Annotated in this window: 101 protein-coding genes (2 of these 101 running past the window's edge); 52 read left to right on the top strand and 49 right to left on the bottom strand. The window is 64.0% G+C overall.

The features are described 5' to 3' along the window. The 10 genes in view from VEA98_RS11710 to VEA98_RS11665 are tightly spaced (at most 14 nt apart) and all read left to right on the top strand, a layout consistent with a single transcriptional unit that may run on beyond the window. Positions 1 to 343 carry the 3' portion of a hypothetical protein gene (locus VEA98_RS11710; protein WP_324814506.1) on the top strand. 350 nt of this gene lie to the left of the window's left edge, so the window shows 343 of its 693 coding nt (coding positions 351–693); the start codon falls outside the window, past its left edge; its stop codon occupies positions 341 to 343. Further along, entirely contained in the window at positions 334 to 735 is a 402-nt protein-coding gene (locus tag VEA98_RS11705; RefSeq protein WP_324814503.1) for a flagellar hook assembly protein FlgD, read from the top strand. Before VEA98_RS11710 ends, VEA98_RS11705 begins: the two co-directional genes overlap by 10 nt. Before the next feature lie 14 nt (positions 736 to 749). After that, entirely contained in the window at positions 750 to 1943 is a 1194-nt protein-coding gene (locus VEA98_RS11700) for a flagellar hook-basal body complex protein (RefSeq protein ID WP_324814500.1), read from the top strand. Then, positions 1940 to 2695: a FliM/FliN family flagellar motor switch protein gene (locus VEA98_RS11695; protein WP_324814498.1), complete on the top strand. Its 756-nt coding sequence runs from the start codon at positions 1940 to 1942 to the stop codon at positions 2693 to 2695. Before VEA98_RS11700 ends, VEA98_RS11695 begins: the two co-directional genes overlap by 4 nt. Then, complete coding sequence (locus VEA98_RS11690) at positions 2695 to 3006, top strand: FliM/FliN family flagellar motor switch protein (protein WP_324814496.1); 312 nt, start codon at positions 2695 to 2697, stop codon at positions 3004 to 3006. The genes VEA98_RS11695 and VEA98_RS11690 overlap by 1 nt, the downstream gene beginning before the upstream one ends. Further along, complete coding sequence (locus VEA98_RS11685) at positions 3003 to 3422, top strand: hypothetical protein (RefSeq protein ID WP_324814494.1); 420 nt, start codon at positions 3003 to 3005, stop codon at positions 3420 to 3422. The genes VEA98_RS11690 and VEA98_RS11685 overlap by 4 nt, the downstream gene beginning before the upstream one ends. Before the next feature lie 11 nt (positions 3423 to 3433). Next, a complete protein-coding gene (gene fliP / locus VEA98_RS11680) occupies positions 3434 to 4141 on the top strand; it encodes a flagellar type III secretion system pore protein FliP (protein ID WP_324814492.1) in 708 nt (235 codons plus the stop codon). Next, a complete protein-coding gene (locus tag VEA98_RS11675) occupies positions 4142 to 4894 on the top strand; it encodes a sigma-70 family RNA polymerase sigma factor (RefSeq protein WP_324814490.1) in 753 nt (250 codons plus the stop codon). Then, the gene (locus tag VEA98_RS11670) at positions 4891 to 5442 is read left to right on the top strand and encodes a hypothetical protein (RefSeq protein WP_324814487.1); all 552 of its coding nucleotides are present in this window, start codon (positions 4891 to 4893) and stop codon (positions 5440 to 5442) included. The genes VEA98_RS11675 and VEA98_RS11670 overlap by 4 nt, the downstream gene beginning before the upstream one ends. Positions 5443 to 5450: 8 nt before the next feature. Next, positions 5451 to 5801 carry a hypothetical protein gene (locus tag VEA98_RS11665; RefSeq protein WP_324814485.1) on the top strand — a complete coding sequence of 117 codons (351 nt, stop codon included), beginning with the start codon at positions 5451 to 5453 and terminating at the stop codon, positions 5799 to 5801. 145 nt (positions 5802 to 5946) lie between these two features. Here the strand turns inward: VEA98_RS11665 and VEA98_RS11660 are convergent, their stop codons facing one another. Next, positions 5947 to 6555 carry a hypothetical protein gene (locus tag VEA98_RS11660; RefSeq protein WP_324814482.1) on the bottom strand — a complete coding sequence of 203 codons (609 nt, stop codon included), beginning with the start codon at positions 6553 to 6555 and terminating at the stop codon, positions 5947 to 5949. A 721-nt stretch (positions 6556 to 7276) separates the two neighbouring features. Here VEA98_RS11660 and VEA98_RS11655 point away from each other — a divergent pair. From VEA98_RS11655 to VEA98_RS11645, 3 genes are read left to right on the top strand one after another with little or no spacing between them, the layout of a single operon-like run. Further along, complete coding sequence (locus VEA98_RS11655; RefSeq protein ID WP_324814480.1) at positions 7277 to 10186, top strand: hypothetical protein; 2910 nt, start codon at positions 7277 to 7279, stop codon at positions 10184 to 10186. Then, entirely contained in the window at positions 10186 to 10662 is a 477-nt protein-coding gene (locus VEA98_RS11650) for a hypothetical protein (protein ID WP_324814477.1), read from the top strand. The genes VEA98_RS11655 and VEA98_RS11650 overlap by 1 nt, the downstream gene beginning before the upstream one ends. After that, complete coding sequence (locus tag VEA98_RS11645) at positions 10659 to 11885, top strand: hypothetical protein (protein WP_324814474.1); 1227 nt, start codon at positions 10659 to 10661, stop codon at positions 11883 to 11885. The genes VEA98_RS11650 and VEA98_RS11645 overlap by 4 nt, the downstream gene beginning before the upstream one ends. Positions 11886 to 12158: 273 nt before the next feature. Here VEA98_RS11645 and VEA98_RS11640 read toward each other — a convergent pair whose 3' ends face one another. Next, complete coding sequence (locus tag VEA98_RS11640; protein WP_324814472.1) at positions 12159 to 12710, bottom strand: hypothetical protein; 552 nt, start codon at positions 12708 to 12710, stop codon at positions 12159 to 12161. Between the two features lie 388 nt (positions 12711 to 13098). Between VEA98_RS11640 and VEA98_RS11635 the strand changes: the two genes are divergently transcribed. The 3 genes from VEA98_RS11635 to VEA98_RS11625 are packed head-to-tail and all read left to right on the top strand — an operon-like array spanning position 13099 to position 14322. Beyond that, positions 13099 to 13449: a hypothetical protein gene (locus VEA98_RS11635; protein WP_324814469.1), complete on the top strand. Its 351-nt coding sequence runs from the start codon at positions 13099 to 13101 to the stop codon at positions 13447 to 13449. Further along, a complete protein-coding gene (locus tag VEA98_RS11630; protein WP_324814466.1) occupies positions 13446 to 13988 on the top strand; it encodes a hypothetical protein in 543 nt (180 codons plus the stop codon). Before VEA98_RS11635 ends, VEA98_RS11630 begins: the two co-directional genes overlap by 4 nt. Then, on the top strand, positions 13978 to 14322 hold the full coding sequence (locus tag VEA98_RS11625; RefSeq protein WP_324814463.1) for a VOC family protein: 345 nt from the start codon (positions 13978 to 13980) through the stop codon (positions 14320 to 14322). The genes VEA98_RS11630 and VEA98_RS11625 overlap by 11 nt, the downstream gene beginning before the upstream one ends. Before the next feature lie 119 nt (positions 14323 to 14441). On the opposite strand, the gene VEA98_RS11620 is transcribed toward VEA98_RS11625, so the two are convergent. Both VEA98_RS11620 and VEA98_RS11615 read right to left on the bottom strand, forming a co-directional pair. Beyond that, positions 14442 to 16409: a hypothetical protein gene (locus VEA98_RS11620; RefSeq protein ID WP_324814460.1), complete on the bottom strand. Its 1968-nt coding sequence runs from the start codon at positions 16407 to 16409 to the stop codon at positions 14442 to 14444. Positions 16410 to 16903: 494 nt separating this feature from the next. After that, entirely contained in the window at positions 16904 to 17725 is an 822-nt protein-coding gene (locus tag VEA98_RS11615; protein ID WP_324814455.1) for a hypothetical protein, read from the bottom strand. A 1330-nt stretch (positions 17726 to 19055) separates the two neighbouring features. Here VEA98_RS11615 and VEA98_RS11610 point away from each other — a divergent pair. Both VEA98_RS11610 and VEA98_RS11605 read left to right on the top strand, forming a co-directional pair. Continuing rightward, positions 19056 to 19940, top strand: coding sequence for a hypothetical protein (locus tag VEA98_RS11610; protein ID WP_324814452.1), 885 nt, complete (start codon positions 19056 to 19058; stop codon positions 19938 to 19940). Positions 19941 to 19951: 11 nt separating this feature from the next. After that, positions 19952 to 21229, top strand: a complete 1278-nt coding sequence (locus VEA98_RS11605) for a trypsin-like peptidase domain-containing protein (RefSeq protein ID WP_324814952.1) — start codon at positions 19952 to 19954, stop codon at positions 21227 to 21229. A 1627-nt stretch (positions 21230 to 22856) separates the two neighbouring features. Here VEA98_RS11605 and VEA98_RS11600 read toward each other — a convergent pair. Further along, positions 22857 to 23012 carry a hypothetical protein gene (locus tag VEA98_RS11600; protein WP_324814449.1) on the bottom strand — a complete coding sequence of 52 codons (156 nt, stop codon included), beginning with the start codon at positions 23010 to 23012 and terminating at the stop codon, positions 22857 to 22859. Between the two features lie 114 nt (positions 23013 to 23126). Between VEA98_RS11600 and VEA98_RS11595 the strand changes: the two genes are divergently transcribed. Continuing rightward, positions 23127 to 25640, top strand: coding sequence for an ATP-binding protein (locus tag VEA98_RS11595; RefSeq protein WP_324814446.1), 2514 nt, complete (start codon positions 23127 to 23129; stop codon positions 25638 to 25640). A gap of 148 nt (positions 25641 to 25788) precedes the next feature. Here the strand turns inward: VEA98_RS11595 and VEA98_RS11590 are convergent, their stop codons facing one another. Beyond that, positions 25789 to 26004 (bottom strand): hypothetical protein, encoded by a 216-nt coding sequence (locus VEA98_RS11590; RefSeq protein WP_324814443.1) that lies wholly within the window; start codon positions 26002 to 26004, stop codon positions 25789 to 25791. A 92-nt stretch (positions 26005 to 26096) separates the two neighbouring features. Then, positions 26097 to 26519, bottom strand: coding sequence for a hypothetical protein (locus tag VEA98_RS11585; RefSeq protein ID WP_324814441.1), 423 nt, complete (start codon positions 26517 to 26519; stop codon positions 26097 to 26099). A 1062-nt stretch (positions 26520 to 27581) separates the two neighbouring features. Here VEA98_RS11585 and VEA98_RS11580 point away from each other — a divergent pair. Then, entirely contained in the window at positions 27582 to 29438 is a 1857-nt protein-coding gene (locus tag VEA98_RS11580; RefSeq protein WP_324814439.1) for a peptidase M61, read from the top strand. A gap of 275 nt (positions 29439 to 29713) precedes the next feature. Continuing rightward, positions 29714 to 30235, top strand: a complete 522-nt coding sequence (locus VEA98_RS11575) for a PAS domain-containing protein (protein ID WP_324814436.1) — start codon at positions 29714 to 29716, stop codon at positions 30233 to 30235. A 596-nt stretch (positions 30236 to 30831) separates the two neighbouring features. Here VEA98_RS11575 and VEA98_RS11570 read toward each other — a convergent pair. Together VEA98_RS11570 and VEA98_RS11565 are read right to left on the bottom strand one after the other, a co-directional pair. Continuing rightward, positions 30832 to 31053 (bottom strand): transcriptional regulator, encoded by a 222-nt coding sequence (locus VEA98_RS11570; RefSeq protein ID WP_324814434.1) that lies wholly within the window; start codon positions 31051 to 31053, stop codon positions 30832 to 30834. A 50-nt stretch (positions 31054 to 31103) separates the two neighbouring features. Beyond that, a complete protein-coding gene (locus tag VEA98_RS11565) occupies positions 31104 to 31757 on the bottom strand; it encodes a hypothetical protein (protein WP_324814431.1) in 654 nt (217 codons plus the stop codon). Positions 31758 to 31927: 170 nt separating this feature from the next. On the opposite strand from VEA98_RS11565, the gene VEA98_RS11560 reads away from it, so the two are divergent. Then, positions 31928 to 33286 (top strand): PepSY domain-containing protein, encoded by a 1359-nt coding sequence (locus tag VEA98_RS11560; RefSeq protein WP_324814949.1) that lies wholly within the window; start codon positions 31928 to 31930, stop codon positions 33284 to 33286. Between the two features lie 77 nt (positions 33287 to 33363). Here the strand turns inward: VEA98_RS11560 and VEA98_RS11555 are convergent, their stop codons facing one another. Both VEA98_RS11555 and VEA98_RS11550 read right to left on the bottom strand, forming a co-directional pair. Then, positions 33364 to 34023 carry a Crp/Fnr family transcriptional regulator gene (locus tag VEA98_RS11555; RefSeq protein WP_324814428.1) on the bottom strand — a complete coding sequence of 220 codons (660 nt, stop codon included), beginning with the start codon at positions 34021 to 34023 and terminating at the stop codon, positions 33364 to 33366. Between the two features lie 474 nt (positions 34024 to 34497). Continuing rightward, positions 34498 to 34893 carry a DUF6766 family protein gene (locus VEA98_RS11550; RefSeq protein ID WP_324814426.1) on the bottom strand — a complete coding sequence of 132 codons (396 nt, stop codon included), beginning with the start codon at positions 34891 to 34893 and terminating at the stop codon, positions 34498 to 34500. A gap of 141 nt (positions 34894 to 35034) precedes the next feature. Here VEA98_RS11550 and VEA98_RS11545 point away from each other — a divergent pair, with 141 nt between their 5' ends. Further along, a complete protein-coding gene (locus VEA98_RS11545; RefSeq protein ID WP_324814424.1) occupies positions 35035 to 35262 on the top strand; it encodes a hypothetical protein in 228 nt (75 codons plus the stop codon). A gap of 154 nt (positions 35263 to 35416) precedes the next feature. On the opposite strand, the gene VEA98_RS11540 is transcribed toward VEA98_RS11545, so the two are convergent. Next, positions 35417 to 38293 (bottom strand): M10 family metallopeptidase C-terminal domain-containing protein, encoded by a 2877-nt coding sequence (locus tag VEA98_RS11540; RefSeq protein ID WP_324814422.1) that lies wholly within the window; start codon positions 38291 to 38293, stop codon positions 35417 to 35419. Positions 38294 to 38511: 218 nt separating this feature from the next. On the opposite strand from VEA98_RS11540, the gene VEA98_RS11535 reads away from it, so the two are divergent. Then, positions 38512 to 38928: a hypothetical protein gene (locus VEA98_RS11535; RefSeq protein WP_324814420.1), complete on the top strand. Its 417-nt coding sequence runs from the start codon at positions 38512 to 38514 to the stop codon at positions 38926 to 38928. A 207-nt stretch (positions 38929 to 39135) separates the two neighbouring features. Here VEA98_RS11535 and VEA98_RS11530 read toward each other — a convergent pair whose 3' ends face one another. Then, entirely contained in the window at positions 39136 to 39735 is a 600-nt protein-coding gene (locus VEA98_RS11530; RefSeq protein ID WP_324814418.1) for a hypothetical protein, read from the bottom strand. A 526-nt stretch (positions 39736 to 40261) separates the two neighbouring features. Next, positions 40262 to 40690 (bottom strand): hypothetical protein, encoded by a 429-nt coding sequence (locus VEA98_RS11525; RefSeq protein WP_324814416.1) that lies wholly within the window; start codon positions 40688 to 40690, stop codon positions 40262 to 40264. Positions 40691 to 40809: 119 nt separating this feature from the next. Here VEA98_RS11525 and VEA98_RS11520 point away from each other — a divergent pair, with 119 nt between their 5' ends. Then, positions 40810 to 41022: a hypothetical protein gene (locus tag VEA98_RS11520; protein WP_324814414.1), complete on the top strand. Its 213-nt coding sequence runs from the start codon at positions 40810 to 40812 to the stop codon at positions 41020 to 41022. Positions 41023 to 41523: 501 nt separating this feature from the next. Here the strand turns inward: VEA98_RS11520 and VEA98_RS11515 are convergent. The 4 genes from VEA98_RS11515 to VEA98_RS11505 form a co-directional block, all read right to left on the bottom strand. Next, positions 41524 to 41883, bottom strand: coding sequence for a response regulator (locus VEA98_RS11515; protein WP_324814412.1), 360 nt, complete (start codon positions 41881 to 41883; stop codon positions 41524 to 41526). 7 nt (positions 41884 to 41890) lie between these two features. After that, positions 41891 to 43645, bottom strand: coding sequence for a PAS domain S-box protein (locus tag VEA98_RS11510; protein ID WP_324814408.1), 1755 nt, complete (start codon positions 43643 to 43645; stop codon positions 41891 to 41893). Between the two features lie 243 nt (positions 43646 to 43888). Then, complete coding sequence (locus VEA98_RS15260) at positions 43889 to 44104, bottom strand: hypothetical protein (protein ID WP_414642177.1); 216 nt, start codon at positions 44102 to 44104, stop codon at positions 43889 to 43891. 32 nt (positions 44105 to 44136) lie between these two features. Next, on the bottom strand, positions 44137 to 44865 hold the full coding sequence (locus tag VEA98_RS11505; RefSeq protein ID WP_324814405.1) for a hypothetical protein: 729 nt from the start codon (positions 44863 to 44865) through the stop codon (positions 44137 to 44139). 111 nt (positions 44866 to 44976) lie between these two features. On the opposite strand from VEA98_RS11505, the gene VEA98_RS11500 reads away from it, so the two are divergent. Beyond that, entirely contained in the window at positions 44977 to 45183 is a 207-nt protein-coding gene (locus tag VEA98_RS11500) for a hypothetical protein (RefSeq protein WP_324814403.1), read from the top strand. Beyond that, positions 45176 to 45355 (top strand): DUF3606 domain-containing protein, encoded by a 180-nt coding sequence (locus VEA98_RS11495; protein ID WP_324814400.1) that lies wholly within the window; start codon positions 45176 to 45178, stop codon positions 45353 to 45355. Before VEA98_RS11500 ends, VEA98_RS11495 begins: the two co-directional genes overlap by 8 nt. Before the next feature lie 166 nt (positions 45356 to 45521). Here VEA98_RS11495 and VEA98_RS11490 read toward each other — a convergent pair whose 3' ends face one another. Together VEA98_RS11490 and VEA98_RS11485 are read right to left on the bottom strand one after the other, a co-directional pair. Beyond that, the gene (locus VEA98_RS11490; RefSeq protein ID WP_324814398.1) at positions 45522 to 45740 is read right to left on the bottom strand and encodes a hypothetical protein; all 219 of its coding nucleotides are present in this window, start codon (positions 45738 to 45740) and stop codon (positions 45522 to 45524) included. Between the two features lie 290 nt (positions 45741 to 46030). Then, positions 46031 to 46999, bottom strand: a complete 969-nt coding sequence (locus VEA98_RS11485; RefSeq protein WP_324814396.1) for a Crp/Fnr family transcriptional regulator — start codon at positions 46997 to 46999, stop codon at positions 46031 to 46033. A 246-nt stretch (positions 47000 to 47245) separates the two neighbouring features. Here VEA98_RS11485 and VEA98_RS11480 point away from each other — a divergent pair, with 246 nt between their 5' ends. The 3 genes from VEA98_RS11480 to VEA98_RS11470 all read left to right on the top strand — a co-directional run bounded on the left by VEA98_RS11480 (position 47246) and on the right by VEA98_RS11470 (position 49158). Next, a complete protein-coding gene (locus VEA98_RS11480; protein WP_324814393.1) occupies positions 47246 to 47986 on the top strand; it encodes a Crp/Fnr family transcriptional regulator in 741 nt (246 codons plus the stop codon). Next, positions 47986 to 48228: a DUF6894 family protein gene (locus VEA98_RS11475; RefSeq protein ID WP_324814391.1), complete on the top strand. Its 243-nt coding sequence runs from the start codon at positions 47986 to 47988 to the stop codon at positions 48226 to 48228. The genes VEA98_RS11480 and VEA98_RS11475 overlap by 1 nt, the downstream gene beginning before the upstream one ends. 249 nt (positions 48229 to 48477) lie before the next feature. Next, entirely contained in the window at positions 48478 to 49158 is a 681-nt protein-coding gene (locus tag VEA98_RS11470; RefSeq protein ID WP_324814389.1) for a phytanoyl-CoA dioxygenase family protein, read from the top strand. Between the two features lie 512 nt (positions 49159 to 49670). Here the strand turns inward: VEA98_RS11470 and VEA98_RS11465 are convergent. Further along, a complete protein-coding gene (locus VEA98_RS11465; RefSeq protein WP_324814387.1) occupies positions 49671 to 54008 on the bottom strand; it encodes an RHS repeat-associated core domain-containing protein in 4338 nt (1445 codons plus the stop codon). 14 nt (positions 54009 to 54022) lie between these two features. Further along, positions 54023 to 54535 carry an RHS repeat domain-containing protein gene (locus tag VEA98_RS11460; protein WP_324814384.1) on the bottom strand — a complete coding sequence of 171 codons (513 nt, stop codon included), beginning with the start codon at positions 54533 to 54535 and terminating at the stop codon, positions 54023 to 54025. Between the two features lie 297 nt (positions 54536 to 54832). Here VEA98_RS11460 and VEA98_RS11455 point away from each other — a divergent pair, with 297 nt between their 5' ends. The 3 genes from VEA98_RS11455 to VEA98_RS11445 all read left to right on the top strand — a co-directional run bounded on the left by VEA98_RS11455 (position 54833) and on the right by VEA98_RS11445 (position 56052). Beyond that, the gene (locus VEA98_RS11455; RefSeq protein WP_324814381.1) at positions 54833 to 55162 is read left to right on the top strand and encodes a hypothetical protein; all 330 of its coding nucleotides are present in this window, start codon (positions 54833 to 54835) and stop codon (positions 55160 to 55162) included. A gap of 121 nt (positions 55163 to 55283) precedes the next feature. Next, positions 55284 to 55625: a hypothetical protein gene (locus tag VEA98_RS11450; RefSeq protein ID WP_324814379.1), complete on the top strand. Its 342-nt coding sequence runs from the start codon at positions 55284 to 55286 to the stop codon at positions 55623 to 55625. A 70-nt stretch (positions 55626 to 55695) separates the two neighbouring features. After that, a complete protein-coding gene (locus tag VEA98_RS11445) occupies positions 55696 to 56052 on the top strand; it encodes a hypothetical protein (RefSeq protein ID WP_324814376.1) in 357 nt (118 codons plus the stop codon). Between the two features lie 51 nt (positions 56053 to 56103). On the opposite strand, the gene VEA98_RS11440 is transcribed toward VEA98_RS11445, so the two are convergent. After that, positions 56104 to 56517: a DUF4279 domain-containing protein gene (locus VEA98_RS11440; RefSeq protein ID WP_324814373.1), complete on the bottom strand. Its 414-nt coding sequence runs from the start codon at positions 56515 to 56517 to the stop codon at positions 56104 to 56106. Positions 56518 to 56597: 80 nt separating this feature from the next. Continuing rightward, positions 56598 to 57224 (bottom strand): tyrosine-type recombinase/integrase, encoded by a 627-nt coding sequence (locus VEA98_RS11435; RefSeq protein WP_324814371.1) that lies wholly within the window; start codon positions 57222 to 57224, stop codon positions 56598 to 56600. A gap of 425 nt (positions 57225 to 57649) precedes the next feature. Here VEA98_RS11435 and VEA98_RS11430 point away from each other — a divergent pair, with 425 nt between their 5' ends. Further along, positions 57650 to 58759 carry an SIR2 family protein gene (locus VEA98_RS11430; RefSeq protein ID WP_324814368.1) on the top strand — a complete coding sequence of 370 codons (1110 nt, stop codon included), beginning with the start codon at positions 57650 to 57652 and terminating at the stop codon, positions 58757 to 58759. A gap of 211 nt (positions 58760 to 58970) precedes the next feature. After that, positions 58971 to 60329 (top strand): PIN domain-containing protein, encoded by a 1359-nt coding sequence (locus VEA98_RS11425; protein WP_324814365.1) that lies wholly within the window; start codon positions 58971 to 58973, stop codon positions 60327 to 60329. A gap of 104 nt (positions 60330 to 60433) precedes the next feature. Here the strand turns inward: VEA98_RS11425 and VEA98_RS11420 are convergent, their stop codons facing one another. Further along, complete coding sequence (locus VEA98_RS11420) at positions 60434 to 62053, bottom strand: hypothetical protein (protein ID WP_324814362.1); 1620 nt, start codon at positions 62051 to 62053, stop codon at positions 60434 to 60436. Positions 62054 to 62599: 546 nt separating this feature from the next. Between VEA98_RS11420 and VEA98_RS11415 the strand changes: the two genes are divergently transcribed. Next, positions 62600 to 65677 (top strand): TrlF family AAA-like ATPase, encoded by a 3078-nt coding sequence (locus tag VEA98_RS11415; RefSeq protein WP_324814359.1) that lies wholly within the window; start codon positions 62600 to 62602, stop codon positions 65675 to 65677. A gap of 248 nt (positions 65678 to 65925) precedes the next feature. Here the strand turns inward: VEA98_RS11415 and VEA98_RS11410 are convergent, their stop codons facing one another. Genes VEA98_RS11410 through VEA98_RS11400 form a run of 3 tightly spaced genes read right to left on the bottom strand, consistent with a single transcriptional unit; the run spans position 65926 to position 69278 of the window. Further along, the gene (locus VEA98_RS11410) at positions 65926 to 67836 is read right to left on the bottom strand and encodes a hypothetical protein (RefSeq protein ID WP_324814356.1); all 1911 of its coding nucleotides are present in this window, start codon (positions 67834 to 67836) and stop codon (positions 65926 to 65928) included. A 15-nt stretch (positions 67837 to 67851) separates the two neighbouring features. Next, complete coding sequence (locus tag VEA98_RS11405) at positions 67852 to 68601, bottom strand: PP2C family serine/threonine-protein phosphatase (RefSeq protein WP_324814353.1); 750 nt, start codon at positions 68599 to 68601, stop codon at positions 67852 to 67854. Next, positions 68601 to 69278 (bottom strand): vWA domain-containing protein, encoded by a 678-nt coding sequence (locus VEA98_RS11400; RefSeq protein ID WP_324814350.1) that lies wholly within the window; start codon positions 69276 to 69278, stop codon positions 68601 to 68603. Before VEA98_RS11400 ends, VEA98_RS11405 begins: the two co-directional genes overlap by 1 nt. 82 nt (positions 69279 to 69360) lie before the next feature. Here VEA98_RS11400 and VEA98_RS11395 point away from each other — a divergent pair, with 82 nt between their 5' ends. Both VEA98_RS11395 and VEA98_RS11390 read left to right on the top strand, forming a co-directional pair. Beyond that, positions 69361 to 69570 carry a hypothetical protein gene (locus VEA98_RS11395; protein ID WP_324814348.1) on the top strand — a complete coding sequence of 70 codons (210 nt, stop codon included), beginning with the start codon at positions 69361 to 69363 and terminating at the stop codon, positions 69568 to 69570. Between the two features lie 237 nt (positions 69571 to 69807). Continuing rightward, positions 69808 to 72249: a hypothetical protein gene (locus VEA98_RS11390; RefSeq protein ID WP_324814345.1), complete on the top strand. Its 2442-nt coding sequence runs from the start codon at positions 69808 to 69810 to the stop codon at positions 72247 to 72249. Between the two features lie 3 nt (positions 72250 to 72252). Here the strand turns inward: VEA98_RS11390 and VEA98_RS11385 are convergent, their stop codons facing one another. Continuing rightward, entirely contained in the window at positions 72253 to 75048 is a 2796-nt protein-coding gene (locus VEA98_RS11385; protein ID WP_324814343.1) for a hypothetical protein, read from the bottom strand. Between the two features lie 212 nt (positions 75049 to 75260). Next, positions 75261 to 78656 (bottom strand): class I SAM-dependent DNA methyltransferase, encoded by a 3396-nt coding sequence (locus VEA98_RS11380; RefSeq protein ID WP_324814340.1) that lies wholly within the window; start codon positions 78654 to 78656, stop codon positions 75261 to 75263. A 1178-nt stretch (positions 78657 to 79834) separates the two neighbouring features. Here VEA98_RS11380 and VEA98_RS11375 point away from each other — a divergent pair. After that, positions 79835 to 80080: a hypothetical protein gene (locus tag VEA98_RS11375; RefSeq protein WP_324814338.1), complete on the top strand. Its 246-nt coding sequence runs from the start codon at positions 79835 to 79837 to the stop codon at positions 80078 to 80080. Positions 80081 to 80245: 165 nt separating this feature from the next. On the opposite strand, the gene VEA98_RS11370 is transcribed toward VEA98_RS11375, so the two are convergent. From VEA98_RS11370 to VEA98_RS11360, 3 genes are all read right to left on the bottom strand, one after another. Then, positions 80246 to 80494, bottom strand: a complete 249-nt coding sequence (locus tag VEA98_RS11370) for a DUF7662 domain-containing protein (protein ID WP_324814336.1) — start codon at positions 80492 to 80494, stop codon at positions 80246 to 80248. Positions 80495 to 80770: 276 nt separating this feature from the next. After that, complete coding sequence (locus VEA98_RS11365; protein WP_324814333.1) at positions 80771 to 81499, bottom strand: hypothetical protein; 729 nt, start codon at positions 81497 to 81499, stop codon at positions 80771 to 80773. Between the two features lie 8 nt (positions 81500 to 81507). Continuing rightward, positions 81508 to 81927: a hypothetical protein gene (locus VEA98_RS11360; protein ID WP_324814330.1), complete on the bottom strand. Its 420-nt coding sequence runs from the start codon at positions 81925 to 81927 to the stop codon at positions 81508 to 81510. A 1126-nt stretch (positions 81928 to 83053) separates the two neighbouring features. On the opposite strand from VEA98_RS11360, the gene VEA98_RS11355 reads away from it, so the two are divergent. From VEA98_RS11355 to VEA98_RS11335, 5 genes are all read left to right on the top strand, one after another. Next, positions 83054 to 84625 carry a hypothetical protein gene (locus VEA98_RS11355; RefSeq protein ID WP_324814327.1) on the top strand — a complete coding sequence of 524 codons (1572 nt, stop codon included), beginning with the start codon at positions 83054 to 83056 and terminating at the stop codon, positions 84623 to 84625. A 24-nt stretch (positions 84626 to 84649) separates the two neighbouring features. Then, positions 84650 to 84856 carry a hypothetical protein gene (locus VEA98_RS11350; RefSeq protein WP_324814325.1) on the top strand — a complete coding sequence of 69 codons (207 nt, stop codon included), beginning with the start codon at positions 84650 to 84652 and terminating at the stop codon, positions 84854 to 84856. A gap of 212 nt (positions 84857 to 85068) precedes the next feature. Beyond that, positions 85069 to 86040 carry a hypothetical protein gene (locus tag VEA98_RS11345; RefSeq protein WP_324814322.1) on the top strand — a complete coding sequence of 324 codons (972 nt, stop codon included), beginning with the start codon at positions 85069 to 85071 and terminating at the stop codon, positions 86038 to 86040. Between the two features lie 17 nt (positions 86041 to 86057). Continuing rightward, complete coding sequence (locus VEA98_RS11340; RefSeq protein ID WP_324814320.1) at positions 86058 to 86630, top strand: fasciclin domain-containing protein; 573 nt, start codon at positions 86058 to 86060, stop codon at positions 86628 to 86630. Positions 86631 to 86710: 80 nt separating this feature from the next. Further along, positions 86711 to 86860 carry a hypothetical protein gene (locus VEA98_RS11335; protein ID WP_324814317.1) on the top strand — a complete coding sequence of 50 codons (150 nt, stop codon included), beginning with the start codon at positions 86711 to 86713 and terminating at the stop codon, positions 86858 to 86860. Here VEA98_RS11335 and VEA98_RS11330 read toward each other — a convergent pair. From VEA98_RS11330 to tpiA, 3 genes are all read right to left on the bottom strand, one after another. Then, positions 86857 to 88509: a CTP synthase gene (locus VEA98_RS11330; RefSeq protein WP_324814315.1), complete on the bottom strand. Its 1653-nt coding sequence runs from the start codon at positions 88507 to 88509 to the stop codon at positions 86857 to 86859. The genes VEA98_RS11335 and VEA98_RS11330 overlap by 4 nt on opposite strands. An 88-nt stretch (positions 88510 to 88597) precedes the next feature. Beyond that, on the bottom strand, positions 88598 to 89020 hold the full coding sequence (gene secG, locus VEA98_RS11325; protein ID WP_324814313.1) for a preprotein translocase subunit SecG: 423 nt from the start codon (positions 89018 to 89020) through the stop codon (positions 88598 to 88600). 219 nt (positions 89021 to 89239) lie between these two features. After that, positions 89240 to 89992 carry a triose-phosphate isomerase gene (tpiA, locus tag VEA98_RS11320; protein ID WP_324814310.1) on the bottom strand — a complete coding sequence of 251 codons (753 nt, stop codon included), beginning with the start codon at positions 89990 to 89992 and terminating at the stop codon, positions 89240 to 89242. Positions 89993 to 90133: 141 nt separating this feature from the next. Here tpiA and VEA98_RS11315 point away from each other — a divergent pair, with 141 nt between their 5' ends. Both VEA98_RS11315 and trpE read left to right on the top strand, forming a co-directional pair. Then, on the top strand, positions 90134 to 92047 hold the full coding sequence (locus tag VEA98_RS11315; protein ID WP_324814307.1) for a peptidylprolyl isomerase: 1914 nt from the start codon (positions 90134 to 90136) through the stop codon (positions 92045 to 92047). After that, a complete protein-coding gene (trpE, locus tag VEA98_RS11310) occupies positions 92044 to 93558 on the top strand; it encodes an anthranilate synthase component I (RefSeq protein WP_324814304.1) in 1515 nt (504 codons plus the stop codon). Before VEA98_RS11315 ends, trpE begins: the two co-directional genes overlap by 4 nt. Here trpE and VEA98_RS11305 read toward each other — a convergent pair. Further along, the gene (locus tag VEA98_RS11305; RefSeq protein ID WP_324814301.1) at positions 93534 to 93728 is read right to left on the bottom strand and encodes a hypothetical protein; all 195 of its coding nucleotides are present in this window, start codon (positions 93726 to 93728) and stop codon (positions 93534 to 93536) included. The genes trpE and VEA98_RS11305 overlap by 25 nt on opposite strands. Before the next feature lie 104 nt (positions 93729 to 93832). Between VEA98_RS11305 and VEA98_RS11300 the strand changes: the two genes are divergently transcribed. The 4 genes from VEA98_RS11300 to lexA all read left to right on the top strand — a co-directional run bounded on the left by VEA98_RS11300 (position 93833) and on the right by lexA (position 97127). Continuing rightward, positions 93833 to 94423 carry an aminodeoxychorismate/anthranilate synthase component II gene (locus VEA98_RS11300; protein ID WP_324814298.1) on the top strand — a complete coding sequence of 197 codons (591 nt, stop codon included), beginning with the start codon at positions 93833 to 93835 and terminating at the stop codon, positions 94421 to 94423. 1 nt (position 94424) lies between these two features. Next, positions 94425 to 95471, top strand: a complete 1047-nt coding sequence (trpD, locus tag VEA98_RS11295; RefSeq protein ID WP_324814296.1) for an anthranilate phosphoribosyltransferase — start codon at positions 94425 to 94427, stop codon at positions 95469 to 95471. 76 nt (positions 95472 to 95547) lie between these two features. Beyond that, positions 95548 to 96339, top strand: a complete 792-nt coding sequence (trpC, locus tag VEA98_RS11290; protein WP_324814294.1) for an indole-3-glycerol phosphate synthase TrpC — start codon at positions 95548 to 95550, stop codon at positions 96337 to 96339. A gap of 95 nt (positions 96340 to 96434) precedes the next feature. Further along, positions 96435 to 97127, top strand: coding sequence for a transcriptional repressor LexA (lexA, locus tag VEA98_RS11285; protein ID WP_324814291.1), 693 nt, complete (start codon positions 96435 to 96437; stop codon positions 97125 to 97127). On the opposite strand, the gene VEA98_RS11280 is transcribed toward lexA, so the two are convergent. Then, positions 97108 to 99246: a ComEC/Rec2 family competence protein gene (locus tag VEA98_RS11280; RefSeq protein ID WP_324814288.1), complete on the bottom strand. Its 2139-nt coding sequence runs from the start codon at positions 99244 to 99246 to the stop codon at positions 97108 to 97110. The genes lexA and VEA98_RS11280 overlap by 20 nt on opposite strands. A gap of 28 nt (positions 99247 to 99274) precedes the next feature. Here VEA98_RS11280 and gltX point away from each other — a divergent pair, with 28 nt between their 5' ends. Next, complete coding sequence (gltX, locus tag VEA98_RS11275) at positions 99275 to 100699, top strand: glutamate--tRNA ligase (RefSeq protein WP_324814286.1); 1425 nt, start codon at positions 99275 to 99277, stop codon at positions 100697 to 100699. A gap of 65 nt (positions 100700 to 100764) precedes the next feature. Then, positions 100765 to 102066 carry a citrate synthase gene (gltA, locus tag VEA98_RS11270; RefSeq protein ID WP_324814284.1) on the top strand — a complete coding sequence of 434 codons (1302 nt, stop codon included), beginning with the start codon at positions 100765 to 100767 and terminating at the stop codon, positions 102064 to 102066. Positions 102067 to 102151: 85 nt separating this feature from the next. Here gltA and VEA98_RS11265 read toward each other — a convergent pair whose 3' ends face one another. The 11 genes in view from VEA98_RS11265 to VEA98_RS11215 are tightly spaced (at most 49 nt apart) and all read right to left on the bottom strand, a layout consistent with a single transcriptional unit that may run on beyond the window. After that, a complete protein-coding gene (locus VEA98_RS11265) occupies positions 102152 to 103663 on the bottom strand; it encodes a tryptophan halogenase family protein (protein ID WP_324814281.1) in 1512 nt (503 codons plus the stop codon). 49 nt (positions 103664 to 103712) lie between these two features. Then, complete coding sequence (gene lpxB / locus VEA98_RS11260) at positions 103713 to 104897, bottom strand: lipid-A-disaccharide synthase (RefSeq protein ID WP_324814279.1); 1185 nt, start codon at positions 104895 to 104897, stop codon at positions 103713 to 103715. Continuing rightward, the gene (gene lpxI, locus VEA98_RS11255) at positions 104894 to 105727 is read right to left on the bottom strand and encodes a UDP-2,3-diacylglucosamine diphosphatase (RefSeq protein ID WP_324814276.1); all 834 of its coding nucleotides are present in this window, start codon (positions 105725 to 105727) and stop codon (positions 104894 to 104896) included. The genes lpxB and lpxI overlap by 4 nt, the downstream gene beginning before the upstream one ends. After that, on the bottom strand, positions 105724 to 106509 hold the full coding sequence (lpxA, locus tag VEA98_RS11250; RefSeq protein ID WP_324814273.1) for an acyl-ACP--UDP-N-acetylglucosamine O-acyltransferase: 786 nt from the start codon (positions 106507 to 106509) through the stop codon (positions 105724 to 105726). The genes lpxI and lpxA overlap by 4 nt, the downstream gene beginning before the upstream one ends. Next, positions 106506 to 106985 carry a 3-hydroxyacyl-ACP dehydratase FabZ gene (fabZ, locus tag VEA98_RS11245; protein WP_324814271.1) on the bottom strand — a complete coding sequence of 160 codons (480 nt, stop codon included), beginning with the start codon at positions 106983 to 106985 and terminating at the stop codon, positions 106506 to 106508. Before fabZ ends, lpxA begins: the two co-directional genes overlap by 4 nt. Beyond that, positions 106978 to 108000, bottom strand: a complete 1023-nt coding sequence (lpxD, locus tag VEA98_RS11240; RefSeq protein ID WP_324814269.1) for a UDP-3-O-(3-hydroxymyristoyl)glucosamine N-acyltransferase — start codon at positions 107998 to 108000, stop codon at positions 106978 to 106980. Before lpxD ends, fabZ begins: the two co-directional genes overlap by 8 nt. A 15-nt stretch (positions 108001 to 108015) precedes the next feature. Then, positions 108016 to 108615: an OmpH family outer membrane protein gene (locus tag VEA98_RS11235; RefSeq protein WP_324814266.1), complete on the bottom strand. Its 600-nt coding sequence runs from the start codon at positions 108613 to 108615 to the stop codon at positions 108016 to 108018. Positions 108616 to 108649: 34 nt separating this feature from the next. Continuing rightward, positions 108650 to 111088 carry an outer membrane protein assembly factor BamA gene (bamA, locus tag VEA98_RS11230; protein WP_324814264.1) on the bottom strand — a complete coding sequence of 813 codons (2439 nt, stop codon included), beginning with the start codon at positions 111086 to 111088 and terminating at the stop codon, positions 108650 to 108652. 32 nt (positions 111089 to 111120) lie between these two features. After that, positions 111121 to 112335 (bottom strand): M50 family metallopeptidase, encoded by a 1215-nt coding sequence (locus tag VEA98_RS11225; RefSeq protein ID WP_324814262.1) that lies wholly within the window; start codon positions 112333 to 112335, stop codon positions 111121 to 111123. A gap of 23 nt (positions 112336 to 112358) precedes the next feature. Next, on the bottom strand, positions 112359 to 113555 hold the full coding sequence (gene dxr, locus VEA98_RS11220; protein WP_324814260.1) for a 1-deoxy-D-xylulose-5-phosphate reductoisomerase: 1197 nt from the start codon (positions 113553 to 113555) through the stop codon (positions 112359 to 112361). Then, a protein-coding gene (locus tag VEA98_RS11215) for a phosphatidate cytidylyltransferase (RefSeq protein ID WP_324814257.1) crosses the window boundary here: on the bottom strand, positions 113555 to 113966 show its 3' portion. The gene runs 401 nt beyond the window's last position; the window shows 412 of its 813 coding nt (coding positions 402–813); its start codon lies off the right edge, out of view — the gene reads right to left on this strand; its stop codon occupies positions 113555 to 113557. Before VEA98_RS11215 ends, dxr begins: the two co-directional genes overlap by 1 nt.

Here is a 113966-nt window from a genome sequence, read left to right as displayed (position 1 = left end):
GAAACGGGGGCGCCCCGACGCCGGCATGGCCGGAATGGTGTCGAAAGCGGGCGAACGCAGTCGCGCCGCCAGGCCCGAAGGAAGCAGTGCGGCTCGCCCGCGGCCGATGCCGCCCTCTCCCCACGTCACGAGGCGGGTCAGTCTCGCCCCGACGGACGAACCTGACGCGGCCGCCCTGATCGTCCGCGCCCTTGATCTGGATCCCCAGGAGATCGCCGAATTCCGCATCCGCGCGCAGGCGCTCCTGCGGGATCGCGGGTTAGCGCTCGACAAAGTCCGCATCAATGGCGAGGATCACCCTGTAGTTGATGCCTCCGGGGGGAGATCACAAGCATGGCGCTAGCGCCCATCAGCAGCGGCGGCTCGACGCAAGGCGCCTTCGGTCTGGATTTTCAGGCGCTGCTGAGCATCATCCTGACACAGCTGACCTATCAGGACCCCCTGAAACCCGTCGACAATTTCCAGTTCGTCTCACAGCTCGCGCAGTTTTCGCAACTTCAACAGAGTCAGACGCTCAACGACCAGATTTCCAGTCTCCTCGCGGCGCAAGGCGCCAGTCAGGCCACCAGTCTTCTCGGGCGAACCATCGACTTCACCGTGAGCGGAACGACGTTGTCCGGGGAGGTCGAGGGCGTTTCCTTCACGTCCGGCGAACCTACCGTCACCATCCGGACGTCAAACGACCAGGTCATTTCAGGCGTCTCGATCGCCGACATCGGCAACGTCAGACTCTAGCGGGAGAAGAGCCAATGCTTGGAGCTATCTACATCGGGCTGAGCGGTATGAACGCCTTCTCGCGCGGACTGCAGGCCATCAGCAACAACGTCGCCAACCTCAACTCGCCTGGATACAAGGCGTCGACAGTTTCCTTCAGCGACGCCTTCAACATCGGCGGACTCGGCTCCTCCTATTCGGGCCGAAATAACCAGTTTCACGGCGCCGGCGTCCGCTTCGGGGCGCAGACCATCGACTTCACCCAGGGTGATATGCGTCAGTCGGGCGGGGATCTCGATCTCGCCGTTCAGGGCGCCGGTTTCCTGGTGCTGAGTCGTGACGGACGGACCTACTACGCCCGCACCGGTCAGTTCGCCGTCGACGACGCCGGTTTCATTTCCCTGCAGGGCAGTGACTATCATCTGAACCTTCTCAACGCCTCCGGTCAGGCCACCGCGATCAACATCGATCAACTCCGGACCAACCCGCCTTCGATCACGCGGAACGTATCGTTTGGCGGCAACCTCTCCACCGGTTCGACCGAAGCCGTCATATCCGATATCGCCGTCTATGACGCGCGGGGCACGCGTCACGTCTGGAAGGTTACGCTCAAGCCTTCGGACGAGACGCCGGCGGTTCCCAACAAATGGTCTGTCACGGTGACAGACGAGACCGGCGCCGTCGTAGGTGAGGAGCAGTCGCTGCAGTTCAATCTGGCCGGAGATGTTTCCGACCCATCCGCTCTCACCTTCTCGTATGAATCCGAAAACGGGGAACAGATCGACGTGGAGCTCGACTTCAAGGATGTCGACAATTTTTCATCGGGAACGACGTCGACAATCCGGGTCGCATCTTCCGACGGCAACGGCGTGGGCACTCTGACCGGCGTGACCATCACAGAGGATGGCCATGTCAAGCTGACCTACTCCAACTCGAAAACCGAAGATCTCGGGGCGGTCGCCTTGGCGTCCTTCCGGGATCCTCAGGCTCTGGAACGCCTGGGGGACGGTCTGTTCCGCAACAACGGCGCCCCGGCGGGTCTCTTCGCCAGCAAGAACGACGGGATGGGTACTCTCGTCCCCCGACAGATCGAGGCGTCAAATGTCGATCTCGCTCAGCAATTCGGTGATCTGATCCTCGTGCAGCGGGGTTTTCAGGCCTCATCGCAGGTGGTCAGCATCTCGAATGACATGATCCAGCAATTGTTCGGAATCCGGGGCCAGGGTTGAGAACGGACGTTTGGGATTGGCTCCCGGACGGGGCGCTGGCCGCGCCCGAGGTTCTGGGTTTGATCGATGCGGCGATCGAGGACTGGAGCCTCCGATGGTTCCGGTCGTGGCGCCTCGTTCGACAGCGTCTGCAGTTTGAAGGGACTTCGCCGGCCGAGCCTGTAGTCGCCTCCGGATCTTGTGTGTTGATACGGGTCTTCACTGCGAATGTAGAGATCATCGCGGGACGTGCTCTCGACATAGATCTGGGGCGCCTGAACCAGACCAGCGACGACCAGGCGGTCGTGGGGGATTTCGGCGAGCGCATAGTCCTTGACCTCGTGCGAGCGCTTGACGCCGCGCTGGCGCCCCGCCGACCATCGACGGGCGACAGTTCAGGCGCGGTCGTTCTGGAATTGAGGGACGAAGAGGGTCGCAAGATCCTGCTGATCGAAACCACGCGCGCTGCGCTCGCGCAAACGAGGCGACGGTCCCTGAAACCCGATCCTGGCCTCCGGGCGCCGCTTCACACGATCGAAGCCGCCATTGCTGACGTTCCGGTGAAACTTCAGGCGAGGCTTGGGTCGTCTCTCGTCCCGATCGGAGAGGCTCGGAGATTGACCCCGGGTGATATCATCGTGCTGGATCATGCTCTCGACGAACCGCTCGATCTGGCTGGACCTGAAGGCACGCGCATCGCTTGTGCGACACTGGAGGATACGGCATCTCCACGTTCCTTGCGGCTACAGGCCGCGCCGAGGGACTCTCGCTGATGACCGCCCGGAAGACGGAGCTCACCCAGACATCGACTGCCGAGAAAGGCGCTACGGGGGCGCCACTCGTTGGTCTCGATTCCGCTGTTTTCAGCGACGTGAAAGTTAAGCTGGACGCCCAGCTCGGCAGCGTCACCATGAGCGTGCGCGAACTTTTGACGCTCAAGGCGGGGGAAATCGTCGCGCTCGAAACCGGTCTGGGAGACCTTGTGGAGCTGCAGATCAACGGCAGCTCAGTGGGCCGTGGCGAAATCGTAGCCGTGAACGATGCCTTCGGGGTCCGGATCGTCGAACTCGCGACCGGGCGATGAAGCGCGGGGTTGTCCTCCTGCTGGCGTTCGGGGGTGCGGCCTTGGCCTCTACCTCCGCTGTCGCGCAGACGCTCGGCAAGGGCGCTGACACTGATATTCCTTGGCTTCGACTCGGCGCGGCGCTTCTGCTATGCATCGGGCTCGCGGTTGGGGCGGCTTATGCCCTCAATCGACGCTTGAACGGCGCCGGCGGACCGCTGGGCCGACCAGATTTGACCAAGCTGCTCTCGACGCTCGTCGCCCCAGGCGGAGCCGGCTCAGCGCCCCGACTGAGCGACATCGAAACACGCCGTCTCTCGACCCAGGTGACGGTATCGGTATTTCGCTGCGATGGTCGGAGCTTCATGGTGACGGCGTCCGCCCAAGGTCATCTCGTTCTGGTCAGCCTTGACGAAGCCCTGGGAGAGGAACCGTGAGGGGCTGGAGGTTGGCGTTATTGGCGGTGGGGTTCGTCGCCTTCGCCGCCTCGGAAGCCTTGGCCGCGCCTGGCGCGGCGGCTGCGGCGGTCCAGACCGCCGACGTTATCCGCATCAGCCTGACCTTAACCTTGTTGGCGCTGATCCCGGCCCTCGCCATCTGCATGACCCCATTCATCCGGATCGTGATCACTCTCTCGATGATCCGCCACGCTTTCGGCATGCCCGAAACGCCTCCGAGCCCGGTGTTGGTCAGTCTGGCGCTGTTTCTCACCGCATTCGTGATGGGGCCGACGCTGTCGACCGTGAACACGCAGGCGCTACAGCCCTTTCTGGAAGGCGCACTCACTGTCGAGCAGGCGATCGACCGCGGGTCGGGGCCAATGAAGGCCTTCATGCTCAGGCAGGTCAGGGACGAGAATTTGCAGACTGTGTACGAGATTGCCCGGAAGCCGCTTCCGGACACGGCGGCTGAAGTGGGCCTCCCGGAGCTCACCACAGCATTCATGCTCCATGAACTGGGAACAGCCTTCAAGATCGGCTTTGTCATTCTCCTGCCATTCCTGCTGATCGACCTGGTTGTCGCCGGAATCCTTCTCTCGCTCGGGATGATGATGGTGCCGCCGACCAGCATCGCCCTGCCGATCAAGGTGCTCATGTTCGTCCTCATCGACGGCTGGAGCTTGGTCTTGGAGGGCGTGGTCGGGGGGTTTCGCTAGTTGACCCGGCCCTCCATCGAACCCGACGCGGACGACGGCCTCTGGCAATCGCTTGAGCGCGACCCCTCAGGACCGGCCCGGGTCCGCATTTTTGAGAAATATCTCCCCTTCTCGCGAAGGATCGCCGCCCGCGTTCGTCGCGAACGGCCCGGCGACGACCTGGACGTCGAGGATCTGCGACAGCACGCTGCGGAGGGCCTGCTCCAGGCGATCGACCGCTTCGATCCCGATCAGGGAACGCGATTCGAGGCCTTTGCCGCACGACGCATCGCCGGAAACGTGATCGATGGGATCGGTGCGTCCAGCGAAGGGCGGCGGCAAACTGCATTTCGCCGGCGCATAAGGACCGAACGCGCCCGATCATTGGCCACGAAAGATCCCGACAACCTGTCGACTACGGACGCACTTAAGGCCCTGACCGACCTGGCGGTCGATCTGGCGCTTGGCTTCATGCTCGACGACGCCGGCGACGCGGCCAATATCGAAAAGCAAGCGCGCAGTCCCAACGCCTACGAGAGCCTGGCCTGGTCAGACACCGTGCACAGGTTGGCGACGGCCGTCGGTTCGATGCCCGATCCCGAAGGGACCGTCATACGCCTCCACTACCTGGAAGGGCTGGAGTTCGCACGGATTGCCGATACGCTGTCGCTGGGACGCAGCCGAATCGCACAGATCCACGCTGCCGCCCTCCAGCGTCTTCGCAAACGCCTTCCCCGCTCGGAACAGCTCCATTTCTCAACGGTGACCGGATGACGACCCAAGCCTCGCAGGTCTGCCCTCAGCCGGAACTGGAGGCGCTCGTTGGACAGTTGGCGGAAGGAGCGGGTACCGACGCTATCGAGAAGGCCTTGCATCTCTACCCCACAGACCCTCGCCTGCTCTTTCTCTACGGCTCGACACTGGCGGGCGACCGGCGCTATCCGGAGGCCCGTATCGCCATGGGACAGGCGGTGGAGGCGGCGCCCGAGTTCTGGATCGCGCGCTTCCAGCTGGGATTTCTCGAATATACATCCGGGGAACCGGATTTGGCCGGCCTGACGTGGGCGCCCCTGACTGGACGGCCCGCTGACGACGCGTTGCGCCTCTTCGCCGAAGGCCTCATGCGTCTGCCGCTCGAAGACACTCCCGGCGCCATTAGCCTGATCCGGCGGGGAATAGCGACGAACATCGAAAATCCGGCGCTTAATCGAGACATGCAGCTCCTGATCGATGAACTGGACCGTTCTGCACCGCCCGACCCTGAACCGACCTCGGAGACGGATTTGCTGCTCCGTCAACTAGGCCAAGGCTCGCGGCGCTGACGGTCGAGATGGAGCCGATTTCCAACGTCGATCGCCTTGTCTCCTTGCTACGGCAGCGTCTGGAGGAGCGGGACAAGACGCGATCCTCTGTGAGACCAGGAAGCCGCACCCCTCAAAGGATCGCCACCGGCATCGCGGCGGCTCAAGCCCTGGCGGCCGTCGAGGATATCGACGACCGCCAGCTCCGGCGCGCGCTGATCCAAGGACTGCTGACGGACCAGTTCGGCGAACAGATGCTGAACGAACCGCGATTTCAGCAAATGGTGGATCGCGTAGTCGGCGCGATAGACGCCGACGCAACAGGGCGTGCGCTGCTTGACCGTCTCAGTCGAGATTTGCGTGCGGCAGCCAAACCGTAGTAGCGGCGGGCAAGACGGCGCGGCCTGACCCTTACCGCGCCGCACGTCGACTACGATATCCTGGTCTCGCGCATCCATTGAGCGACCTTCGCTCTCGGCGATGGTGTCGTGTCGATCGAGGGACCATCGTCATCGCTTTCAGCGGTCAGAGTACGCCTTGTTCGTACTCGTCACGCATCTCAGTCATCTCGAACAAGGAGCGATCCAAACTGGCTCGAAGTCGCTTAGCGGATGTTTCGGATTTGTCTGCTTGAAACGACTCTAACGCAGGCACCGGCGCTTCGACCTCGGTTCGCGCAGCAATGAGAAGAAAGGAGAGGCTTGGGTTTGGCGGGGGCAACGCCAAGTAGGTGTCGAGCATGCCCTTGGTGTTTCGGAGAAGACGGATCAGTCGGGGACCGTCGATGCCATCCACTGGTCGCTCCGCCAGCGTGCGGGCGCTCTCGGTCGCTTTAAGCGCGTCGGTGAACGCTTGTCGCCAGTCAGCTATTTCCTGAGCGTGGTCGGCGAGATCTTTGGTGCGCTGGGCCTGGAGGGAGGCTTCGTGACGCCTTGCCTCCGCATGACCAATCCACACTGCCGCTCCAATCGCGGCGATGCTCCCGAAAGCCTGCACCCAAGCAGCCATTTCTTGGCCAAGCCAGCCGCGGAAGTGGCCCACGACCATCAAGAACGCGACGACCGCGACCACGCCGAGTACGGCGCCGATCACTGACGAAAGCGGTCGGATGATGCTCCAGACGCGAGGCAGCATGGTCGTACGCTGCCACGGCGAAGCCGGTCTGACCATTAGTCATCGTCGCTGATTTGCAGCCTATTCCGCCAAGGCGGTCGGTTCTGAATGTCGGATGTTGAGCGCGTCAATGGTCACTCTAGTGAGTGTCGCGTCACTGCCCTCCCCGCCATAGTGCGCTTGTCGTGATCTGCACTGAGACGGAGGTTGGAGAGGAATGCCTACGAAGCAGTGACCGCTCCTGACTCTTAGCCGACTTTCTAACGTGCCGCTTTGGAGCCGACGCTGGACCTAACCCAATTCGTTCGATGTGATCCACTTGCGGCCCTTCAAAAGTCCGCCGACTGGCATGCTCGAGCTGGCAGGACTCAGGGGCCGTGGCTGGCCGCTCCAAGCGACAAACAGTTCTCGACAGTGAGCCCTCCGCGCGCCTAGCCTCGGAGAGGGCAGGCATTAAGGATGCACCAGTGACGTGAGTGGCGTGGATCGACATAGAGGTGCGTCAGCGCGCTTTAGGAACTTGGTACGTAGTGGCCGAGGCTACTATCAACTATCGGCCCGCATCGCCGAGCAGGTTCTCCTCGACCCCTCGCCCGCTAGCTACGACCTTCCCCCTCATCTCTCCCCGGGGTTGTTCCGCATTCACCCCGAGAGCTGGACTGTCGCAAATTTTGATGATGCCGATTTTCGAGCGTTAGCGCGGATCCGTAGGGAGGGGACCCCAGCAATCGACTTGGCGTTTATGACGCTCGCGGTCGACTACCTTCGATGCAACGTTGATCACATCGAGACTCTGCAGACGTCGGAGTACGCCGTCTCCTCGTCTCTGATCCGGTCCGACTTTAGCCGGACACTCGAACTCCACGACCAGCTAGATCCGATTGATCGACAGTCGATCTTCGCCGTGAAGTTGAACGCCGCGCTGAGATCAAATTCTGATGAAAATATCTTGGCGGCACTCTCCAATCGGAAAAACTCAAACTGGTTTCGTAGTCGGCTCTTCTTTCCTCTCGCCTACTACTTCCTGCACGTGCCGCTTGAGACCGCGATAGAGACCCAACTCTCGCACGTCTTCGGTTCGACGGGGGGCAACGCTGCGGAAAAGAAGACAATTGCCTTTCTGCTGCGTGATGAGGCGGTGGCGGAGGAGAGTCTCGCGTTCAAGCTCTTTATAGGTCTACTCTGCCATCCGTATGACATGCGTGAAATGATCCTAAGTCATTTCGAGGCGGAGGTCTCAGCGGGCAGGCCTCTCCGGTCTGAGTTGCTAGAGCTTCTAAGAACGATCGTCGAGCTACTCCCATACGATCGTGCGACTGACATCCTAGCTCTGTGCGAGAGGAAGGCGATCGCCTTTGCTCACGAGACGCCGGCACCGGCTTTCGCGAAGAGCCTCGGTCTCGACACGTCGACCACTGAGTACCTACGGCGCCTGGTCGACAACGAACCGCCTGGCGATTTCACTGAGGCGGGGGTCGTGCTGAAGGCGTTGGCGGGCAATCGTGATCGGCGATATCCAGATGTCCGTGACTTTGAAGTCGGCGTCACCTTCTGCCGGCGTTACCACTTCACATCGGCCGGCCGGTTCTCAGCTGCGTATATGACGTCTCTGTACATGATCCCGAGGCGGACGGTTGAGGTTGAAGTGCGGGAACTGCACCGGCTGACCGCATTCCTTGGAGCGATCACAGCCTTCATTGGCGCATCACCTCGGGCTAGATCAGCGATCCGAGCAGGCACCTTAGCTGCGGTAGGGCTCTCGCACGAGGTTCTGCAGCACAAAGTCGATCTCGGACTGCGCAAGCCCGAAGCATACCAAGATCGAATGTGGATTAAGGCGGCTCACTGGTACCTGCACGAGATTGAGCAGAGAGGCCGCATTAAAGAATGGATGGCGAGGGTTCGCCAATACTTACCCTTCCGACCGGGATATCTTTCAGGAATTGACTGGGACTGGTGGCGCCAAACGAAGCTCGCGCGAAAGATGAATCTGCTGGCCGGCAACACAGATGCCATATTCGTTCTGTTCCACGAGCTTCTCGAAGAGCGGGCTTTAGCAGGCAACACTCTGCGCCTAGCCTGCGAACCGGTGGCGCGGCGCTTGGGCAATTCGGACGCGTTTGTTAAATGGCTTGTCAGTCAGTTCGGGGACAGCGCACGTCTCTACGTGAGGTTTTTTCTAACCGCGGAAATGATTCTCTGGCTGAGGCTTGTCCCGAACTACGCGGCCGCACTAAGTCAGCGCATGAACGCTATCTCCACAGTAGTCCACGAGTTCGGGCTAGACGAGAGTGACCTGAACCAAGACCACTTGGAGTCTGAGCAGAAAGCCTATACCGCCGCGCTTCTCCTACTGAACGTAGATGATGACAAATTCTCAATCTCGTGGTCCGCAATCGCGCGAGACGCCTTCAATCGCCATGAAGATATATTTAAAACCTATCGGTCGTTTCAGAGCGATGAGCAAATCAGGAACGCGAGTGCAGGCAAGTCCTCTACAAACTACGATTTTCATGGCGGACGCAGTGCCTCCTATGACGTCAAGGGAGTGGACTGGCCCCTCGCGCTAGTCGTCCTAAGCTATATAGACACGTTCCTCGCGCACCCCGCGCATGGGCTGGAGTCTATCCTGGCCGTCCGGATGCGCCATACAGAGTTCCGTAGGCAGTTCGCGAGCGCGATTGAAGAACTGGAGCAGGCCGAATGGAAGGAGCTACCTGTCGAGGAGCGGCGCCGCCTCCTTCCCATGTTTTCGGAGGTAATCAAATCTGCTGGCGCATCATGGGCCGATCAATACCTCCGCCACAAACGTGATAATAGACCGCTCGGCCTCTTCGACATGGTTCCGAGCCAGAAGGAGCTGACCAGTCTCCTAAATCAGTTGGGGTCGCCGGATAGTTTTTCAGAGGTATCCGCCGTCGTGAATGGTTTTCTTCGTTCAAAACTGAAAACACAACTCGAAAACGCAAAGGCTCAACTGAGCTCAGACCTAAAAAGCAAGCTCGACCGCGCGGTTGACGAGCGAAGGGACCGCTTGACCACCGGAATGCCCGGCGATCCGTCGGTCGACGCGGCCGCAAAGGCCCTAAAAAATGTCAACCGCCAAGCCATCCGCAGGATTTCCGAATGGTTTCGCTTGCCAGAAACGGACGGGGTCAATCTCCAGGCACCACTGGCAGATCTTGGCCTCGCTGTTAGCGCCCGATTCGAACGCGAGCTTAGCTCAGGCCAAATCCTCCTAAGCGGGCCTAGTACGAGCGAGACTAGGATCACGCCTCGAGACGAGCACGTTCGCCTGATCTTTGAGCTATGGGGGGAGCTCGTCCAGAACGCACTCAAGCATGGCGACGGGCGCCCGATACGCCTTCGTGTTCGCCTGTATGAAAACAGTGGGCAGCTCGGATTTATCGCGACCACTCTGATGCGGGTGGGCGCGGATGACATCAAGGCTTATCCCGGACATCCCTATAAGTCAGCCAGCGAGGAGATGCTAAGCGACGTGAGGTCCGGCATGCACAAAATCGCGGCCCTTGCAGCCTCGACGTACGGGCAAGCCGTAACTGTAAAAGGCGTTCGCCGCCGCCGAGCTTATCACGCCGTCGTGCCATTACGGTCCTCAGGATCTAGGCAGACCTCGAGTGGGGGCTCCTGATGATCGCTCTCCTGATTGCAGAGGATGACGATCGCAAATTCGGCGATGTGGTCGAACTTCTAGATGTGCAGTTTCCGGGTGTCTTTGAACGTACGCGGGTAACAAATGTGATCGAAACGGAGGATGCAGCTTTGTCAGGCCGATTCACGGCCTGCATCCTCGACATCTCAATGAACATCGCGCCCGGAGCGACCTCTAGTTCGGTGAAAGGCGGCCATGCGGATCTGGGGGGGATGGAGGTGATTGAGAAGCTATTCTACTACGACTCGGACCTGAGGGTAATAATACTGACGGGCTTCGACATATTCGATGACAATTCGCGCGGGCCCACTAGCAAAGTGCTCAAGGGCTTTGAAGAAATCTGCAGCGAAGCCGAGAGGTCTCTCGGCAATAAGCTGATTGCCACGATACGATACGGCAACCCAGGCTGGCAGGACCAGCTAATCCATGGCCTCTCTCTGGTGATCAAGACATGAATATCCTTGTTGTCCACGATCGGAGTGAGGTCATCACCGAGATTAGGAAGGTTCTGAGCGGCAGCGACCTGTGCTTGAGTCGCATAGATGCCGCGCCGGATTATGTGACGGCACGGGATCAGCTCCAAGCGTATGTCTACGATGTTATGATCTTAGATTTGACCTTGCCGCACATCCATGGGAAGGGCGCTCCGAGTCATGGCGTAGTCGAGAATTTCTTAGCGGAGCTCTTCTCACCGACGACTATGAATGTGCCTGGCGATCTGATCGGGATCACGCGCGACGTTGGTGCACTCGCAGATATATCCGCCTCGATAGGCCCTCATCTAATGGCGATTATCCGAGAGGACGATGCTGACGGATGGAAGACCCTTCTTCTTGAACGATTAACCTACGTTGAAGCATCACGCCAAGCGCGTCTGCGTAGCATCTACAGTCATTTCGACGCGGATGTCGCGATTCTTGTGGCTTTGGATAAGGAACTCGAACCTTTCCACGAAATTTTCGAACTTGAGCCGATTGCTGCGGGAGCGGAAACTTACGCCTTCACGTTCAATGATAGACTGGATCATGTGCGGAGAGGCGTCGCCTGCGCCATCGGTCGCCCAGGAACGGCCTCCGCCGCGGCGAGCACGCAGTCCATTATTACCCTTCACCGACCACGCGTTGCGCTCATGTCGGGATTCTGCGGCGGGGTCGAAGGCAAAGCAAATCTTGGCGACCTGGTTTTCTTTGAGCAGGTGTTCGATTGGGATGCCGGCAAGTGGAAGACCGATGATGCGAAGGACCCTCACTTCTTCCCTCGCCCCGAACCTATTAGCATCAGGGGGTCCCAGGCACATGCGGTAGCCCGGCGAATGCGAACAGAAGGGCTGGCAAACGCTCCGTCACGCCTGCACCGAGCCAAGGAATTGTCGCCCAAGTTCGAGGGTTCGGGTGAGATTCTTCTCGAGGCAGCAGGCTCCGGGTCATCGGTAGTCTCTGATGTTGATATCCGCTCACAGATCTCAGCTCTCAATGAAACGATCGCAGCGGTCGACATGGAGAGCTATGGGTTTTACCACGCTTGTCAGCACACTCTTGTTAAACGGCCTGAGATGTTGTGCGTGAAGGCTGTCGCCGACTTCTGTGACATGAACAAGCAAAATAAGGTGCACGCGGCCTGCTGTTATCTCGCGGCCCAAGTGACCTCCGATATCATACTGCACAAATGGACTTTCTGACCCGCCTCGGTCGCTCTGTAGCCCCTCTACAAGGTTCGGGCGACCGTTTCATTGAGTGCCTTCAGCTGGAGTGTAGAGATAGAACATAAGCTGGATGACCTAATCGCCGCGCCTCGGCACGAGAGGCGGCAATCGGTAAGTGCGGCTGTCAGTTCCCCCTGAGTCTCTGCTGCTTCGCCTTCGACTCCTGCGGTGGCTTCGGCCAAAGCTGTTCCGCTTGGGCCCTGAAAACCTGCCAGTCGTGTAGGTCCTCATCGCCGAGGAAATTCGGTTTCACCCGGATAGGCTTCGGCTTTCGGCTTCGAATGGCGTCAAGATCGATTCTGAGAGCCTCGAAACCCTGCTGTCGATGCGATATTGAGGAGACGTGGAGCCGTAGGCGTCTGTCTTCCGCGCGAATGCCAGCAGCCTGCCGGAAGAAAACGCATCGAGGAGTTCGTGCTCCACCATCCGATCGGTGATGTAGCCCTTCTGCTTCGACCATGCCGTCTCCTCGGTGAGATAATCCACCAGATCATAGATCGACATGTCCGGTTTCGTCGGACCTTGCTCAAGGGCTCGGGTCCCCTCCGACACGCCCGCCACTGAAATAAAGATGGCGAGCATGACTCCAGCGACGAAGGCGTAGATGTGCGTCGCCACGGGCGTGCCCGCAATGTCCCAGATCCACAACACTACCTTGCCGACGACGCCCGTGTGGACCCACAGACGATCCACCCCGCTCACCTCGAAGAGCGACGCTAGATTTTCCTGCGCCAGCGTCGTGAGAAGGAAGATCAGCACGGCCACCAGCCAGATGCCCGAGCGTCGAGTGCGATTCGCCATCGGAGCAGACTAGCACCGACCGATACAGCCGCTGCTTCGCCCGAAATAATGGTAGTACGATGGGTGCCTGATCGGCGAGAACAGGACGGCAGTTATAAGACTTTCCTGCGCGACCGTTGAACGAGTCCTTACTCCATGGATGGGGAGCTCGCCGATTTGGTCGCTAGTTAGAGGGCACCCTGCGGGGCATGCGTCCGCTTTCCGGTCGTAGGCGAATGTCCGCTTCTGGCGCAAAGCCGCCTCCCCTCCCCTGCCCGCTCAGTGCAATTGTGCTGATCCGCACTGACGTCGTCGACCGATTGCGCTCACGCTACGAGCTACTGAGCTCGCCTTCTGGTGCGAACGAAACTTGCAATTTATGCGTTCAACGCTATATGCTCTCAACATCATGCTGTCGCATCGCGAACGCCTCGCCGTCTTCTATGAACGCCTTCGTGCGGCTCCCGCCTGCGCTTCGCACGATGAGGCGTTCGCGCTGGTCGCGAAGACGTTGACCGAGGTTGAGGATGAATTCTCCGGGGTTCCCAATCAAATCGAGAACCACCTCCATGATGGCCGAATGTACCCGCCGCTGCCCGACAATAAGTTCCTGGTGAAGGATCGACCGGACCTCACGCGGTATCGCTCGAGAGCCCATCAAATCTACATCAGCGACGATGGTGCGGTGCTGATCGTCAGGGCAGATGAATTGGTCGATCTAAGCAAAGCGAGCTCGAAAGGTGAGGAGATAATCCTATGAAAGCCGATCCGTTTTTTGAACTTCTTGAGGCGCTACGCAGAGAAGGTCTCAACGTACAAGCCGACATTGATGCCCCTTCCGAGCCCAATGGCGAATGGTGGGCGGATATCAGCGTTGAGGGTTGGCGTACGACCGTGAGCTGGCGCGCGTCGTGGAAGTTTGGCGTGTACACGTCTGATGAGGGGTTCGGGTTCAAGCCCGACGAAGTCTATGCAGATCCGCAAAAGGCCGCTCTTCGGCTATTGCAGCTTCGGCGCCGTACTGAGCGCGATAGGAACGGGGCAGCGGCGCTGACTTTGAAAGATGTTCGGCAGCTCACAGCTGTTTCTCAAGAGGTCGTCGCAGAGCGTCTCAACAAGGGGCAGGCTGAGGTGTCGAGACTTGAAGCGCGCGAAGATGCGAAATTGAGCACGATCGACGACTTTGTTCGCGCGCTTGGTGGGACGCTTGAGATCAGCGTGCGTTTTGATGATTTCTCGGGACCGCTCGCGTTGCGATCACCGCGTGCTTCAGGCGGAAGAGCTCGCAATGCTGCTTAACTTGCTCGTGCTGCGCGCACGCGAACCAAACTCGCTTGTCGCCTTTTACGAGGGGCTTGGGCTCCAATTCGACGAAGAGCGGCATGGGAGCGGACCGGCGCATCATGCCGCTCGACAGGGATCGGGCGTGTTCGAAATCTATCCCTGCTCCGCTGAGGACCGGTCGACGGTCGCGACCCGCATCGGTTTCGCGGTCGAAGACGTCGACTTGGCGTGCAAACGCGCGCTCGAGAGCTATGGTACTGTCATTCAGGAGCCTCGCGACTCGCCTTGGGGGCGGCGAGCGATTGTGAAGGACCCAGAAGGCCACACGGTTGAGCTCACGCGCGCCTAGAACGAGCACCCTCCCCACTTGGACCGTTCGGCGCCAGTGCGAATGTCTTCATCTGCACTCAGACCCTCAACCAGAAACCTGTGTGCGAGTGCCACAGGTGGGCGAGCGGGAGGCGATGGCTAGAGGAGATCGACGACCGGCAGGTTCATTAAATGAACGATTTCCGCATCAATGGCGATGCTGACACCCTTCCGACTGCGCCACCCTGCCGGAGCCTCAATCCCTCGACGAGATAGAAAATCGACGACTTCTCTACGGACTACGACGGGATAACTTCGAGGATCCGCCGTCGGAAGATACTGAGCCGCCGCAGCGCTCGCATCGTGGAGTCTTGCCTCCAACGCAAACCGATCATCTTGCATATACGGCAACCGAACCAGAAAGCAGTCCACTGCAGCGACTGTGGCCATCAGGTGCGCGTTCAATCCTTGGCGCAGGTCCCTTCGATCCTGATCTTCTTCCGAAACCGCAGTCGTCGAAATGACGCCAAAGCTTCGGGCCAAATCGTAAACTGCCTCGAAGAACCTGTGATGAGATTCACGGTCGTACGATCGCGTTCCCCTTACTCGAGCAGATTCCCTTACCGCTATGAAGAGCTTTATACTCGCTCGCTCCATGTATGCTCTGGCTAGCCTCAACGGATGACCTTCCGCCAAATGATAGGCAATACAGCCCTCAATATCTCGCTCCGCAGCCTGCCTTCGTTTGCGCATCAGATCTGTCTGCTGAGGCGGCGGTGCTTTGAGGAATTCATGAGAGCCGCCTGAACCTAGCTGTAACCGCAGCGTCACCGCGTTGAGGTACCTGAGTTCCTGATAGTCAGGGTGACCGCGCGCGGCGGCGGGGCCGTCGGCAAAGGTTGTGCGGAACGCGTCCTTTGCCAATTCGGCGTACTGGACGGCAAGCGAAAATCGCCGCAACCGAATTGCCGAAATGGAACCAATAGCAAAGATCAAATGGGCGAGTATCTCGGGTCGTTCGAGCTCGGCTGGATCTAGGTTCGCGAGGGATTTTTCCACTTCGGCAAGGTTCTGTAGTTCTCTTCCTCCTCCTGAAAGGGGAATCCTTAGGCTGATATTGACTGGCGTTCTGAGAATGTTATCGGCTGCTGAAGCCTCAGCAATGCGGTCACGGATGGACTGGGTAACGAGTGAGTGCCAGATAGTTATGCTTCGCCGAAGTAACAGTTCCGCTTCGTTGGCAAACTGGGCGACAGTGGCAGTCTCGTCCGGAGAATTTGCCAATTCCGGCGTGCGCCTGAGCACACTCTCCCGTCGTTCCTCAAGATAATGCAGAGCTGCGAGCGATGCCCGTCGCTCCAGTGATTGGAATATATCTCGTACGGCGCGGAACTCGTCCTCGACTTCCGTCGCCAGCATATCTTCATCGATTGAACCAAAAAGCGGATCGTCGAAAATGTTATTGCGATCAATGTTTTCGAGTAGCTTCTGCCTAAACCACCAGAGCCCCCCTACTTGTGGGTCATCTAGCCGATGCTCGGCGTCAACCCTCATATTAAAGGGATGCAGCGCAAGATTTGCAGCGACTTGAATACGGGTGAATGGTACCCGATCGTTCTCCGAAGCGCTGTCCCCCTTGAGAAGTTGCGATAGGTTCAGGAGAGGTGCAAAACTCTTAATCGTTCGCACCACAACAGGCTCCCAGGGAGTGGTAGTGTAGACCTCTCCATACCATTGCCAGTATGCCGAAAGAACGGACCAATCTCCCGTAACAAAAACAATCCGCTCATCCTTATCTAGTAGGTGGCGGGCGATATGCTGAATTGCCGCAATCGCCTCCGCGTCCTCCCTGAAACCTGTAGGCCGCTCGGGATCAAATGCTCTTGAGGCCGCTTCTAGCCTGGATATCCAACTGTCGGTGGCCTCAGCTATTTCTGCCCTATCGCCCTCTGTAAGCGGGAAGATCTGTGAGAGCTCGGTTATGCGAGGCCAGATGCCCTCCGCGAAACGATGAAGTTGATCCGGAAGAAAGTCTTCTTGTCGTTTCGCGAAGGCCACGCTGATCGCCCTCGCTCGGTCGAAGTTGGTGCGTTGATCACCATCGAATGCCAAGCGATCTTCATCCAAGCGAAGGTCTGCCTTTGGGCCGCCAGAAGAGAGCCGCTCGAGCTCCCTTAGCGCTACTCGTCTGCTGTGGGCGGCGCCCGGAGCTCTGTATCGCTCGATACATCGTCCCACTATCGCTCTATAGGACAGCCCGACTTGCTGCCTGTGTTGGGCCGTCATTAGAATCGGGTGACCACCCTGGCCCGGCAGATTTCCTGAGAAGAGGTACTCCGCCGTCTGGACTGCATGCATCTCATTCACAAGAATCCAGTATGCTTCTGGGTCCATCCCTTCATCACGCCACTCGGCAAGATGGAACAACGCTGAGTATTTCCGTCTGACTCTGTCCGGAGCTACAAAAAACTGGAAGGCGGTCTGATCAAACACGTAGTATATCCGCCCGTCGCTCCCAGCTGGCTTCGGACGGCAAAAGGCCCCATCATCAGCGTTCAGAGACATCTCGTTAGAGATTTCTAGAAGCGATGCCAGTCGGCGACGGAAGTGGGACGGGGTGTTCATCTCCGACTCTCTTCTTGAGGAGTCAGCATGCCGTTTAGAGTATCCGTTGGAGCGAGGACCAGGGGCAGCTCATGACCAGCCACAAGCACTTGATAGGCAGTTTCATTTACCGACCAGGCCGCCGGCTCGGCGGTTGTGAGTGCCTGGAGGGTCAGCATTAAGGGCCGTCTCTGCTTGTGCTCCATAGGTGCATCGACGATGACCTTCTCCAGCTCGGCTGCAGAATATGTCTCCAGCAGCCGCCCTACCAGGCGTTGGAGTGGCGCTGAGTTGTCACGTTCCAGGCGCAAGAAGCGGGAATTGAGCACCAAACCGGGGATGCTGGCGATGTCGAAACGACCGCGTAGGGCGACGGCCTCGGCTTCGATTATTGGGCTGAGAACGCCGACACGTTCGAGTGCCGCCAGAAGAGTGGCGAGCTGTGCCAAATCTAACCTGTCTCGAGCCTCCGATAGGATGGTCAGCGCTGCCTCATCGTTTTCTTGGGAAGCGCCTGGTAGAAGATTTGCAGCCAAGACGCTGAGCGACGGGGCGAGATTGGGAGAGGCGAGGAGCGCAGAAAGTCGGACCCAAAATCTTAGGGCCTCAATGCTATCCGCTCGTGACCGCCATTGAGCCAGTCTCTGTTCGGTGGCTTGAGCAATAGGGGAGATCCGGCCGCCGACAAGCAGTGAAACTTCGTGGGCAACTGTCCCAGCTAGATCCGTCTCATCGTCAGCCACCGCCAGCGGCCAGAACGGCCGCGGAACACAGGCGGAGCCAAGTACCCACGCATTGAATTCATCGGCGAGCCAGGCGGCCCAGTTGTCTGCGACCATTGTTCCGAAGGAGGGCGAAACGCGTGGGCCTGTCATATCGACGCCACTGCTAGCCGGATAAGCTCGATCGCTGCTTGTTGAGCACCAATCTCAGATAGATATGCCTCGTCGGGCTCGACAACTCGGCATCCGTCCCTCGTCAGAGTTCCGATGACAATGCAGTCAGCGAACTGATCCAGCGGGATACGCGGACGTACCGCCTCTGGCACTCCAAAGGATAGGCCGGCACTGCGCGACCGTTCGATCGCATCGAGCTGGTAAGTCCTACCGTAGCGGTCAGGATTTCCTGGAGCCGGCCAATGACGGAAATGCTTGTGCGTTTGCGCTTCAAGCCGGGTAGGACCGACCGGCCTTGTTGCCGTCCGTCGCGCAGTGGGGAGTTCAAAGCTCAGACGGGAAAGCGGGGATCGCGACACGAATGCGACAACGGTCTGGCCGGGTTTCCATGCGGATTGAGCAATCAGGTCCCTAACTCTCTTTGCAGCATCAGGGCTCGGGCGATGTCTTGCGTCTTCCACTAGGTCCTCGATAACCCCGGTAAATGGCGCAAGCCACGTTGCACGGCCGGAGAGCCCAACCATGGCACCGGCAACCGTGCGCCGATCTCTCACGCGGCGTACAAGGCCGATGGGAGTTTCTGATGCCGATCCCGTCCAGGCGGCCATAGCTACAGGATCGGCGCACTGGAAAGTGACACCCGGAGGCCCGTTGTCGTCAGCGACCTCACTACGCCGATAGAAGTCTGCATCAGCGCACTCTCTGACAGAGTCGAATAGGGAGGCATAAAGGACTCTCCATGATGCTTCATCCCCACGGTGAACAGCGTCCCGGAACTTTCGGTAGGCTGCTCTCAGCTGCCGCCGACAAACCGGCGGCGATATATGGTTTGCCGCGAGGCCAGCGATCGCACCCCCGATATAGGCCCTGACTCTCCGCTCGCTGACTATGTCGCGGTCTGAGAGGCTAAGTTCGTGGAGGACCGCCTTCTTCACGAGCCAGCCTTGGACTGCCGTCAGCGACTGCTGACCGATTACCAAAACATTGGTTGGCGAAAAGGCGGGTTTTGGCAAGGCCTGCGGTGCAGCGCGCTGTACCAAATAGTGCGCCTTTCATGATGTGCACTGAAGCACCGAAAGCGGTTTCCCCAAACGGCCGCTACGGATGGATATCGGACCTTCGTCCCAAGCAGCGCCTCGAAGTCGAGCGGCAGAGCCATGGTTGAGGATTCGAATCCCGCGATCGTTCACCAGCGCCAGCAGACGTTCGAAAACCGGTGTCTTGTGATTCTCCCAACCCTGAGTTCATATGGTGCGGAGATGGGGGGCTTGTGATGAAGAAGTATCTGGCTGTAGTCGCGCTGATTGCCGCGCTAGCTCCAATCCATTATTCCCAGGCGGCCGTTCAGACAGAGCCGACGCAAGTTGAACAGGCGCTCGGAATCGATTTCCGCCAAGTCCTCTGCAGCGTGGGGGGCTGGGCGGCGAATACCTTCTTGGGGCCGCGCGTCGGCTCCGTAGTTGCTGGCGGCGCTGAGGTCGTCGGCCTCTGTCCGGCGGGCACCGCGGCCGGGGCTTCCAATTCGCCAGCCCCGTTTCCAGCCATCGGCGGAACGACTGAGGTCAAACCCGGTCTGCAGTTCAAGGTCCTCAAGGTCGCGGGCACTGGTGAGGCTACGACGGTCACGGCCGCTACGCCTGACACCGTGTACGCTCAAAACGAGGGCATCGTTCTGTTGATGGCCTACAACTCGCCAGGTTACCTCCAGGTGTGGTCGGTCGATGACAACACCGAGACGCTGTTGGAGGGGGTTTTGCTGAGCGGCAGCACGGCGAGTGCGCTCACACTTCCCGACAAGGCCCGCGGGGGGTTCTATCGGTTCACCACCAGCGGGGGCACCGACGTCCTCCGGCTTCGCTTCCTTCCCTGCCGACATGGCTCAAACCAAGCTTTGGAGTTTACTGCGAACAGTTTCGTGGCGGCGCAGGTGGCGACTCAAACGCCTCCAGCCGTGGAGCAGATGACCGATACCCTCCCATCTTGCCCCTTTGTCGGGACGTTTAACGCAGCCGCGGAGAATGACGGCTTCTTCCGGCGACCGCAGGTCCAAGCGCCGGTCTACAATGCTTCGCTCGGGACCCACGCCGCCGTCCTGACCCGAGGAGGTCTCGACAACGCCACCTCGTTGCTGGTCGACGTCCGCCTGAAGAGGAACTGAAAATCGTGCGCATGCTCAGCGCAGCCGCAACCCTTCTCGTTCTTTGGTTTTCGCCCGCTGTCGCTCAACCCATCGACCAAGGTCTGGTGGTTGCTGGTCAAGATGCCGTCCCCCAGGTCGCGCTTCCTGGGGATTCTCTCATTCAAGGCGTCCGGATGAAGTCGGAGCCGATAAATCCTTATGAGGGGACGCCCTTTTGGGAGGCTGGCCGCCCCGTCGGTTATCTTGAGGTCGTTGCGCGCGGTAGCATCACCGACGGGCCCCGCACGATTCCCTGCACCGCTTGGCTTGTTGGGCCCGACGTCATCATAACGGCGTGGCATTGCTTGCCAGGCCTCCCTCAAGCGGCTCGAGAAGCCGGTTGGACGTATGCGTCCGCATCCGTAACGTTTGGCTTTGACGAAATCGGCAGCCCTGGGGTCCGTTACACTGTCGGGAGGATTCTAGAAGCCAACCAGGAGCTGGATTACGCTCTGGCGCGCCTTCTTCGGCCCAATCCCAGTGACCCTCCTCCGGGAGACACCTTCGGCGTGATCCGTGTCTCACGTCAGTACCGACCCGGTGGAGGAGCGCCAGTCTTCATGGTGCATCACCCTTACGGCTATTCGAAACTCCTTCTAAAGGATCCGACCTGTCGCGTGTTCGACCATCCCGCAGGTGGCGCCGAGTTCCTCTACCATCGCTGCGATACGAGGGGCGGAAGCTCCGGGGCCCCGATCCTGATGTACTCGGAAGCAGAAAGTGAGGTTCCCGGCGCGCGCTCGTTCATAGCGGTAGGGCTTCACTCGCACGGGACAGTTGGCGGCCTAGTCAACGACAACGACTCGAACATCGCGGTCTCGGTTGCCTCGATCATCGAGGTCAGTCCGTACCTCCAAGCCGTCGAGTGCGACGATGATTATCAGCGCCCGTACTGCCGCAATATTTCCAACCTCGCCCCAGTCCCGCTGTTGGTCTTCTTCGACTTCGATCGAACCGATCTGACGGTTGAGGGACGTGCTGCAGTAATCTCGTTGGCCGAGCGGATTGCCGCCGATCCCACCATCAACAGAGTTTCGGTGGTCGGTCACAGCGACCCTCACGACCATGCCGCTTCCTATGCGGTCGGGATCGCCAATCGTCGGGCGCGAACGGTGGCCGACGCCCTCGTTGCCTTGGGCGTGAATGGCTCCATGATCACCGTCGAAGGACGCGGTGAAGTGCAGCCGTTGATCAACACTGGGACTACGAACCGTTTGAACCGGCGAGTGGAAATCTCTTACGAGCGTTTGCCGGAAATCCAGCAATGACTGCGGTGGGCCGCCATGCCAGCCAGCAGCGTCTCTCACTCCGCTCTCAAGTGGATGGCGCCGTCCTGCGGCGGATAGGGACCCGTCGCGGCCGGCTGTCGAGGCCCGCCACATTGGACCCGCCTTAACACCGAGCGGACGTTACGGGCCCCTTCCAGTCCGCAGATTGCAGTCTGCATAGCGGCCAACCATTGCTGAAAGTTCTGACGCCGCGACCTACTGGTCATACAGGGGAAAATCAGCGCGGCGGGCGCAATGCTGCCACGCTCCGCCAAGGCGAAGCGGTTCGCCAGCGGGCGTCAGGTGCCTATCAGCCCTTCGATGCGCAGTACAATCCCTCGATCCCCCGAAAGAATAAGCGCGACATACCAACGCTTTGTCTTTCCGCAAAGCTCGGGACGGCCGAGGATCAGCGTGGTGTTGGCGCCGCGCCGCTCCGGGGACGCGCGCTCTTCGCCGGGCCGCCTAGCCTCTCCCTGGAGAGGGCGGCCCAAGGACCCTAGCAGCTATAACGTTGCTGCGATCTTAGCGATCTGGGCGCAGGACATGCACGACGTGGCCGCTCGATGCGGAGTCAGGGCGAGCCGGGTTTGCTGTGCGGAATGGAGACTGAGCGTTCGACCTCTTCGCGAAAGGCGGTCTCTGCTTCGTCGGCCGAGCGGAACACCAGCCTCTGGCGCGTCCGCTGCGTCGCAAGCTCCCAACTGGACGTAACGGGCGCGCGAGATGTCGCCACGTCTATTCGGGTGAGCGTCACCCCCTGCTCTGCGCGAACGACTGTTCTGACTGGCTGCACTCTTGTCTCCCGAACCCCGCCGCCTCTAGCGTCCATTGCGAGCCAAGGTCCCCCCTGACGCGCCGGCCCGTTCAATCGACCTGATCAGTGGGGCGCCGGAGTTGTGAGGAGGTCCCGCGCCATCCTCTCGTATCGCCGTGCCGTTACACTCAGCCAGATCGCCCTCAATGGGTTGCGAGTTCGCATGGAAAGCTCTCGCAGCCGGCCCGCGTGGGCGCGGAGTGCTAAGGCTTCGTCTGCCTGGTTGGCGGTCCCTATGTCATTCATCTGCGCGAAAGCTCTCCGTGTTCTGCGGACAGTCGCCGCCGGGTGTGAAGTAAGCGATTCCCTCCTCGGCGTTCCACCGGCAAAGGCCCCGCCGGGGGATGACGGCGGGGCCTCTCGGTGGACAGGGTATCGAGCATCTGTCGCGGACGCTCAAGCTCGTTAATCCGCTGACATCGCTGATGGTTCCTGTGACGGAAGCCGGACTTGCGCGCGGCTCCCGGAAAGTCACGGGCAAGGATCGCCATAACGATGTCCCTGCGACGGAGCATCGGCAGCGGCGGCCGAAGCGGGCGCGCGACTCGCGACCGAGGTCCCGTTCTTCAGGGCTCATCGCGTTCCGCGCATTTTGCGCTCGACGTCGTCGGCCTGGTTGGCGACGTCCGCGCGCAGGCGGTCTTGGCTTACGCCGAACTTCCCGGACCCAATTGTGCACCCCGTAGTCCTCGATGAGGCTGATGCAGGTGCGGGATTGGCGCCGGGCTCCCCCTTGTCGTCGCTCATGATCGGCTCTCCTTGCAGACCACGACGGTCTGCGGTGTGGGCCGGTTCTGACCCGCTCCCGTTCTACATTGGGATAATGATCAATCGCTCGTAGCCGGCGCCGCCGCGGACAGGCAGGGCGACGAAGTCCTCGCCCGCAGTTTCCACTGCATTGCGAACGAGAAGATGAAACTCGCCGCCGGAGCCGCTGAGGATCAACGAACCATCGTCACGAGCCACGATGTAAGGCTCAGCTGACGCTCGATGCTGTCCAGAAGCCATCCCATCTGGCGAGCCAACACCCGTGTTTACCTTGGGTCAAGTTTTTGGCGGCATCGCGATAAGCGTTCGGGCTTGCTCCTCGCACTCATTGGCGAACTGCTCGAGCGCCTTGAGCGCCAGCGGATCGCTGGTCGCCGTCATGAGACGGCGCGCCCTTTCGGCCTACGCCAGCAACTTCTCGATCTCGGACATGGCGTTGAGTCTTCACCGATCGGGCACAACCTGAAGGGGGCGACAAAGTTCCGCACAAGCGTATCCGTGTTCGCTTGGCCGCGAATGACCTGTGTGAGGGCGAACAACAGGGAACCGCTGCAGTTCCCGTGCACTGATGACGAACGGCGGGGCAAGGGCGAGCAAGGCTGCATGAACCCAAAAGACACATCGCAAACCAGCATCGTGGGTAACCTCACTCTGGCCGATTGGCGTCAGGTCGTGGACAGCGCCAGCGACACCGCGATCGTGACCCTCGACCCACGCGGGTGCGTGACGAGCTGGAGCGCTGGGGCCGCACGCATCCTGGGGTGGGATGAGGCGGAGATGGTGGGGGGGCCGCTGGACAGGATATTTCTGCTTGAGGACCGCGAGAAGCGAGTGGCTGCTGAAATGCGCGAGGCGCTCGCCCACGGACGCGGCGGCGGCGAAGAGGGTTGGCGCCTGCGGAAGGACGGCAACCGGATTTGGGCCACGGGCGAATTGACGCCTCTTCGGGACGCCGAAGGCACAGTGGTCGGCTTCGTGAAGGTACTGCGCGATCGCACTGAGCAAAGGCGCGCCGAGGAAGAAGCTGCGGAGGAGCGCAAGGCACTCGAGATTCTTAACCGCGCCGGCACAGCCTTGGCGATCGAGACTGACCTCCATCAGGTCGTACAGATCGTCACCGACGCGGGGGTCGAACTCACGCGCGCACAGTTTGGGGCCTTCTTCTACAATCTGCTGAACGAGGCCGGCGAGAGCTATACGCTCTACACGCTGTCCGGCGCGCCACGGGAAGCTTTCTCGAAGTTTCCGATGCCGCGGAACACGGCGGTGTTTGCACCCACCTTTAAGGGCGAGGGTATCGTCCGCTCTGACGACATCACTCGGGATCCACGCTACGGCCAAAACAGCCCCCACAATGGAATGCCGGACGGCCACCTGCCGGTGCGAAGCTACCTTTCGGTCCCCGTGATCTCGCGCACGGGCGAGGTGATGGGCGGCCTGTTCTTCGGGCACGAGAAGGCGGGGGTCTTCGGGGAACGCTCTGAGCGCGGGCTCTCGGGTCTTGCCGCCGAGGCGGCCGTGGCCGTCGATAACGCGAGGCTCGCTCAGTCGGCTCAGCAAGAGTTGGAGGAGCGCCGGAAGGCCGAGGAGGCCCTACGTCAACTGAACGCCACGCTCGAACAGCAGGTGGCCGAGCGGACCGCTCAGCTTCAAGCCAATGAAGCCGCGTTGCGACAGTCTCAGAAAATGGAGGCGGTCGGTCAGCTGACCGGCGGCATAGCCCATGACTTCAACAATCTACTGCAGATTATCATCGGCAATCTCGACACCCTTCAGCGCAATCTCGCGGACGGCTCACCGCGTCTCCAGCGCGCGGCTGCCCACGCCATGTCAGGGGCCAGTCGGGCGGCTTCCCTGACGCAAAGGCTCCTCGCCTTCTCTCGGCGACAGCCCCTCGACCCCAAGCCCACGAGCGTCAATGCCCTGGTTAGCAGCCTGTCCGACCTGATCCCGCGCACGCTCGGGGAGACCATTCTCGTGGAAACTGTGCTGGGAGCTGGCCTCTGGCGGGTCGATGTTGACGCGGGCGAGCTGGAAGCAGCGATACTGAATCTCGCCGTCAATGCGCGCGACGCAATGCCGGATGGCGGTCGACTGACCATTGAGACCGCCAACACTCACATCGACGCGGCTTACACGGCCGCTCACGCCGAGGTCGTGCCGGGCCAGTACGTGGTGATTTGCATCTCCGACACCGGCGTCGGCATGGACGAGGCAACGGTCGCGCAGGCATTCGAGCCCTTCTTCACTACCAAGGCCGTCGGCAAGGGCACCGGACTTGGGCTCAGCCAGGTCTATGGCTTCGTCAAACAGTCGGGCGGGCACGTGAAAATCTATTCCGAGGTCAGCCATGGCACGACCGTCAAGATCTACCTCCCGCGCCTCACCGGAGAGGGCGCCAGCGCCGAGGGCGAGGAGGCCCCGCTGGTTCCCGAAAGCGGTGAGGATGAGACTATCCTGGTGCTGGAGGATGATGACGACGTGCGGACCTATTCTGTCGAGGCTTTGCGCGAGTTCGGTTACCGAGTTGTGGAGGCTCACGATGGCCCGTCCGCACTGCGGTTGCTGGAGCGGCAGTCGCGGGTCGACCTGTTGTTCAGCGACGTGGTGCTGCCAGGCGGGATGACCGGCGCGCAGGTCGCGGCGAAAGCGCGTGAGCTGAGACCCGACCTTAGGGTGCTCTTCACGACGGGCTATGCAAGGAACGCCATTATCCACCATGGCCGTCTCGACAAAGGGGTGGAGCTGATCACCAAACCCTTCACGGCCTCCGACTTGGCGGCGAGGGTCAGGGACGTGCTGGACCGGCCCAATGGACCGGCCTGACCTACCAAAGGCGCTGTCAGATTAACGACCGCCGGGACCCGCCCCTGAGGCGCCACAACGCGCTTCCTCTGTCCGTCTCCACCACGGGTTTCGTCTGCTAAGGGTCGGCAGCCGACCGTCGCCGAACAGCGGTTAGCGGACTTCGCAGTCAGGCGGCGTGATCTTCGCGCCAGAGGACTTGATTGCCCCAATACCGGATCAGCGGTTGCGCATCGCTGAAACGAAGCTCGAACCAAAATTGGTCGCCCCAGAGCGCTCCGGTCCCGTCCGTCATGCCACCCAGCACAACCGCCCCGCTGCCTTCCTGGGTCGCGTCCACCACGTGCCACCGCATTGTCAGGCCGCCAATCGATACGTCGATCACGCCGTCCCACTCGTCCGTCGGATCGAACTGGACCGTTTAGGGCCCCTCAGGTCCCGTAAAGGCAAGGCTGAACGCTGCTGGAACAGTGGTTCTCATCCCTCGAGATTGCGTCTGGCTGTTGATGTCCGCAATGGGTGGAAAGCGGACGTCGCCGCTTGCGTCTCCACCATCGGGATGTCTCGAATCCGTTCACGAGTTGCGCGCGTCTCGAAGATCGCAATGCGCGCGCCTGTGGGCTTGCCTCGCACGATGGCGACGGTCGCGCCCCGCTCTGAAAGGAAGCGTCGAAGCCGCTTGCCGTTTCTTCGCCCCCAAACACCGACGTAGCGAATGAAGAGGCCACGGCGATAGACCACATGCCCACTGAAGGCGGCGGAGATTTCCCTTGGCGACATGAACGCTTTCAAAGCTTCACGCTCAACGATGCAAACGTGCGTATCGCCTTTTGGACTGAAAGCCCGATCCCGAAAGGAATAAGCCGTAAGTGGTCCCATACTTGGCAGTTTGATCGTCAAGGCAAACGTCCGCAACGGGTCGGGAGCGGTTGGTCGCCTGAGCGTCCAGGCGTCTAGCGGAAGCCTCGAATGTCGAAGCCCAAGAGGTCGCCTGCGTCCAAACGAGCAATGCAGTCAGGTGAGAGGGCGACCAGTTGCGTAGCAGGTCGGTCCTCAAAAACGATCCTGATCCGCGACTTCGAGTCAGCGGCCAAAACGCGAACGGGATGGGGGAAACATTCCTGCGCGACAGACGCCTCCGATAGGACAAGGCACCCCGGCTTCGCATCCGGAAACGGCTCCACAAGTCGCTCACCGGCCCACCTTGGACTGGGCAGCATCAATTCGATGCGCGAAAGGACGCGGCGCTCCGCACATGGCAGCAGCACAGTGCTGTCGACATTGATCTCGTACGGGTTCGTTGGCCAGCCAGAGTCGATGATCAGGTGCGGGCGCGTTCGCGAATGGGCCAAGAGCCCGGATGGGGTGACAGGCCCAGAAGCTGCGCGGATTAAGATCATCGCTGAAGATACAGCGGAGCCCAATGTCCGCAACGGGTCTATAGCTGACATGCCGCGGCCGACCCGCTTAGGGTCAACTTCCGGGCATCCGGTCAATGTCCGCTCGTGGCGCCGAGTTACTCTTCCTTACCCGGTCTGTTCCTGCCTCGCTCGCGAAATGCGCTAAGCGCGATCCAGACAAGGTGGGTTGATGTTCGCTGAGCCAGAGCACCGCGCAAATGCATCCTTTTGGACATAGGAACGACGGCCTCCACATCGCCGTTGTCACTGCATGGCTAGATTTCAACTCAAGTATTTGGGCCGCGCCGAGGCCATCGAAACGGTCCAGGCCGAATGCGCCGAGGACGCGGAGGACATGGCGCGCCTTCGCCTGTTGTTCAGCGAACCCGGCTTCGCCATCGCCGTCATGTCCGACGGTCAAGAGCTCCGCCGTGTGACTCAGCGGCCTAAGCCATCAGCGCTACACTTCTAGCAAGCAGTCCGCCTCGACGCGCCTGCATGGTCCGACGTTGAAACCATCACCCCACCAACCCTTGGGCGACACCCTAGGCAGCGAGACAACATGACCACGCCAGAGCCTGTGCCTGAACCGCCGCCTATCCCCTGCCCCGAAGACAAACCTTACCCCGGACTGATCTCGCTTGAAGTAGACGCCACGGATGTCGCCCGCTGCATCTTCCAGGTTCGTCAAACGATCCCCGTCGCGCCAGGTCAAGCTATCACCCTCCTTTATCCCAAGTGGCTGCCCGGCTTCCATTCTCCGGCCGCCGCTATCGAACTGCTGGGCGGCCTGGAGATCTGGGCTGGTCAGAAGCGGTTGGCCTGGCGACGAGATCTGGTGGAGGTGCACGCTTTTCATGTCAGCGTACCCGAAGGCGCATGCACCCTTGAAGCCAGGTTTCAGTTCCTTTCTCCGACGAGCGATGTTCAGGGCACGATCGCCGTTACGCCTGTCATGTCGGCCGTTCGGTGGGGAGCCATGGTGCTCTATCCATCGGGCTATTTCTCTCGCCGCATCCAGGTGCAGGCCTCGCTGACGCTGCCGGAGGGCTGGCCATCCGCTTGCGCACTCGACGTCGAGTCAACCGAGGGAAACCGAACCACTTATGAACCCGTGCCGCTGGACATCCTCGTCGACGCTCCCGTGCTGGCAGGCCGCTGGTTCCGGCAGGTAGATCTCGATGATAACGGTCAAGTGCGGCTCAATCTGGCGGCTGACCGCCCTGACATGCTGGCGGCCAGCGACGAACAGCTGGCGCCGCATCGCGCGCTGATCCGTGAAGCTGACGCTCTGTTCGGCGCGAGACATTACGACCGGTACGAGTTTTTGGCGGCTGTCAGCGACGAACTCGGCGGCGGGGGCGTCGAACATCAGCGTTCCTGCGAGATCGTGACGCCCGCCAGCTACTTCACGGCCTGGGACGCGAATGCTCCCAAGCGGGACGTCTTCGCTCATGAGTACGTCCACTCGTGGAACGGCAAGTTCCGGCGCGGCGCGGATTCATGGACGCCGAGCTTCGAGCGGCCAATCCGCAATAGCCTGATGTGGGTCTATGAGGGCCAGACCCAGTATTGGGGCGAGGTACTAGCGGCGCGCTCTGGCCTGTGGTCGCGCCAGCAGGCGCTCGACACTCTGGCGCGCACCGCCGCCATCTATGACAATCGCCCTGGCGGACGCTGGCGGACGCTCAGCGACACGACGCGGGATCCGATCCTCGCCAACCGCCAGCCCCTGCCCTGGCGCAGCTGGCAGCGCAGCGAAGACTACTACGCTGAGGGCCAGCTGTTGTGGCTCGACGTCGACACGCTGATCCGGGAGCTGACCGGCGATTGCCGGTCGCTGGACGATTTCGCGCGGCGGTTTTTCGGCGTCGAGGACGGTCGTACTACGACCAACACCTATGAGTTCGACGACGTCGTGGCGGTGCTCAACGATGTCGTTCCGTACGACTGGGCCGGCCTGCTGAAGGACCGCCTGGAGAGCCGGCACGTCGGGGCCCCGATCGAGGGGTTGGAACGCGGCGGGTATCGGCTCGTCTATCGAAAGACACCCAGCGAATTCGCACTGGCCATGGACGCCGTCAATGGTCTCGCCGACCTCACCTTCTCCATAGGCCTATCAGCGTCGACTGACGGCACCTTGCAGGAGGTGTTCTGGGAAGGGCCCGCCTTCGAGGCGGGCCTCGTTGCGGGGTCAAAACTGCTGGGCGTCAATGGACGTGAGTTCGACGTGGAAGGTCTACGCCAAGCGGTGACGGACGCCGAAAAGACTGGCCGCATCGATCTGCTGGTGCAGCGGGGCAAGCGGGTCAACACAGGCGTAATCTATTATCCAGACGGCCACCGTTACCCGCACCTCGAGCCACTTGAGGGCGCCCGGCTGCGGCTGGATGAAATCCATGCGCCGCTCGCGCGGTGATGCCGTCCTCACAAACGCCGGATTGTGCTTCGGCCTGGATCAGCACTCCGACAGCCTCCTTGCCAGCCTGTCGGCCAGCACAAGAGCGGAGGTCCTGAAGTTCTGCGAAGGGTGGGTAGTGGACGCCCGCGCCCCGCGTCTGACCGGCTGGTCCAGGTGACTTCCGTGAAAGTATTTTCTGTCGTTTGCATCGTGCGAGGCGCATACCAATGCACCCTCACCTCCCCAAACTCGAACTCATGCTCCAGCCGGCGCTTACTGCCGCGGAGCGAGGCGTGGCGGAACTGCACGCCACACTCGAAGCGCTTCCGGCCCCCATTTACACGACTGACGCATCGGGAGTGGTGACCTTCTTCAACGCGGCCTGTATCGCCTTCTCCGGCAGACAGCCGGAGGTCGGCAAGGACAAGTGGTGTGTCACTTGGAAGCTCTACACCGAAAGCGGTGAGTTCTTGCCGCACGATGAATGTCCCATGGCTGTGGCGCTCGCCGCCGCACGGCCGGTGCGAGGAGTCACTGCGGTAGCTGAACGACCGGACGGCGTCCGTGTCACCTTCGTCCCGTTGCCCACACCGATTCTAGACGGCAGCGGGCAGCTGATCGGAGCCGCCAACCTGCTGCTGGACATCACAGAGGTTCGCCAGATCGCCGACCTTCGGTCTCAGGCGCAACGAGCTAGACGTCTACTGGCGGGCCTTAGCGATCCCGTCTCGATCAACGCGCTCACCTCCATGTCGGAGGACTACGAGGCGAAGGCCCGGGACCTTGAGGCGACGATGTCGCTGGCCCTTCCCTGATCTACGGCGAACCGATTTCCCACGTCCGCAGAACGGCCCCAGCCGTCCCGAATGATCTGGTCGGTTCTTAGGACGAGCGAACTGTGTCACAGGAGACCAGGCCGCCCCAATGGGTCGGGACGGGCCAGTCGCCTGAGGGTGAGAAGGTTACCTTAGCGCGCAGACCCCGTGACACAGTCGGGCCGCGTTCCATCACGGGAGCACGGAACGTCACAATGGGAGGAGTTCTTGCAGGCCTGATGGGCGGCCCCCGCTCCCAAGCCCGCCCAGTCCACAGAGTGGCCCGCGCAAGCAGACATCACGCCTGATAGGCCAATGACCGCGAAGACAACAAGGCAGGATTTTGCAAGCTTTGAGCCGGCGGCCATCTTCCATCTCCCCAAGACTTCTCGATTAGCAATGCTGGCCATACAATCCAGGGCTTGCAAGCGGCCGATTTACGAAGTCGCCTTGCACCCAAACCCGGACGTTGACGTGCTTGCCCGAAAGCAGTTGATGCCGACTTCCGCAGGGTCCGGGAGCCGACCGTGCCTAACGGTGGGCAGCCAACGTTGTCCACTCTGTTGACGGCCTGCCGTAAGGCACCTGTGCGATGGTCATTCCAGTTTAGCCAGATGCGCCCGCCACGCCTCGCGACCCAAGGGCGTAACCGTGACCCGCGTTCGGGGTTTTCGGTTGAAGAATCCGCGACCAAGTTCGACGTAGGCTGCATCTTCCAGCCGCTGCAAATGACCTGAGAGGGTGTTGTTGGCGATCTCCAGAGCGGACGCCAGCTCAGTAAAGTCGGCTACGCCTCGATCTGACAGGTAAGCCAGCATTCCTGCTCGGACACGGCTTGCGATCAGTGGATCGACCCCGACGGTCGCAGTCAATGACGCCGCTCTCGCATCAGCAGAACCGCCGGAAGGAAAGCCAGGAGGAGCAGGCAAGCGGCGGTCATCGGCAGGATGGAAGGCGAGTTGCCGACGAGCGCCATCACGATCGCCGAGCCGAAACTGCCGAAAGCAATCAGCAGCAGACTACGACGGTCATTGAGGATGCCGGTCACCCACCAAGCGGTGCCCCACAGCACCAGGAGGACGGACGGCAACATGTATGAGACGGAGATGCTGTCAGACGGTAGCTGGTCTTGGGTGAAGATGCGAAAGCCGACCACGGTCGTGACCAAGCCGATGAAGGCCCCGCTCCAGGTCGCCATCGCCGCCCGGCTCAACCGCACCCGGTTCGGCCCAGTAGTCCGCCAAGCAGTCCATACAAGTGCGGCCAAGAATGCCAGATGAGCCGCTACAAAAGACCAGCGCAGGACATTGGTCAGGAAGCCGGGCTCGTCACCGGGCCGCAGTCCGTTCGCACTGAGCGCAACCTGCAAGGACACCCCTGCAAAGGCGAGACCATAGGCGCCTCCGAACACAGCCATGAGCATGAGGAAGGGTGCTGGCTCGCCCAAGCCTGCGCTGGCGAGTCGTTTCAAAAAAGCGATGTCAGTTTCGTTTGAGCGACTCGATTCGGCTGCGTCGGACACTCGGGCTCTCCATTCCTGACGTGACGACTTTCGTTCGTAAAGTAGTCATGTCAAGAGGGCTCTTCGATTCAGTCGCGTCGGGCTTCCGCAAAGAGTCGGGAGCGAACCGTCACCTTAGGGTGGAAACCGGATGGACTTGCTGCGAAAGGGACCAACGATCAGGAGCCCTCATGGCCAGCAGTGATATTCAGACCGAAATGTCCGAGGTCTACCGGAGCGTCTGGCGCTGGCATTTCTACGCCGGCGTCCTGGTCGCGCCTTTCCTGATGCTGATGGCCCTGACGGGCGCGCTCTATCTGTTCAAGGGCGAGATCGACGGGGTGGCCTACGCGAGCCTCTCGCGTGTCGAGGCGCGGGCGACCTCGGTCTCGCCCGACCGATGGGTCGCCGCCGCGGAGGCGCACACCGGCGGCGAAGTGACCGAAATCCGGCTTCCGAACCGCCCGGACGAGGCCGCGCGACTCGGCGTGACCCAGAGCGACGGCGAGCGGCGTACGGTCTTCGTCGATCCCCAGGACGGGCGCGTCACCGGGGTCACCGGCTACGGCGGGGTCATGGAGACGGTGAAGCGCCTGCACAGCCTCGCGCTTGTCGGCCCGTGGGCCAACTATCTGATCGAGATCGTAGCGGGCTGGGCGATCATACTGGTTGCGACGGGTCTGTTCCTGTGGTGGCCACGCGGGCGGGGACTCGCGGTGCTAGCGCCCAAGGCGTCGTCACCAAGGCGGCGGCCGTTTTGGCGGGATCTCCATGCCGTCGCCGGCTTCTACGCCGCGGCCGTTGTGGCGTTCCTGGTGGTGACGGGGATGCCGTGGTCCGCCTTTTGGGGCGATCAGTTCCTCGGCTATGTGAAGGCGCAAGGGCTGGGGAGACCCGCCCCTCCGGCGGCTGAGCAGGCTTTCGCCCATGCGGAGCACGGGGACGCGCCCGCCGGCGTCGGCTGGACCATGGAGGGGATGGTCATGCCGGGCCACGAGACGGGCTCCCGGAATCTGGCGGCGGTCGTCGCGGCGGCTGACCGGGCCGGTCTGCAGAAGCCCTACATCGTGTCGATCCCGGCGACGGAAGGAACGGCTGTGACCGCGGCCAGCGAAGTCGAACAGGTCGAAGATACGCGCATTCTTTACATCGACGGCGTGACCGGGCGCGTTCGGGCGGACATCGGCTACGCGGCGTTCGGCCGCGGCGCCAAGGCGTTCGAATGGGGCATCGCCGTGCATCAGGGCACGCAATACGGCTGGCTGAACCGCTATCTGATGCTCGGCGGATGCATCGCGATCTGGGTGCTGTCGATCAGCGGCATCGTCATGTGGTGGAAGCGTCGACCGCCGAAGCTCTATGCCCGACGCATCGGAGCCCCAATCGCGCCGCCGGGCGTTCGGGCGCGAGCCGCCGTGCTCGGCATCGTTCTGCCGCTTGCGATCCTCTATCCGATGACAGGCCTCAGTCTAGTTGTCGCCCTGCTGGTTGATCGTTTGGCTCAGGCGCTGGTGCAAACTGGCCGGGTACGAGGACGGCATGTCTCCTGAGGGTCGGAAGCTGACGGCCAAAGGTGGTTAGCGGACGTCCTATTGAGCCCGCGCCCTATGTCCGGGTCGCCGCTAGTTTAAGCGGCTTCCGGTAGAGGCAAGGCTTTCTGGAGCTGGTAGCACTCGCAGGCGTGGCGGCTCAGCGTGTCTCGATCAACAATGCGGATCACGCCTCGGCTGTACTTGATGGCATTTGCGACCTTCAGCTCATTCGCGGCGCTGTTGATCGTGGTGCGCTGGATGCCGAGGAAGTCGGCGAGGTCTTGCTGAGTGAGATCGAGCTGGTCATCACCCCGGCGGTCGGCAGTTGTAAGGATGAAGTTCGCCAACCGCGCCCCCACGGGGTGCAGGCTCGCGCAACCAACCGTAAAGGCGGCCTGGGCCTGATAGTCGTGTGTCAGGCGCAGCAGTTGCAGCCTCAGGCGCGGACTGGCGTCGGCCTGCTGGCGCAGGACGGCCGCAGACAGGCTGTAGACCTCTCCGCTTGCCCGGACCTCAACCCGCCAGGCGGACGGCTCCTCGGCGAGGGACGCGGCCAGGCCGGAAACGCCCTCCACGCCCATCACGAAGGTCTGCGCGGATCGGCCGTCGCGAAACAGCACAGCATTCGACAGGTAGGCTGTCGTGGGGAAATAGACTTGATCAACCTCCTCCCCTTGCTCGGTAAGCAGGGAGCCACGCTCGACGTCCAGCCGGGAAAGATGAGGAAGGAGCGCAGAGATGTCGTCGGCGTGCATGGCCGCCAAGGTTTGATTTCGGAACATCTGCAATCACCCGTGCTCTGCTGGACGGAGTGCGCAGCGGAAGCTGAAATCTCTCAGTCGCTGACAACTGTTGTCTGGCGATAACGCCACAGTAGCACCGAACTTGCGTCCGAAGATACGCCATATCTCGACAGGGAACTTCCGACATGCGTGGACAAGTGCTGCCACTCCGAGAGCAGCGCCCCCACGAGGTTACAATACGAAGTTGCGATCGAGGCGCCGGTCTGCCGCTCCCGGCGTATAGGCGGCGCAAACCAAGCGGCCCACGATCAGAACCTCCCCCTTGCAGACCCTTCCGCCTGGCGGACTTCGAAGGCGTCGAGACGCTGGGGCACGGAGTTACCGTCAGACGGCCCGCAGCATAAGAGGCTGCATGCTATAAAGTCCGGACGAGCAATCGTAGGGGTCCAAGAGCCGTTTGGCGGCTCAGGATCAGGCGCTCCGGTCCTAGGACGGATCGGCGTGGACGGAGGCATGGCCGCCCCTGCGCATGTGGCTTTCGTCGATCTGGTCGATGAGCGCCTTGCCCTTCTCCTTGCCGACCATCTCCATCAGGGCGTCGATCTTGGCCTCGACGCGGTCGTCGTTCTCCTTAGAGGACGGCGAGCCGACGTAGAGGAAATAGGCCAGGCCGACGACCTGCCAGAGCAGCTGGAGGAACTCGGACTGCCAGTTCTCGAAGGTGTCGCGGCTCATCTCGATCAGGTACCGCGACAGCTGGGCGGCCTGGCCGTGGGACGACTGCTCCTCGACGAAGGCGAACCAGCCGAAGCCCCAGTGAAGGCCGAACGAGATGGCGAAGAAGCCCAGGGTGATCCAGGCGTAGGCGTACTTCTTCAGCATAGGTGGACTCCGGTTCTCGACGGCAACGCTTCGGCACCGCCCTTCGTTGCTTTCGGCTTGTCCCTCAGGAACTAAGCGACATGGCGGCTCTGTCAGCCCAACTTAGCCAGCCGGTGATCCGAGGCACCCAGCCTCCTTGCTATGGCGAATCCGGCAAGCCCGTTCCGCGACTTCGACAGCTCGCCCGAGGTGATCCGCCTCGTGATGACGATGTACGTGAAATACCCGCTGTCGCCGCGCAACGTGGAAGACCTGCTCGCCGAGCGAGCGATCGACATCTGCCACGAGACGGTGCGCCTCTCGTGGCCCTCTTCAGACCGATGTTCGCAGCCGAGATCCGCCCTAAGCGGGTCCAGAAGAAACACTTGATCTGGCGGGGCGTGCCGGGGGCTTCAGCAAGACCGACGCAACTCATATGTCATTCGCTCATAAGACGCTTCGCGTAGATCGTGGCCGATCACACTCCGTCGCTAGTCGGTCTTGAACGACCATGAGGCGGCGGCAGCCAGCGACCGATGCCCGCCTAGTCCGCCCAGTCCCAGACATGCGGAACGTGGGTCGAAACCGGGAGGTCCGGACCGGAGCGTTCCCACTGAGACCTGAACAGGTGATCGAGGGGGGGCTGCAGTTGGGGCAGCCGCATGTCGTCCTCCAAAGGAGTGAGGGGCGGCGTCACGAGCGGAAGCAGGTCGAAAGGCGCCGCCAGAGCGGGCTCGGGATCAGTGAATGGAAGCGTCCATGCCCGATCCCCGGTCGACACCTGCTCATCAGAATTATCGACTTTCTCGTCGTTGGCGGTCGCCGCAGGCAAGACCAGCGGGTCCCCGGAGACCGGTTCACCGCCCAGGAGCTCTGAGACAAGCCGTCCTTCGGGCCGCCCGTCAAAGGCCCCCAGCGAATACAGACGCGCGAGATCGACTGTCACACCGTCCCCGAACCTGATGACCTCGATCCCCGACAGGCGATCCGCGCCTTCAGGTCCCTTCAGAAGGTACTCGCCTTCCTCTGTCCTGAGGAGACGACAGTCCGTCGTGGAGCCCCATATGAGGTGGAGCGTGTCCCAGCCCCCGCCACCTCGAATGATGTCGTTTTCGCGCGCCGCGAAAATCGTGTCGTCCCCGCCGCCTCCGTCAAGCACGTCCCGGCCCTCGGTGCCGCGCAGGATGTCGTCACCGTCGTCGCCGAACAGTTCTGATCCGTGTGCGTAGGTCGGCTGGACAACGTGATCGGGAACCGTGACGTGAAGCGTGTAGGACTCACCGGCCACGGGAGGTGCTGACACGACCGTCTCTCCCGAGCCGCTCGCATACGCTCCAACCTGGACGTAATAGGTTCCGGGCGTGACCAGTCGGAAGTTCAGGAATGAGTCGCCCGGCGAACCGCCGTCCCCGTCGTAGGTGCGGTCGTCGTTTCGGGCGATCTCGACCCCGGCCGCGTTGAAGATTCTGATGACGGAATCAAACGACGCTCCGTCGACATCGAAATTCACGTCGGAGTTCGCCCCCACGGTGAAGGCGTAATACTCGTACCCGCCGTGCGTCGAGGCGATGACGGTCGCGTGGGGTTGTCCGAAGCCGGGAACGCCCTCGTGCGCAAGCCGGTCGAACGATTGATCCAGCGACACGGCCGTTGAGATCGAACCGTTGGCCTGGTCTGCCCGCTTAACGAGGTCCTCGGCGCCGCCGGCCTCCACCCATGATCCGGTCAACTCGTCATCGCCGCCGCCGCCGTGAAGAACGTCGACGCCGCCGAAGGCTTGAATGTAGTTGTCAGCCGCGTCGCCGGTGATGCGATCGTCAAATCGCGAGCCGACCACGCGTTCGAAACCGCCGACGATGTCGGCGCCGCTCCAGCTCCCGGCCATCAGTCCGGCTTCGAGGTCCAGCACGACACCGCTGCGGGAGCTCGCCAGGTCGAGAGTGTCTGTGCCTTCCCCGCCAGAGAGAACGTCATCACCTGCATCAACGTAGATGATGTCATTGTCCCCTCCCCCATCAATGAAATCGTCGCCCCGTCCGCCAATCAGTTGATCGTGGCCGCCCAGACCGTAGATCTGGTCATTCCCATCCGATCCGCTGATGGTGTCGGACGAGCCTGACCCCCGCGCGAGATCATCCGTGATGTCGCCGCTCACGATCAGCCCGCCGGGGGCGACAAGCTGAACCAGCGCATCGGAGAACTCCAAATACTCGACGTTGCGGACGAGGTTGGAGCCCCCGGGCCCGGACACGAAACAGTCGGGTCCGTTCCAGGTGATGGTGTACGCCGCCTGGAGACCGCCAAGGACCAGAGTGTCGGACCCGAGTCCGCCGTCGACGCGGTTGTGTCCGGCGCCGGTCGTGAACCGGTTGTCGCCGCTGCCGCCGAAGAACTGCTCGTCCCCGGCGCCGCCGATGGCGTTCTCGATGACGGTCCCGACCGCTATCGAGACATTGCCGATGTTGCCGCCGACGTTGGAGAAGCCGCCCTGCCTGAGGTCGATCACCTGATTGGTCGAATATCCAGAAAAATCGAAGGTGTCCGAGCCGCCCGCGTCCCACACCGCGAACACCGGAACCGATCCTGCTGACGCCGAAAACCAGGCGCGTCCGGCGGTCGAGTTGAAGCCGTAGACGGTATCCCCCGTTCGCGTCTCGTAATTGGCCCCGTACAGCCGCTGCGCAGCCGCGATGTCGTCCAGCATCGGCGCCGACGCATAGCGGCCGGACCCAAAGAAGGCGCCGGTCGCGCCTTCGCCGAAATAACTCATCACCGTGTACTGGTTCGAGTCTTCGTAATAGCTGGCGTTCCTGCCGTAGGTGATGGCCACGCCCGGCTCCGCGTCGTAATCCCCTGCATGGAGCAGGCCGATGGCGTGGCCGATTTCATGAACGAGTGTGAGTTGGCCGTAGCCCCACATGGCCGGCGCAGCATTGTAGGACAAGGACGCATTGACCCATACGTCGCCTTCCACAGCGCCTGGGGCGGTGGAGCCCGGGAGGGCGGCGAAGGCGGCGGCGCCGTCAGCGCCGCTCGAATAGTTGCCGAAAAGGATCGTCGCGTCGTCCGAATAGCCGCTGCCGTCGTCTTGCCGAATGAACGTGATATCCGCGACGTCCGACCAGGCCTGCAAGGCAGTCAGCGTGGCCTGGATTTGACGGGTGGTGAACGGCGAGAAGCCGGAGACATCGAGGGGCAGTGGTCCCGAGGTGGCGCGGAACGCAAACGACACGACCGCGCCTTCTCCCAGGGCGCTCCACGACAAACCTGCCCGCGTGAGCTGGGCGGCGGCGTCGGACACCGTGAGGGATGGCTTGTCCGAAATGGCGTCATCCCCGCGACGGTCGGCGTTCAGAGCCTGCCATGACGGCCAGCCGGCAGACCCGCCAGGACCTCCTTCGGGGTGAGAAATCTGACGCATGACCTAACCTGTTCGAGTGCCCGGCCCGGGACATAGCATAGCAGGAGCCGAACCATGCAGGCGCATTCTGCACGTCCGGGATGTGTTGGCTGAGCCTACCCGCGGACGGAGAGGCATCCGGCGGATCGCGTCAACGAACTGAAGCGGACGCTCTGAACGTCTGAAATGGGTGGTTAGCGGACCTTGGTCCGGACGGTGCGGCGAGCTACCGTAACGGAATGATCGACGCCCCCACCGTGTATGCCGTTCTGGCCTTAACCGTGATCTATGCGGCTGCGTTTTTCTTATCCCCGAATAAGACAGCCCAGCTATGGGCGCGGGATGACATGCCGGTTCATGAGATCATGCAGCACTTTCGCTACTGGGAGAGGCGGCGGGTCTGGATATCCGGAGTCGGCTTCGGGGCTTGCATGATTTTGGCTTCGTTGTTCGCGACTTCCGTCATCCTTCCCATCGTTTTGTTCGTCGGCCTGATGTCCCTTGCGGCAGCGGACGCATTTCAAACCCGGCAGTTATCGCGTGACCTCCCAAGCTGGTCGCCGAGCACCGGGATTTTTCCGAACAGCGGCAGAATGGGTCCTGTCCTCGACTTGCTATTTGGAGAGAAGCCAACCAGCCACAGGAAGAACAAGTAGCCGCTCGTGAGATGGTCCGGCGCATTGTCCGGAAAGGGTCGGGAGCTGACTGTCGCCCGGGAGCCGGAAGCGGACCTGGCAGTCGAACTCAGCCGCTTCCCAAGAGGAGCACCGCGCAAAGCACCGCAGATCCACGGACTGGAAGCACCCAGGTCAACTGGGAGTGACCTGGGTGAAAGACGGAAGTCATGGCGCGTCAAGCTCGCGCTAACCACCAACCCTCCATCCAGCATCGGCGACTGCTATGGCGTCCATCAGGAGGGCGAGCATCGAAAAGATCAGAAGCCAAATGAGCGCCAAGATGACCAGCCGACCCCGTGGGGCGACAGCCGCCACCGCGCAGGTCACGTAGAAGGTCGCTATGAAGGCAGTGTAGCCCGCCCCCCCGATGAAAGCGAAGCCACCCGTCAGGACGGCGATGGTTCCGACATTGAGGACATTGATCAACAGCACAGCTCCGAACACCCACCTCCTGGTCGCCCAGAAGTGATCGTTCAGACCCTCCCCGCGCTTGAGCTTGGTGATGCGCGGAAAGATCAGATAAGCGGCGATGAAATAGGTACCGGCTGCGACGAGGCCGTGAGTGAAGACCGACATCGACAGCGGCGCGCCGCGGTAGAGCTGCCACGCTTGAAGCCAGTATGAGCTGAGGTCCAGCGCCAGGAAAAGCGCGAGCATCAGGGTCAGCCGGCTGAGCTTCAGCGAAGAGCGGTTCTCAATAGCCCGAGCGACCCCGGTCAGTAGCTCGACTACGGACAGGCCAAGCACAAGACTGTAAAATCCGAAGAAGTACTCGAACTGGCTCATCCGTCCTCCAAGAGTCGAAGAACCTCGTTCTAGAGCGAACGAACCGTAGTGGCCACTCGCGCGCTAGCCGGTGAGGCGATGTCCACCATGGCTCGCGAGCAGACCGTCGCCAGGGTGGAAAGCGGAACCGGAAGCGTTACTGTGCCTGAGGAGGCATTGGGATGCCGTCAATCAAATCGGTCACAACAGCGTATTCCTACGGCACGCCGGTCGCCTTTCTTTCGGCAATCGCGCTTTCGCGGTTCGTTGGACCTTGGGCGTTGTTGGCTTTTTTGGCCTACCTCATGGTGGGGCCGTTTCTATTGGCGTGTCCGAGGTGCGGCCTCGTCACATCAGGCCGCGTGTGGACGAACCGAAAAGGTCGCGAGCGGCGCAGCCCATTCTATCACCTACCAAACCCGGACTATTGCAGCCGTGCGCCCTCGACTTCCGCACTCACTCCTTCACTGCGCAGTTCGATTAAAGCAACCAACGTCCGCTATGGGTGGAAAGCGGACATCAGTTCGTCGGCGACCTGGACCTGCTCTTACGGCTGTTGCGGACCGACAATCTCGAATTCTGAGTAGGAGTTCGGCACGATCGCGACGCAGAGATGGGAGAGGGCGCAACGTTTAAGTCGACCATTCACCGTCACGAAAAGGCGACGCTCGGTGCCTTCAATCTCATCCAGCATCTTGCGAACATCGTCTACACCCGGAGCGTCCCGGCCCTCGACGTCGATCTGAAGAGCCCGTCGGCACTCAGGTCCATTCAGTCCGGCGAAATGACTGTAGTCGGTCTCATACGGCGCGCGAACGGTAACGGTCTGACCTAGCAGCCGGTCGTCGTCAGCGATGATTTCACAGACACTGAAGGTTTTCGCGAGGGTGGTTTCGGAGAGCCGGATATGCGCGTCAGAACCCAAGGTGGGCGCGCAACCGGAGACGAAAAGACAGCCCAACAGGAACTTTCGCATCCGCAACGATTAACCCCCGGTCGCCTGATGGGGAAGGAGGAAGCACGTCCGCAATGGGTCGAGGGCGGCAAGTCGCTTACGGGTGGGAAGCGGACGTTGGCCGCGTGTTATGTTGCGCCATGCCCAAGACGAAGAAGGCTTCCAGTGCGAGCCCTTTCAAGGATGAACTGACGAGCCGTCGTCATCGGCTGATGATGTGGGGGCGACTGCCCGCCTTTCTCCTCGGGGGCGGCGCGATGTATCTCGCCGACCCGTTTTGGCCCGGCATGGTGGTGTTGGGCCTTTGGTATGCGATCTGGCTCATTTGGGTTGCGGGAGTGTTCGAACACTGACGATGCGAGCTTCCGCAATGGGTCGAGAGCGGTCTGTCATCTAAGGGTCGGTAGCGGACCGTCGCCCGTGGGTGGAAAGCGGACGTTGAATGCGTTCAGGAGCGCACGGGTCTCGCTTTGCCTCCCAAGCGGTCCAGAACCTCTGCTGCTTCGTCAGGCCCCCGCATAGCGCGCTCGGCGTCCTCTCGGCTAAGATGCAAGCTCAAGAGGCCGCCGCCATGGCCCCCACTTTCAAACACCATGCGATAGCCGAGAAGCTCTTTGAAAATCTCCACGCCGTAAGATGAGAATATCGGCTTTGACATGATCCGATGCTTTCGAAATCGGGCATTGCGCGCTGGGGTGCGATTAGGCTGCCCGACCGAGGCTATGTCCGCAATGGGTCGTGAGCCGACCGTCGCCTGTTGGCGGCTTGCGGACGTTCCTCTCCGCAAGGCCTGTGCCCTGGGCGCTCTGGAAGGTACTGGGGAGCGAAGGGTTGAAGATCAGCTGCGGGGCCACCTAACCGAGAGCTTGGCGCAGGGTCACTTCAAGGTCACGCCTACGGAACGGCTTGGCCAGCACTTGGACCGCCTCAAAGCCAGCAGGGGCGCCGCCGGGGCCGTAGCCGCTGGCGAAAGCGAATGGCAAACCGCGGTCCGAAAGCGCACCGGCGACTGGATCGACTCGGTCGCCACCGAGATTGAGGTCGAGCAATGCGAACTCGAAACCGCCGTCGGCGATCCGCGCCAGCGCCTCCGCTACGCTCGTCGCGCTTGCAACCACGACGCAGCCGAGATCCTCGAGCATGGATTCGATGAGCATGGCCACGGCCGCCTCGTCCTCGACAACGAGCACCCGCAGACCTTTGAGGGCGGTCATCCCCGCGTCAGACCGTGAAGCCAAAGCGACATTCGAGACCACTCGGCTCGAAGCGCTGCTCCAGCACACCGCCTAGGTCCCTGCGTATGGTGCGCTCGATCAGTCGATGACCGAAGCCCTGCCGGGCCGGCGATTCCGTCGGAGCCCCGCCTCGCTCGATCCAAGCTAGGTTCAACTGGCGTTCGTCGCCCGTGACATCGATCGACCAGCTCAGGTCCAGTCGCCCCGCTGGGGAGGCCAAAGCGCCGTATTTGGCGGCATTGGTGGCCAGTTCATGGATCACCATGCCCAAGGCGAGACCCACCCGCGCGGTCAGGACGAGGTCGGGCCCCTCCAGCCGAGCGTTTCCGGGGACCTCGTCCCTATAGGGCGCGAGTTCCTCCTCCAGGAGTTCGATCAGCCCAACGCCGGTCCAGTGTCGACGGGTCAGGAGATCGTGCGCCTTGCTGAGCGCAATCAGCCGATCTTCGAACCGTTCTGTGAAGGCCTCTGGGGTCCAGCGCTGCGTCTGCAAGGCGATCGACTGCACGGTGGCCAAGGTGTTCTTCACCCGATGATTCAACTCGTCGATCAGCAACTTCTGGGCCTCGTCAGCGCGCTTGCGCTCAGTGATGTCGACCAGGACGTTGATGGCCCCAACCACGGCTCCTGAGCTGTCGCGCAGCAGGGTCGGATAGGGTGTGAAGGTCAGCCGCGACCCATCGGGCCGCTCCGCTACCGCCTCAAGCCCGCGCAATTCCTCACCTGTCATCAGCGCCAGCGCCATCGGGCATTGCTCATGCTCAAGCCGCGTTCCGTCCGGCCAGAACAGCTTCCAGGTCACGCACCAGCGGTCGACGCCGACGGTTGGGTGCCGGCCCGCCATCTTCACCGCGGCTTCGTTGAAATAGGTGATGTGCCCGTTAGGATCGGTCGTGTAGACCGCCGTTGGCAGGGCGTCGAGGAGCTCGCGAGAACGGCGCTCATTCTCCTGCAACCGCAGCTCGGCCTCGCGCCGCTCGCTCACATCCTTCACCACACGGACCCCGTGGGCGAAGCCGCCGTCCGCGTCCGTGGCCGTCGAACTCAAGACCTCGACGTGAACGACCTCGCCCCCCTTCCGGACATATCGCTTCTCGAGGCTATAGCGGTCGCGGCGTCCCGCGACCTGATCGGCGTAGAGGGCTGCATCCTGGGCTCGATCATCTGGGTGCGTGAGCTGGGCGATAGTCATGCCGAGCAATTCGTCACGACCGTACCCAGTCAGCGCCTCGAAGGCGGCGTTAACCCGGATCAGCCGCCCTTCGCGGTCTGCGTCTGCGATGCCGACAGTGACGCTGTCATAAGTTGCCAGCAACTGGCGCTCGGCCGCCAGCCGCGCCTCGTCAGCCTCGCGCGCGGCCGAGACGTCGACGGTGAAGCAGCGAGTGTTGATGAATTGGCCATCACGGAACAGGACGCTCGAACTGATCTGCACATGTTTGATTCCGCCATTCCTGGTCCGCAGCCGGGCGGGATATTTGTCCAGCCGTTCGCCTGCGCCGAGCCGGCGCAGGATATCGGCGATGGTTTGGGGATCAGCGTGGAAGTCGGCGATGGGGCGCCCAACATATTCCTCGGGCGCGTAGCCAAGGAGCTCCAGTTCGGCTTTGTTGGCCCGTAAGATCAAACCGTCTCGGTCGACGATATGCAGGCCGATTGAGCCGTTCTCGAAGAAGTCCTCGAAATCAGGATCGCCCGCCGCTGCGAGCGGCGGCCTCTCGTTCAGCGTTGACGAATGCATAAGCCCCCCCCGGTCGCGCTTCGCGCGCCCATGCACGCGGAATGCACACCCGCGTCCGCGGTTCCACGCCCAATGTCAGAATGTCGTACCCGCGGGACTTGAGGATGGCCGCCATTGGCGAGAGCCGGGGCTCGTAGACGGGGGTGCGGACCTCAAGAGCCGCCGGTCACGGATTGGCCGAGCTTCCAGTCAAACACGTCATCGACCTTCAGCGCCGCGCCATGCAGGAGGTCATGGTCTCGGTTAACCTTCACCTCGTACCTCCACCGGGAGTTTGTCTTCTCTCAAGCCCTTGAAGCTGGCTTGGCGGAGCCTGCCGCTACCTGTCCATTCGGCAATCTCGGCCTGCGCCACGAGCTCGGGCTCGAGGAAGTGAAGCCGGTCGCCGCCGCTGGCTTTCGGCTGCTCGCGGGCGAAGCGTGTGAGGGGTCGAGCGAGGGCCTTCAGTCGGGGTCGCAGCTCCTTGAGTTCCCGCTCGCCGAAGCCGTTTTTTATCGAGCCCGCGTACCGGAGCTCCCGCGCTCATAGACGCCAGTGAGAAGACCTTTGAAGCGGCCATCCCGGCCTGCCTTCCAGCCCCCGACCACAACCTCCTGCCCCGGCCGGCATTTGACCTTCATGAAGGCGGCGCTGCGGCCCGCCTTGTAGTTCTCGCCGAGCTTCTTGGAGACGACGCCTTCCAACCGGATGCGGCAGGCGGCCTTCACGAGGTCCGCCGGGCTAATCCCCTCAAAGCGGTCGACGTAACGGAAGCGCTTGGTGATCCCAGGGCCTGCCGCCTCAAGAACTTGCTGGAGGCTCTTCTTTCTCGTGGAGAGGGCGTAGGGGCGCAGGTCCGTCTCGCCTCGCGAGAGGATGTCGAAGACGAAGTAGACCGAGCGGCCGCTGGTGCGGCGGTTCAGGTCTGCACGAAGCGCCGAGAAGTTCGGCTCCCCATCGGGACCAACGGCGCAAAGCTCACCGTCCAGTATGCAGTCCTCAAGCGCCTCGGCATCCGACGAGTGCGCCTCCATCTTGTCGGTCCAGTCGAGGCCGTTCCGGGTGTACCAAGTGGCCACGCCAGCGCGGACGGCCAGTTGGAAGCGGTAGCCGTCGTATTTAATCTCATGAATCCAGTCCCGGCCCTCGGGCGGCTTGCCTACGAGAGTGGGATGCGAGAGCGGTTGGAACACCGCCGGCATCCGCGGCGTGATCTCGATGTCCTGCTTTTTGCGGGCCATGGAGTGAGTCGAACGGCAAGCGGAGTGATTCGCTCCCGTTATTCGGATGTGCTGAGGCACTGCGAGCAAGCAAGGTCCGGAACCCGACAGAGCGTGACGTGTTCATCGGCCATGTCCGACGAGCTGTCTGTCCGCGATCCGGCGCATCAAGGCCCGCTGAACCGCGCTGCGGACGACGGAGTCGTGGTGGTGCAGGATCCTCCAAACGAACCGATGCGCATGACTCCGGACGAAGCCGACATCTCGGGCATCCGGATGCTTGATGCGGCCGATCGGGCGCGAAAGGGCGGTGACAAGGAGGCCCAAAACGATGACTGACGACAAATCGAAATCCGGCGGCCAGGATCGCACGCGCATCAGTCTTGAGCAGGATTATGAGGTCCGCGACTGGAGCCAGAAGTTCGGCGTGAGCGAGGACACGCTGCGAGCCGCCGTAGCCAAGGTTGGCAATGTGGCCAATGACGTCCAGCGGGAGCTGCGGGGTTCTTGATCAACGCCGAGGACCGAGAACTCGATCGCCAGTGGCGCGCCCTATTCGGCCAGCCATTGCCGATGCTCGGGAGCGGTGAGATCGTTCGCACGATCTTGGCACGTCACCTCGCCAAGACTCCTGACCCGTCTCGTCCGACTGGGGAGGCCAGGGCGCGCAAGGCGCCCTAAGCGTCTTCCGGCAGGATATGCACGCAGTCATAGAGGCCGTCCGGACCCCGCCGGGCGAAGGCGGCGAAGGGACCGACGTACTCCACCGCGCGACGGGCCAAAGCGTCGAACTGCTGTTCTCGTCCGGGCCGGGGGAAGATCAGAAAACCGTCGGTAACCCGCTCGATGCGATGATCGTCTGACGGCTCGGCAAGGGTCGTCAGGAACAGGGTCATTTCAGGATGGTAGCTGGGCCGTGGCATTCTTGATAGTCGCCTACCTCCGGGGCGCACCCCTCCCTCCTGAGCAAGCGCTAGCGCCTCGGCCTCCCATTCGGCGGCACTTTCCCGAAGTTTTCGCCGGAGGTCGGCATCGCTCATTGCTGTGGCCAGACGCCGCGCCCGATTAGCGAGGTCTTGTAGCCATTCGATCTCGGTCATCTGGGCTTGCGCAATTCAACGCGTCACGAGGTTCAAGATCGGTCGCTCTCGCGTGCCGATCCAGCGAACGGGTCCGGGCAGAGGTCTCAGTGGACGGCGCTCGTCGCGCATGATCCACCCTTTCGTGCTGACGGCCCTGAGCCTGGCTGCCCCATGGCCTCTCGAAACTGCTTCATCGTGGCGTAGCATTCGCAACTCAGACGCTCGATCCCCGCCGCATCGCGGATATCGATCTTCCCGCGGGAATAGCGGATCAGGCCCTCCGCCTTCATGTGGGACGCGATCGCAGAAATCGTCGTGCGCTGTGTCGCGACCATTGTGGCGAGAAACTCCTGGGTCATCTCAAGGTGGTCCGAGCCGGCCTTGTCCCGGCATACCAGCAGCCACCGCGCCAGGCGGGGCAGGGCCGAGTGGGTGGCATGGCAGGCAATCTCCTGACGCGCCTCGGTCAGGAGCAGCTCGACGTGCTGACTGACGGCCCTGCGCAGGGAGACGCTGCTGTCGAACGCCTCGCGATAGCGATTCACGGGAATACGCAAGGCGCGCGCTTCCATCTGGGTGATGATCATCGAGTGAATGACCCCACCCCCGCAGGCTTCAATAAAGCCGACGCCGCTTTCACGTCCTACGGATGAACTCTCAACATGGGTGCCGTCGATGAGCACTGATACCACCGACAGCATGCCGCTCAGGGGAAACCAGACATGGGTGACGTCATCACCCGGGTCGTAGAGGACATCCCCGGGCCGCAGGGTCACAGGGTTTAGGTCCGCCCCGATACGGTCGAGATCGTCCTTAGCAAGCGTATCAAGCAGGAAGTTCCCGGTCATCTGTCGTCTAACGGACAAACAGCTTCGCCGTTCCAGCGGCCTCAGCTCCACATCGAAGCGGCGATCATCCGCACAGCGGCAGGCGGTCGGCGAAGTCGGGAATACTCGGGCGACGTGGAGCGCTTCCTGAAAAGCAGCTGATTGACCCGTCTGTCCGCATCCGTTCACAGGAACCTCTGCCATTGCCGGCGGATTGATGAGATCGGGCCCGGCCTTTCCATTCATGCGTGCTCGTCAGGCCCCGCCGCTTTACGGCTCCGGCTTGACCAGAAGGTTGGCGCGTTCTCCACGTTCCGCACCTTGTCGAACGCGATCTCGCCCTTCTCACACTTCGACAGCTTCCAACCCCTTGGCGCCTTCGGCTCCCCGACCCACAGCAGACGCCAGGAGGCTCCGCGCCACACAGCCCCAGTGGAGCAATGTGGGATGGCGGGCGTTTGTCGACGGATGGCAAATCCCTTTCTCCGCAAGATGGCTTACGGAGCCGATCTCACTGCCGAGGATCGAGCCCTACTCGCCGACATGTCGTCGAACCCCCGGGAGGTGCCGGCGCGAACAAATCTGGTGAGCGAAGGCGACAAGCCCCGGAACGTCCATCTCGTCATGTCCGGCTACGCCTGTCGCTACAAGGTCTTGCCCGACGGAAGGCGGCAGATCATGGCGATCTTCGTTCCCGGCGACGTGTGCGATCTCCACGTCCAGATACTGGGTGAGATGGACCACAGTATCGGAACCTTATCTGACGCGAGCGTGGTCGAAATCTCGCCCGCCCAGATTGACGAACTCATCGCCAACCCTCGCATAAACCGGGGTCTGTGGTGGATGACCCTTGTTGACGAAGGCACCCTACGGGAGTGGCTTGTCAGCATGGGGCAGCGCGGCGCGGTGGAGCAGATGGCGCACATTTTTTGCGAGCTCCACCTGCGATTACGATCTGTCGGTCTGGCTGAGAACGACAGCTTCAACCTGCCCGGAACGCAGGAGGATCTCGCCGACCTGATGGGTGTCACGGCCGTTCACGTGAACCGCACTCTTGCTACGTTGCGGGAGAAAGACCTCATAAGGATCGACCGCGGCCGCTTGACGATCCCGAGCGTCGATCGTCTTCGGGCGTTTGGCGGATTTGATCCCAACTACCTCCATCTCCGCGACGGCAGGGGGCGAGGCGATCAGATGCGGGAAGCACCGGTAACACGGTCACCTGATCCTTGATGCCCCGCTACTTCTTTGACACCTCTGACGACGAAGTCTGGTCCAGAGACACGCAGGGCTTGGAGTGCGCCGACCCGCAGGCCGCTCGCCATGAGGCCATCAAGTCGCTGCCCTACATCGCCCTGGACGCTCTGCCTGACGGCCCGCAACGGCAATTCGCGGTAGAGGTTCGGGACGAGGGGGGACGGCGCCTCTTCAGCGCCGAACTGCTGTTCCGGTCCGAGTGGCTGGCGGAAGCTTGAGACTGGCGAGGTCCGCTTTCCACCCCCTTGGGGGCATTCCTCGTGTCCGCTTTGGGGTCGGGGGCCGAGCCTCCGCTTCTCTCACAATCAGTCTGCCCTCCCCTCGCGATCAGTGCGCTTTTCGCAATGTGCACTGAGGATTTCGGCTAGGCCGGCGGGACGACCGCTATGCGCCAGGAGGAGACCTTGGCTCCTCGCCGAAAAGCGGACGTTCGTTGAGGACACAATAGAGACAGGCTAACCAACGGCATGTCGTCGCCGCATGCCCAGCTGGAACTCGCTAGAGACGGTGCAGAACTAGCCCCAGCGCTCGACCGCGTCACCCTTGCCGCACTAGAGCAGGTCCTCGTGGGCGAGCCTCGGGGCGTTGCTGGTGTGAGGCTCTTTGGCGTTGATGGCCTGAGCTCCTTCCTTGCGGCCGGCGGCCCGATCGGCTCCGTCGCTGGGCAGAGACTCGGACCGACGGCACGACCGGTGCGGGCGATCCTCTTTGATAAGACACCATCGGCGAACTGGTCGTTGGCCTGGCATCAGGACCGCGTGGTCGCCGTGCGCGAGCGCATAGAAGTTGATGGCTTCGGACCTTGGACCCGTAAGCATGGCGCGCTGCACGTAGCGCCCCCGTTCGAGGTTCTGGCCAGCATGCTGACCCTGCGCGTCCACCTCGACGCTGTGCCCGAGACCAACGCCCCGTTGCTCATTGCGCCCGGGTCGCATCGCCTCGGGAGAGTCCCTGAGGCTGATGTTCCAGCCGTACTGAGCAAGTGCGGGGTTGCAATCTGTCTGGCCGACGCCGGGGACGTGTGGACCTACGCCACACCGATCCTGCACGCGTCCGAACGAGCCTCCGCGGCGACGCACCGCCGCGTTCTGCAGGTGGACTATGCCGCGGAGGACCTTCCAGGCAGACTGCAGTGGCTTGGCGTCTGACTAGCGCCAAAAGGGGGCATTATTATGCTGCCCGCGAGCAGACTTTGGCCGGCGGCTCTTTTAAAGGTCCTCTGCGGACGGTTACTGCCCCGCTTCCTCTGCCGAAGGTGCCCAAGTGCTGGTCACGTCCTCCAAAGCAACGCGTACGGATCTCATTCTCTGTCGCTTGCCTTCGTAGAGGCTGGAACATAGTTCCAACGGCTTTTCTAAAGCTAAGGTCGAAAGTTGGAGCCTGATACACTCGGTCACCTTCGTGGTCGCAAGTGCGAGCGGACCGAGCTAGCTCAGACGAAGATGCGGCTAATTGAACCTAGTCTAGCGGGATTGCATGACGGCGGGATCCCTCCTAGCTATATTATAGGATATCTCTGCGTCGTGTTCTGAAAGCCCAAGAGATTTAAGTATCGCCTTCGCTGGCGCTTTTTGATCCAATCGAACACAAGCGTCAAACTTGTCCATCATGCCACTTTCGACAAGCCGTTCATTGGTGGTCATCCCCGACCATTTAGAGATCATCGCCATCTTCCGTCTCTCCAGATCACCACTACACTTCGAACGTCGGGCGCACGTATGACAAACTCGGTACCTCCGCCAGCGTATCCGTCCGCAGCCAGTGCGGTCCTCATAGTAACCTTGCTGGGATCGCTTAGATAGCTTCTGGGGAAAATCCCTAGAGCTACTCGATTCATCGCATTGGCATTCGGGATTCCCCAGCGCTCGCGGATAGCATCAGTGTTACCGTATCCAAGAGCCGATATAGGCGCCCAGCTTCTTCCGTCTTGACGGGCGGTTCCGCCATAGAAGCGGGCGACAAGGACGTAGGCGTCAGGGTTGCGGCGGTAGGCTTCAGCCACGCCGGCAACGCGTCCCTCCTCATGGGCTTGCCGGGCCCCAAAGAATGCCGCAATCGGACCCAGTATTCGACCAATCCCCGATTGGGGGTTGTTGTCGTTAGCCGCCCCAGGGGGGGCTCTGTACGGACGTCTGTGTTCATAGGGTGAGGGGTCGGTCGGTGACTCTAAAGCTTGGAATCCTGGGTGCGCGCCAATCTCGCGGCAGTAACCGTAGAGGCAGGTATAATCTGGGATTCCCGGGCCGGACCATGCAAACTCTCCCGTCGGGTCGATTGCATTAACTGGATCATTCCCGATGTAGGCATACGCGTTCATCTGATCCTCGTACCCGACCGGATCCGTCTGCAGGAAACGGCCCAGCGCCGGCGAGTAAACCCGCGCCTTGTAGTGCCACAGCGGGGCGTCGCGCAGGCTGATCTGGCCGGTGTAGCGGAAGCGGGAGCCGGAGGCGTAGCCGTGGCCGGCGTCCGGCTCGCCGTACGGGCTGTAGGTGTAGGGCGCCCCCTGGACCGTGCCGTCGGCGCCGGTTGTGGCGATGATCGAGCCTTGGACATCCGTCTGCAGCCAGCGACGGTCAGTCAGGGTCGAGCCGGCGTACCAGACGACCGGATTGTCCACGCCCGCGGCATGAGCATAGCGGCTGGTGACGGCGTTGGAGCCGTCGTATTCGGCCACCAGACGATCGCCGTCGTAGAGGAACTGGGTCGTGCCGGACGCGCCTGTGGTCTGGCGCAGCCGCCCCAGCGGATCGTAGGCCAGGGTCATCGAGGACGCGCCGGACACCGACGTCAGCCGGTTCTCCACGTCGTACTGGTAGGTCCGCTGGCCGTCCGCGGTCAGATTGCCGCGCAGGTCGTAGCCGAAAGTCGTCCCGGCCACCGACACATAGCGGTTCAGTCCGTCGGGCACATAGGCCAGGTTCTGCGCCGCCGGCGTGAAGGCGTAGAGCGCATTGCTGATGCCGCGGGTGCGCACCTGGGCCGCGGGATTGAAGCCGAGGCTGAAGCTCACATCCCCCGCCGTATTCGCCGCATTCTGGTTCAGGGCATAGTCGCGGCTGTTGGTCTGGAAGGTCCAGTTCGTCGAGGTGTCGTTGCCCCAGTCGACGTGCCTCAACCGCCCGAGATCGTCGTACACGCCGTGGAACAGCCGCTGTGGCTTGGTGGCGAGACCGTTCTCGCGCATCTGGAACAGCTGGCCGTTCACGTTCCAGACGTACTCGATGTAGTCGGACTGGCCGCCCACAGTGGGCCAGTAGAGCCGTGTCCGCCGCCCGGCCAGGTCGTACTGGCTGGTCAGGGTGCGGCCGTAGCTGGTCTCGGTCAGCTGGCGGCCCAGCGCATCCCAGGTCCAGGTCACGCCCGCGCCCGTGGCCGCGTTGTCGAACCGGGCGGACAGGCGCCGATCCAGATTGTCGTACGTCGAGAACACGTCGTCGGCCGTTCCGCCGCCGGGAACGGTCTTCACCGTCTGCCGGTTCAGGGCGTCATAGGTGAAGGCGATCGTCTGGTTGTCGCGCAGTCGGCGGCTGGTCAGGTTGTCGGCGGCGTCGTAGCCGTACTGCTCGTAGTCCGTCGCGGATGGCGCATGCGCCCCTGACGTGGTCTGCGGGAAGTGCAGCCGATAGAGCCGGTCGAAGCCGTCGTAGACATAGTCGGAGCGGTTGCCGTTGGCGTCCTCGGTCCAGTCGATCTGGCCGTTCAGCGTCCAGGCCTGGGTGCGGGTCCTCTGCGCCAACGGCGTGCCCGATGCGTTCCAGACCTCCGTCACCCGGTTGAGCGCGTCATAGACGGTCCTGCTGATCCGGTCCGGGCCGTCGGGTCCGTCCGGCGTCGTGAGGCTGCAGGCGTCGGTGGAGCCGGTCCAGGTGGCGGGGTTCATCCGCTGAACCGTGCAGCTCAGTCGTCCGGCGGCGTCATAGGCGTACTGGGTCACGCCGATCACTGCGTTCCCCATGACCTGGGTGTCGCGCTCCTTGCGGCCTTGGGCGTTGTAGGCCGTATCTGTCCGGCTGAGCTGGGCGAAGACGGTGAAGGCCGTGTCGCTCTGGCCCGTCGTGGTCCCCTGCTGGGCGGACTCGACCTGCCCGTCCGGATTGTAGACCGTGCGGGTGGCGGGGAAGCCGAGAGCGCCGGCGCCGTCGGGGTCGGGCAGGATCGTCCCCACCTGCTGGCGCATGGCGTCGTAGACCATGCGTCTCGTGTCAGAGACGCCCGGCAGCGGGCCGTCGACGTCGATCGCGTCGCCGTTGACGTCCCAGGTGGTGGTCGTGACCGCCGACAGCAGGCCGTCGCCCGAACCGGCGGTCGAGGTGACCGGCAACAGATTGCTTCCGGTCGACAGGCTGCCCGCCTGGTACGTCGTGTAGGCCACCGCCTCGGTCGCCGTGCCGGAGCAAGTTGCGGCCGTGGCGCAGGTCGAGGTCTGCGTCAGTCTCCAGACCGGCGGCCCTTCGACGAAGGTAGTGGGGCTGTTCCGATACCAGGCGTTCAGCTGGGCATAGGTGTTGTGCGTCTCGGGCCGCACCGCTCCAACGGTCGGCGCGGGACGGATCACCGTGTCGACGCCGCCGTGGCCGAAATAGCTGATGTCAGTGATGTTTCCGCGCGGATCTTCGATGCGTGTCGGACGGCCGCACCGGATCGGAGTCGAGCAGTCGCCGTAATGCGCCGTCAGGCTGGTTGTCTGGCTCTCGTCCTTGGAGGTGCGGACGATGCCGGTCAGATCGCCTCGGGCGTTGCGCAGATACTGAATCCGGTTGCCCTCGGGATAGGTGACCTCCCGTAGTCCCACCGCATCCTGGATGACCTCTGTCACGACCTCTGTCGGCTGGCCGGGCGTGTTGGTGATCCGCACGAGGCGGTTCAACCGGTTGGTGACCGGATCTCCGGTCGGATTGTCCCATGCGATCCTGTAGGCGGTCGCATGGTTCAGGGGATCGGTGACCGTCGTCGTCGTGAAGTAGAAGTCGTCGCCCGGGTTGGGCCAGGTGGTGGCGCTGTAGGACCATGTGCCGGCGCCGTCCGATGCGGTGGCGACCTGGCCAGTGAGATTGTAGCTGACGGTCAGGTTCTGGCCGGTCGTCACGCTCGGGCGCGCCACTCCGGTGACCCGTCCTCCCGCGGGCGACAGCAGGCGGAGCGTTCGGCCCAGGGCGTCGGTCACCGAGCGTTCGGTGACCGTCGTGGAGCCGGTCTGGCCGAAAGTCAGGCTCGGCCAGGTCCGGCTGAAGGTGCAGGACGTCGCCGCCGGCGCGCAGTAGTCGACCGCCATGTTGATGGCGGTCACCCTGGTGAACCGGCCCCAATCCTCGCCCGCCCCTTCGCTGGCGTAGTCGAAATGAAGGGCATAGCCGAGGTTGTTGGTGACCGACTGGATTCGCCGTTGAGCGCTCGTGCCCGTGCCTCGGGACGTGTAGGTGAAGTCGATCGCCTCGCCGTCAGGCTTCACGATGCGAGTGATGACCCCCTGGTTGGCGCGGTAGGGCCAGTAAGTCGACAGACCCTTGGCGAAGGTCGCGATCGTTCCGTCGTTGGCGGTGTAGGTCCAGATGTCGCCGCTGAGCGTCAGGGTTCCCGTGCCGCTGCCCGGCACGACTTCGTAGTTCCCGAACCCGTCGGAGCGGAAATCCACCGACTGACCCATGACGGTGACGGTGTACCACTGGTATTGGGGGAACTGCTGGTCTCTCTTCTGGTAGACGCCTCCGGAGATGCTGTGCCGCCACGCATTGGTGCTTCCATCCCAGGTCGCGGAATAGGACAGGCCGCCCTGGTCCGGCTGTCCGACGCCGATGGTCGTGGTCGGCACCGACAGCGACAGGCCGACGAGGCTGATCCCGTTGCCGTCCGTCAGCTCATACGGTTTCGGCGGATCGATTTCGGTCTGGGCGGCGGCGGCTGTCGGCAGCGCGCCGAGCAGCAGACCGGCGCACAGCGCCGCGGCCGCACGTCCGAAAAGGGAGACAAAATGGGGGATGGTGGAAAGTCGGGTCATGGTCTGCTGATCCCTCATTCCATGTTCATCTTGACGGTCACCTGTGCGGTGTAGGCGACGTTGTTCGCGGCGTCCGTGACTCGGCAGCGCCAGTAGGAGAGCTTGGGCGGGCCGACCGGAGAGCCGGTGTAGATCCACTGGGTGGCGGCCGAGTTGGGCGTCGTCGCCTCGGTGGCGGTGTTGCCGGACACCCGCTCCCAAGCGAACCTGTACGGCCCCAGGCCGCCCGTGGCGGAGGCTGTCGCGGGTCCGGCGTCGGAGGAGATGCCGCCCTCCACGGACGTGGGATTCACCGAGGCGACGGGCGGCGGCGGCGTTGGGCCGGTGTAGGCGACGGAGCGATTGCCGGCGGCGTCATAGCCGTAGATGGTGACCGTCCCATCGGGATAGGTGACCTTCGTCAGCCGTCCGAGTGCGTCATAGGCATACTGGATCGACTGAGCCCGCGCCGGCTTCGCCGTCAGAAGAAGACCTCCCGGGCAGCCCGCCATCAGGCCGCCAAGCAGCACACGCCGATCAATAGACATTCACGCCCCCAACTCGCCTCAGTTGCACCGTTCGCCCAACAGGCGAGTGAGTCAATATGGCAGAGCTATGCGTCAAAAGCGGTCGTAGGAGGCGGAGCGCCCGTTCAAGGTCATCACCGACAAGGGCCTACTCGCGCCAACACCGGACATTGGCGCCGCGGCGGGAACCGGACATGACGGCCAAGGCCGCCGAAGGGCCGCTCCCGACCCCTAGCGGACTTTCATTCGGCAATCCGTTGTCTCGCCTTGCTCGACTTAGCTGACCGGCCGTGTAGCATCTCGGGTGGGAGGCTAGTCATGCTCAAACGGTTCGCGGTGCTCGGCACCTTGGCTCTCGCCTCCTGCGGCGATGGTTCGTCCGCACCCCCGCCAGCCGACACGTCCTCAGAGTTTGTCCAAAGCACCTCCAGCACCGGTATGCCGACAGCTACACGGACGATTGAGTTTGAAGCCTGCCTCGCCGCAATTCGCAGCATGGCTAACGATTTCGCTATCGCGCCCGTGAACATTGTAGAAAGCAACGATCTCCGGATTGTCCGCTTCAATACTAGTGACGGCTCTGTGCTGGTGACGTGTTCACGTCCGGACCGTAAGATGATTGTTGTGCAAAGCCCTCATCAGGGCTGAACGAGTCGGCTTCCACCGTCAGACAAACGTTCGCCCCTTGGGGCGGCCCGCTAACCATCCCGAGGCGACCTTCCGCTCTCGACCCATTGCGGACATTCTAGCATTGTCGGATCGTGCGCTCATGAAGCTGAGTTATATGGCCCTGAGCGTTTTCGTTTTAACCGCCAGTTGCGCGGCACCGGAGGCCCAAGCCCCCGGCTCGGTTTATCGAGATTTGCCCGAAGCCGATTCATACTGGGTGCCGGAAGGCGTGGAGGTCAGCAAGATCATCGCGGCAGCGGGAGAGTGTGGAGCACGTGTCGATGGGGGCATCTATCATCACATTCCAATCCCGCCCGGCTTTGCCAATCACGGCTTTCACTTTGTCGGTGAGAACTCAAGCGAGGCGATGATCTGCACCGTGAATCGTCTAGGGGCCGTTCTCGCATTTAGGGGGCGTTCGCGTTCGCGAACGGCTCACTAGTGAGCGCGCGAGCGTCCGCTTCCCACCCTCAGGCGACAGACCGCTTCCGACCCGTTGCGGACGTTCAGACTTGATGTCAGCGTTGCCGATGCGCTTTTTCCTACTTGCCTGCCTGCTCATTGCCGGGTGCGGATCACGCGCCAGCGTCGATTTCGATCAGGAGCGATGGCGGAACGCCGACCTCGGCACCCGTGAGCGCGCCCACATGGTCGGCAGCCTACTGAAAGAGCATCCCCTTGAGGGCATGGAGCGCGCCGCAGTCGTTGAGCTGCTCGGAGAGCCAACCCCTACCGACAAGTGGGACGGAAGCGAGATGATCTACGTCCTTGGGCCCGATGGAAGCATGATGCCCATCGACCATGAGTGGCTGTTGATCGAGTTGGATCAGGAGGGCCAGGTTTCGAGCTATCGGATCGTTGCGGACTAACGTCCGCTTCCCACCCTTAGGTGACTGTCGGCTCCCGACCCATAGGAGACATTAGTCCGGCGTCGGGTCGTAGACATCGAGGCTCATTGTAACGCCGCGCTGACCCATCGCTTGCAGCGTTCCCGGGCAGATTTCGAGCCCCTCGTTTCCCGCGTCCATGAACAGACCGCAGAAAATGTCGATCCTGAACCGGCTAGAAAGATCGGACCACACCGATATGTCAGACGTTAGGGAGGCGAAGATTTGCTGTATCTGTGCGTCGAGATTTCCCGGCTGCTTGTCAGGGACCTTGAACCGCCACGACCCCGATTTTTCGATGTATTGTCGTTGGGACTGTCCGCCTCTCACGTCGCCCTTTCGGGCAGATTGTGTGGGCGACGCGGCCAACATCTCGCTGACCTCGTCCGGGTTCAAATCATCGCCGAAAATCCGCAGGCAAGCTTTCGTTTGAGCAATGACGGCCATGGACCCAGCTTAGCTGTCGCAAGTTCCGCTTTCCACCCAAAGGAGCCAATGACCGGGCCTGCTTTCGGCCCGGTCGTGTGTCACAGGTCAATCTGTTCTGACATCTCCAGAGCGTCGTCCACCTCGATGCCAAGATACCTGACGGTGCTTTCCAGCTTTCTGTGGCCAAGCAGGAGCTGGCAGGCGCGAAGATTGCCGGTCTTTTTGTAGACGAGAGCCACCTTCGTACGCCTGAGGCTGTGGGTGCCGTAGCCCTGAGGTTCCAGGTCGATCATCCGGACCCACCGATCCACGAGCCGTGCGTACTGGCGGGTGCCGATGTGCTGACCCGGTCGGCTGCGGCTCGGGAACAGCCAGTCATCGTCCCGGTGGCCGCGGACCTCCAGCCAGGCGGCGATGGCGTCACGCGCAGGCTCTGTGATCTCGAACGGCACGGGCCGCCCGGTCTTCTGCTGGATGACGATCGAACGCTGGCGCAGCGCGCCGCCCGGAGCCACGTCACTGACCCGGAGGCGAACCAGGTCACAGGCGCGCAGCTTGGCGTCGAGGGCGCAGTTGAACATCGCAAGGTCGCGCACCCTCCTCGCGACCTTCAACTGCTGTCGAATGGCCCAGATGTGCTTCGGCTTCAGCGGCGCCTTGGGGCCGATCAGACGGCCGGCATTCCACGGGCGCCTCGGTTGGATGAACAGGTCAGACTGGCGCATGGCCAACCTCCATTGAGGTCGCCTCCCTGTCGATTCCTATCCTACTCCCGCAGCAGCCCTTCAGCGCCAGGAGCGGACATTGGCCTCCGAGAGGAAAACGGACATCGTCCGATGGGTTCGCGGCGAAGCGATGTAGTTTGTAATCGCTGCAGCATGACCAACGTCTCGGCGTAATAACGTCTCGCGCCCTATCATGTGCCGGCATCAAGCCGCCTCAAGGTCCGATCAGCTCACGGACTTGGCTCTGTACGCCGGATCGGCACCATGTCAGGTTGCTTGTGGTGTTGCTGAGTTGCGCGGGGAGCGAGTTGACGAAGAATAGGGCCACGACCGAAGCTGAGAAGCCCGCGAAGAAGAGCCCAGCTCACCCCACACCTTTCGCACTGCACCCAGCAGTGTCCGCGTTCGCGCAAGTGGCGGCCTCCATGTCCTACAAAGGGGGGGGCGAACGCCGCGTGCCCCTCCGGAATATGACCTTCTGGACGGGCGCGGGCTTCTCGAAGTCGTGGGATCTTCGATCGCCAACCGGAGCCCAGCTCTTCACGGTTCCGATTGAGGAACTCGAGGACGTCTTCAGCCTGGAAACACTGGCGCGCCTCTTCGGCTACCAAGACAGTTCGGAGGACATCTCGTTCGAACGGTTCCAGCAGCTCGTTTACCTGCTCGATGTCCAAGAGGCGTTTCCCGAGATCCGGTCACGATATTACGACCTCGCCAACATCGGCATCATCCGGAACAAGCTTCGCAACGCGATCGCGGCTCGGTTCGAGACGATGTGCCCCAAAGTGCACCTACGAGAAGATACCCAGAAGTTCACCATGGCGACCGCATCGACCGAGCAGGCCGACATGGTGAGGTTCTTCCGCAGACTTTGGGATCAGTCCGACGGATCGTCGGGACTCGCGGAGGGCCTCCGATACCATTTCATCAGCACCAACTACGACTTCATCATCGAAACCATTCTCGACGCGTTCCTCGCGCCAGACGATAGCCATTTCCTCTATACCTATCGCGGCGTGACGCCGGCGCGGCTCGAAGGATTCACGATCGACCTCTCGAACCGCGACCACTGGCTGATGAGCCACATCCTCAAGCTGAACGGTGGGTTCGAGATCTTTCGGGAACAGGATGGCTACGTCTTCGACTACACCGCCGGCGCGCTGGAGCGCCCCGATGGCCTAGCGCCGAACATCATCATGCCCTCGCGGGAACAGGTCTACACTGACTCCTACTTCCGCGAGATCTTCGCCAAAGCCGTCCGCTTGATGCGGGACACCTCCGTCCTCGTCATCGTCGGCTACAGCCTGCCGGTGGAAGACGCCGTCCTTCGGTTCATCATCCGGCAGTTCGCCGAAGAGGGCGAAGACGCCGTCGATAAGCACATCTTCTACGTCGACATGCTGCCTGAGACAGAACAGCGGGCGCGCTTGACGAGCCTCTTCACGTCCATTGAAGCGCATGGCGTGCCGCGGATCCACTGCTTCTCCGGAACCTTCGCCGCCTTCGCCGCTGCCTGCGAACCACTGCTCCCGTAGCCGAATTGAATGGAGAGCTGCCGCAGACCACGCCGCGCCTGCAGAGCGCCAGAAGCGGTCCTTGGCGAACTGGCCTTAAGTTGACGTTGAATTGAACTAGAGAGCCGCCGGTCGTCGCAAACGCTCCCACACATCGGGGCTCGGCCACCTGACGTAGTGACGGACGAGTCGCCGAGGATGCAGCGCGAGGTATCGATGGTAAGACGGAGCGATGAAGACGCGCGCCTACATCGATACCAACTGTTTCATACATCTCAGGGACCTGAAAGACCTGCCCTGGAGCGACCTGCTCGAGGACGCGTCGGAGATCGAGCTCGTTGTCGCCCCTGTGGTGATTGATGAACTAGACCGTCTGAAAACCAATCGCGAAGGAAAGCGACGTCGAGATCGCTCCCGGGCGGCACTAGATCTCCTTGAGGCCGCCTCGATCGAACCTGGCCATGTCGTGCCGTTAAAGATTGGGCCGAAATCGCTCACCCTGCGGCTGCTGCAGGGACGACGGATCGATTGGGATCGCTGGCCAGACCTCGACCCGGCACGCGCCGATGACCAGCTAGTGGCCAGTGCATTGGACGATGACTACGACGGACAAGTCGTCTTGGTGTCCTTCGACCGGGGCCCGCTAATCCGCGCACGCATGTCCGGCCTCAAGGCATTCGCATCGCCCGGGTCCTGGCAGCTCCCGGACGAGGCGGATGAAGAAACGCGTGAGGTGGCGCGGTTGCGTCGAGAGTTGAGTGCGGCGCAAGCGACACGGCCAACCCTGGTTTGTACTTTCGACCATATGGACGGTAACGGCATTATCCAGCAGATCCTGCCGCAGTTGCCGCCGCTGTCCGCGCAGGTGCAGGAAGGGTTGCTGAGCGAGCTGGTCCACCGCTTCCCAAAGGCGAGGCTCCGCGCCACCGGAAGCGATCTTTATGACCTACCCATGATCTCGGGATACTCCGGTGTGGGTGATTGGGAGGTCAAGAAGTACAGCAGCGACTATGCGGCGTTCGTCGGAAAAGCTCGCGACACCTTCGCCAATCTACACAACCGAGTGATGGAAGGGATGAGATTTGTCCAAGCCACCTATCATCTCGAAAACTCGAGCCAAGTTACGGCCCCGAAGCTGCTCGTCCGCTATCGCGCCAACGGAGAACACCTGCTGGTGGTGAAGGAGAGCACGCTCGAATGCTTGGGTGGAGCGCCCTGCGCACTCGATCCGCCTGACGTTCCGCGGGAGCGCTACATCTCTCCCTTAGCTGGACTCCACCAACGGGACCGCGACCCGACAGGCTTCTACTGGCTGGACCAGCCAGATGCCGAGGGCAACGCCACTCTGAAATGCGATGAGTTCAGGGCCGGGCGGCGTTGGAGCGATACCGTCTGGGCCCTAGTCGATCCGGGCCAGTCGACACTCGAGCTCGATATCCATGTGAGCGCCACCAATCTCGCCGCGCCCGTGCACCTCACTCCGCGGATCGAGGTGCGGGAGGTTGACGCAGACTGGAGCGAGCCTCGGGTCTTGGAACGCCTACCGGCTTGGGTCGCTGACGTTCTTGGCGGCGAGAGGCAAACCGCGTGAAGGCGCGACCACTGAGGTAGAGGGCAAGCTCTTTGAGGCTTGCTGCCCTTGCACGATGCGGAATGTGCGTAGCGGGAGTGACTGCACGGGCCGCCGGACGGATGCTAAAATTCTGTGACCTCACCAAGCGCGCGGCGCAGGAAGTCGTCATCGATGTCTCCGAGGAACAGAGTACTAGAGCCGTTCAACCTTTTGGCCTCCTCGGCGAACGCTGCAAAGGCCGCCTCGGATTGTTCGATCCGACGGATGTCCAACCGTCTCGCCTTGTCGCTCGACCAGACATCCTCGCCGTCCTGAACGGTGCAGATCATGCGAAGTCGGGTGGCGAAGGCGACGCGGGTGTCGCCCAAGTCGAAGAAATCGACGTAGACTCCTTCCTGGGGGGATTTGTCGTGATCGGGTTCGGCCGAATGGACGCTGTTGATCGTGAAGGTGAAGTTCGGCTTGCCCGGCATGCCGAGATGGCGCGCCATGACTAGGGCCTTCGCGGCGCCGGAGATGGGCTCCATGGCCGTCGGCGCCGTCGGGAGATCGAGCTGGTCGGCGAGTGCGATGGCCGCCTCAACGGCCAGCAGCGTATGGGAGACATGGACGGGGATTTCAGCCGGCGCGGCGTCATAGCTCCAGGTCAGCGGCTCCCGGAGCAAGGGCGACCGCAGGCTGAAGTCCACCCGGCGGGCGCGCAACGCCTCCATGAGGCGCCAGAACCGCCGCCAGGCCGGTAGACTCAGGATGGTTGCCTCGGCGCCCGAGACCGTGGTCTGCAGACCGATCCGGCCGCCTTCGTGTTCGACGGTGAAGCCGCCAAAGGTCATGCGGGATCGCGTGACCAAGCCTTTCGGGCCCGGAAGCGTCAATCGATGGTGTTCGCCATTGAAGACAAGACGATCTCTTGCCCCCTTCCAAGAAACCGTCAGCTCGCACTGCGCCTGCGGCGCGGGCGTGAATCGCACCTGCCCCCTTCCCCCCGGAACGTCGCTGGCCGGCAGGTCGATGTCGAACCGGGTCTCGACGACGTCGGACAGGCTCGCCGTCCAAGGGCGCTTGCCCATCAGAACGTCGAACAGGCCCTCCGCGTCGATGCCGTGCAGGGTGATCGTGCCGCGCAGCGGGCGGTCCCCCTTGCCGAGAGTCGCCAGCTCCCGGGTCTTGAAGGACGGGTAGCCCTCCGGTCCCGCTTGCCTGTGAGCCTCGGCCAGGCGTTCGCGGATCGCGGGACCCGAGAGGGTCTTGAGCCGATCCGACGCCGTTAGGGGCAGGTGGATGACGCTATTGTTGAGCGCCTTGACGCCGTCGCTCTGGTAGCGGCGCAGGGCCTTGAGGACCTTGGCTAGCCGGTCGCCCTTAAGTTCCACCAGATAGAGGGCCGTGCAGTCGCGGGTGGTCCGATCGTAGAGAAGGGCCGCCACGAAGGTGGCGTCCTTCTGTTTGGCGAGCTTCTCGGCGGCGGACAGACTGAGCCGGACACACGGTCGACGGTCCTTCCAGATCGCCTTCACCTGGACATAGGTGGTCCAAAGGACCGTCCGCGCATCGAGCGGAACGCTCACCTCGTTCTCCGCCGGGGCCTGGAGCATGTAGTCCCAGCCGCCGCGATCGCGGATCGCCTTGTTGACGATCAGGGGGCCCTTGGCCGCTAGGGCGGCGAACTCGGCCTCCCCCACGTCGCCAAGGTCGTCGGAGCTCAGGAGTTCGAGGGGGGATTGAAAATCGTCCGAAATCACGCAGGAACTCTAGGAGGTTCGGCCAGCGCGTGTCGATCCGGAAGCGGCCTCAGCCGATCCCCGTCCATGGGTTTCGTCAGCGGTCCGCCCTCGCCATTTATCTCCGCGTGCAAATCGCTGCGAAGTTACCCCCGTGTATCTCGATCTCTGCCAGAGGAACGCGGATGTAGGACGCCTTCGAAGACCTGCTCTGTCCCGTCGCACGCATCGGGCGGCGCGGCCGGCTGCTTCCGCTCGAGCAAGCGTGACGCAAGGCCCTCGCCCGTGACTGATCCTATGAGCGAGTATCCGGTCTGACACGCTGCGGCACCGTTGTCGGCTGTCCGCTCCGGTCGGGTGCCCTGACTTTGCGATTGGATGACGCCCAAAACCGCCGATTTGAGTCATCTGCAGCGGTCTCCGACGTCGCGAACGCGCATCAGGGGACATCGGATCAACGCCGGGAAGCGGACCTCTTGGTTCAAGCCCACGAAAGGCCACGTCGCGGTTGGGTTGCATGATCTTTCGTAGGGGCTAGCCTCCCATGAACAAGTTTTGGGGGAAAGCATGAGCATTGAGTATCCGAGGGGTTCTGAATGGAGAGAATGGGATCTCCACATCCACACCCCTGCCTCGTTCTTCTGGAAGGGTCCGAAGTTTGTTGGGGACATGAATTCGGCCGCGAACATCGCCCTTGTCGATGAGATGATCGACGCGATGAACAAGGCTAGGCCGGCCGTGTTCGCTATTATGGACTACTGGAGCTTCGATGGGTGGTTCGCGCTGAAGAACCGACTCGCGCAACCAGGCGCGCCTGCGCTCACCAAAACAGTGTTCCCCGGGATCGAGCTGCGTGTGTGCTCGCCCAAAGGGCGTCTCAACGCCCACATGATCTTCTCGGACAATGCGCCTGAGCAAGAGCTCCGGGACTTCGTATCCGCCATGCGGATCGAGCTGATCGATAAGCCGCTCTCGCCGGCCGCTCTGAGGGAGTGCGCTCGAGATGCCGGCGCGGACAAGCTCAAAACGCACGGATATAAAAAGGAAGTTGTCGATAGCGACGATGAAGTCGCGCTGAGGGCTGGCTACGAGATCGCAGAGCTCAAAGTCGAGCCATACAAAGAAGCTCTGAAGCGGCTGCCCGTGGGACTCGCGGTCGGCTTCATGCCCTGGGGGACGTATGACGGTCTCGGCGGTATCAACCCAATGGAGCATTACGCCTACGCCCTGAGCCTGTTTCGGGCTTCTACGATATTCGAGGTAAGAGACGATCCGACTTGGCAAGCCTTTGTCGGAACGCGAACGCCTCAGAATGAGAAGTTTTTCGATGCCTTTCAGGCTGCGCTCGGCGGAGTGCCAAGGTTGCCTGTGTCAGGCAGCGACGCTCACTGCTTTGTAGGCGTCGAGGGGGATAACGACCGCCGAGGCTACGGCGACTATCCTTCTGGTCGGAGAACTTGGATCAAAGCCGATCCGACATGGGAAGGCCTTCTGCAGGCTATCAAAGAGCCGGAGAAAAGGTGCTTCATCGGTAGCTCCCCCCCGAAGCGGGAGAAGGTAAAGGCAGACCGCACCTTCTACATCGACAAGGTGGGACTTCGGAAAGTGGACGGAAGTCCTTTGACGGATGTCTGGTTCGACGGCGTTGAGCTGCCGCTGAATCCTGACCTTGTGGCCGTCATTGGGAACAAGGGCAGCGGGAAGAGCGCCCTCGCAGATGTCATCGCGTTGCTAGGTAACTCGAAAGATCCACACCACTTTTCCTTCCTTCGGATTGACCGCTTCAGGGGAAAATCAGGAGAGCCGGCCCGCCAGTTTGATGGCGCGCTGCACTGGCTAGCGGGATCACCTAACGAAGCAAACTTGGCAGACAATCCGTCGAGCGATCGGGTCGAGTTGGTGAAATACATTCCGCAGGGCCGCTTCGAAGCCCTGTGCAACGATCATGTGAGCGGAAAGTCTGATGGCTTTGAGCTGGAGCTCCGGTCTGTCATTTTCGACCATCTCGGCGAGGCGAGACTGGGAGCTCTCAGCTTCGATCAGCTGACCGAGACCCAGGAGAAAGGCTTTAGGGCGAAACTCGCCGAGCACCGGAAAAATCTAGCCGAGCTGAACCGTAAGATCACAGCGATCGAACGGAACATGCATCCGAGCATCAAGAGCAATCTGGATGAGCAGATACGGTTGAAAAATCTTCAGCTTGAGGAGCTTGACGCGTCTAAGCCTCAGGAGGTCGCCGAGCCCACAGGAGAACTGAACGAGGAGCAGAAGAAGGCAGCTGCCCGGCTTGGGGAAATTTCAGTCGAGCTCAACACCGCAGCAGCGCTTGAGAAAGCGGCCAACGAACAGCAGGCCCTCGCGCGGACCAAGCTACAAGCAGCCAAAAGTGTCCTCGATAGGGTCGCCATTCTTGAAGGACAAATCGCCCTCTTTGAAGCCGACGTCGCGGAGGATCTTGCTACCGTCGGGATGCAACTCTCTGTCGTGTTGCAGGCCAAGATCGACAAAGCCCCTCTGCAAGCGGCTACTGCGGCGTTCGAGGGTGAAATCAAAGAAGGCTTGGATAAGTCGGAGCAGGCGAAGGCTGAAAGGCAACGACTGGAAGCCGAGGCTGTTGCGCTTCGGGAGAAGCTCAATGAGCCTCAACGCTTGCGACAATCCTACTTGGAAGCATCGAAGGCGTGGGAAGCTCGGCGAGAAGCTCTTGTGGGGGATGCCGACACCCCGGACACGATCAAGGGTTTGGAAAAGCGCCGCGAAATGATCCTGAGCCTGCCGGAGCGTCTTCAAGTACGCTCCGGCGAACGCCTCGAACTGGTCAGAAAAATCTACGATATCCTCTCCCAACAACGAGAGGCCCGCTCCCTCTTGTTCAAGCCCCTACAGGATGTGATCGAGGCCAACTCCCTTATCAGGGAGGAGTACAAGCTCCAGTTTGAGGCGAACCTCAGCGTGTTCCACGAGGCTTTCTCGGAAACGCTCTTCTCGATGGTCAAACAGCACGTTGGCGACCTGCGCGGCGAAGATGAGAGCAGAGCAGCTATCAAGCTTCGGGCGGATCAGGTGTCGTTCAACACGCCTGAGGGAGCCGCGAGCTTCGTGAAGTCGGTCGCGGATTTGCTAGAGGATCATAGCCGAAAATCTGAGCCTTCCGGGAAGGGCATCGCCCCGCTCATGCGCAAGGAAAGGCAGCCCGAGGAAGTTTACGACTACGTCTACGGACTTGAATATATCGAACCGAAATACACGCTTCTTTTCCAAGACACGCCGATCGAGCAGCTTTCTCCGGGTCAACGGGGCGCGTTGCTGCTTATCTTCTACCTTCTTGTTGACCGGGGCAGGAACCCGATCATTCTCGATCAACCGGAGGAAAATCTGGACAACGAAACGATTGTGAACCTTCTGGTTCCTGTGATCTGTGAGGCGAAGAAGAACCGTCAAATCATAATGGTGACTCACAACCCGAATTTGGCCGTTGTATGCGACGCGGAGCAGATCATCCGGGCATCCTTCGATCGCAGGCACAATTCGTCCATCAGCTATCACTCCGGTTCGATAGAAGACGGTGTCGTTAATTCGCACGTCGTCAACGTGCTTGAGGGCACTAAGCAGGCGTTTGACAATCGAAGCGGGAAGTACCGGTGAGCGTGGTGGGGACTGGACGTACCCATCTGCAGTGTCCGCAGCGGACCGCGTCGACGGCTCCGGTGAGTCAGTTGCGTACGCACTGGATTAGGTACCAGCGCCGCCTTCAATGCGGACCTTACGAAGAGCCTCGTTGAGTCATTCCTAGTCGATGGCGATGGATCAACTTTGGGCCGTAATGACGGGGCCTTTGAGGATTGAGGCAAGCCGCGCTCGCAGCGGCACGCGACCGCCTAGGCAGGGGGGCCTTACGCTGCGCGCTGTCTAGCCAGGGCCAGCTGCAGGTCGTCCCACGCCGACTTGAGGACAGGCTCAAGTCGGGTTCTGGCCGCCAGAATGTTCGACTGAGACGTTAGAAGCTCTCGCGGCCCGGCCTGCAGTCGGCCCACTAGCTGCTTTCGCCGGGTCTCGATCGTGTCCTCCACACGACGGGTCTCGCGCGGATCCACCGGGGCCGCGGGGTTGAACCGGAACCGGCTTTCATGTTGCCGGCGCCAGCCAACGAGCGCATCGCAGAGCGAGGGCCCGAATCCCCGCACATTGAGGACCTTGTAGCGCTCAACATCGGCCGCGGTCTCGATGCCGAAGGACGCCAACGTCGCGGCCCGACCGGGACCGACGCCCGGAATCTGCGCCCGATCAATGCGGAAGCGGTCCAGGTACTGAACCTTCTGGTGCGCCTCACGCTTCGCCTGGAGTTCAGCCAAGAGCTTCACCCTGCGCGCGGGAAGACCCTTCAACTCGGTATAAGCTTCAGACAACTGACCTTTCAGGGTCAGGAAGGCGGCGACGGTCGCTTGAGACCTCCACCGTCCCTCCAACTGGTTCCAGGTCGCCTGAGCCGTGCTGACGGCGGCGGCCAGCGCCTGGCGCCTTGCCGCCGACACGCGAGGCCAAATGGCGAACGCCACTCCTGCACCGATCATGCCGCCCATAGGGCCCACCCCGCCGTCGGATCCGCACGCGACAAGGCCGATGCAGACCGCCGCCACCGAGGCCGCAATCCGCACCTGCTTCGGGAGGGGAGACGGGACGTCCATCCCGGCGGGAGGCTTCCAGAGCCCCGCGGAGGGGAGCGCCGGGTCGGGGGGCGGCGGCGTGACGCGCTCGATCTGGCTCCACAGGGCCGCGATGTTGATGACCTGCCCGGCTTCACCCCGGATGCGATGGCCAAAAAGACGCGCGCCGGTCTGGCCTTCAATCACGCACCAAGGGCATCCAGCCAGATGCGAAGGATAGAAATGCGCGCCTGAAGCGGTGCAGGGCTTGAGGGCGGCTTTCAGCGTGTCGAGCGCCGAGACCCAGTCCGCCGGGGTCGGCCGGGGGCGTCCCGGCGTCGGGGCGAACGCGGCATCGAACAGACCCGAAATCCTCGGGCCGAGGACCGCTAGGTCGACCGTGCCCGGCGGTCGGTCCATCATCATGGTCTTGCGGTGAGCGCCGTAGGCGAAGCGTCGCTCGGCGATCGCCTTTTCGATCGGCATCTCCCCCCGCCCGGACCAGACCCCCGCGTAGGGGTGACGACCCATGCAAAGCAGATGAAAGATCAGGACCGCCATCCCGAAGGCGTCATGGTCGGGGGTGCGGACCAGACCTTTGAACGATCGACAGTGCAACTCCGGCGGCGTGAAGAGCGCCACTCCGACATCACATGTGAGGACGCCGTTTGGCTTGGGTGTCTGGAATGAGTCGCAGTCGATTAGGACAACACGGCCGTCACGCCCGACAAGAAGATGACCGTGGTTGACATCGCCGATGACGTAGCCGGTGCGGTGCACCGCTCTGAAGGCTCTGGCGACGTTAGAGGCGACGTGAACCAGGAATCGGAAATCGGCCTCCGGGAAGGACCCGGCCCGGCTCTTTGGACTGTAGAGCTCATGGGCATCGGAATGGGCCGCGACTCTGGGCATGATGAAGCCCGTCACCTCCCGGCGGCCATTGAGAACCAGATCCAGCGGCCAAGCCGCGACCTTGGACAGGTCTCTGCCGGGCATTGCGGCCATGAGCCGAAGCTTCTCTACTTTGGCGGGGCTCGGCGGCTTCAGATAGATTTTGGCGACCCGATCGGATGCGTCGGCCAGCGACCACACCGCGCCTTCGCCGCCCTTGCCGATCTCCGCGAGGAGCCTCAGAGGCTTTCCGGTGCTGGCGACCACCAAGTTAGACATCGATCTTTACGAGACCGTCCGGGTGGCGATGACCAGGGTCAGATCGTCATCGGCCCGCTCGCTGACGCGGGGCGAAGCCAGGAAGTCGGCCAGTCCCGTCGACAGATCCTCGACCTCGCCGACCGCCTCCGCCGACCGAAGCGGGGCCAGCACTCCTTCGAAGAATGGATCGTGGGTGCGTCGCTCCGAGTAGTTGAGCGCCAGGGCTTCGAGACCGTCCGTCATAAGGGCGATCTCGAAGACGGACTTACGGATGCCGGCTAGATCGGGCGGGCTGGCCCCTTCTGGATCAGTCAGAAACCGCGTCATGTTGGCGTATTCGCCCTTCTGGGGCCAGAACACCCAGGACCAGCCCTCCTCCGCGTCATCGCGCAGGGCGATCACGCCGTCGCCGATCTGCCCTGCCGCCCCGCCCTCCCGCGTCAGGGCGACAAGCAGTAGGGTACAGGCGAAGTCACGCGCGGGCAGGTTTTCAGAATCCGCTTGGGCCAGCACCGCCGCACGGGCCTCATCGAAGGCGGAAGCCAGCAGCGCCGGCCAGTCTGTCGCCTCCTGATGACCGGCGCGCATGAATGCGAGCGCCTGCCGGACGGCGACCTCAGCCCCAACCTCGGCGCGTTTCGCACTGCCGGCGCCATCAGAGACGGCGGCGAGAAAGACACCGTCGGCCGACCAGACCTCGAACCGGTCCTGGCAAACTTCGTCGCGTTTCAGATGGGAGGAGCCCGTCGTCCTCGCCGCAGCATAGCGCCACATTAGCCGGCCACGGCCCAGCCGTCCGGAGCAGTGGGATTGTCGAGTGGGACAGCATCGCCCGGCTGCGACCTCGAAACGCTGCCGAGAGAGTTTGAAAGCCAGACGAAGAGCTCCCGGAAGGCCAGTCCTTTGAGCTTGAGGGGCGTGCGCGTGGTGAGAGACTTCAGCCGGTCGATATCCGCACCCTCCACCGCCACAGCATAGAACATGAACGCTTTGCTCTCCTCGCCGACGCGGATCGCGGCTGTGGCCGCCGAGACGTCGTCAGTCGGTTCGCCGTCCGTGATCAGGAAGACCCAGGGGCGGTAATAGCCGACCCCATTGGCCCGGTAGGCCGACTTCCGCTCTTCAATAAGGGACAGGGCCGTCTGCACTGCGGTGCCCATGGGGGTGTCCCCAGTCGGCCGCAGATCATTCAGGTAGAACTGATCGGGCGTCACGAAGGTCTGGACCACCTCGACCGGGCCGAAGGTGACGACGGCGAGCTCGACCCGTTTGGCGGCCATGCTGTCGCTCTTCATCTCCTCGATGAAGACCTTCAGGCCCTCGTTGAGATGCTGGATCTTGGCGCCCGACATCGACATCGACGTGTCCAGCAGCAGCACGCACGGGCAGCGCGGTTCAGGATTATCAGCGAACTCCACCCCCGCGAATGGCACTTGATCATAGTCTGACATCAGATCCCCCGAACTGCAGTGACAACGTTGGCCCGACTTGCGGTCCCTCACCACCACCCGTCATAGTAGGACTAACGGGGAGATGGCGATGAAATTCGGATTGAGAAAGCCGAGCTTGCGGAAAAGCTTCGCGGCGCGGACATCCCTCAAGCGGGTCGTGCGACACAGTCTCGGCGTCAAGGCGCCGCGCGGTGCCGGCTGGCTAACCAATCCCAAGAAAGCTGCCTACAATCGGGTCTATGCTCGTTCGACGGTCAGCCTTTGGGGGCTGCTCTCGCGCCTGTTCAAATAGTTTCAGACGAGCCGAAAGCCCGTGTCCTAAGCGGACCTTTGCAATAGCCGCTACGAGTCAAAAGCGGCCCCTCCCCTCACCTTCCAGTGCATTTCTCTTAATGTGCACTGAATGACCGCTCGTCACGGCACGTGGCGCTGGAAGATCCATTGATGGTGGCTCTTTTGCGCCATCGGCGATAGCGTAACCGCTCGCTGTCAGGGGTCGAACTCCCCTCGGCATCGGTCGGGGGGGCCAATGCTAGCGACCAACCATGAAGCCATCTACGACCGCTGGTCCGCTACCCTTCAACAGGGTTTGGAGCGCATCAACTCGCCCGCTGACCCCTATTGCGTCTATCTCGGCAATTGGATTGCAGACATGTCGCAGGTCTACGACCCGGCGGTCGCCGAGTTCGTATTGCAGATCGCTGGGGCGCCCAAAACCTTGGCCGGCAAGCTTCAGGCCTTTGCGTCCGATATTCTCTGGAAGCTTGAGGTGCTCGAAAAGGCCGGTCGCCGCCTCGGTGTCGAAGCTGCCATTCTCGACGATCTCAATGAGGTGAGCGCCGACGCGCGCAAGCACTTGAAAGAGCTGAAGCGGGCCAGGGACCTCCCCAATTTGCGGGTATCGGGACCAGAAGCGTTCGGGTCAACGATGGAGCTTGTCTATACGATCATGCAGTTTCAGTGCCTTTCGCGGTTTGGCAGAAAGGCCGTCGAACCGAAGAAGATTTCCGCGACTGAGGTTTACGCGCTCTTCAACGAGCACTTCGGCACCTACATGCCGCACCAGCACCTCGATCGTCCCCTTGCCTATGACCTGGTCAAGGGCGCCTCTCCCGCTGAGATCAAAGCGAAGTTCGCAAGCTTTGTCACATCGGACCCTGGCCCGGCCGATATTGGCATGAAACGCTACCTCTACGATGCGATTACGGTTGCGTGCGGCTTTCTCAACAGCCTTTCCCTTCGAAGCTCGCTGACGCTCGATAACGCGGATCTCGTGAAGCTCGGCTTCACTCTGCACGTCTTGGAGGACTATTTCGCGCACTCGAACTTTCTCGAACGGTTGATCGTCTCAAACTCGAGTCTCGACGACGAATGGGTCGAAGGCTTCACGCTCAGTGAGTTGGCGAAGCTTGTGACCTCAAACACCTCAATGGAGGCCATACCTCCGGGGCAGCGACCACAAACCGCTTTCGAATTCGTACACCTTCCGAAGGACTTCACGGGCCAGTTCGAACCGCAGGTGGTCACCGGGTTTTTCGGCCCGACCGACGTGTACCATTCCCTACTGCACGCCATCTCCGAACAGGTCGCCAGGTTTTGGGAGTTCACGCCGCCACAGACTTCAGCGCCACCGATCGATCCAGTGGGTTCTGTGCTGGCCAAGGCCGATGAAGTGATCGCGGAGCCGCCGCAGCCGCCGACGGATTTTCTGGATGCCTTCGAGGCGATGCTGATCGCCAAACCGCTCGAGGTCTTGCGCGAGAGAGCGAAGGCCCGAGCCCAGGGCGAAACACCCAAACCGTTTGGGAGGGGTGTGCGAGAGGGCATGAACGACAGCGACGTGCGCGCCAAGGTGGATGCCGCAGGCGTTCCCCTACAAATCTACCCAGAGATCGCGGATCGGTGCGCAGACCACCTCGCCCGCCTGATCGGCCCTCTCTCTGGGGCAGGCGGAGATGAGGCGGGCGAGCAGCGACTTGAGCGTCTGCTGGTCTTGGCTCAGGCCGGAGCCTCGCTGCTGCGTCTTTTGTCGTCTGCAAAGGCCGCAGTCGGTGAAGTCCTTGCCGAGGTGAAGCGCCTGGCGCTCGAATATCCGAGGATAGCCGGTTTAGTGGAGGCCGCCTTCGACCTCGGCGGCGCCGCCAGCGCCAAAGCGCTCACACGGCTTGAGAAAGCGCTCCTAACGGAACCGGAGGTCGGAAGCCATTCGGCCATCGCTAAGGATGAACGGCAGGAGCAACCGACGCTCTATCAGCACGGTGAAAACTTCGCCGCCACGATAGACACCCTGGTTCTCAACACCCTCTTCGGGCTCCACCCTGGCAGCGAACAGGACCCCTCCCCTGACCCGGTCGAGGAAGGGGTGAGCGATGAGAGCGACCCCGCAGCTCCGGCGGAAGCACCCGAAGCGCCAGCCCCTGTCCGCTGGGACACCACGGTTCTGGAGCTTTTGAGAGACCCGATTTGCGTTTACGGCCGACCGAAATATGGCGTCGTACAGGTGCGCCAGGTTGAGGTCGCCGAGGTCAAACCCCAAACCCTGACCGAGGTCATCAATCGCGGCTTCCTGACCTCTGGTTTCACGGGGTTTGAGGACTATGTCGGCACGCTTTCCGCCCTAAACCCCGAGATTGAGTTTGAAGGGGTCCAGTTCAGGTTTCGCCCAGGTTCAGCAACATCCGCCATCGTCCTTCCCTTGGCCAAGCCGCAGGCGGCGCAGGGGTTGCTCGCAATGGCGCCAGTTGTGGCGCTAGATGACTGGCGACGTGACTTGTATTTCGAGGGCAAGGCATCGCTGCAGTCGTTTGTCCGCCGCGGTGCTCGCGCCGAGATCGAAGCGGCTGTCGGCAGAGCGCGCACCACCCGCCAACGGCTCGTGGATGACTACGATTCCGTCCTCCGGCACCTGTTTCCGGACCTGCAAAACCTCACGCTCCGCCAAGGCTATTACGGCGTCGGCAGCGGGAGCTGATCGTTACAGTAGCGGCGGCGGGGTATCGGAGACGTAGACGAGGGTTGTCGGCGCGATGACCTGCCAAGGCGCTTCTACCGGCTCACCGTCGTCAAGGTCTTCAGTCGCCTGGATCATGTGTGCCACGTCCTGGAACATAGGATCACCGATCAATGGCATATCGCCGCCCTCCCAGATCTCGCCGGTGTTGATGAAGTGCAGGAAGGCGGCGGTCATACCGGGTGATACGGGCACGTCGATCACGACCTGTCCGGCCGTCATAGCGGTCTCAAACAGAGGATCGGGATCTTCAAGTCGCCGCAACGTCATCCAGTCGGGCCGATTGCCGAAGACGTAGGGCAGGAATTTGTAGGTCATGTTCTTCAACTCCAGCATTTGGAGAAAGAAGGTGACCCACGGGGTCTCGCGGTGCGCGTCTATGAAATCGACTTCGGGCATAGCGGGCCCCCCGTCCTTTTCATGACAGGGTTTGCCAAACTTCAGAGAGTCGAAGCCTCGGTAATAAAAAGGCGGATAGACGGCGCCGAGAACAAACTTCTGCAGTTCTTCCTCGATCAACTGTCGGTTCTTGAGAGGATTGCGGCCCCTGAGCTTGACCCCCTGATTGATCAGTGCGGCCTGAACCTGGTTGTCGTAGGCAGCCTTACGCCGTTCGTAAGCGTCGCGGATGGCGGTGAACGCCTTAACCTGCCACGACGCGTAGGCTGTGGGTGACGCCGTACAGTGGACCAGCACGTTCAGCGCATGTTCCCAACAGAATGCGTGATAGGTCAAACGTACGCCCGCTTCCTCCCCATTGAGAGCGCACTGAGTTGCAGTTGTGGTCGACTGGGAGAACGCTAGGAGATTATCCCCCAGATGGACTTCCATCTGCGCTGGGACCGAGTTCGACCAGAACGGGCCAGTCCTGACGATCACATCGGTCATCAACACGTTGAGCGCCGCGCTATCGGCCTTGTATCCCTTCGGGATCTCAATCGTTTCCGCACCCGCCCATCGCGACTTGTCAGGCTTGTAATCGACCGCCATGGCGTGGGAGACCGTTATGGGCTGCGGGGCCGGTTCAACCTCGGCGCCATAGATGGCTGCCCAAGCGAGCGCGTTCTGTGGGGTGATCTGGCTGGCGCTCTTCAGTGGGCCTTCCAAGGGCATCGGATAAACTTCGGGGTCGACTGGCTTCGTGATCGACACACCGGCCTCTGACCGCGTGGCTAGGCAGTGCAGCAGAAACGCCAAGGGGCGTTGAACTGTGATGCGGAACATCAAGCGTCGGTCGACCAAGATCAACTGGTGTTCGTATTCTTTGTTGATCGAAAAATAGAAACCTGTCAGCGAGCCGCCGCCGTTCGTCACCTCGAACGAGTTGTTGCGCTGGGTGCGGCTCAGCGTGCGCAAGGTCCGGCGCTGTTCCGACTTATTGCGGATGCGACTCACCGCGTTTTGCACGACCTGTTGGGCGTTCTTGCGCGCCTCCTTGACTGCCTCAGTCGTCGCAGTTGACGTCGTCGAGCCCGCCATAGCGCTGATCGCGACCGTCCCATAGCTGGCGGTGAGCGAAGCCCCTATCTCGGTCTCTCGCTCCTTCTTCGCTTCACGCTCGATCTCCGAGCTCAATTCGAACTCGCTTTGACTGCGGGCTGAGCGTTCCTCCTCCCGCTCCTCGCTCGTGAAGGTGTCCGAGGTTTCCTCAGTCTCGTTCAGCTCTTGGAACGAGGCGATCTTGGTCGACCCCGCCAGAACCGGTTCGGTATGAACAAGTTCGCCCTGCAGGTATTGCTTGAAGGTCTGTCTGACGCGAAACGCCTGCCCCATCCCGAGCACATGCACCTGCGACGACGCCCAGTGTCGAAAGGTGAGATCCTCGAGGAGATCGCAGTAGCAAGGCAGGTCTTTGGGGTCGCAGCCGGGATTTGAGAAAACCCGATCATCGATATCGATGAGCAATGTCCCGATCATAATCGTACCGGTCCAAGCCCCGACGTGATCGGCGAGATGTCGGTCCCTGATGACGCCGATCTCACGATCGAGAAGCGTGATGGCGGCGATCGCGTCAAACCGTCCTCGACCCACGCCTAGCTCGGTGAGCAACGTGCGCGTCGCCGGCGACAGAGTGGCGGCCGGTCCGGTAGCCACTTCGCGGGCCGCTGATTGGAGCGTGCGCAGGCGCTGCTGATCTTGCGCGAGATCGGGTGCTGGAGGCGTGCCGGCCTTGTCATCTCCTGAGCCTGACCCGGGCGAACGTGCGGGGAGCCCTTCTCCGAGCCAGGTCGGGGATTTGGCTGCGGGAAGGCGGACGTCGATGCGAACCCCACCGGATTTCCAGAAGCGCTGCTGAAAGTCGCCCCTCGAATCGGCCTCAGACATCTTGCTCGATAAGACCACGAGAGCGGCGGCCTTGAGGACACGGTTGGTCGCTCTGACAAAATCGCGACGCTGGTTTACCAGGAACTCAGCGAGGACGGTGTCGTGCAGTCGTACGAGAGAGTTCTCAGCGTCGTCGGGCCGTGCGAGGTCGACTGTCGATTCGCCGCTGTCCCAAGCGTCGCAAAGACCGATGAGGTCGGCATACTCCGTCCGCAGACCTGCCGCGTCTCGCACGAGTTCGCCCGATGCCGACGCCTGCAGCGCACGCGCCCGCAAATCCTCAAAGCCCGCGCCCGCATCAATGAGCCGTACCAGATCATCGAGGAACGGGCTTCGAAGGCCAAGCTCCGCGATCGACGGCCGCAGGAGGGTTCGCACTTCCTCCGGGAGGGGCTCGATACCCCCAACCACCATCTGACTCAGAACATTGAACATGGCAGTTCCCCCACCCCGTTGGGAGAAGCCTAGTCCATAGCAATAACTATAGATAGCGGTGACGGATCACTGTTATCTGTGGTGAAGCGACCGACGACCTGCTTTGTCAAAACGTCCCCGTCTGACTCACAGCCCCGCCCGGGATCCTCGCCTACCTCATACGGGGCCGGTGTATTTGTCTCAATGTGCACTGAGCAAGTGTTCAGCGCTAATCAGGCCGCCCGCCGCGCCGCCGCGAAGGCTCCGTCCGGCAAGGCGGTGATCTCGGCGTAGCGGACGAGGGTGTTGAGCGCCTGCACGACGCGTTGCTCGATCTTCTTGCCGCCGCCCTTGAAGGCGCGCGAGACGGCGGCGGCGTCCATCGGACGGCCGGAGGCCTGCAGCAGGGCGCGGATGGCCATGACCTGTTCTCCCTTGTCCTTGGGGAAGGCCGGCAGGCCCTTGTCAATGTCAACGACGGTCGCGCCGAGGTCGAGCTCGCCGCTCTTCGGCGCGGCGGCGCCCTTGGCGAAGCGGGGGATCTGGTAGTCGGGACGCAGCCAGCGGACGTGGCCGGCGGCCTCTTCCTTCGCCCGTTCGGCGTTGAGGGCGACGAGGCGTTCCAGAATCTGCTCGTCGGTCAGGTCGTGGGGCCAGCCGTAGGCGTCGGCGGTCGCCCCGTCGATCTGGTCGTGCAGGTCCTTGAGGATCAGCACCCGGCCACGCGCCTTCACATCGGCCTCGGCCTCGGTGAGGGCGGTCCCGGCGCGGACCTTCTCCAGCACATTGTAGAGGCCGGTCAGGGTTAGGTCCGGATGCTCGGCCTGCACTGTCTTGCGGGTGGCGTCGAGCTCCTCGCCGAGGGCACGGAGGGTGGCGCGGATGGCGGCTTCGTCGGGGTCGGGGAAGGGGAAGGGGTCGAAGGTTCGGCCTTTGTTATACCGAGGGCGATCCTCAAGTGTGCCTCCTGCACGCAGTGCCCAAACACCATGGATGCCCGAGGAGAGGGATGCCAAGTCGAAGGCATCCGAGCTCGCGATTGCTACGATTTCATGGTTCGGGAGAACATCACCATCGATGAACTGGAAGATGCGGTGCTTGGAGGTCCGAGTCGTCGCGATATAGCGGGGCAGCGTTTCGAGGGCAGGCCGGAAGGTCCGCCGAGGCTCACCAAAAATCCACCATCGTTCCCTGAAAGCGTCTCGTCTGTTCGCTTCGCGCTCGGGCTTAACCGTTTCGAGAATGACCTGATACGCTGCCGGAAATGACTGTCGAGCCTCGCTTTCCGACAGGCCAAAAAAGTCAATCACGAAGCCATCGACGTTGTGTTTGGTGAGTTCGCTGCCACCGATATGGCGGCGAATGACCCGCGCCGATTTTCCAACGAACCCATCCCTCTCTTCGAGATAGGTCGCTGTGGCTCGGTCAAGTACGAAGCCCTGCCCGGCCAACATCATTCCATTGCATGACATCCCCTCGTTGGCGGTAAGTGACACGGCGGTTGTGGCGTCAACTCCCACGGTCAGGTCGGAGTTGATCTTGCCTAAGTGGGCCTCAAACTCGATGGCCGGCTCGTCGGTGTCCAACCCACGTTCAGATTTTACATTGAGCAGAAGCCCTTCCTTCTGCCCCGCCTCCGCTACCGTCATGGCAATCCGTACGGCCGCGCTATCGCGGGCAGCACGCGTCCAAGGATGATCGGGGATAGCGAAGATGAGCGAAATCGATGCCTTCTTGCCATTCAGGTGCCGTTCCAGGACCCGCCGTTGAAGGACTTGGCTGATCGAGTTCGTCGTGACCAAGCCGAAGCGTCTCAGGGACGTCTTCTTCCGATCCAACAATTCCGCCGCCCTATCCCACCAGTAGAGAACGAAATCGGCCGCTTCATTCACGTGGGGTTGAGCAGCAAACAGGGCCTCTACATAGGCATGGCCCAACGGACCTCGTTTCGCAGCGCCCTTGCCAAGGAACGGCGGGTTCCCCACGATGAACTCCGCCTCCGGCCATTCGGGCCTCCGCGCGTTCGGGAACACCTGCACCGCCACCCCCTCCCGCATCTCGAACTGCAGCTCCGGATAGCCGTCCCAGGTCAGGACCGCGTCCTTCTGCTGGATGTTGCCGAAGGCCTTGAGGATGGGCTCGGCCGGGTGTTCGGAGCGGTTGCGGTAGTGCTGCTGCAGATAGCCGATCCACAGCACCAGTTCGGCGATGGCGGCGGCGCGGACGTTCAGCTCGATGCCGAGGAACTGGTGCGGGTCGACTTCCTCCAGACCGATGGTCTCGGTCTCTCCGAGCTCGGCCAGGGCCTCCAGCACTTCGCCCTCCAGCCGTTTCATTAGCTCCAGCGAGACATAGAGGAAGTTGCCGGTGCCGCAGGCGGGGTCGAGCACGCGGGTCGTGCACAGGGCGTGATGGAAGGCGCGCACGGCGGCGACCGCCTCCTTGAGGTCGCCGCGCTCCTTCGCATCGCCGGCCTTGAGCTGGGCCGCGTTCCAGTCGGCACGCAGCGGCTCCATCACCGTCACCTCGACCAGCCGCGCGACATAGGATCGGGGCGTATAGTGGGCGCCCAACTGGCGGCGCTCCTTCGGGTCCAGCGCCTGTTCGACCAGGGTGCCAAAGATGGCCGGTTCGACATAGCGCCAGTCGTGGCGCGAGGCGGCCAGCAGTTCGCCGATCTCCTCCTTCGTCATCGGGAAGGCCCGGGCGTCGTGGAACAGGCCGCCGTTGAAATAGCGCAGGTAGGTCTTGAAGCCGGAGAAGAAGCGGTTCTCGTAGAGCGGCTCGTCCATCCGTTTCCACAGGTCGCGGAGCAGGGGGGCGAAGCTGTCGGGGCCGTCGAGGCACTCTTCCAGCAGGGCCGTAAACTGGCCGCGCGGCAGCAGGTCGGCGTCCTCGGCGAACATGGTGAAGATGCAGCGCATCAGGAAATGCGCCACCTCTTCCGGCGGGTGGTTGCGCTCCAGCCGGCGTGAGACGGCGGCGAGGCGTTCGGCGATCTGGCGGGTGACGCGGGCGGCGTGGCGCGACGGGTCGAGGGATTGCGGGTCGGTCCAGATGGCCTTCAGGCGTCCGACGATCTCGGGGCGGCGCAGGTCCTCCAGCCGGATGCGGAAGCCCTTGCGGTCGGGGAAATGGCCGTAGGCCCGGCCCGAGCCGGAGAAGTCGGCATAGACCTCGAATACATAGCCGACGTCGCAGACGAGGATGAAGGGCGGGGCCGGGTGGTCGGCAGGGAGGCGGAAGGCGTAGTCCTCGGCCTGTTTGCGGGCGTTGCGCATCAGCACGTCCCAGCGGCCCTGGCTTGCGGCGGTCGAGGCCGTCTCATCGGCCTTGAACAGGGTCGGCTGGTCGTCGCGTTGGTGAGCGCGGGACTGTTTGGCCTCGAGGATGAAGCAGCCGCGTTTGTAGAGGTCGATGCGCAGGGTCGAGGGCGTAGGACCCTCGGAGTCGCGCCGCTTCACGCCGCGCTCGAAGACATAGTCGTTTTCGGCGGTCTCGTGGCTGGCCGGGTCTGGGCGCGGAAGGTCCAGCGCCTCGCACAGCTCCGACAGGAACATCTGATAGTTGGCCCGCTCGGCGCCGCCGCGGGCCTCGCTCCAGCGAGTGATGAAGGTGTCGATATCCAAGCGCGGCTCCCCTGCCCCTTCATGAGCCAGAAAGGCCTTAGAGAGCAAACGAGAAGACCGATCTCGCCACATGCGGGCGACACGCGCGTACTATCGATACGACGCTCAGTGCGATTTTCCGGATGTACACCCAGGCGACCCGCCGCTTGGACACCAAGCCGGAAAACTTGTCAGCCGGTCTCGACGCCTAGTTTCTCTAGGTACGATCGAAGAGCGGTCCGGACGTCTGCCTCCTGCGCTAGAGCGCAGGCAACTTCGTATCCGGTCCGCACGCCGGCTGGGTTGGCATTGTCCAATGCGTCGGTCCCAAGCAGAGGTGCAAAATCCCTCGTAAGGTCCAGCTTCTTGTGGCGCCACGGAATCGACGGGCCTAGGCGAACCGCGGGCGGTGTTTGACCAAACAGGCTCATGTCGACGTAGCAGTTCGCTCCCGGCAAACCTCCATCGCTCCCCGAGTCCTCAGCGAGGTAAGCAGCCGTGAAGGCGAAGTTTGCTTGCAACTGCGGGACCACATCGAAGTGCGCAGCCCCGCCGGGCGGACGCCCCTTCATCCTGAACCCGGCAGCGACCACCATCCTCGCCCCGGCCTGGTCATTGGTACGCTCAGCGTTGACCCTCTCGAATAGCCGCAACGCGTTTCGCAAGAACGGCAGCGTTCGATCATTGCTGAGGTAATTTAGGTCCCGATACCCGACCGCACCGTCGTTGATGACAAGCGTTGGAAACCGTGAGCTGCTGTGCTCAGCGACAATGCGATGGAAGCGACGGAGGCGACCGATTGCCGATTTCGCCTCGGGATGGGTCGGACTAAACCGGGCTCGGGATATCATTTCTCCGTAGCCCAGGAGATCGATCCAGCACGCAACCGAAGTGTGAAATGGAGGACTTGGAGATCGCCCTCCTGCCGTCTGCGCGACCATTGCCGTCCCTTCCCAAGTCCGCGAACGGATAAGACATCTGTAAACCTTGCGGTCCACTCAGTGAATTCTTCCAGATATCCACCCAGAGCTCAAAACGCTTAGAGGTTGGCCTGGGACCGATCATGGGCAGAGAGTGGGTCGCCTTGATCCAACCCGCCTCATCCACCGAAGAAGCCTTAGCTGCTTCAGTCTTGAGTGAGCCCTATAGATGGATGCGTGCGTAGCGCTGACGCCCGCGCGCGTGTGCGGAGCTTGAGGATGGACGAAATCGACCAAGATCTCGATCTGGAGATCAGCGAAATCTACGAATGGCTGTGCGTTGAGGCCCTCCCGGATCAACGGCCGCGGCTGAACCAGGTGTTCACCCTCTCCAACGATCTGCCGGGCGATGCGCTGGAATTGATGGCGCAACGCGACTGGCTGCGTCCACAAGGGGATGGTCGAGCCATGCTGACCGCAAAAGGCCTCGCGGAGTTGAAGCGACGGGGCTTCGCACCCCTGTGATTTACGCCACTGCCGGTTCTGCAGTCTCGCAGCGAAAGCGGATCAGTGGCCCCGCCGATGGCGGCCACGCCAGCAGCTCAGTGTGATTTCCCTATTGTACCCTGAAGCGCGGTTCGGGTGGGGTTGGCTTCGACCCGCCCTCGGTAACGAGGCGGCCGCGCGCTCTCAGCCAAGCCTCTTGAACCGAACCCGGTCCTTGCCAACCATCAGGAATGCATCGAACCCAGCCTCTCTCCAAGCCTCGCGTTGGACTGGTGAAAGCGCCGGGTCGACGACATTGGCCCACCACTGCGGTCGCGCCGCGCTGTTGGGAAGCAGGGCTCCGAGTCGCCGCTCAATCTCAGCGAAGCTGAGCTCGAACTCGTCGCCCCGTTGGCGTTTGAGATACTCTCGCAGCGGATCGTATTTTCCCATGGGTGCACAGAGGCCTGAACCCGGTCTGCATGCAAGCGCTCGGAAGGCGGACAGCGCCTGATCGAGGGTTGGCCGATCGCGATTCTTACCCCGCGCCGACGTCGCTCAGTGCGATTTTCCGAATGTGCACCCAGACGCAAGATTGCCCAGTGAGGTCTTCTGATCGTACCCCGCACAGACGCCGAACGGCTCAGCATCTTCTCCCGAGCCCTCCCCGCTTCGGGAGTGCGGACGCTCGACCGTGACACGAGGAGTCGGCGTCGTGTTCGGTGTTGTCTATCTGCCGAAGGTGCCCAGAGCATGAAGATATCCGCCCATCTTGGATGTCGCATCTCGTAGGCGGTTCAGGTCCAGCTCGTCCTGCACGTTGATGTCCTGCGCCCGTGCAAACCGCTGGCTGGGGTCGCTCAAGCGAGCGGTTGTAAGTATCCAGAACTGTTGGGACGGACGTAGCGTCTGCGAAAACTCGCGATGGAAGCCCGCACTCCCCCCGAGCGCCATCCACCGGATACTCCAAGCTGGTATGAAATCTACAATGACCCCGAAGAAGGCGCGCACGACGTTTTTGTCGAGGTCAGACCCTGCCTTCAACTCTTTCAGTTCGACGCCCAGGACGGGTGGCCCCCTTAGGATGCGCCGGGCGGATTCTCGCGCATCTCTGGCATCGTCGGCCCACACCGCGCTCACATCGACCTCATGGTCTTCACCACTGGAGCCTGTGAACTCCAAGCTGTTGTGGAGCTCAAACTCGGAGCCAGAGATCGTCACCGCAAAGTAGCTTGGCGCGGGACTGGCAGCTCGTGGGTCAGACAGATGCCCGGGGCCCCCGCGCAAAATGAAGCGGCCTCGCAGTCGGCGCCCGCGGTGGTCCCGCGCCACAACGGTGTTAAAGCCATTCTCACACGCCAGCGCGACGTGGAACAGCACTGCACCTTCTAACGCCTTGCCGCTTCCGGTTTTCAAGTCCGGCGCAATCACGGCCAAGGCATTGGCAGCTTCGGTCAACGCCCCAATCACAGCTGGCGCCCCTCTCGACGAAATATGGCCTGCTCCGCTTCATCTAACTCTTGGGCAAGTACAGCCAAAAAGCGGTCCAGCCGCTTTAACCGCTCACGATCGGTGAGAGACACCAAACGCGGCGCATCGCCGACGTTTTCATCGGCGAGCACAAGGACATTCGGCTTAAGGCCGACCCGACGTGCCAACTCTGGTAGCTCCTGAGTGGCCTCCATTTCTCGCTTCAGCGGGAACAGAAGGCTCTCGCGCAATGCTCGAACCTGAATTCTGCCGGCCTCTAATCGCTCTGATGGGCCTTCTGGGTTTGTCTCACTCAACTCTTCGATCGCGATACGCGCCTGCACGGCCACTGCTGTGAGCGAGCTTTCACTTAGGGCGTTGAGGACCCTTCGCACTTCTTCATCGGGGATGGCCATCCGAGTCTCATTTCCCTTGGTTTGGGGGCGCAAACGTCACCGCAATCGGGCATCGCGTGCGCTTTTCCGATTTCGCTCAGTGCGAAATCCCCCATCTGCACTAAGAGCTCTCGAACCTCTTCAGAGATCGCCACGCGACGCGCCTAGTTGGTAATGAACCTACCCTGCCCGCGCTGTACGCACACCGCGAGCGGCCCATCTGAACCAGTCGGAGCGCGGCTCATGCCGTACCCGCTAATCACGGATCCCCCTTGGGACCCGGGCATCACCTCCGCAGATCCGTAGAGCTGTCCAGATGTGTTCCGAAGCCGATACCCCTCACCATACGGTTGCAGGCTGAGCCCGTACATTCCGCCGAATCCGAGATTGTCCTGAATGCAGTCTCGCATCTGATCGACGCTCCAATCTGAAGCGACGCTCCATTTCGCACCCTGCTCTCGCAACTCTCCTGGGGTCGCGCAGCCAAGCAGGCTTAGGCTAAGCACAATGATCGAAACCGAACGCACGTGGGCCTCTCCAGGCAGCTCATGGAAGCTGGTTTGATAGCGGAAGGCGAACGCGAGGCGCCAGGCCGAAGCGGTCAGTGCGATTGTCTAGATGTACACTGAAGCCCGGGTTGGCGGCGATCAGAGGTGAGCGCGGCCGAAGAATCGGATACCCCGCGGCCCCGGTTTCCGTCGCCTCCCCTGCTCAGATGACCATACGTCCCGAGCGGTCGCTCGCCGACCGCATGACAAGCTACTGCCGGTCCAAGTTCGCGACCTCTCTCAACGACCAACAGCGGACTGATTTCGAGAGGTTCTTGCTTCGCCTCGTCGACCAAGGAGCGCACGCTCCGGCTCGCGGGAAAGGCATCGACTGGAAGGCTGTAGCGGCCGAGGCAAATCTGCCGCTCGAAACCGTCCGAACGCTCTCGCCGCAGATCAGACCTGCGTTCGACGCCATCGCGCGGTCATTCCCCTTCGGACGCCCCCTCAAACCCTCTGCGGCTTCAAAGTCTCGGAAGCGGGTGTCGGGACCACCACGGGCGGCCGCAGGTTCTCGAGGGAGGTCTGCTTCTCGGAGGGGACGACGCCCCACCCCCGTCATCGAGTTTCCTGACCCCGCTGTCAGTGAATGGACGGACGTGCCCGAGTTCGCTTCGGCGCTCACGCTGCATATGGCGCGGCACGGCGATACGGCCTGGGCGCTGCATCGAGCGATCCTGCGTCCGGGAGAGATCTTCGATCACAAGACGATCAAGAGCTGGATGAACGGCGCCCGCGAGCCTCGCACCGCTGAAAGCCGTGAAATGCTGCAGCGGATCGAGCATCGCTACTGCCTCCCATCGGGGTATTTCGCGGAGAAGCTTGGCCACAGAAGTCGCGCGACTGCAGGCGCGCCGCTTCCCGACGTCACCCGAAGCGAGCAGCGCCGGCTGGCCTGGCATCTGCCCCATGATTTTCGGCGCCGTCCCGCGGCCGAGCAGGCCGAAATCCTGGACTGGGTTCAGAACGTCATCGTGTCGGGGAACACGGAGTATCGCCGCTATCAAGCCGCGGCTTCCCGACAGCGGTTCGCCCTGCGATTCCCCCCTCATATGCATGGCCAGAGCGGAAAGGCTCTGCGAAGAAGCGTGCTCGATGCTCCTCCTAGATTGGTCCGGGAGATGGGTGCGCTTCTGGAGTTCAAGACCGCGCCGCTCACGGCGCTTGGCTATCAACGCAGTGGCGTCTGGGGGCCGGAGACGGCTTCGCAGAAGGTTGAACACCTGTCCTTGCTGTTCGGCGCACTGGCTGCCCCCCCGGATGGCGAAGTGCGGGGTCTCGGCGTTCCACGGTCCGATCTTTCCCTCGGCTTGCTAGTCTTCCCCGCCGTCTGGGATTGGTATCTGAGGTGGCGCTACAAGCGGCGAGGCTTCTACACCGCGTGGGAGTTGGACATGCTGATGGTCGCCATGTCGCTTGTGCGCAAAGATTCCGGCTGGCTCCGCCAGACGCCGGCTGTGGTCGATGGGTTAGTGGAAATCCCCAACCTCGTCAGTCGAGACGATATCAAGAACGCGCGGAACGACTGGGCCGGGGCGTGTGAACGGATGTTCGAATACGCTCGCGCGACGAGCCGGGAGATCAAGAAGATCGCCAGGGTACATCGGGATCCGTTCGAACCCATACTCCCGGTGCTCGAGGCGGAAAGCCCGCTCCGTGAGTACCGGAGGATCACGGAGGAGGTCCTGCGGCTGATGCCAGATGAACGGCACTACCCCAAGGCCGCGGCCGAAGCCGTGCGCAGCTTTCTCATGATCCGTTTTGGCCTGCACCTGGGCGTCAGGCAGAAGAACCTGCGCCAGCTGCTCCTGTGCCCTCGCGGGTCCATCCCCCGGTCGGAGCGTGCGCTGATCGATCTAAAGCGAGGCGAGCTCCGTTGGAACTCCAAGGAGGGCGGCTGGGAGGTCTACATCCCGGCCGTCGCCTTTAAGAATGCGGATTCGTCCTTCTTTGCCGGGAAGCCGTTTCGGTTGATCCTGCCTGACCTCGGAGACCTCTACCGGTACCTGGATGCCTACGTGGAGCGACATCGTGGGCGGCTGCTGAACGGTGCGCCAGACCCGGGAACTCTCTTCGTGAAAAGCGCGTCCTCTCGGACCCGCGACCCCGCCTACGACCAGACCACGTTCTACGAGGCTTGGCGGCTCATCATTCAGCGATATGGCGTCTAGAATCCCTACACCGGGCGCGGCGCCGTGGAGGGCCTCCTTCCGCATGGCCCGCATAACGTCCGCGATGTACTGGCCACGCACGTTCTGAAGATGACCGGTTCATATCAGCAGGCCAGCTACGCCATTCAGGACACCCCTGAAATGGTCGCCAAACATTACGGTCGCTTCCTGCCTGAGGATAAGGCGGCCATGGCCGCTCAGATCTTGAACCAGGTGTGGTCGGCCGCTTAGGCGTCAAACTTGGTTAGTCAGGAAGCGAAATACGCTAGCGATTTCAACGATCAGTTCAGGGTACTTGGTCGACTTAAGCTGCTGATGTTTCAGCCATAATGCTGTTCCACCCTGTCCGCCATCCCGGCGCCCCTGCGGATCCCCGCTCCCGACGCGGGCCGGAACGGTGTCGGACACCGGACGTTTCAGGAACCGCTCGACGAGAGGTTCCCATGAACAAATTCATCCCCACAGCGGCCGCGCTGGCCCTGGCCCTCACTGTCCCCGGGGCGGCGCTGGCGCAGAACCACGGCAACGGCCACGGTCAGGGCGGGGGCCACGGCGCCCAGGACAAGGGCGGTGGCGGTCATCGCGGCGGAGAGGCCCGGGCGAAGGGCCATGGCGGAGGTCAGGATCGCGGGGAGTCCCGCGGACGAGGTCAGGACCGCAGCGGCGCGCCCGCCGCGCGGGCGATGGCGCGCGGGCCAGAGTCTGGCGGACGCGGACACGGCCGGGATCGGGATCGTGCGGAGGTTCGGGTCGAACGGCGCCTCGGCCCGGTGGAGCGGCGGACGGAGCGCAGGGTGCGCACCACGGCGGCGGGACCGATGACGGTCTTCCGGGTCGAGCCGGACCGGGGCCTGGTCGCCGGCTGCCCTCCGGGCCTGGCCAAGCGCAACAACGGCTGCCTGCCGCCGGGTCAGGCGCGCCAGATGGCGGCGCGGGCCCGCTACGACTACCTCTGGAACATCCGCCGCGACGACGGCCTGTACCGCTATGACGACGGTTACCTGTACCGGATCGACCGGAGCGGCTCGGTGCTGGGCTGGCTGCCGGTGCTGGGCGGTGCGCTGGCCCCCGGCGCGGTCTGGCCGCAGCAGTACACCTACCAGCCCGTCCCGACCTATTACTCCGACTATTTCCGGCTGAGCGATCCGTATGACTACCGCTACGCCAACGGCGCGCTCTACGGCGTCGATCCGCGGACGCAGGCGATCACCCAGGTGGCGGCGCTGTTGACCGGTCAGCCGATCACCGTCGGCCAGCCGATGCCGGCGGGCTACGACGTCTACAACGTGCCCTATCCGTACCGGAACCGGTACGCGGACACGCCGGACGGCCTGTATCGCTACAGCGACGGCTACATCTACCGGGTCGACCCGACCACCCAGCTGGTCCAGGCGGCCATCCAGCTGCTCACCTGAGCCGCGCGGCAGGAGACATGGATATGCGGATCATCATGCGCCGGGCGCTGACGCCCCTCGCCGTCCTCATGCTCGCGGCCTGCGGCGGCGGGGACGACAAGGCGGGGACGGGCGGCTCGGAACAGGCCCAGCCCTCAAGCCGGACCCTCGCGGAGACCCTGAAGGGCGCGGACGGCTATGGTTCGCTCGGACGGGCCGTGACCAATGCGGGGCTGACCGGCGTGCTGGAAGGCGTCGGCCCCTATACCGTGTTCGCGCCGGCCGACTCGGCGTTCAGCTCGGCCGGGACCGGCGACTTCGCCGACGAGAGCCTGCGGGCCCAGAGCGCGGCCCTGCTGCGCGCCCATATCGTCCCGGGGGCCCTGACGCGGAGCGACATCGCGGCGGCGATCCAGCGCGACGCGGACGGCAAGGTGCAGATGCGGACCATGGCCGGGACGCTGCTGACCTTCTCCAGGGAGGGCCAGACGGTGACCGTCAGCTCGGACAGCGGCGCGAGCGGCCGGCTGACGGGCGAGGAAGCCTTGGCGAGCAACGGCGTGCTGCAGCCGGTGGACGCCCTGCTGGTCACGCCGCAGGTCGCGTCCTAGGTGGGCCGGCCCGGTCGCGGAACGGCGATCTTGCACCGCACCACGGACAGGATCATGGTCGCGGAGTTGGAGATCGAGACATGCTAGAGTCTCTCCGTTGCGCGATGAAAGGCCACATGTTCGTCGACAGCCGCAGCCAGCCGGGCACCCAGGTGTGCGTGCGCTGCCGCCAGCGGCGGCCGTTCGAACGCCTCGCCCCCCGCCCGCCCCTGGATGAACCGGGTCTCTAGACCAGCCGGCTCTGCACCACGGCGGCCTCGATGAAGCCAGCGAACAGGGGGTGCGGCGCGAAGGGGCGGCTCTTCAGCTCGGGGTGATACTGCACGCCGATGAACCACGGATGGTCCTCGCGCTCGACGGTCTCGGGCAGGACGCCGTCGGGGGACAGGCCCGCGAAGGTCAGACCGGCCTTCTGCTCGATGACCTCGCGGTAGTTGATGTTGACCTCGTAGCGGTGGCGGTGCCGTTCGCTGATGGTCGACGAGCCGTACATCTGAGCGATTTTCGAGCCCGGCTTCAGCGTCGAGTCATAGGCCCCGAGGCGCATGGTGCCGCCCAGGTCTCCGCCGTGTTCGCGCTTCACCCGCTCATTGCCCTGGATCCATTCGGTCATCAGGCCGACGACCGGCTCCGACGTCGGACCGAACTCGGTGGACGAGGCCTCGGGGAAGCCGGCCAGGTTCCGGGCCGCCTCGATGACCGCCATCTGCATGCCGAAACAGATGCCGAAATAGGGGATGTTGCGGGTGCGGGCGAAGCGGGCCGCCTCGATCTTGCCTTCGGAGCCGCGCTCGCCGAAGCCGCCCGGCACCAGCACGGCGTGGGCGCCCTGCAGGCGGGCCTCGCAGGCCTCGCGGTCGCCCTCGAAGGTCTCGGCCTCGACCCAATCGATGTTGACCTTGACGTTGTTGGCGACGCCGCCGTGGTGCAGCGCCTCGATCAGGGATTTGTAGGCGTCCTTGAGCACCGTGTATTTGCCGACCACGGCGACGGTGACCTCGCCGTCCGGGTGCAGGCGGCGGCGGGCGATCTCCTGCCAGCGCGACAGGTCGGGGGCCGGGGCGTCGGTGATGCCGAAATGGGCCAGCACCTCGGCGTCGAGGCCCTCGCGGTGATAGTCCAGCGGCACGGCGTAGATGTCGGACGAGTCCATGGCCTGGATGACGCCGCTTTCGCGCACGTTGCAGAACAGGCCGATCTTGCGCTTCTCCTCGGGCGGGATCGGGTATTCGCAGCGGCACAGCAGGATGTCGGGCTGGATGCCGATCGAGCGCAGCTCCTTGACCGAGTGCTGGGTCGGCTTGGTCTTCATCTCGCCGGCGGTCTTGATGAAGGGCAGCAGGGTCAGGTGGACGAAGCAGGACTGGCCGCGCGGCAGGTCCTGGCCCAGTTGCCGGATGGCCTCGAAGAACGGCAGACCCTCGATGTCGCCGACGGTGCCGCCGATCTCGACGAGGACGAAGTCGACCTCCTCGCCGTCGTCGGTCAGGGCGGGGGTCAGGCAGAACTGCTTGATCTGGTCGGTGACGTGCGGAATGACCTGGACGGTCGCGCCCAGATAGTCGCCGCGCCGCTCCTTCTCGAGGATCGTCGAATAGATGCGGCCGGTGGTGATGTTGTCGGACTTGGCCGCTGAAACGCCGGTGAAACGCTCGTAGTGGCCGAGGTCGAGGTCGGTCTCGGCCCCGTCGTCGGTGACGAAGACCTCGCCGTGCTGATACGGGCTCATCGTGCCTGGATCGACGTTCAGATAGGGGTCGAGCTTACGAAGGCGAACCTTGTAGCCGCGCGCTTGCAGGAGCGCGCCGAGAGCGGCGGAGGCGAGGCCTTTTCCCAATGAGGAAACCACGCCGCCGGTGATGAACACGTAACGGGCCATGGGAGATCACTCTACCGCCGATTCGGGCGGCGTAATGCGGAGACTATGAGGGCGGGAGAGGAAGGCGGGGATAAGGGCCCCGCCCACCTTACTGCGCCGGCGCGGGCTGGGCCGGAGCCGGCTGGGCCGCGGGCGCCGAGCTGAGGAAGTCGTCGAGCGACGGGCCGGCCGGCTGGGCCGGAGCCGGGGCCGTGGCCGGATCGGCGGCCGGGGCCGCGCCCTCCGCGCCGGTCGGTGCGGCCAGGGCGCCGATGGCGTCGCGGTCGACGATCGACTGGCTCGAGCGGTCGATGTTGCCGATGATGGTCAGGCCGATGGCGCAGAGGAAGAAGGCCACGGCCAGCCACCAGGTCGTGACGGTCAGCAGGTTGCCGGCGCCGCGCGCGGTCATGAAGCCCGACGGCCCGCCGCCCATGCCCAGCGCGCCGCCCTCGGAGCGCTGAAGCAGGATCACGCCGGCGAGCGCGACCGAGATGAGGATCATGGCGACGAGGAGAATGGTCTGGAGCATGGCAGCCGATATGTGTGGCGCGAGGCCGCGCCGATCAAGCGGCGGCGTCTATCATCGTTGGGAGGCGGGAGCAAACAGGGGTTGAGGCAGCAGGCAGCAGGCAGCAGGCAGCAGGCAGCAGGCAGCAGGCAGCAGGCAGCAGGGTCCGTGGGCGCGAAGCCGCAGTCAACCGGGAGGAGCCGAAACCTCGCTCTTCTTCTGCTGCCTGCTGACTGCTGCCTAGACGGCGCGGATGATGCCGAGGAAGTCGGAGGCCTTCAGGGAGGCGCCGCCGACCAGGGCCCCGCCGACCTCGGGGACGGCGAGGATGTCGCGGGCGTTGTCCGGCTTGACCGAGCCGCCGTACAGAATCGGCGCGGCGGCGCTGGCCAGGCCCAGCCGCTCGAGCATGGCGGCGCGGACGGCGCGATGGACCTCCTCGATCTGCTCCAGCGTGGGTGTCAGCCCCGTGCCGATGGCCCAGACGGGCTCATAGGCGACGGCGAAGTCGCGGCCGGCGACGGCCAGGGGCAGGGAGTTCATGACCTGGCCGCGGACGACCTCAACCGCCCTGCCCGCCTGGCGCTGCTCGAGCGTTTCGCCGACGCAGACGATGGGCGCCAGTCCGGCCTGGACGGCGGCCTCGGCCTTGGCGGAGACGAGCCGGTCGGTCTCGCCGAATTCCTGGCGGCGCTCGGAATGCCCCACGATGACAAGGGTCGCGCCGGCGTCCTTGAGCATTGCCGCGGACACGCCGCCGGTGAAGGCGCCGTGGGTCTCGGCCCGGCAGTCCTGGCCTCCGACCTCGACGGCCTGGCCGCTGACCGCGTCCGCGAGCCGGCTGAGCAGGGTCGCCGGCGGGCAAATGGCGACGCGGCAGGAGGCCGGCTCCGCCTGGAGTTCGCGTTTGAGGTCCTGGACGACACCCTCGAGATCGGCGCCCAGGCCGTTCATCTTCCAGTTGCCGGCGATCAGCTTCTCGGATTGTTTCATGACGCCTCTCTAGGCGGAGGTTTTCGCCAAGCCAAGCCGTCCGGGCGCTCCATGCGTCGCCATTGTCTTGCCGTGCCGCCCCGTCACACCCTATAGGCCAAGCGACCATCATCGCCGCCCCTCGGCCAGGACCGCCCGCCCATGATCTCCATCTTCCGCAATTTCGCGAAGTCCAAGTTCGCGATGGGCCTGCTGATCCTGACCGCGCTGGGCCTGCTGGTCACCGGCGGCGCCCAGACGGACATCCTCGGCAGCCTGCAGGCGCCCAAGGTGGTCTCGGCGGGCGATCGCAGCATGAGCCCTCAGGAATTCCGCGCGGCGATGGATCGCCAGCTGGACCAGCTTCAGCAGCAGCAGGGCCGATCGATCACCTATGAGGAGCTTCTCGCCCAGGCGGACCTGAACGCCATCCTGATGGGACGGGCCCAGGAGCTGGGCTTCTTCGCCTGGGCCTGGAAGACGGGCATCCGGCCGGGGAACGAGCTGATCCTGCGCCAGATCCGCGCCATCCCGGCCTTCTTCGATCCGGTCACCAACCAATTTTCCGAAACCCTGTACGAGTCCAAGCTCGCCGAGGTGAAGATGACGCCGGAGCTCCTGGAACAGGAAGCCCGGGACCAGTACACCCGCGCCCACTACGGCTCGGCGCTGATGGCCGGCATGCAGCTGCCGCGCATCTACGGCGCGGTGTACGCCAACCTGAACCAGCAGTCCCGCGACGGGCGCTGGTTCGTCCTGACCCAGCAGATGGCCGGGACGGCCCCGCGGCCGTCCGACGCCCAGCTGGCCGCCTTCATGAACCAGAACGCCGCGCGGCTGCGCGTTCCCGAACTGCGTTCCGGCTCGCTGGTCATCTTCAGCAACCCGGCCGACCAGAACATCGCCATCAGCGAGGAGAAGATCCAGGCCCGGTTCGAATTCCGCAAGAACGCCCTGTCGGCGCCCGAGCGCCGCACCTTCACGACCCTGACCGCTCCGACCCGGGCCGCGGCGGACCGCATCGCCAACGCGCTGCGCGCCGGCCAGACCCCCGCCGCCGTCGGCCAGGCCAACAACCTGCAACCTGCCGACTTCGTCGACACGCCGCGCAGCGCGATCAGTGATCCGGCGGTGGCCGGGGCGGTGTTCGGCCTGAACGTCAACGAGGTGTCCGCTCCGGTTCAGGCCCGCATCGGCTTCGTCGTCGCCAAGGTGACCGCCGTCGCGCCGGGTCAGGATGTGACCCTCGCCGACGTCCGCGACCAGATCGTCGATGAACTGCGGGGCCAGGAGGCGCGCGGCGCGATCGCCCGCAGGGTCGAGGCCTATGATGCGGCGCGCCGCGACGGCAAGAGCGTCGACGAGGCGGTCCGCCTGGTCGGCGCCCGGATGGTGCCCATTCCCGCCGTGACCCGCGAAGGCCGCAACCGCGACGGTCAGCAGCTCAACGTCCCCGCCCCCGTGCTGGAGGGCATGTGGAAGCTGTCCAAGGGGCGCGCCAGCGAACCCACCGGCCTCGGCGAGGGCGAGTATTTTGTGGTCCGCGTCGACGACGTCGTTCCGGCCGCCCTGCCGGCCCTGAACGCCGTGCGCGAGCGGGTGACCGCCGAATGGATCGCCCGCGAGAACGTCCGCCTGCTGTCGAGCAAGTCGGACGCGCTGACGGCTCGGCTGCGCGCCGGCGAGGACATCGCCGCCGTCGCGGCCTCGGTCGGGGCGACGGTCACCAGCCGCGCCGGCCTGAAGCAGGACGAGGAAACGCTCGCCCAGGTCGGCGAAGCCGTGATCTCGGGCCTGTTCAACACCGCCCGGGGGCAGCCCTTCGACCAGCCCACCGAGAACGGCATCGTCATTGGCCGCGTCGACCGCATCATCGCGCCCACGCCGGCCGTGATCGCCGACGAGGCCCAGCAATGGCGCGCCCGGCTGGGACCGGCGACCGGCGATCCGCTGTTCGCCGCCGCCGTGGCCGCCGCCGCGGAGCGCATGAAGGCGACCCACGACGAGGCCCTGGCCCGTCAGGCCCTCGGCGTCGAGGCGACGCCCGCGGCGCCGGCGCGACCCGCGGGGCGATGACCGCAGACGACGGCTCCAACCGGGCCGGCTTCGCCGCAGGCTGGTCCGCGGGCCGGCCGCAGGTCGTCGTGCGGCGGCTGGTCGATGACCTGGAGACCCCGGTCTCGGCCTATCTGAAGGTCGGGCACGGGCGCAGCCACGCCTTCCTGCTGGAGTCGGTCGAGGGCGGGGCGGTCAACGGCCGCTATTCGATCATCACCCGCGAACCGGACCTGGTCTGGCGCTGCCGCGACGGCCGCGCCGAGCTGGCGCGGGGTTCCGGCGTGGCGGGGGGCGCCTTCGAGCCGGAGCCCGGCGACCCGCTGGCCTCGCTGCGCCGGCTCATGGCCGCCTCGCGGCTCGAGCTGCCGGGCGATCTTCCGCCAATGGCGGCGGGCCTGTTCGGGGTGTTCGGCTACGACATGGTGCGGCTGCTGGAGCCGCTGGGCGCGCCGAACCCGGATCCGCTGGACCTGCCCGACGCGGTGCTGACCCGTCCGGCCCTGGTGGCGATCTTCGATTCGGTGAAGCACGAGATCGTGCTGGTCTCGGCCGCCTTCCCGGACAGCGGACTGGCGGCGGACGCGGCCTTCGACGCCGCTGTGGCCCGGCTGGACGCCTTCGAGGCGGAGCTGCGCGCGCCCCTGCCCGCCATCCCCGCGCCGGTGCAGGCCCCCGCCCCGCCGTTCCGGTCGCCGGTCGACGAGGCGGCCTTCGGCGTCATGGTGGCGCGGGCCAAGGACTACATCGCCGCCGGCGACATCTTCCAGGTGGTGCTGAGCCACCGTTTCGCTGCGCCATGGGCCGGCGATCCGTTCGCCTTCTACCGCTCGCTGCGGCGGCGCAATCCGTCGCCCTATCTGTTCTTCCTCGACTTCGGAGACTTCCAGCTGGCCGGGTCGAGCCCGGAAATCCTGGTGCGGCTGAAGGACGGGCGGGTGACCATCCGGCCGCTGGCGGGCACCCGGCCGCGCGGCGAGACGCCCGAGCAGGACCGGGCCCTGGAGGCGGAACTGCTGGCCGACCCCAAGGAGCGGGCCGAGCATCTGATGCTGCTCGATCTGGGCCGCAACGACGTGGGGCGCGTCGCTGCGCCGGGCACGGTCGAGGTCACGGAAAGCTTCAAGGTCGAGCGCTACAGCTCTGTGATGCATATCGTTTCCGACGTGCAGGGCCAGGCCAATCCGAAGCTGGACGCCGTGGATACGCTGCTGGCCGCCCTGCCCGCCGGCACCCTGTCGGGCGCCCCCAAGGTGCGGGCGATGGAGATCATAGACGAACTGGAGAGCGAGAAGCGCGGCGTCGGCTACGGCGGCGGCGTCGGCTACATCTCGGCCGGCGGCGAGGCGGACGTCTGCATCGTGCTGCGGACCGCCCTGTTCGCCGACGGCAAGGTCCATGTGCAGGCCGGCGCGGGCGTGGTCGCCGACAGCGATCCGGCCGCCGAGTACGCCGAAACGAAAGCCAAGGCCCGGGCGCCGATGGGCGCGGCCGAGGACGCCTGGCGTTATCCGTTCGGGAACCAGGGCTGAACCGAGACCGTCTCGTCAAAGCGGACGCCCGGCCCCAGCACCATGATCCCCGCCATCATCACCGCCGCCGTCGCGGCCAGCGCCGCCGCCGCGAGCGCGGCCCAGGGGCTGGCGTGTCGGACCGGCGGGGTGAGCAGGATGCGCGCCTTGTCGATGCTGGTGTCGGCCATGCGAGCCCCTCCGCTGGAGGCTCCAGTTCGCCTGATCGTGGTTAACGAAGACTTACCTCAACGGTCGCTTGGCGCGGCGGCCCTCGCCCCCTAGAAGCCAAGGCATGATCCTCGTCGTCGACAACTACGACAGCTTCACCTGGAACCTGGTCCACTACCTTGCGGAACTGGGGGCGGAGACGCGCGTGGTGCGCAACGACGACCTGACCGCGGCCGAGGCGCTGGCGCTGAAACCCGAGGCGCTGCTGCTGTCGCCGGGGCCGTGCACGCCGAACGAGGCGGGCATCTGCCTGCCTTTGCTGGACAGCGCGCCGCTGGACATGCCGATCTTCGGCGTCTGCCTCGGGCATCAGGCCATGGGTCAGGCGTTCGGCGGCGACGTCGTCCGCGCCAAGAGCCTGATGCACGGCAAGACCTCGCCGATCGAGCATGCGGGAAGCAGCGTCTTCGCCGGCCTGCCCTCCCCGTTCACGGCGACGCGGTATCACTCGCTGGCGGTGAAGCGCGAGACGCTGCCGGACGTGCTGGAGGTCACCGCATGGACCGCCGACGGCGAGATCATGGGGCTGGCGCACCGGACCCGGCCGATCCACGGCGTGCAGTTCCACCCGGAATCGATCGCCACCGAGCACGGCCACGACCTGCTGGCCAACTTCCTCGACATCGCCAACGTCAAGCGCACGGCGATGGTCTGACATGGCGGCCCCCGAGACCGATCAGGGCTTCAAACCCCTGCTGGCCAAGCTGGTCGACGGCCGGGTGCTGTCGGATCAGGAGGCTCACGCCTTCTTCGCCGCCTGCCTGAGGGGCGAGCCGACCCCGGCGCAGGTCGCGGCCGCCGTCACGGCCCTGCGCATCCGCGGCGAAACCGTGGGCGAGATCGCCGCCTTCGCCACGGCCATGCGCGAGGCGGCGCTGACGCTGGACCATCCCTACGAGGTCATCGACACCTGCGGCACCGGCGGCGACGGCCAGCACACCTTCAACATCTCGACGGCGGCGGCGCTGGTGCTGGCGGGCGCCGGGCTGAAGGTGGCCAAGCACGGCAACCGGGCGATGAGCTCGAAGTCCGGCTCGTCGGACGTGCTGGCCGCGCTGGGGATCAATCTGGCGGCCACGCCGGCGCAGCAGCTGCGGGCGCTGGACCGGGCCGGCATCGCCTTCCTGTTCGCCCCGACCTACCACGGGGCCATGCGCCACGTCGGGCCGGTGCGGGCCGAGATCGGCTTCCGCACGGTGTTCAACCTGCTGGGTCCGCTGTCCAACCCGGCCTCGGCGAAGCGGCAGGTGATGGGGGTCTATGATCCGCGCCTGCTGGAGCCGCTGGCCGAGGTGCTGGGGCGGCTGGGCGCCGTCCGGGCGTGGACGGTGCATGGACAGGGGCTGGACGAGCTGACCACCACGGGCGCGACCGAGGTGGCGGAGTGGAAGGACGGGGCGGTGCGCCGCTTCGCCGTCACGCCGGAGGACGCCGGGCTGGCGCGGGCCGATATCGCCGACCTGCGCGGCGGCGACGCCGAGGAGAATGCGGCGGCGCTGCGGGCGCTGCTGGACGGGGCGAAGGGGGCCTACCGGGACGTGGTGCTGCTGAACGCGGCGGCGGCGCTGGTGGTGGGCGACAGGGCGGGTGATCTGGCCGACGGCGCGGCGCTGGCGGCGGCGGTGATCGACGACGGCCGGGCGGCGCAGGCGCTGGCCGCTCTGGTCGAGGCCACCAATACACCGATCGAGGCCCCCGAATGACCCTGACCAGGAGCGCGGACCTCCCGGTCCGCAAATCCCGCCGACCGCAAGGTGCGGACCTGGAGGTCCGCGCTCCATGACCGACGTGCTGGAGCGGATCGCCGCCTACAAGCGCGAGGATGTGGCGGCGCGCAAGGCTGTCCAGTCGCAGGACGCCGTCGAGGCGCGGGCGAAGCTGGCGCCGCCGCCGCGGGGCTTCCGGGCCGCCCTGGAACGGCATGTCGAGGAGACGGGCCGCCCCGCGCTGATCGCCGAGATCAAGAAGGCCAGCCCCTCCAAGGGGTTGATCCGGGAGGATTTCGATCCGCCGGCGTTGGCGCGGGCCTATGAGCGCGGCGGGGCGACCTGCCTGTCGGTGCTGACCGACGGGCCGAGCTTCCAGGGCGACGACGCCTTCCTGGCCGCCGCGCGCGAGGCGACCGCCCTGCCCTGTCTGCGCAAGGACTTCCTCGTCGACCCGTGGCAGGTGGCCGAGAGCCGGGCGCTGGGGGCCGACTGCATCCTGATCATTCTGGCGATGGTGGATGACGCCCTGGCCGCCGAGCTGCTCTCCGAGGCCGAGAGGTTCGGCATGGACGCGCTGATCGAGACCCACGACGAGGCGGAGATGGCCCGCGCCTGCAAGCTGGGCGGCGATCTGGTCGGGATCAACAACCGGTCGCTGCGGACGTTCGAGGTCGATCTGGAGACGACGGAGCGGCTGGCCATGCTGAGCCCGGTGCGGGCGTTGCTGGTGGCCGAGAGCGGCATCTTCACGCCGGACGACGTTGCCCGGGTGTCGGCGGCGCATGCGCAGGCCGTGCTGGTGGGCGAGAGCCTGATGCGGCAGGCGGACGTCGAGGCGGCGACACGGGCGCTGATGCGGTAACCGGACCTTAACCGGAACAGCACAGGAACACCTTGTGGACGTTTGCGGTTTGTTCCGCTAGCGTTCTCGCAACGGGATTCGCCGCCGAGGTCGCCATGCTCACGCGCAAACAGCACGAACTGCTGATGTTCATCCACGAACGGATCAAGGAGACGGGCGTCTCCCCCTCGTTCGACGAGATGAAGGAGGCGCTGGATCTGGCGTCGAAGTCGGGCATCCACCGGCTGATCACGGCGCTGGAGGAGCGCGGCTTCATCCGGCGGCTGGCGCACCGGGCGCGGGCGCTGGAGGTGGTCAAGATGCCGGACCAGGCCACGGCGGGCGCGCCGCGCGGCCGGGCCGGGTTCACGCCGGGGGTGATCGAGGGCGGCGGACGGCCGCAGGCGGTCGAGGCCGCCAACGACACGCGCGAACTGTCGCTGATGGGCAAGATCGCCGCCGGCACGCCGATCGCGGCCATCGAACACGAGACCGCCCGCTATCCGGTGCCGGAGGCGATGCTGGGCGCGGGCGAACACTATCTTCTCGAGATCGAGGGCGATTCGATGATCGAGGCCGGCATCCTCAACGGCGATCTGGTGATCATCAAATCCTCCGACACGGCGACCTCGGGCGACATCGTCGTGGCGCTGGTCGAGGGCGAGGAAGCCACGCTGAAGCGGCTGCGCAAGAAGGGCGGCTCGATCGCCCTGGAGCCGGCCAACCGCAACTACGAGACCCGCATCTTCGGACCGGACCAGGTCGAGGTGCAGGGCAAGCTGGTCGGGCTCATCCGCCGCTATCACTGAGGTCAGGGTCGCCGAAGCGGGACCATGGCCGGTCGCCGCGCACCTGCGCCGACCAGACGGCGCGCCAGCGGTTGGCCGCCGCCGGACCCTCGCGCCACAGCTCGACCGCGCCGCCGCGCGCATAGTCGACACCGTCCAGCACCAGACGGCCCTCGCATGAGGCGGGCAGTGCGGGGACCGGCGCGCGGACGCTGACCACGGGCGCGGCTCGGCACAGGGCCTCCATCTGCTCCGCCGAGGGCGCGCGTTTGCCCCACCACAGGGCGAGCGGACCGGCTGCGGGTGTCGAGGGCGCGCAGGAGAAGCGGGTGCAGGTCCAGCCCTCCTCCTGCCGGTCGATGGGCGTCAGACCCCGGCGGCGCGACCAGACATCGACCGCGAACTGGCGCACGCCCGGCCGCGCCACGACCGCCTCTTCCGCCTGAACCCAGGCGGCGTTGGTCCCGCCGTCGCCGATCCACAGGTCGGGCGCCGGCCCGCGGGGCCAGAGCATCACCGCCGCCGCGAACGGCAGGCCCAGCCAGCGCAGCGGTCCACGCCACAGACAGCAGAACAGCACGCCGAGAAAGGCGACCGGCAACGCGACGTCCGGGGCGCTGGCGACCGTCCGCACCGCGCCGGGCAGCGCCGCCGTCCAGGCGCCGATGGCGAGCATCAGCCCAATGCCCTGGGCGGCGAGCCACAGGAAGGGGGCGCCGAGGCCGAGCGGCTCCAGCAGGGCGCCGATGGCGAGCGCCGGCATGATCAGGAAGTCCGAGACCGGCGCCGTGGCGAGATTGGCGGCCAGTCCGTACATGGCCGTTCGGTTGAAATGCTGCATGGCGAACGGGCCTGTGGCGGCGCCCGCGACGAGGCTGGCGAGGATTGCGCCGCCGATCCAGACGCCGCCGCGCTGGACCATCAGGATCGGCCAGGGCGTGGAAATCTCGCGCGGGCGGACCGGCCAGGCTTCTACGAGCGCGACGAGGGCGGCGGTCGCCGCGAACGACATCTGGAAGCCGGGCGTGACGATCGCCTCGGGCTGCAGCAGCAGGACCACGAAGGCGGCGACGGCGAGGGCGTGCATGGTGATCGCCTGCCGGTCGAGCAGGATGGCGATGAAGGCGATGGAGGCGGTGATCGCCGCCCGCTCGGCCGGCGGCGGCGCGCCCGAGATCACGAGATAGGTCGCGACCGCCAGCAGCCCGGCGCCGGCGGCGACCTTCTTGCCCGGCACGCGCAGCGCCAGCCACGGCCAGGCGGCCACCAGCAGGCGCACGAGGAAGAAGGCGAAGCCGCCGACCACGGCCATGTGCAGGCCGGAGATCGACAGGATGTGGGCCAGGCCGGAGTCGCGCATGACCTGGACCTCGTCGGGATCGAGCCAGGCCTCATGTCCCGTGGTCATGGCCGCGGCGACGCCGCCAGCGCGCGGGCCCTGCCGCTCCACGATCCGTTTGGCGAGGTCGAAGCGCAGGCCGTTGATCGCCATCTCGGCCCGCAGGGTCCACGGCGGAGGCGGCAGATAGGCCGGCCGCGCCTCGCCGAGGCCGAAGGCCACCCCGCCCATGCCCTGGAAGAAGGCGGTGCGGCCGAAGTCGTAGGCGCCGGGGCTGGCGGGCGCGGGCGGCGGGTTGAGGATGGCGAACAGCCGCACCGCCTGACCCGGCTCGGGCGCGGCGCCGCGCACGGTGGCCCGCAGGCGCACCGGCGTGTCCTCGGGGGCGAGGCCGCGGATGCGGACCGGGGCGATCACCACGCGGGGGCCGGCCGCGCCTGGGCTGTCGACGTCGACGACCCAGCCCTCAACGACGGTCGGGGCGTCCATGGCCGGGGCGATCGGGGCCGTGACGGCGTCGGCGCGCAGCTTCGTCACCGCCAGACCGAGGGCGAAACAGGCCAGCAGCATCAGCGGAAGCGTCCAGATTCGGTCCAGCCGGGACCGTTTGGCGGCGAGCCAGCCGGCGGACGTGAGGACAGTGAGGGTCAGCAACGGCCAGGCCGGCGGTTCGGCCTTCAGCGCGAAATAGACGGCGCAGCCGCCGCCCAGCGCCACCGGCGCCCAAAGCCGCCAGCGGAGGGACTGGGCGCGGGCCTGCCGGCGCAGAAATTCGACCCCGCGCGCGGGGAGGCTGGGCATGGGCGGCGCGGGCGGTATAACGCCCGCCATGACCTCCCCGTCCGCTTCCGCCCCCGAAGTCGTCACCCGCTTTGCCCCCTCGCCGACCGGCTTCCTGCACATAGGCGGCGCTCGCACGGCGCTTTTCAACTATTTGTACGCGCGGCGGCACAACGGCCGGTTCCTGATCCGGGTGGAAGACACGGATCGCGAGCGGTCCACCGACGCCGCGGTCAAGGCGATCTTCGACGGCCTGAGCTGGCTGGGCCTGTTCGCCGACGACGAGCCGGTGTTCCAGTTCGCTCGCGCCGACCGGCATCGCGAGGTGGCCAACATCCTGCTGGAGACCGGCCACGCCTACCGCGATTTCCTGACCGCCGAAGAGACCGGCGCCCTACGTGACGCGGCCAAGGCCGAAGGTCGCAGTTTTGAATCCCCGTGGCGGGACCGCACGCCTACGGTCGACGACCTGTCGAAGCCGCACACGGTCCGCTTCCGCCGGCCCGCCGACAAGCCCGTCGTGGTCGAGGACGCGGTGCAGGGAACGGTGCGCTGGGAGTCGGCCTCGCTGGACGATCTTGTGATCCTGCGCTCGGACGGCGCCCCGACCTACAATCTCGCGGTCGTCGTCGACGACCACGACATGGGCGTCACCCACGTGATCCGGGGCGACGACCACCTGAACAACGCCGCTCGCCAGAGCCTGATCTATGACGCCCTGGGGTGGACCCGGCCGACCTTCGCTCACATCCCGCTGATCCACGGGCCTGACGGCGCCAAGCTGTCGAAGCGGCACGGCGCGCAGGCGGTGCATGAATACGCCGAGATGGGCTACCTGCCCGAGGCCATGAGAAACTATCTGGCGCGGCTGGGCTGGGCGCACGGGGACGACGAGCTGTTCTCCGACGCCCAGGCGAGGGAATGGTTCGACCTGGCGGGGGTTGGCCGGGCGCCGGCGCGGCTGGACTTCGACAAGCTGGCCCACGTCAACGCCCACTGGATCCGGCTGGCTGACGACGATCGGCTCGCCAAGCTGACGCTGGATGTGCATCTGGCGCGCGGCCACGCGCTGGGGCCGGATGACGAGGCGCGGCTGACGCGGGCCATGCCGTTCATCAAGGGCCGGGCGAAGACCACGCTGGAACTGGCCGACCAGACAGCCTTCGTGCTGGCGCCGCGGCCGATCGCGATCGAGGCCAAGGGTCAGGAATTGCTGTCAGGCGAGTCGGGCCAGCGCATCGGCCGGTTGCGCGATCGGCTGGCACTGTTCGAAAGCTGGGACGTGTTCGCGCTCGAGACCGAGCTCAAGGTGTTCGCCGAGGAAGAGGCCGTCGGCTTCGGGAAGATCGGGCCCGCCGTCCGTGCGGCCCTCACCGGCGGCTCGGCCTCGCCCGACATTGCGAAAACTTTGGCCGCGCTGGGGCGAGAAGAAAGCCTCGGCCGTTTGAATGATGCGCTGCAACAGACTATCTGACCTTCGTACCGAAACACGACCCGCCGCCTCCCCGTGCGAGGCCGCCGTCTGACCAAGGGGCCCATATGACTGAACTCGCCAAACCCGCCGGCTCGGCCACCCTCACCTACGGCGACAAGTCCGTGGAATTGCCGGTGCTGTCGGGCTCGACCGGCCCCGATGTGATCGACATCCGCAAGCTGTATGGCGCCACCGACGCCTTCACCTACGATCCGGGCTTCACCTCGACCGCGGCGTGCGAGAGCGCCCTGACCTTCATCGACGGCGACAAGGGGATGCTGCTTCACCGCGGCTATCCGATCGACCAGTTGGCCTCGAAGTCCAACTTCGTCGAGGTCTGCCACCTGCTCCTGCACGGCGAACTGCCGACCGCCTCGGAGTATGAGGCCTTCGAACGCAGCATCACCATGCACACGATGCTGCACTCGCAGTTCGACCGGTTCTTCGAGGGCTTCCGCCGCGACGCCCACCCGATGGCCATAATGGTCGGGACGGTCGGGGCGCTGTCGGCCTTCTATCACGATAGCCTGGACATCCATGACCCGGTGCAGCGGAACATCTCGGCCATCCGGCTGATCGCCAAGATGCCGACGATCGCGGCGCGGGCCTACAAATACCACATCGGCCAGCCGTTCATCTCGCCGCGCAACGACCTGAACTACGCCGAGAATTTCCTGCGCATGTGCTTCGCCGTTCCGGCCGAGGACTATGTCGTCAATCCGGTGCTGGCCCGGGCCATGGACCGCATCTTCATCCTGCACGCCGACCACGAGCAGAACGCCTCGACCTCGACCGTGCGCCTGGCCGGGTCGTCGGGCGCCAATCCGTTCGCCTGCATCGCCGCCGGCATCGCCTGCCTGTGGGGCCCGTCGCACGGCGGCGCCAACGAGGAGGCGCTGACCATGCTCAAGGAGATCGGCACGCCGGAGCGGATCCCGGAGTTCATCGAGGGGGTTAAGGCCAAGAAATACAAGCTGATGGGCTTCGGCCACCGGGTCTACAAGAACTACGACCCCCGCGCCAAGGTCATGAAGGAGAGCGCCGACGAGGTGCTCGAGGCCGTCGGCGATCCGAACGACCCGCTGTTCCAGGTGGCCAAGGAACTGGAGCGGATCGCGCTGAACGACGAGTATTTCATCGAGCGCAAGCTGTTCCCGAACGTGGACTTCTATTCGGGCATCACCCTGTCGGCGATGGGCTTCCCGACCTCGATGTTCACCGTGCTGTTCTCGCTGGCCCGTACGGTCGGCTGGATCGCCCAGTGGCAGGAGATGATCGGCGACCCGACGCAGAAGATCGGCCGCCCGCGCCAGCTCTACACCGGCCCGACCGAGCGCGACTATGTGCCGATCCAGCAACGGGGCTGAGCCGGCGCCGACGGCTCGTCAGATACGATGACAGGAGGACGCCGGGGCCCGCGCCCCGGCGTTTTTCGTTGGACCGGCCTTCGCCTCAGACCGGCGGGGCCTTGCAGTGGCTGTCGATGAAGGCCTGGTGGGTCGGCATTTCGGCGGCGGCATGGCTCACCGCGGCGCGGAACCGCTCCATCCGCTGACGCATCGCCTCCGGATCGTGCGCCGCCGCGACCGGGTCGAAGCTCTGCGGCATGATCCCCTGCCCCATCATCACCGCCACCCAGCTGGTCTCGGAGAACAGTTCCTCGTCCTCGCGGAAGAAGCGGCCGCTGCTGCGGAACAGGTCCAGCTTGCGCTGCAGAGTCTCCGGAACCTCCATGGTCCGCACATGGTCCCACAACGGCGAATCGGACCGGGTGGTGGCGTGGTAGTGCAGGATCACGAAGTCGCGCAGCCGGGTGTATTCGGTCGCCGTGCGGCGGTTGTATTCATCGGTCAGAACGGGATCGAAGGTCCGGTCCGGGAACATGGCGAGCAGGCGGAAGATGCCGCTCTGAATCATGTGGATGCTGGTCGACTCCAGCGGCTCCAGGAAGCCCGAGGCGAGGCCGAGCGCGACGCAGTTCTTGATCCACGACTTGCGACGGCGGCCGGTCTTGAAGCGCAGCATGCGCGGTTCGGCCACCGCCTCCCCGTCCAGCCCCGCCAGCAGGTCGGCCGTGGCCTCGTCCTCGCTGATGAACTGACTGCAGTGGACGTAGCCATTGCCGGTGCGGTGCTGCAGCGGAATGCGCCAGCGCCAGCCCGCCCTCTGCGCCGTCGAGCGGGTGTAGGGTTCGGGCGCCCCGACGTTCTCGCTGGCCACCGCCACGGCGCGGTCGCAGGGCAACCAATGGGTCCAGTCCTCGAAACCCGCCTGCAGCGTCTGCTCGATCAGCAGGCCGCGGAAGCCGGTGCAGTCGACGAACAGGTCGGCCTCGATGACCTCTCCCGATTCCAGGCGCACGCCCTGGATGAAGCCGTCGAGCGGGCGCTGCAGGACCTCGACGATCTTGCCTTCCTGGCGCACCACGCCGCGCTCCTCGGACCAGGCGCGCAGGAAGGCGGCGTAGCGCGAGGCGTCGAAGTGGAAGGCATAGGCCAGCATCGACAGGATGTTGCGCGTGTCCTTGACCGGGCGGAAGAATTTCCCGGCGCGGGCGGCTTCGGCCGGCAGGCAGTACTCGTCCAGCGAGCCCGGGTCGGCGCCGAGGCTGCGCTGGCGCAGCCAGTGCTGGTGGAAGGACGTGCCCTCGAAATCGAGACCGTAGCGGCCGAACGGGTGCAGATAGACGTCGCCGGGGGCGCCCCAGCCGCGCAGCTCGATCCCGAGCTTGAAACTGGCCTGGGTGGCGCGGACGAAGGCCTCCTCGTCGAGGCCGAGGAAGGCGTTGAAATCGACGATGGGCGGAATGGTCGCCTCGCCGACGCCGACGGTGCCGATTTCCGCCGATTCGACGAGGGTGATGCGCACCGCGCCGCGCAGCTTGCGGGCCAGGGCGGCGGCGGCCATCCAGCCGGCGGTGCCGCCGCCGATGACGGCGACTGATTCAATGGCTTGTTGGGTCACGCCGGGAGCGTAACGGCTGGTTCGGTGATGGCAAGGCGCGGCGGGCGCTTCAGCCCGCCTGTGCCGCGCCGTTCCGACCTTCGACGATGACCCGCAGCACCGCGTCGGCGGCGATCTCTGACGGATCGCGGCCCTCGCGCCCCATCAGGTCCAGCGCCGCCGTCTGGCGCGCCGCCTGATGCGTTCGCGCCTCAGGGTCCGCGAGGAGCCCACCGACGGCCTCGGCCAGCTTGCCCGGCGTGGCGTCGTTCTGGATCAGTTCGGGCGCGATCTCCTCGCCGGCGGCGTGATTGAACAGGGTGGCGTATTTGCCGGTGAAGAACGGCTTCATGATCGCGTAGCTGAGCGGCTGGAAGCGGTAGGAGATCACCATCGGCGCGCCCGCCAAGGCCAATTCGGTGGAGACCGTGCCGCTGGTGGCGAGAGCGACCGTGGCGGCCTTCATGGCCGAGTATTTATCCGCCTCGGAGACGACTTGGGCGCGGAAGGGCCAGGCGGCGACCCGCGCGGTGACATCGTCGGCCACGGTTCCGGCCGCGACCACGGCGACCTCAAGGGTCGGGTCGGCCTGTTTGAGCCGCGCCACGGCGGCCTCGTACACAGGGGTCATCAGACGGACCTCGGACGGCCGGCTGCCGGGCAGGACCAGCAACAGGGGCGCGTCGGCCGCGATGCCCCGAGAGGCGCGGAAAGCGGCGGCATCGGCCCCGCTCATGTCGACATGCAGGGCCTGCGAGCCGACGACGGTTGTGGCCAGACCCTCGCGTTCAAACCACGGCGCATCAAAGGCGTAGAGGGCCAGCAGGTGGTCGACGGAGCCCGCGAGCGTCCTGGCCCGGCCCGGACGGGAGGCCCAGACCTGGGGCCCGACGTATTTGATCAGCGGCACATCCGGCAGGATGGCCCGGATCGCCTTGGCCACCCGGATGGTGAAGCCCCAGCTGTCGATCAGGACAACGGCGTCGGGCTGCTCCGCCACCGCCAGCGCGGCCGTGTCCGCCACCCGCCGCCTGACCACGCCATAGGCCTTGAGGCCTTCGAGCCAGCCGAGCACGGACAGGTCGGTGATGTCGAAAGGGCTGTCGACCCCGGCCTCGGCCATCTTTGACCCGCCGACGCCGACGAAGACCACCTCGGGGCCCAGCCGGGCCTTGAGCGCATGGGCCAGGCCCGCCCCCAGCGCATCGCCGGACGCCTCGGCGGCGACCAGCATGATTTTCAGCGGACGGCTCATGCCGGGATCTCGCCCCAGACGAACAGCCCCAGCCGGTCGGCGGCCTCGACGATGGCCGCGTGGTCGATCAGGATCAGCTTGCCCGCGACCCCGCCGACCCCCGCCAGCCCCGCGGCGGCGGCCAGTTCGATGGTGCGCGCGCCCATGACCGGCATGTCGACGCGCAGGTCCTGGATCGGCTTGGGGGCCTTGCCGAGCGCGCCCCTGCGATCCGCGGACGAACCGCGCAGGTCCGACGGCAGGGCGGCGACCCGCGCCAGCATGGCGTCCGTGCCTTCCTGGGCCTCGACCGCCAGCACCAGACCGTCGCAGACGACAGCGCCTTGGCCGATATCGAGTTCCCCTGCCTTTTCCGCTACGTGCAGCGCCTTTCTCAGGTCCTGAAGCTGTTCCGGCGTGGGCGTGATCGCGCCCAGGGCGCCGGGCGGCATGGTTTCTCCGCCCAAGATGTCATCGGCGCCCTGGATGGCGTAACCCTCGCCTTCGAACACCGACAGGATCTTGCGCAGCAAGGCGTCGTCGCCCTTGGCCGCCTCTGCGATGATGCCGGGCAGCAGGGTCATGCCCTTGAAGTCCGGCTTCAGGCTCTTGAAATCCGGCCGGTTGACCGTGCCGGCGAAGCAGACCGCGTCGCAGCCAGCCTTCTTCAGCGCCGAAAGCACCCGGCCGATCTCGGCCATGCCGGCGTCGACGCCCGGGTAACGCGACAGGTGGGGATCGGCGAAACCGGCGAGGCGGACCACGAAGACCGGCCGACCCTCGGCCTCGCAACGGGCCGCGACCGACAGCGGCAGGGCGCCGCCGCCCGCGATCAGCCCGAGCTTGCTCATTCGCCGGGCAGGCAAAGCGGACGTTTGCCGTCCTCGCGGATGAAGGCCACGATCTCCACGATCTCGGGCAGGTCGGCGTATTCGGCCGCCGCCGCATCCACTCGATCGGCGAAGGTGCCGCCGCCTTCGAACAGGTCGCGATAGGCGGCCAGCAGCCGGCGGATGGCGTCCTTGCCGTAGCCCTTGCGTTTCAGTCCCACCAGGTTGAGGCCGTGCAGACGGGCGTGGTTGCCCCAGGCCGAGCCGTACGGGATGACATCCCTTGTCACCGCCGCGAGACCGCCGACGATCGCCCCCTGCCCCACCCGGCCGAATTGGTGCACGGCGCAAAGCCCGCCGAGGAACACCCGCGAGCCGACGCGGGAGTGTCCGCCGAGCGTCGCATGGTTGGCCATGGTGACATTGTCGCCGACCACGGCGTCGTGGCCGACGTGGGCGCCGGTCATGAACAGCCCGTTCGAGCCGATCGTGGTCAGCTTGCGGTCGCCCGGCGTCCCCCGGTTGAAGGTGCAGTGCTCGCGGACGACGTTGTCGGACCCGATCTCAAGGCGAACCGGTTCCCCCTTGTAGCCGCCGTGCTGCGGATCGCCGCCGATCACGCAGAAGGGGTGGATGACGGTGCGTGCGCCGACCGTGGTGTCCTGCTGGACGACGACGTGACTGACCAGACGGACATCCGCGCCGAGGACGACGCCGGGGCCGACGACGCACCACGGGCCGATTTCCACGCCGTCGGCGAGCTGCGCCCCGGAATCGACGATGGCGGTGGGATGGATGCTCACGGCGCGACCGGCTGGTCGACGCTGACCATCATGGCGGCGAAATCGGCCTCGGCGGCCAGCTTGCCGTCGATGAAGGTCTCGCCGCGGAATTTGAAGATGTCGCCGCGCTGCTTGGTGACCACCACCTTCATGCGCAGCTGGTCCCCGGGCCGGGCCGGCTTGCGGAAGCGGACGCCGTCGATCGACATGAACATGATGATCTTGCCCTCGACCGAAACGTCCAGGGTCTTGGACATCATCAGCGCCCCGGTCTGGGCCATCGCCTCGATGATCATCACGCCCGGCATGACCGGATCGATCGGAAAGTGACCGGGAAAGAAGGGCTCGTTGTGGGTGACGTTCTTGATGCCGGTGATCGACGTTCCCGACACGAAGTCCTCGGCCTTGTCGACGAGGAGGAACGGATAGCGGTGCGGCAGGCGCCGCATCACCTCGGCGTAATCGATGATCGTGCCGGCGGCCGTTTCGTCAGTCATTCCCGGTCTTCCCTGCGCGTGCCTTTCCGGACGCCTGTTTGGCGAGCCAGACCGCTTCACGCAAGGACTGTCGAAGGGGTTTTGCCGGATAGCCGGACCAGGTCTCGCCGGGAGGGATGTCCTGCAGCACCCCGGCGCCGGCGGCGACCCGGGCGCCCTCGCCGATGGTCAGATGGTCCCCGATGCCCGCCTGGCCGCCGAACATGACGCCATCGCCCACCGTCACCGTGCCCGACAGGCCGGTGTGCGCGGCCATCAGGCAGTTGCGCCCGATCACGCAGTTGTGGCCGATCATGCAGAGGTTATCGATCTTGGTGTTCTCGCCGATGACCGTGTCGTCATAGGCCCCGCGGTCGATGCAGGTGTTGGCGCCGACGCTGACGCCGTCCTGCAGGATGACCCGGCCCAGCTGCGGCACGTCGATCGGCCCCGATCGCGACCCGGCGGCGCCGAAGCCCGGCTCCCCGATGCGCGCGCCCGACAGCAGGCGAACGCGGTCGCCGATCAGGGCGAAGCCGATGGTGACATTCGATCCGATGGCGCAGTCGCGGCCGATCTGGACGCCCGGGCCGATGACGGTATTGGCTCCGATGCGGCTGCCGCGGCCGATTCGGACGCCCCGGCCCAGGACCACGCCCGGCTCGAGCACGACCGACCCATCCTCGACGGCGTCTTCGGGGGCCGCGGGTCGGCCCAGGGCGATCGGACGATGCAGGAGCAATGACGCCCGGGCCCAGGCCGCCTGGGCCTCGCCGGAGACGAGAACGGCGGCGCCGGCGGGCGCGGCGTCCACGGCGGACACCGGCACGACCACGCAGCCGGCGGCGGTCGCGGACAGGCTGGCCAGGAAGCGGCGATCGCCGAGGAAGGCCAAATCGTCCGCGCCGGCGGCCCCCAAAGGGGCGACGGCGGAGATCATCCGATCTCCGCCGCGAACCACCTCAGCCCCGATCCGCTCGGCCAGGCCGGCGACGCTCAGCGCCGGCAGGCTTTCGAAGAAACGCAGATCGGGCATTTCTCAATACGGCGTCTATTGCTGCGGCTGCTCGACCGGCACCGGGGTGCGGTTGAAGCTCGGCAGCGACGGCACCTGGCTGTTCAGCTGCTGAAGCACGGTCTCGCTGATGTCCATCGCGGGGTTGCTCAGATAGACGCTCGAACGATCCAGCAGGACGCTGCAGCCGCGCGACTGGTAGGTCGAGGCGATGATCGGGTCGGCGGCGGAGAACAGGGCGCGCTGCTGCAGCGAGGCGGTGTATTGCAGCTCGCGTTCGCGGGTCTGGCCCAGCTGCTGATATTCGGTGAACCGGGCCTGCAGGTCCCGGGCGCGTTGCGCGCGCTGGTCGGCCGGGATGGAGGCTCCGCCCTGGGCGAGAGCGGCGTCTTCCTGCTGGATGGTGGCCTGGTAGGGCGCCAGCTCGGCGGCGACCTCCTGCTGCAGGGCCTGCATGCGGGCGGCGACGCCCTGACCGGCGGTGGACGCGCGGATCACGGCTTCGAGGTTGAGGACGCAGACCCCAGCCACCGGCGCGCCGTGGGTGATCGGCTGTTGGGCGGGCTGGGTCTGGGCCGAGACGGCGCCGGCGGCCATCATGGAGAGGGCGAAGGCGCCGTAAGCGAGGGTTTTCATGGGTATGCCTTTGAGCGGGCCGGGAGCCCGTCGGTTAGAACTGGGTTGAAGTCGAGAAGCGGAACGTTTCTGTCTTGTCGTAGTCCTGGCTGCCGAGGACCTGGCTGAGATCGAAGCGGATCGGGCCCATCGGCGAACGCCAGTGGATGCTCACGCCCGCCGAGGCGCGCAGTTCCAGATCGTCGACGATCCGGGTGCTGGGAGTGCCGTTGGCGTCGACCGTGTACCGGTCGTCCAGGGCGCCCACGGTGCCCACGTCGGTGAACAGCGAGGTGCGGATACCATAGTCTTCCGGCAGGCCGTTCGGTACCGTCAGTTCAAGGGTGCCGATAACGTAGAAATTGCCGCCCAGCGCGTCCGTCGTGATCAGGTCGCGCGGACCGATGCCGGCGGTCTCGAAGCCGCGGAAGCTGTTGCCGCCCTTGAAGAAGCGGTCGTTGATGCGGATCGGATCACCGCCCCAGCCCGACACATAACCCGTGGAAGCCGCGGCCGTGACGATCCAGTTCGGGGTGATGCCCCAGTAGGCGGAGACGTCGGCCTCGGTCTTCACATAGTTCACGTCGCCGCCGATGCCGGCGAAGTCCTGACGCAGGGTGCCGGTCCAGCCGCGGGTCGGGCGGACCGGATCGTTCCGCCGGTCGACGTACAGGGTGTACCCGGCCGAGGAGTTGAGGAAGGAGCCGACCTGATCGCACAGGGCGTTCGATCCCGTGCCTCCGACCGCGCAGAAGTTGTTCGGGACGATGATCTCGTCCGACTTCAGGAAATAGCGGGTGCTGAGCAGGGTGTAGGCGTTCAGCGGATAGGACAGGCGCACGCCGCCGCCCGTCGAGCGGTAGTCGTACGAGGAGTATTCGCTGAGATCGTAGCGCGAATGGAAGGCGTCGAAGCCGGCCCGCAGGTCGCGGCCGAGGAATTTCGGCTCGGTGAAGCGGAAGTCGATCTGCTGGCGCAGCGAGCCCCATTCGATACGGGCGACGACGTTCTGGCCGCGCCCGCGGAAGTTCCGCTCGGTGATGCCCAGGTTGACCACGAAGGAGTCGACCGAGCTGAAGCCCGCGCCGACGGACAGTTCGCCGGTCGGCTGTTCCGTGACCCGGACGTTGACGACCGAGCGGTCCGGCGCCGAGCCGCGCGCTTCATCAACGGTGACGTCCTTGAAGAAGCCAAGGCCGCGCAGGTTGTTGCGCGACCGCTCCAGCAGGGTGCGGTTGAAGGCGTCGCCCTCGGTCAGCATCATCTCGCGGCGGATGACGTTGTCCAGGGTGCGGGTGTTGCCGATGACGTTGATGCGGTCGACGTAGACGCGCTGGCCTTCCTTGACGTTGAAGGTGACGTCGACGGTGTCCGTCTCGGGGTTGGCGCGGTACGACGGCTCGATTTCGACGAAGGCGTAGCCGGCGGACCCGGCCGCGAAGGTCAGGGCGTCGACAGCCGCCTCGATCTGATCGCTTTCGTACAGCTGGCCGGGCCGGATCGGCAGCAGCAGCTTGAGGAATTCGGGATTCAGCCGGTCGTTTTCGGTGACCACGTCGACCGTGCCGAAATTGTAGCGGTCGCCCTCGTTCACCGTGATGGTGATCCCGAAGGCGCTGTCATCGGGCGCCAGCTCGGCGATCGCCGACAGGACGCGGAAGTCGTAATAGCCGCGGTTGGTGTAGAATTTCCGCAGCTGCTCCCGGTCGTAGTCCAGACGATTGGGATCGTAGTTGTCGTTGGACGAGAAGAACTGCCACCACTGCGAGCGCTTGGTGACCATCACCTCCTGCAGGTCGCCATCCGAGAAGGCGGTGTTGCCGAGGAAGGTGATCGTCCGCACGCCGGTTTCCGGGCCCTCGTCGATCTCGAAGACGACGTCGACGCGGTTCTGATCCAGCTGGACCAGCTTGGGCGTCACCGTGGCCGAGATCCGGCCGGACAGGCGATACAGCTCGACGATCTTGCCGACATCCTCCTGGACGCGGGCGCGGGTGTAGATGCCGCGCGGAGCGAGGGTGACTTCCTCGCGCAGCTTGTCCTCGCCGATCGCGCCGTTGCCCTCGAACACCACCTGGTTGATGATCGGGTTCTCGACGATCTCGACGATCAGATCGCCATTCGGCTGCACGCCGAGCTGGACGTCGGCGAACAGCTGGGTCCGCGTAAGGGTCCGCACGGCCACGTCCAGAACGGCCGCGTCGACCGTGTCGCCGGGCTGGATCGGCAGGTAGGACAGGATGGTGGTCTGGTCGATGCGCTGGTTGCCGCGCACGAGGATGCGGTTGACCACCACCCGCTGTTCCTGCCGGGCGGGCGGAGCCTGAGGCGCCTCCTCAACGACCACGGTCGGGGCCGGCTGGGCGGCGGGGGGCGCCGGCGCCGGGGTCTGGGCCAGCGCCGGGCCGGCCAGTCCGGCCGCGACCGCAAGGGCCAGCAGGCTCGGGCTCAGGCCACGGGCGAAACGAAGGGCGGACGCGTCTTGTCGGATCATGCGGGAAACCATCGGGGGCTGGCGTCGGCTCATCAAGCGAGCCCGCCGAGGAATTTGAACAGGCTCAGCTTCTGCAGGTCGTGCCAGGTGGCGAACAACATCAATCCCGCCAGCAAAGCAAGACCGACGCGGTAACCGACCTCCTGAACACGCGCGGGGACTGGCCTGCGCGCCACAGCTTCATAGCCGTAGAACAGAAGGTGGCCGCCGTCGAGAACCGGGATCGGCAGCAGGTTCACCGTACCGATCCCGATGGACACCAGGGCGGCGAAGCTGAGGAAGGTCAGGGCGAGATTGGCGGCCATCCAGCCCGGGTCGGGATTGGCCGACACAGCCTGCTGGGTGACCCCGCCGGCCGCCTTGGCGATGCCGATCGGACCGTTCAGCAGGTCGCCGGACTCCTTGCCCATGAAGATGCGGCCGATATAGGTGCCGGTCGTGGCCACGGTCGAGCCGATCGTTTCGACGCCCTTGCCGAAGGCTTCGACGGGATTCAGGCGACGGAAGCTGAAATCCTCGATCCGCCGGTCCATTCCCAGGCCGATCCGGGCGATTCGGACCCGGCCGGCGATCTGGTCGTTCTCGAGCCGGCGCTGCGGCGTGGCGACGAGGACGATCTCGCGGCCGTCGCGATCGACGGTGAAGCGGAGAGGATCGCCGGCGCTCATCATGACCGTGCGGGTGACGTCGGAGGTGTCGGCGACCGGCCGACCGTCGATGGCCTTGATCAGGTCATTGCGCTGGAACCCGGCTGCGGCCGCGGGCGTGCCGGCCTCGACCACGGCGACCCGGGGGGCCAGGACCTGCTCGCCCACGGCGCTGAACAGCAGGGTGAACAGCACCATCGCCAGCAGGAAATTCGCCGCCGGGCCCGCCGCCACGATCAGGGCGCGCTGCCAGAGCGGCTTGAAATGGAAATAGTCGCGCTCCGCGCCCGGGCCGTGCTCGGCGATGACGCGCTGACGCAGTTCGGCCAGTCCGGCCTGGTCCGGGACGCTGGAGGCGTCCAGGTCGCCGGAGAATTTGACGTAGCCGCCCAGCGGCAACCAGGCCATCCGCCACTCGGTGCCGTGGCGATCGGTGCGGCTGAAAATCGTCTTGCCGAAGCCGACCGAGAACCGGTCGATCTTCACCCCGAAGGCGCGTGCGACAAGGAAATGGCCCAGTTCGTGGATGGTGACGATGAACGTCAGCACCAGCAGGAACGGCACGATGTAGAGCAGCGCCTGGCCCAGGAAGCCCGTCATGCCGTTATGTCACCCTCCGCCGTTCAGGCCGCCGCGGCCAGACCCCGGACGATCGACTCCGCCTCTCGCCGCGCCAGCGCATCGACGGCCAGAGCCGCATCGCAGGCGTTGCGGGAACCGGAATCCACCCCCGAGGCCGTCACGCGCGACAAGGTGTCGGCGACGACTGCGGCAATATTGAGAAAGCCCAGACGACGGTCAAGAAACGCCAGCGCCGCGACCTCGTTGGCGGCGTTGAACACGATCGGCGCGGAGCCGCCCGCCCGAAGCGCTTCGCGGGCCAGTTTCAGGGCGGGGAAGCGCGTCTCGTCCGGGGCCTCGAAGGTCAGCCGGCCAAGGGCGGCCAGATCGAGCCTGGGCGCCGGCCAGGCGATCCGCCCGGGCCAGGCCAGGGCGCAGGCGATTGGGGTCTTCATGTCGGGCGGCCCCAGCTGGGCCAGGGTGGAGCCGTCGATGTACTCGACCATGCTGTGGATGATGGATTCGGGATGGACGACCACCTCGATGCGGTCGGGCGGCATGTCGAACAGATAGGCCGCCTCGATGGCCTCAAGGCCCTTGTTGGCCATGGTGGCGCTGTCGACCGAGATCTTGGCCCCCATGCTCCAGTTCGGGTGGGCGACCGCCTGTTCCGGGGTGATGTCGGCCAGCGACTCCCGCGGCATGCCCCGGAACGGACCGCCGGAGGCGGTCAGGATCAGCTTCTCGACCTGGTGCGGCGCGTCGTGCGGGAACACCTGGAAGATGGCCGAATGCTCGGAATCGACCGGGATCAGCCGGCCGCCGGAGCGGCGCACCCGCTCGATCAGGGCCGGGCCGCAGCAGACCAGGCTTTCCTTGTTGGCCAGCGCCAGCGTGGTCCCGGTTTCCGCCGCCGCCCAAGCGGAGCGCAGGCCGGCCGCGCCGACGATCGCGGCCATGACCCAGTCGGCTGGGCGGGCGGCGGCCTCGATGACAGCCCCCTCCCCGGCCGCGGCCTCGACGCCGGTGCCGGCGAGGGCCTCCCTGAGTTCCTGCAGACGGTCGGCGTCGGCGGTCACCGCAAGTTTCGGCTTCCAGCGCCGGGCCTGCTCGGCCAGCCTTGCGATATTGGCGCCGCAGGTCAGGGCCTCGACCTCGAAGGCGCCCGTGCCGCTCGCCTCGGCCTGCTCCATCAGTTCCAGCGTCGAGACGCCGACCGAGCCGGTGGAGCCGAGGACGGTGACGCGGCGGCGCAGCATCATCCGGCTCCGAAGGTCACGAACAGCAGTCGCCCGCAGGCGACCACCACGACCGCGAACATCAGCCCGTCGACCCGATCCAGCAGGCCGCCGTGGCCCGGGATCAGCTTGCCCGCGTCCTTGACGCCGTAGCGCCGCTTCAGCGCCGATTCCCACAGGTCGCCGGCCATGGTCGCCAGCGCTGCGGCCAGGCCCAGCGCGCCGCCCCAGGCCGGTCCGATGCCCATGTCGAGGAAGGTCGCGAGCAGGACCCCCGCGCCCGTCCCGGCGGCCAGCCCGCCGATGAAGCCGGACCAGGTCTTGTTGGGCGAGAACCGCGGCCAAAGCTTGCGGCCCCCGATCAGGCTGCCGACCAGATAGGCCATGATGTCGGACGCCCAGGCGATGATGAAGGCGGAGACCGTCCACGCC

Source organism: Brevundimonas sp., from assembly GCF_035627055.1.
In the GTDB taxonomy this organism is placed as follows: domain Bacteria; phylum Pseudomonadota; class Alphaproteobacteria; order Caulobacterales; family Caulobacteraceae; genus Brevundimonas.
The sequence above is the reverse complement of the archived record's forward strand: the minus strand, read 5'-3'. Positions and strand labels throughout refer to the sequence as shown.

What these genes read in the sequence shown, in the direction of transcription:
- VEA98_RS11460 (WP_324814384.1), bottom strand. Translation starts at nt 54,535, where the DNA reads ATGTCTATTGATCGGCGTGTGCTGCTTGGCGGCCTGATGGCGGGCTGC.
- VEA98_RS11300 (WP_324814298.1), top strand. Translation starts at nt 93,833, where the DNA reads ATGATCCTCGTCGTCGACAACTACGACAGCTTCACCTGGAACCTGGTC.
- VEA98_RS11530 (WP_324814418.1), bottom strand. Translation starts at nt 39,735, where the DNA reads ATGAGCCAGTTCGAGTACTTCTTCGGATTTTACAGTCTTGTGCTTGGC.
- VEA98_RS11605 (WP_324814952.1), top strand. Translation starts at nt 19,952, where the DNA reads ATGCTCAGCGCAGCCGCAACCCTTCTCGTTCTTTGGTTTTCGCCCGCT.
- gltX (WP_324814286.1), top strand. Translation starts at nt 99,275, where the DNA reads ATGACCTCCCCGTCCGCTTCCGCCCCCGAAGTCGTCACCCGCTTTGCC.
- trpD (WP_324814296.1), top strand. Translation starts at nt 94,425, where the DNA reads ATGGCGGCCCCCGAGACCGATCAGGGCTTCAAACCCCTGCTGGCCAAG.
- trpC (WP_324814294.1), top strand. Translation starts at nt 95,548, where the DNA reads ATGACCGACGTGCTGGAGCGGATCGCCGCCTACAAGCGCGAGGATGTG.
- VEA98_RS11305 (WP_324814301.1), bottom strand. Translation starts at nt 93,728, where the DNA reads ATGGCCGACACCAGCATCGACAAGGCGCGCATCCTGCTCACCCCGCCG.
- VEA98_RS11490 (WP_324814398.1), bottom strand. Translation starts at nt 45,740, where the DNA reads ATGACCCTGTTCCTGACGACCCTTGCCGAGCCGTCAGACGATCATCGC.
- VEA98_RS11560 (WP_324814949.1), top strand. Translation starts at nt 31,928, where the DNA reads ATGGCCAGCAGTGATATTCAGACCGAAATGTCCGAGGTCTACCGGAGC.
- VEA98_RS11475 (WP_324814391.1), top strand. Translation starts at nt 47,986, where the DNA reads ATGCCCCGCTACTTCTTTGACACCTCTGACGACGAAGTCTGGTCCAGA.
- bamA (WP_324814264.1), bottom strand. Translation starts at nt 111,088, where the DNA reads ATGATCCGACAAGACGCGTCCGCCCTTCGTTTCGCCCGTGGCCTGAGC.
- VEA98_RS11425 (WP_324814365.1), top strand. Translation starts at nt 58,971, where the DNA reads ATGAAGACGCGCGCCTACATCGATACCAACTGTTTCATACATCTCAGG.
- VEA98_RS11625 (WP_324814463.1), top strand. Translation starts at nt 13,978, where the DNA reads ATGCTGCTTAACTTGCTCGTGCTGCGCGCACGCGAACCAAACTCGCTT.
- VEA98_RS11455 (WP_324814381.1), top strand. Translation starts at nt 54,833, where the DNA reads ATGCTCAAACGGTTCGCGGTGCTCGGCACCTTGGCTCTCGCCTCCTGC.
- VEA98_RS11520 (WP_324814414.1), top strand. Translation starts at nt 40,810, where the DNA reads ATGCCCAAGACGAAGAAGGCTTCCAGTGCGAGCCCTTTCAAGGATGAA.
- trpE (WP_324814304.1), top strand. Translation starts at nt 92,044, where the DNA reads ATGACCGCAGACGACGGCTCCAACCGGGCCGGCTTCGCCGCAGGCTGG.
- VEA98_RS11390 (WP_324814345.1), top strand. Translation starts at nt 69,808, where the DNA reads ATGCTAGCGACCAACCATGAAGCCATCTACGACCGCTGGTCCGCTACC.
- dxr (WP_324814260.1), bottom strand. Translation starts at nt 113,555, where the DNA reads ATGCTGCGCCGCCGCGTCACCGTCCTCGGCTCCACCGGCTCGGTCGGC.
- VEA98_RS11405 (WP_324814353.1), bottom strand. Translation starts at nt 68,601, where the DNA reads ATGTGGCGCTATGCTGCGGCGAGGACGACGGGCTCCTCCCATCTGAAA.
- VEA98_RS11465 (WP_324814387.1), bottom strand. Translation starts at nt 54,008, where the DNA reads ATGACCCGACTTTCCACCATCCCCCATTTTGTCTCCCTTTTCGGACGT.
- VEA98_RS11485 (WP_324814396.1), bottom strand. Translation starts at nt 46,999, where the DNA reads ATGAATGGAAAGGCCGGGCCCGATCTCATCAATCCGCCGGCAATGGCA.
- VEA98_RS11315 (WP_324814307.1), top strand. Translation starts at nt 90,134, where the DNA reads ATGATCTCCATCTTCCGCAATTTCGCGAAGTCCAAGTTCGCGATGGGC.
- VEA98_RS11540 (WP_324814422.1), bottom strand. Translation starts at nt 38,293, where the DNA reads ATGCGTCAGATTTCTCACCCCGAAGGAGGTCCTGGCGGGTCTGCCGGC.
- VEA98_RS11545 (WP_324814424.1), top strand. Translation starts at nt 35,035, where the DNA reads ATGGCGAATCCGGCAAGCCCGTTCCGCGACTTCGACAGCTCGCCCGAG.
- lpxI (WP_324814276.1), bottom strand. Translation starts at nt 105,727, where the DNA reads ATGAGCAAGCTCGGGCTGATCGCGGGCGGCGGCGCCCTGCCGCTGTCG.
- VEA98_RS11385 (WP_324814343.1), bottom strand. Translation starts at nt 75,048, where the DNA reads ATGTTCAATGTTCTGAGTCAGATGGTGGTTGGGGGTATCGAGCCCCTC.
- VEA98_RS11500 (WP_324814403.1), top strand. Translation starts at nt 44,977, where the DNA reads ATGTCCGACGAGCTGTCTGTCCGCGATCCGGCGCATCAAGGCCCGCTG.
- VEA98_RS11330 (WP_324814315.1), bottom strand. Translation starts at nt 88,509, where the DNA reads ATGGCCCGTTACGTGTTCATCACCGGCGGCGTGGTTTCCTCATTGGGA.
- VEA98_RS11690 (WP_324814496.1), top strand. Translation starts at nt 2,695, where the DNA reads ATGACCGCCCGGAAGACGGAGCTCACCCAGACATCGACTGCCGAGAAA.
- VEA98_RS11435 (WP_324814371.1), bottom strand. Translation starts at nt 57,224, where the DNA reads ATGCGCCAGTCTGACCTGTTCATCCAACCGAGGCGCCCGTGGAATGCC.
- lexA (WP_324814291.1), top strand. Translation starts at nt 96,435, where the DNA reads ATGCTCACGCGCAAACAGCACGAACTGCTGATGTTCATCCACGAACGG.
- VEA98_RS11670 (WP_324814487.1), top strand. Translation starts at nt 4,891, where the DNA reads ATGACGACCCAAGCCTCGCAGGTCTGCCCTCAGCCGGAACTGGAGGCG.
- VEA98_RS11655 (WP_324814480.1), top strand. Translation starts at nt 7,277, where the DNA reads ATGACGCTCGCGGTCGACTACCTTCGATGCAACGTTGATCACATCGAG.
- VEA98_RS11470 (WP_324814389.1), top strand. Translation starts at nt 48,478, where the DNA reads ATGTCGTCGCCGCATGCCCAGCTGGAACTCGCTAGAGACGGTGCAGAA.
- VEA98_RS11630 (WP_324814466.1), top strand. Translation starts at nt 13,446, where the DNA reads ATGAAAGCCGATCCGTTTTTTGAACTTCTTGAGGCGCTACGCAGAGAA.
- VEA98_RS11525 (WP_324814416.1), bottom strand. Translation starts at nt 40,690, where the DNA reads ATGCGAAAGTTCCTGTTGGGCTGTCTTTTCGTCTCCGGTTGCGCGCCC.
- VEA98_RS11665 (WP_324814485.1), top strand. Translation starts at nt 5,451, where the DNA reads ATGGAGCCGATTTCCAACGTCGATCGCCTTGTCTCCTTGCTACGGCAG.
- VEA98_RS11440 (WP_324814373.1), bottom strand. Translation starts at nt 56,517, where the DNA reads ATGGCCGTCATTGCTCAAACGAAAGCTTGCCTGCGGATTTTCGGCGAT.
- VEA98_RS11375 (WP_324814338.1), top strand. Translation starts at nt 79,835, where the DNA reads ATGGACGAAATCGACCAAGATCTCGATCTGGAGATCAGCGAAATCTAC.
- VEA98_RS11340 (WP_324814320.1), top strand. Translation starts at nt 86,058, where the DNA reads ATGGATATGCGGATCATCATGCGCCGGGCGCTGACGCCCCTCGCCGTC.
- VEA98_RS11480 (WP_324814393.1), top strand. Translation starts at nt 47,246, where the DNA reads ATGGCTTACGGAGCCGATCTCACTGCCGAGGATCGAGCCCTACTCGCC.
- fabZ (WP_324814271.1), bottom strand. Translation starts at nt 106,985, where the DNA reads ATGACTGACGAAACGGCCGCCGGCACGATCATCGATTACGCCGAGGTG.
- VEA98_RS11400 (WP_324814350.1), bottom strand. Translation starts at nt 69,278, where the DNA reads ATGTCAGACTATGATCAAGTGCCATTCGCGGGGGTGGAGTTCGCTGAT.
- VEA98_RS11335 (WP_324814317.1), top strand. Translation starts at nt 86,711, where the DNA reads ATGCTAGAGTCTCTCCGTTGCGCGATGAAAGGCCACATGTTCGTCGAC.
- VEA98_RS11640 (WP_324814472.1), bottom strand. Translation starts at nt 12,710, where the DNA reads ATGGCGAATCGCACTCGACGCTCGGGCATCTGGCTGGTGGCCGTGCTG.
- VEA98_RS11510 (WP_324814408.1), bottom strand. Translation starts at nt 43,645, where the DNA reads ATGCATTCGTCAACGCTGAACGAGAGGCCGCCGCTCGCAGCGGCGGGC.
- VEA98_RS11370 (WP_324814336.1), bottom strand. Translation starts at nt 80,494, where the DNA reads ATGGGAAAATACGATCCGCTGCGAGAGTATCTCAAACGCCAACGGGGC.
- VEA98_RS11685 (WP_324814494.1), top strand. Translation starts at nt 3,003, where the DNA reads ATGAAGCGCGGGGTTGTCCTCCTGCTGGCGTTCGGGGGTGCGGCCTTG.
- VEA98_RS11450 (WP_324814379.1), top strand. Translation starts at nt 55,284, where the DNA reads ATGAAGCTGAGTTATATGGCCCTGAGCGTTTTCGTTTTAACCGCCAGT.
- gltA (WP_324814284.1), top strand. Translation starts at nt 100,765, where the DNA reads ATGACTGAACTCGCCAAACCCGCCGGCTCGGCCACCCTCACCTACGGC.
- VEA98_RS11235 (WP_324814266.1), bottom strand. Translation starts at nt 108,615, where the DNA reads ATGAAAACCCTCGCTTACGGCGCCTTCGCCCTCTCCATGATGGCCGCC.
- VEA98_RS11280 (WP_324814288.1), bottom strand. Translation starts at nt 99,246, where the DNA reads ATGCCCAGCCTCCCCGCGCGCGGGGTCGAATTTCTGCGCCGGCAGGCC.
- secG (WP_324814313.1), bottom strand. Translation starts at nt 89,020, where the DNA reads ATGCTCCAGACCATTCTCCTCGTCGCCATGATCCTCATCTCGGTCGCG.
- VEA98_RS11650 (WP_324814477.1), top strand. Translation starts at nt 10,186, where the DNA reads ATGATCGCTCTCCTGATTGCAGAGGATGACGATCGCAAATTCGGCGAT.
- tpiA (WP_324814310.1), bottom strand. Translation starts at nt 89,992, where the DNA reads ATGAAACAATCCGAGAAGCTGATCGCCGGCAACTGGAAGATGAACGGC.
- VEA98_RS11395 (WP_324814348.1), top strand. Translation starts at nt 69,361, where the DNA reads ATGGCGATGAAATTCGGATTGAGAAAGCCGAGCTTGCGGAAAAGCTTC.
- VEA98_RS11610 (WP_324814452.1), top strand. Translation starts at nt 19,056, where the DNA reads ATGAAGAAGTATCTGGCTGTAGTCGCGCTGATTGCCGCGCTAGCTCCA.
- VEA98_RS11535 (WP_324814420.1), top strand. Translation starts at nt 38,512, where the DNA reads ATGATCGACGCCCCCACCGTGTATGCCGTTCTGGCCTTAACCGTGATC.
- VEA98_RS11635 (WP_324814469.1), top strand. Translation starts at nt 13,099, where the DNA reads ATGCTGTCGCATCGCGAACGCCTCGCCGTCTTCTATGAACGCCTTCGT.
- VEA98_RS11430 (WP_324814368.1), top strand. Translation starts at nt 57,650, where the DNA reads ATGTCCTACAAAGGGGGGGGCGAACGCCGCGTGCCCCTCCGGAATATG.
- VEA98_RS11360 (WP_324814330.1), bottom strand. Translation starts at nt 81,927, where the DNA reads ATGGCCATCCCCGATGAAGAAGTGCGAAGGGTCCTCAACGCCCTAAGT.
- VEA98_RS11495 (WP_324814400.1), top strand. Translation starts at nt 45,176, where the DNA reads ATGACTGACGACAAATCGAAATCCGGCGGCCAGGATCGCACGCGCATC.
- VEA98_RS11700 (WP_324814500.1), top strand. Translation starts at nt 750, where the DNA reads ATGCTTGGAGCTATCTACATCGGGCTGAGCGGTATGAACGCCTTCTCG.
- VEA98_RS11660 (WP_324814482.1), bottom strand. Translation starts at nt 6,555, where the DNA reads ATGCTGCCTCGCGTCTGGAGCATCATCCGACCGCTTTCGTCAGTGATC.
- VEA98_RS11345 (WP_324814322.1), top strand. Translation starts at nt 85,069, where the DNA reads ATGAACAAATTCATCCCCACAGCGGCCGCGCTGGCCCTGGCCCTCACT.
- VEA98_RS11415 (WP_324814359.1), top strand. Translation starts at nt 62,600, where the DNA reads ATGAGCATTGAGTATCCGAGGGGTTCTGAATGGAGAGAATGGGATCTC.
- VEA98_RS11515 (WP_324814412.1), bottom strand. Translation starts at nt 41,883, where the DNA reads ATGACCGCCCTCAAAGGTCTGCGGGTGCTCGTTGTCGAGGACGAGGCG.
- VEA98_RS11225 (WP_324814262.1), bottom strand. Translation starts at nt 112,335, where the DNA reads ATGACGGGCTTCCTGGGCCAGGCGCTGCTCTACATCGTGCCGTTCCTG.
- lpxD (WP_324814269.1), bottom strand. Translation starts at nt 108,000, where the DNA reads ATGCCCGATCTGCGTTTCTTCGAAAGCCTGCCGGCGCTGAGCGTCGCC.
- VEA98_RS11580 (WP_324814439.1), top strand. Translation starts at nt 27,582, where the DNA reads ATGACCACGCCAGAGCCTGTGCCTGAACCGCCGCCTATCCCCTGCCCC.
- VEA98_RS11550 (WP_324814426.1), bottom strand. Translation starts at nt 34,893, where the DNA reads ATGCTGAAGAAGTACGCCTACGCCTGGATCACCCTGGGCTTCTTCGCC.
- VEA98_RS11705 (WP_324814503.1), top strand. Translation starts at nt 334, where the DNA reads ATGGCGCTAGCGCCCATCAGCAGCGGCGGCTCGACGCAAGGCGCCTTC.
- lpxB (WP_324814279.1), bottom strand. Translation starts at nt 104,897, where the DNA reads ATGAGCCGTCCGCTGAAAATCATGCTGGTCGCCGCCGAGGCGTCCGGC.
- VEA98_RS11645 (WP_324814474.1), top strand. Translation starts at nt 10,659, where the DNA reads ATGAATATCCTTGTTGTCCACGATCGGAGTGAGGTCATCACCGAGATT.
- VEA98_RS11555 (WP_324814428.1), bottom strand. Translation starts at nt 34,023, where the DNA reads ATGCACGCCGACGACATCTCTGCGCTCCTTCCTCATCTTTCCCGGCTG.
- VEA98_RS11615 (WP_324814455.1), bottom strand. Translation starts at nt 17,725, where the DNA reads ATGGTCGCAGACAACTGGGCCGCCTGGCTCGCCGATGAATTCAATGCG.
- VEA98_RS11570 (WP_324814434.1), bottom strand. Translation starts at nt 31,053, where the DNA reads ATGCTGGCTTACCTGTCAGATCGAGGCGTAGCCGACTTTACTGAGCTG.
- VEA98_RS11505 (WP_324814405.1), bottom strand. Translation starts at nt 44,865, where the DNA reads ATGGCCCGCAAAAAGCAGGACATCGAGATCACGCCGCGGATGCCGGCG.